The organism is Streptomyces sp. NPDC005931 (assembly GCF_042871235.1).
Classification (GTDB): Bacteria; Actinomycetota; Actinomycetes; order Streptomycetales; family Streptomycetaceae; genus Streptomyces.
Genome location: NZ_JBIAIG010000014.1, coordinates 57672 through 173014, shown reverse-complemented (window position 1 = coordinate 173014; position 115343 = coordinate 57672). Strand labels below are relative to the sequence as shown.

Annotated in this window: 97 protein-coding genes and 3 tRNA genes (2 of these 100 cut by a window edge); 55 read left to right on the top strand and 45 right to left on the bottom strand. The window is 73.2% G+C overall.

Going from position 1 to position 115343, the window contains the following annotated elements; genetic code table 11:
* The 5 genes from ACFYOV_RS27700 to ACFYOV_RS27680 form a co-directional block, all read left to right on the top strand.
* A protein-coding gene (locus ACFYOV_RS27700) for an alpha/beta hydrolase (RefSeq protein ID WP_389092029.1) crosses the window boundary here: on the top strand, positions 1 to 34 show its 3' end. It extends 845 nt beyond the left edge of the window; the window shows 34 of its 879 coding nt (coding positions 846–879); its start codon lies beyond the left edge, outside the window; it ends in the stop codon at positions 32 to 34.
* Positions 31 to 873, top strand: a complete 843-nt coding sequence (locus ACFYOV_RS27695; protein ID WP_389092027.1) for a tryptophan 2,3-dioxygenase — start codon at positions 31 to 33, stop codon at positions 871 to 873. Before ACFYOV_RS27700 ends, ACFYOV_RS27695 begins: the two co-directional genes overlap by 4 nt.
* Positions 874 to 949: 76 nt before the next feature.
* Complete coding sequence (locus tag ACFYOV_RS27690; protein ID WP_389092024.1) at positions 950 to 2212, top strand: kynureninase; 1263 nt, start codon at positions 950 to 952, stop codon at positions 2210 to 2212.
* Positions 2213 to 2258: 46 nt separating this feature from the next.
* On the top strand, positions 2259 to 3299 hold the full coding sequence (locus ACFYOV_RS27685; protein WP_389092023.1) for a methyltransferase: 1041 nt from the start codon (positions 2259 to 2261) through the stop codon (positions 3297 to 3299).
* 26 nt (positions 3300 to 3325) lie between these two features.
* On the top strand, positions 3326 to 4618 hold the full coding sequence (locus tag ACFYOV_RS27680; RefSeq protein ID WP_389092020.1) for a cytochrome P450: 1293 nt from the start codon (positions 3326 to 3328) through the stop codon (positions 4616 to 4618).
* 76 nt (positions 4619 to 4694) lie between these two features.
* On the opposite strand, the gene ACFYOV_RS27675 is transcribed toward ACFYOV_RS27680, so the two are convergent.
* From ACFYOV_RS27675 to ACFYOV_RS27665, 3 genes are all read right to left on the bottom strand, one after another.
* Entirely contained in the window at positions 4695 to 4901 is a 207-nt protein-coding gene (locus ACFYOV_RS27675) for a ferredoxin (RefSeq protein ID WP_389092019.1), read from the bottom strand.
* A 35-nt stretch (positions 4902 to 4936) separates the two neighbouring features.
* Positions 4937 to 5584, bottom strand: coding sequence for an LmbU family transcriptional regulator (locus tag ACFYOV_RS27670; RefSeq protein WP_389092016.1), 648 nt, complete (start codon positions 5582 to 5584; stop codon positions 4937 to 4939).
* 222 nt (positions 5585 to 5806) lie between these two features.
* Complete coding sequence (locus ACFYOV_RS27665; protein ID WP_389092013.1) at positions 5807 to 6649, bottom strand: TetR/AcrR family transcriptional regulator; 843 nt, start codon at positions 6647 to 6649, stop codon at positions 5807 to 5809.
* A 113-nt stretch (positions 6650 to 6762) separates the two neighbouring features.
* On the opposite strand from ACFYOV_RS27665, the gene ACFYOV_RS27660 reads away from it, so the two are divergent.
* From ACFYOV_RS27660 to ACFYOV_RS27640, 5 genes are all read left to right on the top strand, one after another.
* Entirely contained in the window at positions 6763 to 7647 is an 885-nt protein-coding gene (locus ACFYOV_RS27660) for a siderophore-interacting protein (RefSeq protein WP_389092010.1), read from the top strand.
* A gap of 82 nt (positions 7648 to 7729) precedes the next feature.
* Positions 7730 to 8713: an ATP-binding cassette domain-containing protein gene (locus tag ACFYOV_RS27655; RefSeq protein WP_389092008.1), complete on the top strand. Its 984-nt coding sequence runs from the start codon at positions 7730 to 7732 to the stop codon at positions 8711 to 8713.
* Positions 8703 to 9470, top strand: a complete 768-nt coding sequence (locus tag ACFYOV_RS27650) for an ABC transporter permease (RefSeq protein ID WP_389092005.1) — start codon at positions 8703 to 8705, stop codon at positions 9468 to 9470. Before ACFYOV_RS27655 ends, ACFYOV_RS27650 begins: the two co-directional genes overlap by 11 nt.
* Before the next feature lie 87 nt (positions 9471 to 9557).
* On the top strand, positions 9558 to 11819 hold the full coding sequence (locus ACFYOV_RS27645; protein ID WP_389092003.1) for an ATP-binding cassette domain-containing protein: 2262 nt from the start codon (positions 9558 to 9560) through the stop codon (positions 11817 to 11819).
* 172 nt (positions 11820 to 11991) lie between these two features.
* Complete coding sequence (locus tag ACFYOV_RS27640; RefSeq protein ID WP_389092000.1) at positions 11992 to 12351, top strand: MmcQ/YjbR family DNA-binding protein; 360 nt, start codon at positions 11992 to 11994, stop codon at positions 12349 to 12351.
* Between the two features lie 276 nt (positions 12352 to 12627).
* On the opposite strand, the gene ACFYOV_RS27635 is transcribed toward ACFYOV_RS27640, so the two are convergent.
* Positions 12628 to 13548, bottom strand: a complete 921-nt coding sequence (locus tag ACFYOV_RS27635; RefSeq protein ID WP_389091999.1) for a transketolase family protein — start codon at positions 13546 to 13548, stop codon at positions 12628 to 12630.
* Between the two features lie 59 nt (positions 13549 to 13607).
* A complete protein-coding gene (locus tag ACFYOV_RS27630) occupies positions 13608 to 14315 on the bottom strand; it encodes a transketolase (RefSeq protein WP_389091996.1) in 708 nt (235 codons plus the stop codon).
* 154 nt (positions 14316 to 14469) lie between these two features.
* Between ACFYOV_RS27630 and ACFYOV_RS27625 the strand changes: the two genes are divergently transcribed.
* From ACFYOV_RS27625 to ACFYOV_RS27605, 5 genes are all read left to right on the top strand, one after another.
* A tRNA-Pro gene (locus tag ACFYOV_RS27625) sits at positions 14470 to 14543 on the top strand.
* A gap of 239 nt (positions 14544 to 14782) precedes the next feature.
* Positions 14783 to 16102: an ABC transporter substrate-binding protein gene (locus ACFYOV_RS27620; RefSeq protein WP_389091994.1), complete on the top strand. Its 1320-nt coding sequence runs from the start codon at positions 14783 to 14785 to the stop codon at positions 16100 to 16102.
* Entirely contained in the window at positions 16099 to 17025 is a 927-nt protein-coding gene (locus tag ACFYOV_RS27615) for a carbohydrate ABC transporter permease (protein ID WP_389091991.1), read from the top strand. Before ACFYOV_RS27620 ends, ACFYOV_RS27615 begins: the two co-directional genes overlap by 4 nt.
* On the top strand, positions 17025 to 17858 hold the full coding sequence (locus ACFYOV_RS27610; RefSeq protein WP_389091989.1) for a carbohydrate ABC transporter permease: 834 nt from the start codon (positions 17025 to 17027) through the stop codon (positions 17856 to 17858). The genes ACFYOV_RS27615 and ACFYOV_RS27610 overlap by 1 nt, the downstream gene beginning before the upstream one ends.
* Before the next feature lie 69 nt (positions 17859 to 17927).
* Complete coding sequence (locus tag ACFYOV_RS27605; RefSeq protein ID WP_389091986.1) at positions 17928 to 19118, top strand: ABC transporter ATP-binding protein; 1191 nt, start codon at positions 17928 to 17930, stop codon at positions 19116 to 19118.
* Positions 19119 to 19156: 38 nt separating this feature from the next.
* On the opposite strand, the gene ACFYOV_RS27600 is transcribed toward ACFYOV_RS27605, so the two are convergent.
* From ACFYOV_RS27600 to ACFYOV_RS27570, 7 genes are all read right to left on the bottom strand, one after another.
* On the bottom strand, positions 19157 to 19693 hold the full coding sequence (locus ACFYOV_RS27600) for an NUDIX hydrolase family protein (protein WP_389091984.1): 537 nt from the start codon (positions 19691 to 19693) through the stop codon (positions 19157 to 19159).
* Positions 19694 to 19747: 54 nt separating this feature from the next.
* Positions 19748 to 20560, bottom strand: a complete 813-nt coding sequence (locus ACFYOV_RS27595; protein WP_389091981.1) for an SAM-dependent methyltransferase — start codon at positions 20558 to 20560, stop codon at positions 19748 to 19750.
* 105 nt (positions 20561 to 20665) lie between these two features.
* Entirely contained in the window at positions 20666 to 21319 is a 654-nt protein-coding gene (locus ACFYOV_RS27590) for an endonuclease (protein WP_389091979.1), read from the bottom strand.
* A gap of 3 nt (positions 21320 to 21322) precedes the next feature.
* Positions 21323 to 21655, bottom strand: coding sequence for a DUF3140 domain-containing protein (locus ACFYOV_RS27585; RefSeq protein ID WP_389091978.1), 333 nt, complete (start codon positions 21653 to 21655; stop codon positions 21323 to 21325).
* A gap of 34 nt (positions 21656 to 21689) precedes the next feature.
* Positions 21690 to 22172, bottom strand: coding sequence for a Dps family protein (locus ACFYOV_RS27580; protein ID WP_389091975.1), 483 nt, complete (start codon positions 22170 to 22172; stop codon positions 21690 to 21692).
* Positions 22169 to 22429: a WhiB family transcriptional regulator gene (locus ACFYOV_RS27575; protein WP_389091973.1), complete on the bottom strand. Its 261-nt coding sequence runs from the start codon at positions 22427 to 22429 to the stop codon at positions 22169 to 22171. Before ACFYOV_RS27575 ends, ACFYOV_RS27580 begins: the two co-directional genes overlap by 4 nt.
* A gap of 63 nt (positions 22430 to 22492) precedes the next feature.
* Positions 22493 to 23302 (bottom strand): alpha/beta hydrolase, encoded by an 810-nt coding sequence (locus ACFYOV_RS27570; RefSeq protein WP_389091970.1) that lies wholly within the window; start codon positions 23300 to 23302, stop codon positions 22493 to 22495.
* Between the two features lie 197 nt (positions 23303 to 23499).
* Here ACFYOV_RS27570 and ACFYOV_RS27565 point away from each other — a divergent pair, with 197 nt between their 5' ends.
* Entirely contained in the window at positions 23500 to 24687 is a 1188-nt protein-coding gene (locus ACFYOV_RS27565; RefSeq protein WP_389091968.1) for a thiolase family protein, read from the top strand.
* 280 nt (positions 24688 to 24967) lie between these two features.
* Positions 24968 to 25741 (top strand): sulfite exporter TauE/SafE family protein, encoded by a 774-nt coding sequence (locus tag ACFYOV_RS27560; protein ID WP_389091965.1) that lies wholly within the window; start codon positions 24968 to 24970, stop codon positions 25739 to 25741.
* Positions 25742 to 25750: 9 nt separating this feature from the next.
* Here the strand turns inward: ACFYOV_RS27560 and ACFYOV_RS27555 are convergent, their stop codons facing one another.
* Positions 25751 to 27160, bottom strand: coding sequence for a diacylglycerol/lipid kinase family protein (locus tag ACFYOV_RS27555; RefSeq protein ID WP_389092044.1), 1410 nt, complete (start codon positions 27158 to 27160; stop codon positions 25751 to 25753).
* 197 nt (positions 27161 to 27357) lie between these two features.
* Between ACFYOV_RS27555 and ACFYOV_RS27550 the strand changes: the two genes are divergently transcribed.
* Entirely contained in the window at positions 27358 to 28110 is a 753-nt protein-coding gene (locus ACFYOV_RS27550) for a cobalt-precorrin-6A reductase (protein WP_389091962.1), read from the top strand.
* A 652-nt stretch (positions 28111 to 28762) separates the two neighbouring features.
* On the opposite strand, the gene cobF is transcribed toward ACFYOV_RS27550, so the two are convergent.
* Both cobF and ACFYOV_RS27540 read right to left on the bottom strand, forming a co-directional pair.
* Positions 28763 to 29536: a precorrin-6A synthase (deacetylating) gene (gene cobF / locus ACFYOV_RS27545; protein ID WP_389091960.1), complete on the bottom strand. Its 774-nt coding sequence runs from the start codon at positions 29534 to 29536 to the stop codon at positions 28763 to 28765.
* A gap of 64 nt (positions 29537 to 29600) precedes the next feature.
* Positions 29601 to 30137: a DUF309 domain-containing protein gene (locus ACFYOV_RS27540; protein WP_389091957.1), complete on the bottom strand. Its 537-nt coding sequence runs from the start codon at positions 30135 to 30137 to the stop codon at positions 29601 to 29603.
* 97 nt (positions 30138 to 30234) lie between these two features.
* On the opposite strand from ACFYOV_RS27540, the gene ACFYOV_RS27535 reads away from it, so the two are divergent.
* Both ACFYOV_RS27535 and ACFYOV_RS27530 read left to right on the top strand, forming a co-directional pair.
* Positions 30235 to 30308, top strand: a tRNA-Pro gene (locus tag ACFYOV_RS27535).
* Between the two features lie 150 nt (positions 30309 to 30458).
* Entirely contained in the window at positions 30459 to 31121 is a 663-nt protein-coding gene (locus ACFYOV_RS27530) for an NUDIX domain-containing protein (protein WP_389091955.1), read from the top strand.
* 142 nt (positions 31122 to 31263) lie between these two features.
* Here the strand turns inward: ACFYOV_RS27530 and ACFYOV_RS27525 are convergent, their stop codons facing one another.
* Positions 31264 to 32010 carry a TetR/AcrR family transcriptional regulator gene (locus tag ACFYOV_RS27525; protein WP_389091952.1) on the bottom strand — a complete coding sequence of 249 codons (747 nt, stop codon included), beginning with the start codon at positions 32008 to 32010 and terminating at the stop codon, positions 31264 to 31266.
* Between the two features lie 220 nt (positions 32011 to 32230).
* Between ACFYOV_RS27525 and ACFYOV_RS27520 the strand changes: the two genes are divergently transcribed.
* From ACFYOV_RS27520 to ACFYOV_RS27480, 9 genes are all read left to right on the top strand, one after another.
* Entirely contained in the window at positions 32231 to 34066 is a 1836-nt protein-coding gene (locus ACFYOV_RS27520; protein ID WP_389091949.1) for a glycosyltransferase, read from the top strand.
* A 39-nt stretch (positions 34067 to 34105) separates the two neighbouring features.
* A complete protein-coding gene (gene galE, locus ACFYOV_RS27515; RefSeq protein ID WP_389091947.1) occupies positions 34106 to 35185 on the top strand; it encodes a UDP-glucose 4-epimerase GalE in 1080 nt (359 codons plus the stop codon).
* Entirely contained in the window at positions 35176 to 36498 is a 1323-nt protein-coding gene (locus ACFYOV_RS27510) for a UDP-glucose dehydrogenase family protein (RefSeq protein ID WP_389091944.1), read from the top strand. Before galE (ACFYOV_RS27515) ends, ACFYOV_RS27510 begins: the two co-directional genes overlap by 10 nt.
* Positions 36495 to 37463 carry a UDP-glucuronic acid decarboxylase family protein gene (locus tag ACFYOV_RS27505; RefSeq protein WP_389091942.1) on the top strand — a complete coding sequence of 323 codons (969 nt, stop codon included), beginning with the start codon at positions 36495 to 36497 and terminating at the stop codon, positions 37461 to 37463. Before ACFYOV_RS27510 ends, ACFYOV_RS27505 begins: the two co-directional genes overlap by 4 nt.
* Before the next feature lie 5 nt (positions 37464 to 37468).
* Positions 37469 to 39082 carry a right-handed parallel beta-helix repeat-containing protein gene (locus tag ACFYOV_RS27500; RefSeq protein WP_389091939.1) on the top strand — a complete coding sequence of 538 codons (1614 nt, stop codon included), beginning with the start codon at positions 37469 to 37471 and terminating at the stop codon, positions 39080 to 39082.
* A 121-nt stretch (positions 39083 to 39203) separates the two neighbouring features.
* On the top strand, positions 39204 to 41072 hold the full coding sequence (locus ACFYOV_RS27495; RefSeq protein ID WP_389091937.1) for a glycoside hydrolase family 15 protein: 1869 nt from the start codon (positions 39204 to 39206) through the stop codon (positions 41070 to 41072).
* Positions 41073 to 41503: 431 nt separating this feature from the next.
* Positions 41504 to 44644, top strand: a complete 3141-nt coding sequence (locus ACFYOV_RS27490; RefSeq protein WP_389091935.1) for an EAL domain-containing protein — start codon at positions 41504 to 41506, stop codon at positions 44642 to 44644.
* A 75-nt stretch (positions 44645 to 44719) separates the two neighbouring features.
* Positions 44720 to 47992 carry an amino acid adenylation domain-containing protein gene (locus ACFYOV_RS27485; RefSeq protein ID WP_389091932.1) on the top strand — a complete coding sequence of 1091 codons (3273 nt, stop codon included), beginning with the start codon at positions 44720 to 44722 and terminating at the stop codon, positions 47990 to 47992.
* Positions 47986 to 48804, top strand: coding sequence for a leucyl/phenylalanyl-tRNA--protein transferase (locus ACFYOV_RS27480; protein WP_389091930.1), 819 nt, complete (start codon positions 47986 to 47988; stop codon positions 48802 to 48804). Before ACFYOV_RS27485 ends, ACFYOV_RS27480 begins: the two co-directional genes overlap by 7 nt.
* Positions 48805 to 48824: 20 nt before the next feature.
* On the opposite strand, the gene ACFYOV_RS27475 is transcribed toward ACFYOV_RS27480, so the two are convergent.
* From ACFYOV_RS27475 to iolC, 7 genes are all read right to left on the bottom strand, one after another.
* Positions 48825 to 51953: an EAL domain-containing protein gene (locus ACFYOV_RS27475; protein WP_389091927.1), complete on the bottom strand. Its 3129-nt coding sequence runs from the start codon at positions 51951 to 51953 to the stop codon at positions 48825 to 48827.
* 255 nt (positions 51954 to 52208) lie between these two features.
* Positions 52209 to 53279 carry a UDP-glucose 4-epimerase GalE gene (galE, locus tag ACFYOV_RS27470; RefSeq protein WP_389091924.1) on the bottom strand — a complete coding sequence of 357 codons (1071 nt, stop codon included), beginning with the start codon at positions 53277 to 53279 and terminating at the stop codon, positions 52209 to 52211.
* Positions 53280 to 53387: 108 nt separating this feature from the next.
* Positions 53388 to 54173 carry a GntR family transcriptional regulator gene (locus ACFYOV_RS27465; protein ID WP_389091921.1) on the bottom strand — a complete coding sequence of 262 codons (786 nt, stop codon included), beginning with the start codon at positions 54171 to 54173 and terminating at the stop codon, positions 53388 to 53390.
* A gap of 117 nt (positions 54174 to 54290) precedes the next feature.
* The gene (gene iolD, locus ACFYOV_RS27460) at positions 54291 to 56162 is read right to left on the bottom strand and encodes a 3D-(3,5/4)-trihydroxycyclohexane-1,2-dione acylhydrolase (decyclizing) (RefSeq protein ID WP_389091918.1); all 1872 of its coding nucleotides are present in this window, start codon (positions 56160 to 56162) and stop codon (positions 54291 to 54293) included.
* Complete coding sequence (gene iolB / locus ACFYOV_RS27455; protein ID WP_389091917.1) at positions 56159 to 57052, bottom strand: 5-deoxy-glucuronate isomerase; 894 nt, start codon at positions 57050 to 57052, stop codon at positions 56159 to 56161. The genes iolD and iolB overlap by 4 nt, the downstream gene beginning before the upstream one ends.
* Before the next feature lie 16 nt (positions 57053 to 57068).
* Positions 57069 to 57944, bottom strand: a complete 876-nt coding sequence (locus ACFYOV_RS27450; protein WP_389091914.1) for a deoxyribose-phosphate aldolase — start codon at positions 57942 to 57944, stop codon at positions 57069 to 57071.
* A gap of 29 nt (positions 57945 to 57973) precedes the next feature.
* Entirely contained in the window at positions 57974 to 58963 is a 990-nt protein-coding gene (iolC, locus tag ACFYOV_RS27445) for a 5-dehydro-2-deoxygluconokinase (protein WP_389091912.1), read from the bottom strand.
* 317 nt (positions 58964 to 59280) lie between these two features.
* Here iolC and ACFYOV_RS27440 point away from each other — a divergent pair, with 317 nt between their 5' ends.
* The 5 genes from ACFYOV_RS27440 to ACFYOV_RS27420 are packed head-to-tail and all read left to right on the top strand — an operon-like array spanning position 59281 to position 64241.
* A complete protein-coding gene (locus tag ACFYOV_RS27440) occupies positions 59281 to 60300 on the top strand; it encodes a sugar ABC transporter substrate-binding protein (RefSeq protein ID WP_389091910.1) in 1020 nt (339 codons plus the stop codon).
* Entirely contained in the window at positions 60300 to 61376 is a 1077-nt protein-coding gene (locus ACFYOV_RS27435; RefSeq protein ID WP_389091907.1) for an ABC transporter permease, read from the top strand. The genes ACFYOV_RS27440 and ACFYOV_RS27435 overlap by 1 nt, the downstream gene beginning before the upstream one ends.
* 5 nt (positions 61377 to 61381) lie before the next feature.
* Positions 61382 to 62293: an ATP-binding cassette domain-containing protein gene (locus ACFYOV_RS27430; RefSeq protein WP_389091904.1), complete on the top strand. Its 912-nt coding sequence runs from the start codon at positions 61382 to 61384 to the stop codon at positions 62291 to 62293.
* A gap of 1 nt (position 62294) precedes the next feature.
* Entirely contained in the window at positions 62295 to 63197 is a 903-nt protein-coding gene (locus ACFYOV_RS27425; RefSeq protein ID WP_389091902.1) for a sugar phosphate isomerase/epimerase family protein, read from the top strand.
* A gap of 24 nt (positions 63198 to 63221) precedes the next feature.
* Positions 63222 to 64241 (top strand): Gfo/Idh/MocA family protein, encoded by a 1020-nt coding sequence (locus tag ACFYOV_RS27420; protein WP_389091900.1) that lies wholly within the window; start codon positions 63222 to 63224, stop codon positions 64239 to 64241.
* A 93-nt stretch (positions 64242 to 64334) separates the two neighbouring features.
* On the opposite strand, the gene ACFYOV_RS27415 is transcribed toward ACFYOV_RS27420, so the two are convergent.
* Positions 64335 to 65339: a Gfo/Idh/MocA family oxidoreductase gene (locus ACFYOV_RS27415; RefSeq protein WP_389091898.1), complete on the bottom strand. Its 1005-nt coding sequence runs from the start codon at positions 65337 to 65339 to the stop codon at positions 64335 to 64337.
* A gap of 154 nt (positions 65340 to 65493) precedes the next feature.
* Here ACFYOV_RS27415 and ACFYOV_RS27410 point away from each other — a divergent pair, with 154 nt between their 5' ends.
* Positions 65494 to 66537: a LacI family DNA-binding transcriptional regulator gene (locus ACFYOV_RS27410; protein ID WP_389091895.1), complete on the top strand. Its 1044-nt coding sequence runs from the start codon at positions 65494 to 65496 to the stop codon at positions 66535 to 66537.
* On the opposite strand, the gene ACFYOV_RS27405 is transcribed toward ACFYOV_RS27410, so the two are convergent.
* Positions 66518 to 67678 (bottom strand): Gfo/Idh/MocA family protein, encoded by a 1161-nt coding sequence (locus tag ACFYOV_RS27405; protein ID WP_389091893.1) that lies wholly within the window; start codon positions 67676 to 67678, stop codon positions 66518 to 66520. The two genes, ACFYOV_RS27410 and ACFYOV_RS27405, sit on opposite strands and share 20 nt — an antisense overlap.
* A gap of 108 nt (positions 67679 to 67786) precedes the next feature.
* Between ACFYOV_RS27405 and ACFYOV_RS27400 the strand changes: the two genes are divergently transcribed.
* Together ACFYOV_RS27400 and ACFYOV_RS27395 are read left to right on the top strand one after the other, a co-directional pair.
* Positions 67787 to 68791: a LacI family DNA-binding transcriptional regulator gene (locus ACFYOV_RS27400; protein ID WP_389091890.1), complete on the top strand. Its 1005-nt coding sequence runs from the start codon at positions 67787 to 67789 to the stop codon at positions 68789 to 68791.
* A 141-nt stretch (positions 68792 to 68932) separates the two neighbouring features.
* Positions 68933 to 69006, top strand: a tRNA-Pro gene (locus ACFYOV_RS27395).
* A 197-nt stretch (positions 69007 to 69203) separates the two neighbouring features.
* Here the strand turns inward: ACFYOV_RS27395 and ACFYOV_RS27390 are convergent.
* A complete protein-coding gene (locus ACFYOV_RS27390; protein ID WP_389091888.1) occupies positions 69204 to 70292 on the bottom strand; it encodes a M12 family metallopeptidase in 1089 nt (362 codons plus the stop codon).
* Positions 70293 to 70603: 311 nt separating this feature from the next.
* Here ACFYOV_RS27390 and ACFYOV_RS27385 point away from each other — a divergent pair, with 311 nt between their 5' ends.
* On the top strand, positions 70604 to 72337 hold the full coding sequence (locus ACFYOV_RS27385) for a LuxR C-terminal-related transcriptional regulator (RefSeq protein ID WP_389092042.1): 1734 nt from the start codon (positions 70604 to 70606) through the stop codon (positions 72335 to 72337).
* 24 nt (positions 72338 to 72361) lie between these two features.
* On the opposite strand, the gene ACFYOV_RS27380 is transcribed toward ACFYOV_RS27385, so the two are convergent.
* Positions 72362 to 74935, bottom strand: a complete 2574-nt coding sequence (locus ACFYOV_RS27380; protein WP_389092039.1) for a CHAT domain-containing protein — start codon at positions 74933 to 74935, stop codon at positions 72362 to 72364.
* 164 nt (positions 74936 to 75099) lie between these two features.
* Between ACFYOV_RS27380 and ACFYOV_RS27375 the strand changes: the two genes are divergently transcribed.
* The 3 genes from ACFYOV_RS27375 to ACFYOV_RS27365 are packed head-to-tail and all read left to right on the top strand — an operon-like array spanning position 75100 to position 77677.
* Positions 75100 to 76530, top strand: coding sequence for a S8/S53 family peptidase (locus ACFYOV_RS27375; RefSeq protein ID WP_389091885.1), 1431 nt, complete (start codon positions 75100 to 75102; stop codon positions 76528 to 76530).
* 59 nt (positions 76531 to 76589) lie between these two features.
* Positions 76590 to 77165 carry an RNA polymerase sigma factor gene (locus ACFYOV_RS27370; RefSeq protein ID WP_389091882.1) on the top strand — a complete coding sequence of 192 codons (576 nt, stop codon included), beginning with the start codon at positions 76590 to 76592 and terminating at the stop codon, positions 77163 to 77165.
* A 5-nt stretch (positions 77166 to 77170) separates the two neighbouring features.
* Complete coding sequence (locus tag ACFYOV_RS27365; protein WP_389091880.1) at positions 77171 to 77677, top strand: hypothetical protein; 507 nt, start codon at positions 77171 to 77173, stop codon at positions 77675 to 77677.
* A 174-nt stretch (positions 77678 to 77851) separates the two neighbouring features.
* Here ACFYOV_RS27365 and ACFYOV_RS27360 read toward each other — a convergent pair whose 3' ends face one another.
* The 7 genes from ACFYOV_RS27360 to ACFYOV_RS27330 all read right to left on the bottom strand — a co-directional run bounded on the left by ACFYOV_RS27360 (position 77852) and on the right by ACFYOV_RS27330 (position 88585).
* A complete protein-coding gene (locus ACFYOV_RS27360; protein WP_389091878.1) occupies positions 77852 to 78649 on the bottom strand; it encodes an N-formylglutamate amidohydrolase in 798 nt (265 codons plus the stop codon).
* Positions 78650 to 79022: 373 nt separating this feature from the next.
* Positions 79023 to 81242: an NADP-dependent isocitrate dehydrogenase gene (locus ACFYOV_RS27355; RefSeq protein ID WP_389091875.1), complete on the bottom strand. Its 2220-nt coding sequence runs from the start codon at positions 81240 to 81242 to the stop codon at positions 79023 to 79025.
* A 620-nt stretch (positions 81243 to 81862) separates the two neighbouring features.
* Entirely contained in the window at positions 81863 to 82960 is a 1098-nt protein-coding gene (locus ACFYOV_RS27350; protein WP_389091872.1) for a mechanosensitive ion channel family protein, read from the bottom strand.
* A gap of 649 nt (positions 82961 to 83609) precedes the next feature.
* Positions 83610 to 85913, bottom strand: coding sequence for a protein translocase subunit SecD (gene secD, locus ACFYOV_RS27345; RefSeq protein ID WP_389091870.1), 2304 nt, complete (start codon positions 85911 to 85913; stop codon positions 83610 to 83612).
* A 70-nt stretch (positions 85914 to 85983) separates the two neighbouring features.
* Positions 85984 to 86694 (bottom strand): hypothetical protein, encoded by a 711-nt coding sequence (locus ACFYOV_RS27340; RefSeq protein WP_389091867.1) that lies wholly within the window; start codon positions 86692 to 86694, stop codon positions 85984 to 85986.
* A 260-nt stretch (positions 86695 to 86954) separates the two neighbouring features.
* Positions 86955 to 87626 carry a response regulator gene (locus tag ACFYOV_RS27335; RefSeq protein ID WP_389091865.1) on the bottom strand — a complete coding sequence of 224 codons (672 nt, stop codon included), beginning with the start codon at positions 87624 to 87626 and terminating at the stop codon, positions 86955 to 86957.
* Positions 87623 to 88585 carry a HAMP domain-containing sensor histidine kinase gene (locus ACFYOV_RS27330; protein WP_389091863.1) on the bottom strand — a complete coding sequence of 321 codons (963 nt, stop codon included), beginning with the start codon at positions 88583 to 88585 and terminating at the stop codon, positions 87623 to 87625. Before ACFYOV_RS27330 ends, ACFYOV_RS27335 begins: the two co-directional genes overlap by 4 nt.
* A gap of 269 nt (positions 88586 to 88854) precedes the next feature.
* Between ACFYOV_RS27330 and ACFYOV_RS27325 the strand changes: the two genes are divergently transcribed.
* From ACFYOV_RS27325 to ACFYOV_RS27310, 4 genes are read left to right on the top strand one after another with little or no spacing between them, the layout of a single operon-like run.
* Positions 88855 to 89181 carry a TraR/DksA family transcriptional regulator gene (locus ACFYOV_RS27325; RefSeq protein ID WP_389091860.1) on the top strand — a complete coding sequence of 109 codons (327 nt, stop codon included), beginning with the start codon at positions 88855 to 88857 and terminating at the stop codon, positions 89179 to 89181.
* Positions 89182 to 89240: 59 nt separating this feature from the next.
* On the top strand, positions 89241 to 89615 hold the full coding sequence (locus ACFYOV_RS27320; protein WP_389091858.1) for a TraR/DksA family transcriptional regulator: 375 nt from the start codon (positions 89241 to 89243) through the stop codon (positions 89613 to 89615).
* Positions 89612 to 90415 (top strand): hypothetical protein, encoded by an 804-nt coding sequence (locus ACFYOV_RS27315; protein ID WP_389091855.1) that lies wholly within the window; start codon positions 89612 to 89614, stop codon positions 90413 to 90415. The genes ACFYOV_RS27320 and ACFYOV_RS27315 overlap by 4 nt, the downstream gene beginning before the upstream one ends.
* 37 nt (positions 90416 to 90452) lie before the next feature.
* Complete coding sequence (locus ACFYOV_RS27310) at positions 90453 to 91073, top strand: hypothetical protein (RefSeq protein WP_389091853.1); 621 nt, start codon at positions 90453 to 90455, stop codon at positions 91071 to 91073.
* Between the two features lie 64 nt (positions 91074 to 91137).
* On the opposite strand, the gene ACFYOV_RS27305 is transcribed toward ACFYOV_RS27310, so the two are convergent.
* Positions 91138 to 91695 (bottom strand): DUF4396 domain-containing protein, encoded by a 558-nt coding sequence (locus tag ACFYOV_RS27305; RefSeq protein WP_389091850.1) that lies wholly within the window; start codon positions 91693 to 91695, stop codon positions 91138 to 91140.
* 143 nt (positions 91696 to 91838) lie between these two features.
* Positions 91839 to 92402 (bottom strand): hypothetical protein, encoded by a 564-nt coding sequence (locus tag ACFYOV_RS27300; protein WP_389091848.1) that lies wholly within the window; start codon positions 92400 to 92402, stop codon positions 91839 to 91841.
* Between the two features lie 231 nt (positions 92403 to 92633).
* On the opposite strand from ACFYOV_RS27300, the gene ACFYOV_RS27295 reads away from it, so the two are divergent.
* Positions 92634 to 92795 (top strand): hypothetical protein, encoded by a 162-nt coding sequence (locus ACFYOV_RS27295; RefSeq protein WP_389091845.1) that lies wholly within the window; start codon positions 92634 to 92636, stop codon positions 92793 to 92795.
* A 103-nt stretch (positions 92796 to 92898) separates the two neighbouring features.
* Here ACFYOV_RS27295 and ACFYOV_RS27290 read toward each other — a convergent pair whose 3' ends face one another.
* Together ACFYOV_RS27290 and ACFYOV_RS27285 are read right to left on the bottom strand one after the other, a co-directional pair.
* Positions 92899 to 93627 carry a CBS domain-containing protein gene (locus ACFYOV_RS27290; protein ID WP_389091843.1) on the bottom strand — a complete coding sequence of 243 codons (729 nt, stop codon included), beginning with the start codon at positions 93625 to 93627 and terminating at the stop codon, positions 92899 to 92901.
* Between the two features lie 30 nt (positions 93628 to 93657).
* The gene (locus ACFYOV_RS27285) at positions 93658 to 96432 is read right to left on the bottom strand and encodes a GNAT family N-acetyltransferase (RefSeq protein ID WP_389091841.1); all 2775 of its coding nucleotides are present in this window, start codon (positions 96430 to 96432) and stop codon (positions 93658 to 93660) included.
* 223 nt (positions 96433 to 96655) lie between these two features.
* Here ACFYOV_RS27285 and ACFYOV_RS27280 point away from each other — a divergent pair, with 223 nt between their 5' ends.
* The 3 genes from ACFYOV_RS27280 to ACFYOV_RS27270 all read left to right on the top strand — a co-directional run bounded on the left by ACFYOV_RS27280 (position 96656) and on the right by ACFYOV_RS27270 (position 99182).
* The gene (locus tag ACFYOV_RS27280) at positions 96656 to 97531 is read left to right on the top strand and encodes a universal stress protein (protein ID WP_389091839.1); all 876 of its coding nucleotides are present in this window, start codon (positions 96656 to 96658) and stop codon (positions 97529 to 97531) included.
* A gap of 189 nt (positions 97532 to 97720) precedes the next feature.
* Positions 97721 to 98164 carry a pyridoxamine 5'-phosphate oxidase family protein gene (locus ACFYOV_RS27275; RefSeq protein WP_389091837.1) on the top strand — a complete coding sequence of 148 codons (444 nt, stop codon included), beginning with the start codon at positions 97721 to 97723 and terminating at the stop codon, positions 98162 to 98164.
* A gap of 172 nt (positions 98165 to 98336) precedes the next feature.
* Positions 98337 to 99182 carry a universal stress protein gene (locus ACFYOV_RS27270; protein WP_389091834.1) on the top strand — a complete coding sequence of 282 codons (846 nt, stop codon included), beginning with the start codon at positions 98337 to 98339 and terminating at the stop codon, positions 99180 to 99182.
* A 35-nt stretch (positions 99183 to 99217) separates the two neighbouring features.
* Here ACFYOV_RS27270 and ACFYOV_RS27265 read toward each other — a convergent pair whose 3' ends face one another.
* The 5 genes from ACFYOV_RS27265 to ppdK form a co-directional block, all read right to left on the bottom strand.
* The gene (locus tag ACFYOV_RS27265) at positions 99218 to 99682 is read right to left on the bottom strand and encodes a pyridoxamine 5'-phosphate oxidase family protein (RefSeq protein ID WP_389091833.1); all 465 of its coding nucleotides are present in this window, start codon (positions 99680 to 99682) and stop codon (positions 99218 to 99220) included.
* 186 nt (positions 99683 to 99868) lie between these two features.
* Complete coding sequence (gene adhE / locus ACFYOV_RS27260) at positions 99869 to 102538, bottom strand: bifunctional acetaldehyde-CoA/alcohol dehydrogenase (RefSeq protein ID WP_389091830.1); 2670 nt, start codon at positions 102536 to 102538, stop codon at positions 99869 to 99871.
* Positions 102539 to 102675: 137 nt separating this feature from the next.
* Positions 102676 to 103317, bottom strand: a complete 642-nt coding sequence (locus ACFYOV_RS27255; protein WP_389091828.1) for a CBS domain-containing protein — start codon at positions 103315 to 103317, stop codon at positions 102676 to 102678.
* A gap of 75 nt (positions 103318 to 103392) precedes the next feature.
* Positions 103393 to 103782: a hypothetical protein gene (locus ACFYOV_RS27250; RefSeq protein ID WP_389091825.1), complete on the bottom strand. Its 390-nt coding sequence runs from the start codon at positions 103780 to 103782 to the stop codon at positions 103393 to 103395.
* 113 nt (positions 103783 to 103895) lie between these two features.
* Positions 103896 to 106583, bottom strand: coding sequence for a pyruvate, phosphate dikinase (gene ppdK / locus ACFYOV_RS27245; RefSeq protein ID WP_389091822.1), 2688 nt, complete (start codon positions 106581 to 106583; stop codon positions 103896 to 103898).
* Between the two features lie 319 nt (positions 106584 to 106902).
* Between ppdK and ACFYOV_RS27240 the strand changes: the two genes are divergently transcribed.
* The gene (locus ACFYOV_RS27240) at positions 106903 to 107595 is read left to right on the top strand and encodes a response regulator (protein WP_389091820.1); all 693 of its coding nucleotides are present in this window, start codon (positions 106903 to 106905) and stop codon (positions 107593 to 107595) included.
* A 153-nt stretch (positions 107596 to 107748) separates the two neighbouring features.
* Entirely contained in the window at positions 107749 to 109473 is a 1725-nt protein-coding gene (locus tag ACFYOV_RS27235; protein ID WP_389091818.1) for a GAF domain-containing protein, read from the top strand.
* Positions 109474 to 109635: 162 nt separating this feature from the next.
* On the opposite strand, the gene ACFYOV_RS27230 is transcribed toward ACFYOV_RS27235, so the two are convergent.
* Entirely contained in the window at positions 109636 to 110838 is a 1203-nt protein-coding gene (locus ACFYOV_RS27230; RefSeq protein WP_389091816.1) for a globin domain-containing protein, read from the bottom strand.
* A gap of 294 nt (positions 110839 to 111132) precedes the next feature.
* Here ACFYOV_RS27230 and ACFYOV_RS27225 point away from each other — a divergent pair, with 294 nt between their 5' ends.
* The 3 genes from ACFYOV_RS27225 to ACFYOV_RS27215 are packed head-to-tail and all read left to right on the top strand — an operon-like array spanning position 111133 to position 113970.
* Positions 111133 to 112014 carry a universal stress protein gene (locus ACFYOV_RS27225; RefSeq protein ID WP_389091813.1) on the top strand — a complete coding sequence of 294 codons (882 nt, stop codon included), beginning with the start codon at positions 111133 to 111135 and terminating at the stop codon, positions 112012 to 112014.
* Between the two features lie 50 nt (positions 112015 to 112064).
* On the top strand, positions 112065 to 113087 hold the full coding sequence (gene adhP, locus ACFYOV_RS27220) for an alcohol dehydrogenase AdhP (protein WP_389091811.1): 1023 nt from the start codon (positions 112065 to 112067) through the stop codon (positions 113085 to 113087).
* Positions 113088 to 113091: 4 nt separating this feature from the next.
* Entirely contained in the window at positions 113092 to 113970 is an 879-nt protein-coding gene (locus ACFYOV_RS27215; RefSeq protein WP_389091808.1) for a universal stress protein, read from the top strand.
* Positions 113971 to 114029: 59 nt separating this feature from the next.
* Here ACFYOV_RS27215 and ACFYOV_RS27210 read toward each other — a convergent pair whose 3' ends face one another.
* Positions 114030 to 114629, bottom strand: a complete 600-nt coding sequence (locus ACFYOV_RS27210; protein ID WP_389091806.1) for a hypothetical protein — start codon at positions 114627 to 114629, stop codon at positions 114030 to 114032.
* A gap of 637 nt (positions 114630 to 115266) precedes the next feature.
* Here ACFYOV_RS27210 and ACFYOV_RS27205 point away from each other — a divergent pair.
* Positions 115267 to 115343, top strand: the 5' portion of a protein-coding gene (locus ACFYOV_RS27205; RefSeq protein ID WP_389091803.1) for an Acg family FMN-binding oxidoreductase. The gene runs 970 nt beyond the window's last position; 77 of the gene's 1047 nt are visible here — the first part of the coding sequence; it begins with the start codon at positions 115267 to 115269; its stop codon lies beyond the right edge, outside the window.

The window sequence follows — 115343 nt, the reverse complement described above, 5'->3', positions numbered from 1 at the left end:
TGCGCAGATGCGACTGGGAGGAACGACCACATGACCACCGAGCAGACCACCCAGAGCCCCGGGTGTCCGCTGTCCGCCGGATCCCCGCCGGGCACCACCCCGTACGCGCAGTACGCGCGGATGGACGAACTGCTGGCGCTGCAGCATCCGCTCAGCTCGGCACGGACCGAGCCGGGGTTCATCATCATGAGCCAGGTCAAGGAGCTGCTGTTCAAACTGCTGAACATCGAACTCACCGCCGCGCGGGACCAGTTGGCCGAGGACCGGCTCGCCGACGCACTGTGGACGCTGCGTCGCGCCGCGCGGGTGCAGCAGGTCCTGCTGGTCTCGTGGGAGACGTTCTCCGTACTGTCTCCCGCGGAGTTCGCCGAGTTCCGGGACGTCCTGGGGACGGCCTCCGGCTTCCAGTCGGCCGGCTACCGGCGCCTCGAGTTCCTGCTCGGCAACAAGAACCCCGCGATGACCGAGCCGCACCGCAGCACGGCCGGCCACGACGCGGTCGTCGGCCAGCTCCACGAGCCGAGCCTGTACGACGCCGCGCTCGCGCTGCTGGCCCGCCGCGGGCTGCTCACGCCGGGCGACTGCCCGGACCGGGACACCACCCGGCCGTACCGCAGCGGCGCGGAGGTCGAGGAGGCCTGGCGCTCGGTCTACCGGGACCCCGTCCACCACCACGACCTGCATCTGCTGGCCGAAGCGCTGATGGACACCGCCGACCAGTTCGCCCGCTGGCGTTACACCCATCTGGTGACCGTGCAACGGATGCTGGGCGACAAGCCCGGCACCGGCGGCACCGAGGGCGTGGCCTGGCTCGCCCGGATCAGTGAGCACCGCTTCTTCCCGGAGCTGTGGTCGGTGCGCTCCACGCTCTGACCCGCCCGGCCGGTGACGGCCTCCCCGCAGACGGCAGGAACACGGCAGACGACGACACGAGAGACGAGGAGGGCCGATGGAGGGCGGGATCCCGCGCACGGTGGCCGAGGAACTGGACGCGGCCGACCCGCTGGCCCCGTTCCGGAAGCGGTTCGTCATCACCGATCCGGAGCTGATCTACCTGGACGGCAACTCGCTGGGGCGGCTGCCCGCGGCCACGCCGGACGTGCTGCGGGCCGTGGTGGAGGAGGGCTGGGGCGGGGGCCTGGTGCGGTCGTGGGAGGGCTGGATCGACTGGGGCGCCCGGCTCGGCGACCGCCTCGCCGAGCACGTACTCGGTGCCGGGCCCGGCGAGGTGGTGGTCTCGGACTCCACGTCGGTCAACCTCTACAAGCTGGCCGGCGCCGCCCTGGACGCGGCTCCGGAGCGCGGCACGGTCCTGATGGACGCCGAGGACTTCCCGACCAACCGGTACGTCCTCCAGGGCCTCGCCGAGCAGCGCGGGCTGCGGCTGCGCCGGCTCCCCTCCGCACTCGACGGCGGCCTCGACCTCGACGTGCTGCGCTCCGCCCTGGACCGGGACGTCGCTCTGGTGGTGCTGTCGCTGGTGTCCTACCGCAGCGGGGCGCTGCTGGACATGGCGGAGATGAACGAACTGGCCCGCGCGGTCGGCGCGCGGGTCCTGTGGGATCTGTCGCACGCCGCCGGAGCCGTCCCCGTCGACCTGGCCGCGACCGGTGCGGAGCTCGCCGTCGGGTGCACGTACAAATACCTCAACGGCGGCCCGGGTTCACCCGCTTTCCTCTACGTGTGCCGCGCCCTGCAGTCCCGGCTGCGGCAGCCGGTGTGGGGCTGGTTCGGGCAGCGCGAGCAGTTCCTGATGGGCCCCGACTACGATCCGGTGCCGGGCATCGAGCGGTTCCTGGTGAGCACGCCGCCGCTGCTGTCGCTGGCGGCGATCGATCCGGCCCTCGCCCTGGTCGAGGAGGCCGGCGTGGCGCGGATCAGGGCGAAGGGGCTGCGGCTGGGCCGGCTGGCCGACGATCTGGCGGATGCCTGGCTCACCCCGCTGGGTTTCCGGCCGGCCTCGCCCCGCCCGCCGGAGCGGCGCGGTGCGCACCTGTCGCTGCACCACCCCGACGCCTGGCGGATCTGCCAGGCGCTTGCCGCGGACGCGAAGGTCGTCTGCGACTACCGGGTCCCGGACCGGCTGCGGATCGGCCCGTCCCCGCTCTACACCCGGTTCACCGACGTATGGGACGCGCTGGCCCGCATCCGCGAGGTCGTGGCCGAGGGCACCTACGCCTCCCGGCCCGCCGGCCTGGCGCGGGTGACCTGACCACCTCCTGCACGAGACCCACCACCTCAGCCGATACGGAGTGCCCATGGCAAACGCATCCCCGCTCACCACCGACGGACTGGTACAGATCCTGTTCGGCTCCTCGGCCTTCCAGATGCTCAACGCCGGCCGCAATCTGGGGCTGTTCACCCTGTTGCACCGGCGGCCGGGCCTGACCCCGCCGCAGATCGGCCGGGAACTCGCCCTGGAGGAGCGCCCGGTGCAGATCCTGCTGCTCGGCACCACTGCCCTGGGGCTGACGGTCCGTCAAGGCGACGCGTACGAGAACGCCGATGTGCTGAACGGCCTGTTCTCGGACGGGACCTGGGAGATCATCGAGGACCTGATCGAGTACGAGGAGCGGATCGTCCGGCCCGCCGAGGTGGACTTCACCCAGTCGCTGCGCGAGAACACCAACGTCGGCCTGCGACGGATCAAGGGCACGGGGGAGGACCTGTACCACCGGCTGTCCGCGGATCCCGACCTCGAGCAGCTGTTCTACCGCTGCATGCGGTCCTGGTCCCGGCTGTCGAATCCCGTGCTGGTGGAGAAGGCCGACCTCACCGGTGTGCGCCGGGTGCTCGACGTGGGCGGCGGCGACGCCGTCAACGCCATCGCTCTCGCCGAGGCCAACCCCGGTGTCGAGTTCACCGTCCTCGATCTCCCCGGCACGGTGGAGATCGCCCACCGCAAGATCACCGAGCACGGCCTGGAGGACCGGATCTCCGTCCGGGCCGCGGACATCTTCGCCGACCCCTATCCGACGGGGCACGACTGTGTGCTCTTCGCCAACCAGCTGGTGATCTGGTCGCCGCAGGAGAACGTGCGTCTGCTGTGCAAGGCGCACGCGGCCCTGCCGGACGGCGGGCGGGTCCTGGTGTTCAACGCCATGTCCGACGACAGCGGCGACGGACCGCTGTACGCGGCCCTGGACAACGTGTACTTCGCGACGCTGCCCGCCGCGAGCAGCACGATCTACCGGTGGGGCCAGTACGAGGAGTGGTTCGCCGCGGCCGGTTTCGTGAAGCCCGAGCGGCTGCCCGGCGGCCGGTGGACGCCGCACGGCGTGATCAGCGCGGTCAAGTGACGCCCCAGCGAGAACCGGAGCCGACCATGTCCCACACGTTCCAGGACGCCCGGCCGGCCGGTGGGGGAGCGGTGTGCCCCGCAGGCCCGCACATGATGGACCCGGACCTGCTCGCGGACCCCTTCGGCGGTTACGGCCGGCTGCGCGAGCAGGGCCCGGTCGTCCGCGGCCGGTTCGTCGACGGCACTCCGGTGTGGTTCGTCACCCGCTACGACGACGTCCGCGCGGTGCTGCGCGATCCCCGGTTCGTGAACACCCCCTCCCACGTGCCCGGCGAAGGGGGTGCGGATCCGCGCGAGGGCATGATGGAGCTGCTCAAGGTCCCCGAACACCTGCGGGTCTACCTGCTCGGCTCCATCCTGGACAGCGACCCGCCGGACCATCCCAGGCTGCGCCGCCTGGTGACCCGGGCGTTCGCGGCCCGCCGCATCCTCGATCTGCGCGCCGGTATCGAGCGGATCGCCGACCGGTTGCTCTCCGAGCTGCCGCACCGGGAGCGGGACGGGGCGGTCGACCTGCTGGAGCACTTCGCCTACCCCCTGTCCATCACGGTGATCTGCGAGCTCGTCGGGATCCCGGCGGCCGACCTCGAGCGGTGGCGGGAATGGGGCGGCGACCTGGTGTCGATGCGGCCCGAACGGCTGCAGCACTCCTTCCCCGTGATGATCGACTACTGCCACGAACTGATCGAGAGGCGCCGCGCCGCACTCAAGGACGATCTACTGAGCGAGCTGATCCGGGCCCAGGACGACGACGGCGGACGGTTCAGCGACACGGAGATGGTCACCATGGTGCTCACCCTGGTGCTGGCCGGTCACGAGACGAGCGCGCATCTGATCGGCAACGGCACCGCGGCGCTGCTCACCCACCCCGACCAGCTGGCGCTGCTGCGGGGAGACCCGGACCTGCTGCCGCGCACGGTGCACGAGCTGATGCGGTGGTGCGGCTCGGTGCAGGTGGCGCGGCTGCGCTACGCCACCGAGGACCTGGAACTCGCCGGCACGCGCGTCTCACGCGGCGACGCGGTCCAACCGGTGCTGGTGTCGGCCAACTTCGACCCGCGGCACTACACCGACCCGGACCGGCTGCACATCACACGCCAGCAGGACGGGCAGGCCGAGAACCACGTGGGCTTCGGTCATGGCATCCACTACTGCCTGGGTGCCACGCTGGCCCGGCAGGAGGGCGAGGTGGCGCTCGCCCGGCTGCTGGCGCACTACCCGGACCTCACGCTCGCGGACGGCGATCCGGAGCTGGAACGCGCCCGGCTGCCCGGCAGCTGGCGGCTGAACTCGCTGCGCCTGCGGCTGCGGCGGTGACGGTGAGCGCAGCACTGAGGGCTCCACGGTGTGTTCCGTGGAGCCCTCAGCCCTGGGGGGTGGGTGGTCGTCGTCGTCAGGTGCGAGGCGGGTCGTCCGCCACGGCGATGGCCTGGACGGGGCAGGCCAGAGCGGCCTCCGTCACCTGCCGTGGGGCCGTCGTGTCGGTTCCTCCGGGTACGAGCGTGCCGTACCCGTCGTCGTCCTGGGTGAACACCGCGGGTGCCGTCAGGGCGCACTGCCCGGACCCGATACAGGTGTGGTGGTCGATGCGGATCTGCATGAGGGGCCGTCTCCGGTGGTCGGGCGGGCGGGCCGTCAGTGACCGAGTTCGTGCGCGGCGGCGCGGTCGAGTGTCAGAAGTATCCATTCCTCGAAGTCCCGGTCTCCCCTCGAGGCGGCCTCGCGCCAGCGCTGGACACGGTCGCAGGGCGCGCTGATCCGGGGCAGACTGGCCTGCGCGGGCGCGGTCGTCCGGTTCCCCCTGCGGTTCTCCCGCAGCTGCAGCCGGAGCCGGTTTCTGGACCAGCCGTGCTGCTCCGCCCGGTCGAGCCAGGCGTCGGCCTCCGCCGGCGGCAAGGAGGCGACCTCGGCGTGGTGGCCGAAGCTCAGGGCTTCGCGTCGGCGCCAGAGCTCGAAGTGGCGTGCCACCCATGCGTAGTTGCGCAGTGTCTGGTAGTCGAGCCCGGCGGCCTGCACTCCGGTCTGGTAGCGGTCGGCGTAGCGGTCCTGGCCGTAGACGAGCCAGTCGCCCAGGCACCAGGCGGAGGAGTCGGCGATCTGGAAGATGTGCTGTCCGGCCTTCTCCCATCGGTCGTATGTGAGGGTGGCGGGGATCTTCAGGCCGACCCGGGTGGTCAGGATCCGTTCCTGACCGCCGGGCCTGCGGGGATGGGCCGCTTCGCCCGCTCGGCGGCCGACTGGTAATTGACGGTTGCTCTGGTGGTACTTGGCGATTTGCTGCACCGGCATTCTCCTGGAATTGAGGCACTGACGCATCTCGCACCAGTCGTCGCGCCCTCGAGCCATCAAGGGCGCAAGCTGAAAAAACCGTAGATCACCGCCCGAGATGCCGTCAATGAACATTTCCGGCCGGGGTATGACCGATTGGGGTGCAATCGTTTTCCGGGCTGACACCCGCACGGGCGCATTGCTGCGGAGCCGTGCGGGCCGGCCCGCACGGCTCCGTCAGGGTGTGCGGACGGAGGCGTGAACCGTGCCGTCGGAGTCCGCCCGTACCGCCGCCTCGATGCCGTCGAGGATCACTTCCAGGCCAACCCGGAACGCCTCCTTCGCCTCACGCTCCATGTGCGACGCGGCGCCGCCCGCCTCCGCCCCCGTCACGGCGGTGAGGGTCGCGCTCGACTCCAGTGCCGCCAGGGCGGGGAAGCGTTCGGCGAAGTCGGGCGCGAACTCCGTGAGCAGCGCGGACCGCTCCGCCCACCACTCCTCGTCGGACACCCCGGTCTCCGGGGCCGCCTCGCGGTGCTCCGCGGCGACCCGGGCCATACCCCGCACGAACTGGAACAACACGGCGATGACACGCCTGACGTGCAACGGGTCGAGTCCGGTCTCGCGCAGGATCCGCACCACCGTCTCCAGTTGCCCGTACTCGCTCGGCCCGAGCACCGGTCTGGCCTGGGAGACCTGCAGCACCCAGGGGTGGCGCAGATGGAACGCCCAGACGTCCTCGGCCCAGGCCGTGATCGCCGGGCGCCAGCCTGCGCCGGTGCCGTACTCGGTGGGCAGCTCCGCCAGTACCCGATCGTGCATGAGGTCGACCAGTTCGCTCTTGCTCGGCACGTAGGTGTAGAGCGCCATGGCGGTCCGCCCGAGCTGGGCCCCGACCGCCCGCATCGACAGAGCCGCCATTCCCTGTTCGTCCGCCACCGCGACCCCTGCGGCCACGATCGTGTCGATGTCGAGTCCCGGCTTGGGCCCGGGCCCGGTCCTGGCGCCCCCGGATTCGGCCGAGCGCCAGAGCAGAGCCATGGAACGGCGGGCGTCGCCCTGTCCGGCAAAGACAACCACCTTGCAACTCCTTACTGCGTAAAGTAACCTCGTCGAGCATCTCTTTACGGTGTAAAGATATCAGGTCGGCGCCGGTCCGCCCCGGGCTGCCCGACGTTCGTGGAAGGTTTTCGATGGCAGAGCTCCCCGTCACGTTCATCCAGGTCACCGACATCACACGCATCACACCGCGGATGGCCCGCGTGACGTTCGAGGCCGACCACCTCGACGACTCCGTCGGCCGGTCTCCGGACCAGCAGCTCAAGCTCTGCTTCCCCCGGGCCGGCCAGCGACTGCCCGTCCTGCCGGAGCAGAACGACGACGCCGCGAGCTGGTACCAGGCGTTCCTGGCCATCCCCGAGGACGAGCGGCCGTGGATGCGCAGCTTCACCCTCCGGCGGCGCGTACCCGGGACCAGGACCGTCGAGATCGACTTCGTCCTGCACGGCGACACCGGCCCGGCCACCGGCTGGGCCGGCTCGGCCCGCCCCGGTGACCGGCTCGGCATGGTCGGCCCGTCGGCGGTCTACGCCCGGCCGGTCTCCCTCACGGACTCGATCGCCGCGGCCGACTGGCTGCTGCTCGCCGGTGACGAGACCGCGCTGCCCGCCATCGGAACCCTGCTGGAGGCCCTGCCGAAGGAAGCCCGCGCCCTGGTCTACATCGAGGTCGCCGACCACACCGAGCAGCAGTCCTTCGAGACGGCGGGGGACGTCACCGTCCACTGGCTCTACCGCGACGGGACCCCGCCGGGCCGCAGCGAGGTGCTGCCCGATGCCGTCCGCGGGGCCGAGTTCCCGCCAGGGCGTCCCTTCGCCTGGCTGGCCGGCGAGGCGGGCGCGGTCCGGGCGCTGCGCCGTCACCTGGTCAACGACCGGGGACTGGACAAGGGGTCGATCGACTTCAGCGGCTACTGGCGTTTCAAGCTGACCCAGGACGACGCCCCGACCTCCGAGGACATGGCCGAGGCGCAGGAGCGGCTCGCCGAGTTCCAGGCAGCCGCCGATGACCACTCCTGACGATCCGAGCGGCGGAGCCCGACTCCCGACCGGGCACCGCCGCGACCCGGCCGGACAACGGCCGGGACGAGAGAAGGACTGCATGATCACAGTGCGAGGTCTTGCCCGCCGGTTCAGCCTGCGGGGCCGTACCGTCGACGCCGTCAAGGGCATCGACTTCGATGTGGCGGCCGGGGAACTGGTCGGCTTCCTCGGACCCAACGGGGCCGGCAAGACCACGACCTTACGGATGCTGACCACCCTGCTGCGGCCCACCGGCGGGGCCGGCACCGTTGCCGGGTGCGACCTGCTGACGGACCCTCAGGGCGTCCGGCGCAGAATCGGCTACGTCGCCCAGGGCGGCTCCACCTGGCCGGAGTCCAAGGTCGCCGAGGAGATCGAACTGCAGGCCCGGCTGTACGGGCTGTCACGGGCCGAGGCACGGCGGCGCGGCGCGCTGCTCGCGGAGCGGCTCGATCTGGCCGGCCTGGACCAGCGCCCCGCCAAGACGCTCTCCGGCGGTCAGCGCCGTCGGCTCGATATCGCGCTCGGCCTGGTCCACGAGCCGGCGCTGGTCTTCCTCGACGAGCCCACCACCGGGCTCGATCCGCAGAGCCGGGCCAACCTCTGGGACCACGTCCGCCGTATGCGCACCGAGCAGGGCACGACCGTCTTCCTCACCACCCACTACCTCGACGAGGCCGACGCGCTGTGCGACCGGATCCTCGTCACCGACCACGGCACGATCGTCGCCGAGGGAACCCCGGACGAACTCAAGGCCCGGGTCGCCGGTGACGCCGTCACCGTCGAGGTGGCCGACCGGGCCGCGCGGGCGGCCGAACTCGCCGAGCGGCTGCCCGGCGCGCACGAGGTGACCGTCGCCGCCGACACCGTGCGGTTCCGGGTGCCCCGTGGCGACACGGCCCTGCCGGAGCTGCTGCGCGCCCTCGACAGCCACGGCATCGCCATGGCCTCGGTCAAGGTCAACCGGCCCACCCTCGACGACGTCTTCCTCAGCCTGACCGGGCGCTCCCTGCGCGACGGCGAGGCCACGCCCGAGGCGATGGAGGCAGCCCATGCTGCGTGACACCCGGCTGATCTTCCTGCGGGACATGAGGCTCTCGCTGCGCAGTCCGACCTGGCTGATCATCGGGATCATGCAGCCGCTGCTGTACCTGTTCCTCTTCGGACCGCTCATGGTGAAGGTGGTCGACCACACCCCCGGCTTCCCGCCCGGCGGTGCCTGGGAGGTGCTCACCCCGGCCCTCATCGTCCAGACGGCGCTGTTCAGTGGTTCCTTCGCCGGGGTGGGGCTGCTCACCGAGTACCGGGTCGGCGTGGTCGACCGCTTCCGCGGCACCCCGGCCAGCCGGGCCGCACTGCTCTTCGGGAAGGTCCTGGCCCAGGCCGTACAGGCCACCGCGCAGTCCACCCTGATCGTGCTGGTGACCCTCCTCGTCTTCGACCTGGACGCCCCGGCGTCCGGCATGCTGCTCAGCCTGGCGATCGCCGCGGTGCTGGCCATCACGCTGTCCTCGGGGTCGTACGCGCTGGCGCTCGTCCTCAAGAGCGAGGCCGCGTTCCCCTCGCTGATGAACGCCGTACTCCTGCCGCTCCTTCTGTTGTCCGGGGTACTGCTGCCCGTCTCCGAGCAACTGGCCCCCGGCTGGCTGTACAACATGGCCCGGATCAACCCGCTGACCCATGTGGTCGACGCCGAACGTGCCGCGTTCCGCGGGGACATGAGCTCGACGGGGCTGCTGACGGGCTCTCTCGTCCTGCTGCTCATGGCCGCGCTCGCCCTCCTGTGGGGCACGCGGACGTTCCAGAAGGAGAACGCCTGACGGCGCGCCCGCCGAACAGGCCCAAGACCGGGCTCCCCCTTAATCCCCCGGAGGGGGAGCCCACCCCCGCACCACCGAGGAGCACATGTGACGACCGACGCCATCAGGGTGACCGGTGCCAGGGAGAACAACCTCAGGAACGTCTCGCTGCGGATCCCGAGACAACAGCTGACGGTCTTCACCGGCGTCTCCGGCTCGGGCAAGTCGTCCCTTGTCTTCGACACCGTCGCGGCCGAGGCCCAGCGGCAGCTCAACGAGACCTTCACCGCGTTCGTCCGCACGTTCCTGCCCGACTACGGCCGTCCGGACATGGACTCCATCGAGAACCTCTCGGCCGCGGTCGTGATCGACCAGAAACGACTGGGCGGCAACCCGCGCTCCACGGTGGGCACGATCACCGACATCAACCCGTTGCTGCGCCTGCTGTTCTCCCGCGCCGGGGACCCCGCCGGGCTGCCGCCGAGCACCTTCTCCTTCAACGACCCCCAGGGCATGTGCCCGACCTGCGAAGGTCTCGGCACGGTCGTCACCCTCGACCTCGACGCGTTCGTGGACCGCTCCCGGTCCCTCAACGAGGGCGCGCTGCTGCACCCGGACTTCTCCACCGAGAGCTGGTACTGGCTGAGTTATGTGGAGTCCGGCCTGTTCGACAACGACAAGCCGCTGGCCGACTTCACCGAGCGGGAATGGCAGCTGCTGCTCCACGGCGAACTGCCGGACAAGCTCCGTCTGGTGTGGCAGGGCAACACGCTGAACGTCAGGTACGAGGGCCTCGCGGACAAGTTCACCCGGCTCTACGTCAAGAAGGAGGACATGTCCGAGCGCAGCCGCCAGGTGCTGCGGCGGTTCGTCCACTCGGCCGACTGCCCCGACTGCGGCGGCACGCGCCTCGGGCCCGCCGCGCTGGCCTGCCGGATCGGCGGCCGCCACATCGCGGACCTCACCGCCATGGAGGCCGAGCACCTCACCGACGTCCTGGCGGAGCTGGACCTGCCCCAGGTGAAACCGGTCCTGGACGACCTGATCGGCCGCCTGCGTCACCTGGTCGACATCGGCCTCGGGTACCTCAGTCCGGACCGGGAGACCCGCACGCTCTCGGGCGGTGAGTCGCAGCGGATCAAGATGGTCCGCCATCTGTCCAGCAGCCTCACCGAAATGCTGTACGTGTTCGACGAGCCGAGTGTCGGACTGCACGCCCGGGACGTGTACCGGCTCAGGGAGCTGCTGGTCGCGCTGCGGGACCAGGGCAACACCGTGCTCGTGGTCGAGCACGACCCCGACGTCATGGCCGTCGCGGACCACGTGGTGGACATGGGCCCGAAGGCCGGAGCGCTCGGCGGCGACGTGGTGTTCGAGGGCAGCTTCGCCGAGCTCACCGAGGCCGACACCCTCACCGGACGCCACCTCAGGCGCAGGCTGCCGCTGAAGGCCGAGCCCCGTCGCCCCACCGGGACGCTCACCGTCACCGGCGCGAAGAGCCACAACCTGAAAGACGTGACGGTCGGCTTCCCCACCGGCGTCCTGACCGTGGTCACCGGGGTGGCCGGATCGGGCAAGAGCTCACTGGTCAACGACGAGTTCCTCGGGCAGCACCCCGACGCCGTCGTGATCGACCAGTCGCCGGTGGCGGCCGGCCGGCGGTCCAACACCGCCACCTACACCGGCCTGCTGGATCAGATCCGCAAACTGTTCGCCAGGGCCAACGGCGTCGGCGCCTCACTGTTCAGCGCCAACTCCAAGGGCGCCTGCCCCCACTGCCAGGGGCTCGGCGTGCTGTACACCGATCTGGCGTTCATGGAGACGCTGAAGTCCGTGTGCGAGGTCTGCCGGGGCCGCCGCTTCCGCGAGGAGGTCCTGCGCCACCGCCTGCGGGGCCGGTCGATCAGCGACGTGCTGGAGATGACGACGGCCGAGGCGGCGGACTTCTTCACCGAACCCAGGCTCCGCCCGGTCCTGCACGCCCTGAACGAGGTGGGGCTGGACTACCTGCGCCTCGGCCAGCCGCTCAGCACCCTGTCCGGCGGGGAGTGCCAGCGCCTCAAACTCGCGGCCGAACTGCACCGCGTGGGCAGCGTCTATGTGATGGACGAGCCCACCACCGGCCTGCACATGTCGGACGTCCGGCGTCTCCTCGGCATCGTCGAGCGTCTCGTCGACCAGGGCAACACCGTCATCGTCATCGAGCACAACCTCGACGTCGTCAAGAGCGCCGACTGGATCATCGACCTCGGCCCCGAGGGAGGCAGCGGCGGTGGGCGAGTCCTGTTCGAGGGAACCCCGGCCGACCTCCTGAAGGCCACCGACTCGCACACCGCCGCACACCTCCGCCGGGACCTCACGCATACATGACGCACCATGTCCGCCGGAGGGCGCGCCGTCGCCCCCCGGCAGGCCGCGTTCTCGCGGGAGCAGGACGACGATCCGCTCCAGGCCCTGCGACGGGCGGGGCCACCCCTGCGACCAGGGGAGCGGGACCGTGGGGCCAGGATCGATGTCAGTGGCAGCGGCTACGGTTCCTGCCATGCCGGATGCCGAAGACGTACGACGGATCGCCCTGTCCCTGCCGGACACGACGGAGAAGGTCGCCTGGAACATGCCCACGTTCCGGGTCGCGGGAAAGATGTTCGCCACGCTGCCCGAGGACGAGACGTCCCTCGCCGTGCGCTGCCCCAAGGAGGAGCGCGACGAACTGGCCCTCGCCGAACCGGGGAAGTTCTGGATCGCGGACCACGAGGCGCAGTTCGCCTGGGTCAGGGTCCGCCTCGCCGCGCTGGAGGACGAGGCCGAACTGCGCGACATCCTCGCCGACTCCTGGCGTCAGGCGGCCCCGCCGCGCCTGCTGGAGGCGCACCCCGGGCTCGGCCTGCCGGCCGCCGACTGAAACCCCCTCCGGCGTTGTCGGTGCCGCGTGACATGATCCGGGAACGTGCGTGGCAGCCGGGGCCGGAGGGGGGCTCCGGCTGCCGCGCCGTCCGCCGGCCCGAAGGCAGTGGCGCCCGCCCCTGCGAGCGCCGACCGCACCGGCCACCACCAACCCCTGCGCCGCGCCCCGCTCACACACCGGGCGCCGTCGTCCCCGCCCAGGCCGGTCCGCCGTCACCGTGCCCACCGCCACCGTGCCCACCGCCACCGTGGCGTCCGTCTCGGGCCCCGTCCTTCACGCGCCCACCGGCACCGCCGAGCCCGCGACGAACGCCCCGATGCTCTCGCGCAGCGACCGTGAGTCCAGGCCGTGGGCGGCGGCATGCTCGTCGATCCGGCCGTAGCGCCGCAGCTCACGCCGTCCCACGCCCAGGCCCAGCACCCGGTGCGGCACATCGGCCAGCGCGTCGTTCGCCGCCGCCGTCGACGTACCCGCCAGATACGGTTCGACGAGGACGACGTCGCTCCCCGCCGTCTCCGTGGCCCGGCGCAGGGCGGCCGCGTCGAACGGACGGACGGTGGTGGCGTACAGCACGGTGACGTCGAGCCCCTCCGTGGCCTCCAGCACCGTGTCGAGCAGCGGCCCGACGGCCACCACCACGCCCGACCGGCCCTCGCGGACGGTGCGGAACCGCTCCCCGTCCACCGCCACGGCCTGCGCGTTGGACTGCACGGACAGCCGCACGTACACCTTGTCGTCGCCGGCCCCGACCGCGTGCCGCAGCAGTGCCTCGGCCTCGTCCGGATGCCCCGGGACGTGCACGGTCCAGCCGTCCAGCGTGTCGAGCAGCGCCACGTCACCCGGTGCCATGTGCGTGTACCCGCCCGCCGGCCAGTCGAAGGAGGCGGCGGCACTGACCAGCACCGCGCCCACGCCCTGGTGGCCGAGGTCCAGTTTCACCTGTTCGAAGGGCCGCTCCACCAGGAAGCTGGCGAAGGTGTGCACAACGGGCCGCAGCCCGGTGAGCGCCATCCCGGCGGCAGCGCCCACCAGCAACTGCTCACGGATGCCGACGTTGACGACCCGGTCGGGGAACCGCCGGAACGCCTCGGAGAACCCGTCCACGCCGATCTCGGCGAGGACGACCGCGATCCGGGGATCCTCGTCGAGCAGCCGGGTGACGACAGGGGCGAAACGGTCACGCATGGTGTCCACGGGAACCGGTCCTTTCCAGAAGGAGAGCCAAGGGGGAAGGGGAGAGGGGAGAAGCGGGGTCACGCGCTCTTGCGCTCGACCCGGGCCACCACCGCGTGCGGACGGCCCGGGTGCGGCGTGGTGAACGCGGTGTGCAGCGCCTCGTGGTCGCGGCCGTCCACCGTGGCCACGGACCAGCCCGCCGCCTGGAAGCGGGCGGCGATCCCGCCGGGCCGTGCGTGGCTGGCGGAGGAGTTGTCGACGACGACGGTGTGCAGCCGTTCCAGGGCGGCGGGACCGGCGAAGGCGATCGCCTCGTGGTTGCTGCCCTCGTCCAGTTCGGCGTCCCCGATGAGCGTCCACACCCGGGGCCCGTCGAGTCCCCGGGCGCGCAGTCCGAGGGCCGTGCCGACCGCGATCGGCAGCCCGTGCCCGAGCGACCCGCTGCCGATCTCGACCCCGGGGACCAGCGTCCGGTCGGGGTGGTGGCCGAGTGGGGAGTCGTAGGAGCCGAAGCCGGGCAGCCACTCCACGGGCAGGAAGCCCTTGGCGGCCAGGACCGCGTAGTAGGCCATCGGCCCGTGCCCCTTCGACAGCAGGAACCGGTCCCGCCCGGGGTCGTCCATCCGCTCCGGCCCCACCCGCAGCACCCGGTCGTAGAGCACCCACAGCACGTCGAGCGTGGACGTCGCGGCGGGCCCGTGCTTCTCGTCGCCGGTCATCAGGCCCATCAGCGCCGGCAGGTCGGCGTATCCGTACGTACGTGCGTGTTCCTCGGTGATCGTCATACGGGGATCCTGCAACCTCGACCAAAGTTGAGGTCAAATCGCAGCGTGCGGCCCTCGCCGAGGCCCGGCCGAAAGGAGTGCGCGATCACCGCCCCGAGTGCGGTATTGTTTCCGTGCGCGTTCGGCCCGGGGAATCCCCAGGTCAGGCGGGCAACGGGACGTGGCGCAGCTTGGTAGCGCACTTGACTGGGGGTCAAGGGGTCGCAGGTTCAAATCCTGTCGTCCCGACTCGCGAGAGTCGCAGATCAGAGGCCGTACCGGAGGCATCCGGGACGGCCTCTTCGTCGTGTGCGGACCCGTCGGTGCCGCCGGTCGGGGTTCTCGAGGCCCGCAGGGCTGTTCCGGACGGGCGATTCATCATGAAATGTCCTTGATGTTGCTTTGTGTACTGCCTAACGTTCGCCGGGTAAGCACCGCCGCGGGATCCGGATCCCGCATCACCGTCCCGGAAGCGAGGTGTGGAGCGCGTGCACCCCAGGTGCGGCTGCCGACCGATTTCGGGGAACGCCGGGAAGCGGGGACGCCCCCGGAGGAGGGGCCGGACGCGGGCGCTGATCGCGCTGACGCTGCTGGCGTCGACGCTCGCCGCCTGCGGCGGTGACGAGAGCACCTCCCGGCCCACCCTCAACTGGTACAACTTCCCCGACGACTCCGGCGCCCTGCAGAAGGCCGCCGACCGGTGCAGCCAGGCCTCGGGCGGGCGCTACCGGATCAGCTACAACAGGCTCCCGCGTGCCGCCGACGGCCAGCGCCAGCAACTGGTGCGCAGGCTCGCCGCCGAGGACGACTCCCTCGACATCCTGGGACTCGACGTCACCTGGGCCGCGGAGTTCGCCGAGGCCCGCTGGATCCGCGAGTGGACCGGCGAGGCCAAGCGCCGCGCCAGCGAGGGCACACTGCGCGTCCCGCTCCGGACGGCGACCTGGAAGGGCCGGCTCTACGCCGTCCCGTACAACACCAACACCCAGCTGCTGTGGTACCGCAAGGACCTGGTGCCCACGCCGCCGAAGACCTGGTCCGAGATGCTGAACAGGTCCCGCGAGCTGGCCCGGCAGGGCAAACCGCACTATGTGGAGATCCAGGGCGCCCAGTACGAGGGCCTGACCGTCTGGTTCAACACGCTGATCAACAGCGCGGGCGGTTCGATCCTCGACAGGGACGCCAGTGCGCCGTCCCTCGGCGCGCCCGCCGTGCGGGCCGCCTCGATCATGCGGGACCTCGCCGACTCCCCGGCCGCGGACCCCTCCCTGCCCAACCAGATGGAGGACCAGAACCGCCTCGCCATGGAGTCCGGGGTGGCGGCCTTCGAGCTGAACTACCCGTTCGTCTATCCGTCGATGAAGGCGAACAACCCCAAGCTCTTCGAGAACTTCCGCTGGGCGCCCTACCCCCGGGTCGACGCCGACCGCCCGGCCCGGCCCACCATCGGCGGCATCGACCTCGCCGTCAGCGCCTACTCCCGCCACCCGGACCTGGCCTTCGAGGCCGCCCTGTGCCTGCGCAACCGGGAGAACCAGCTCACCGCCGCGCTCGAGGGCGGACTGCCGCCCACCCTGCGCGCCCTCTACGACGAGCCGTCCTTCATGAAGGAGTACCCCTTCTCCCAGGAGGTGCTGGCGGCTCTGGAGTCGGCGAGCGTGCGGCCGCTCACCCCCGCCTACCAGAACGTGTCGATCGCCGTGTCCCACACGCTGTCCCCGCCGTCCGCGATCAAGCCGGAGAGCTCGGTCGCCACCATCAGGGAGCAGATCGACGAGGCCCTGCGATCCGAAGGTGTGATCCCGTGAACCAGCACCTCCCGCAGCCGCCCGCCGGCAAGGGCCGGGCGGCCCTCTCGGCGGGGGCCAAGCAGGAACGCAGGCTCGGCTGGCTGCTGTGCGCACCGGCCGTCCTCGTCATGACCGCCGTGACCGCCTACCCCATCGGATACGCCGTCTACCTGTCCCTCCAGCGCTACGATCTGCGATTTCCCGGACAGGCCGAGTTCGTGGGCTTCAGCAACTACGGTGCCGTGCTGTCCTCGCCGTTCTGGTGGGACGCCTTCTGGGTCACGCTGTTCATCACCGCCGTGTCCGTGGCCGTCGAACTCGTCCTCGGCATGGGGCTCGCCCTGGTGATGCACCGCACCCTCTTCTGGCGCGGCACCGTGCGCACCGCGGTCCTCGTCCCGTACGGCATCGTCACCGTCGTCGCGGCCTTCTCCTGGCAGTACGCCTGGACCCCCGAACTCGGCTACCTCGCCGAACTGCTGCCCAGCGGCGAGGCCCCGCTGACCGAGCAGTGGCCGGCGCTGTGGCTGATCATCCTCGCCGAGGTGTGGAAGACCACTCCGTTCATGGCACTGCTGCTGCTCGCCGGCCTCGCCCTGGTCCCCGAGGAGACCCTGCGGGCGGCAATGGTGGACGGCGCCACCCCCTGGCAGCGGTTCATCAGGATCATGCTGCCGCTGATGAAACCGGCCATCCTCGTGGCACTGCTCTTCCGCACCCTCGACGCGTTCCGGATCTTCGACAACATCTACGTCCTGACCACGGGCGCCCAGGGCACCGGTTCCCTGTCGATCCTCGGTTACGACAACCTGTTCACCGCGCTGAACCTGGGCATCGGGTCGGCGATCTCGGTCCTGATCTTCCTCTGCGTCGGGATCATCGCCTTCACCTTCGTCAAGCTGTTCGGCGCCGCCGCACCCGGCGCGGAGGTGAAGCGCTGATGTCCGCCGTAGGCAAGACGCACGCCACCCGATGGGCGATCGTCAACGTCGTGGTCGTGCTGTACGCCCTGTTCCCGGTGTGGTGGATCGCGGCCCTGTCCTTCAAGGACCCCGCCACCCTCACCGACGGCAACTACATCCCCCGGGACTGGACCTGGGAGAACTACCAAGGCATCTTCGAGACGTCCCAGTTCACCCGGGCCCTGATCAACTCGATCGGCATCGCCCTGATCGCCACGGCGATCGCGGTGGCGCTCGGCACCATGGCCGCCTACGCGGTCGCCCGGCTGCGGTTCCCGGGCAAACAGGTGCTCATCGGCATGTCGCTGCTGATCGCCATGTTCCCGCCGATCTCGCTGGTGTCGCCGCTGTTCAACATCGAGCGGATCATCGGGATCTTCGACACCTGGATCGGGCTGATCATCCCGTACATGACCTTCTCGCTCCCGCTGGCGATCTACACGCTGTCGGCGTTCTTCCGGGAGATTCCCTGGGACCTGGAGAAGGCGGCCAAGGTGGACGGGGCCACGCCCGCGCAGGCGTTCCGGCGGGTCATCGTGCCGCTGGCGGCGCCCGGCGTGTTCACCACCGCCATCCTCGTGTTCATCTTCTGCTGGAACGACTTCCTGTTCGCGATCTCGCTGACCTCGACCGAGTCCGCGCGCACGGTGCCCGCCGCCATCGCGTTCTTCACCGGCAGCTCGCAGTTCCAGCAGCCCACCGGGTCGATCGCCGCCGCCGCCGTGGTGATCACCATCCCCATCATCATCTTCGTTCTGCTCTTCCAGCGGCGGATCGTCGCCGGACTGACCTCCGGGGCGGTCAAGGGGTGACCGGTCCGCACCGGCCCGCTCGGCGCGGCACCCGGACCCGGACAGCATGAAGGCAAGGAGGCACCACCCATGGCCGAGATCGTCCTCGAGGGAGTCACCAAGCGCTATCCCGACGGATCCCTCGCCGTGAGGGACGTGGACCTCGACATCGCCGACGGCGAGTTCGTGATCCTGGTCGGCCCGTCCGGGTGCGGCAAGTCCACCACCCTGAACATGATCGCCGGACTGGAGGACATCACCGAGGGCACCCTGCGCATCGGCGGCAAGGTCGTCAACGACCTCGCGCCCAAGGAGCGGGACGTGGCCATGGTGTTCCAGAGCTACGCGTTGTACCCGCACATGAGCGTGCGCGAGAACATGGGCTTCCCGCTGCGTCTGGCGAAAGTCGACAAGGCGACCATCGACGCCAAGGTCGAGGAGGCCGCCCGGGTGCTCGACCTGAGCGAGTTCCTGGACCGCAAGCCCGCCAACCTCTCCGGCGGCCAGCGCCAGCGGGTCGCCATGGGGCGGGCGATCGTCCGCGACCCCAAGGCGTTCCTGATGGACGAGCCGCTGTCCAACCTCGACGCCAAGCTCCGGGTGCAGATGCGCACCCAGATCTCCCGGCTCCAGCGCCGCCTGGGCACCACCACCGTGTACGTCACCCACGACCAGACCGAGGCGATGACCCTGGGGGACCGGGTCGTGGTCATGCGTCAGGGCCTGGTCCAGCAGATCGGCACCCCCGCCGAGCTGTACGACCATCCGCGCAACCTGTTCGTCGCCGGTTTCATCGGCTCCCCGGCGATGAACTTCCTCAACGCCACCGTGGGGCCCGGCCTACTGCGCTCCCCGCTGGGCGACCTGCCGCTCGACGAGTGTATGCGGCAGGCGCTGGAACGGAGGAACGCTCCCCGCCAGGTCATCGTCGGGCTGCGTCCCGAGGCCTTCGAGGACGCCTCGCTGGCCCGTGAACGCGGCGGCCCCGAGGTCACCGTCACCGTGGATGTGCTGGAGTCGCTGGGTTCCGACGCCTACGTCTACTTCAGCGCCGAGGGCGGTCCGGTGACCACCGCCGAACTGGAGGAGCTGGCGACGGACTCGGGGCTGCGGGACACCGGTGCCGGGGACGCCCAGCAGATCGTCGCCCGGCTGAACGCGGCCACCCGGGCCCGGGAGGGCGAACCCGTACGACTCCGGATCGACCTGTCCAAGGCGCACGTCTTCGACCCGGGGACCGGGGCGAACCTCACCCACCCGGAGAGCGCGGGCGCCGCCTGACCGGCCGGAGGGCCCCACCGGGGCCCTCCGTGCCGTCGTCAGATCACGCAGCCGGCGTGCGCCAGTGCCTGCTTCAGCAGCACCCCGTGCCCGCCCGGCATCTCGCTCTGCACCGCCTCCGACACGGCCTCCCGCGGGCTGAACCACACCAGGTCGAGGGCGTCCTGCCGGGGCCGGCAGTCACCCGTCACCGGCACGATGTAGGCGAGCGACACCGCGTGCTGACGGGGGTCGTGGAACGGCGTGATGCCCTGGGTGGGGAAGTACTCCGCGACGGTGAACGGCTGGAGCGAGGCGGGGACCCGGGGCAGCGCCACCGGGCCGAGGTCCTTCTCCAGGTGCCGCAGCAGGGCGTCACGCACCCGCTCGTGGTGCAGCACCCGGCCGGAGACCAGAGTCCGGCTGACCGTGCCGTCCGGTCCGATGCGCAGCAGCAGGCCGACGCTGGTGACTTCCCCGCTGTCGTCCACACGCACCGGGACGGCCTCGACGTACAGGATCGGCATGCGGGCCCGGGCCGACTCCAGCTCGTCGGAGGACAGCCAACCGGGCGTGATCTCGGTCATGTCAGACATTGTTTGATCATACTTTCGACGGTCCGGAGATGCGGGGAGCCGCTCACGGCCCCGTCAGGGTTTCACGGCCACCGCGCCGTACTGCGGCACCACCGCGGCCGAGTCGGTCGCAGGACGCCACTGCGCGCAGGACACCAGGCCCGGTTCGAGCAGGTGCAGTCCCTCGAAGAAGGCCGAGATGTCCTCGCCGCTGCGGGCCGTGAGCGGCGGCGTGGCGTTCGCGTTCCAGAACTCCATGGCCGGGATCTGGTCCTCGCCGCGCAGCGCGGAGTCGAAGGTCGGGTGGGTCAGCACCAGGAAGCTGCCCGAGGGCACCGCCGCCATGATCCGGCGCACGATGTCGCGGGCCTCGTCGGTGTCGAGCACGAAGTTGAGGATGCCCAGCATCATCACGGCGACCGGCCGGGCCGGATCGAGGGTGCCGGCGGCCCGTTCGAGGATGGTGTCCGGGTCGTGCACGTCGGCGTCGATGTAGTCGGTGACGCCGTCGTGGCTGCCGGTCAGCAGGGTGCGGGCGTGCACCAGCACGATCGGGTCGTTGTCGACGTAGACGATGCGGGAGTCGGGGGCGATCCGCTGGGCGATCTCGTGGGTGTTGTCCGCCGTCGGCAGGCCGGTGCCGATGTCGAGGAACTGACGCACCCCCCGCTCGGCGGCCAGATACGTGACCGCCCGGTGCAGGAACTCCCGGTCCGCCCGTGCGATGTCCCGGATGATCGGGATGATCGAGGCGACGTGCTCGCCGACCTGCTGGTCGACCTCGTAGTTGTCCTTGCCGCCGATCCAGTAGTTCCACACGCGCGCGTTGTGCGCCACACCGGTGTTCAGCCTCGCCGAGCCGCTCGGCGGGGTGTGGCTCTCACTCACGTCTCTTCCTCTCCCTCGCCCGCACGGCCGGAACCGGCCGCCGCGGCCATTGTGCCGCGCAGAAGATCACGTTGTCCGGCGAATGGGGGAGGGGAGGGGAACCGGTCAGGACCCGGCCCGCCGCACGGTGTCCTCGGCCACGTGCTTGTCGGTCGCGGCGCGTACCAGGGCCGCCGCGAGGACGGCCGGTTCCACCGTCCCGGCCAGGTCGAGGAGGCGGTCGGGGTCGCTCGGCAGCTCCAACCGAGCCGCCCCCTCGAGGGCCTTGCGGTCCAGGAAGGGGGCCACTTCCGGCCAGACGCGCTGGACCTCGCGGAGGAAGATGTCGGCCCCGGCCGGGCCGATGCCCGGGAACTCCTGGAGCAGGCCGCGCAGTTCGCCGATGTCACCGTCCGCCTCCGCACGCAGCCGGCGCAGGTCCCCACCCCAGTGCTCCTTCAACAGATCGGCAGAGTCGCCGAGTTGGGTGGCGGTGCGCTCGTCGTAGCGGCGGTAGCCGCCCCGGCCGAGCGCGTCCACCCGCTGCTGCCATGCGGCGCCGGCCATCCGGGCCGGATCGCGCAGCCCCGCCTCGTGCAGGGCACGGGCGGTGGCCACGGCGACCGAGCCGCGGATGCGGGCACTGAGCAGATGGGCCAGCACGAGCAGCCGGTACAGCGGCTGCGGGGTGTCCTTCAGCCGGATCCCCGCCTCCTCGGCATACGTCAGCCCGTGCGCGGCGACGAGTGCGCGGACGACACGCTCGTCCCGGCCGGCCACGGCTCACGCCTTGAGCGGATCGTGCCCGAGGGTCATCAGACGGTGCCGTCGCTCGGTGTCCTCGGCGACGGGCTCGTTCTCCACGTCCGTCTCGGCGGTGACGGTGTCCACGACCTGTGCCATCACACGCAGATCGTCCTTCGTGAGGTCCGTGCGCCGCTTCTGGAGGATCGCCAGTACCTGCCGTCCGGTGTCGCTGCCGGCCCGGTCGGGCAGCGGTTCGGTCCGCTCGTCGGCGTCCCGCACCCGCAGCCAGGCCGCGAGTTCCGCCGACGTCATGTTCACCACGCGGTGGAAGTCCTCCCACAGCGCGTCCAGTTCGAGGGCGTCGCTCATGGTGTGCCCCTTCGCGTACGTACGGTGCAGGCCGTCAGTCCTCGTGCGGGACGTTCTCCGCCTCGAACATCCAGCGCTGCTTCTCCAGTTCCGCCGTGATGGAGATCAGCAGGTCCTGGGTGACCAGGTCCGCCTTCTCGGTGGCGTCGATGCGTTCGCGCAGCCCCGCGATGGCCGTGCCGAGCGAGTCCACCATCACCTGCACGACGTCCGAGTCCCGCAGCCGGCCCTGCTTCGGGGCGGGCAGGGAGAACACCCGGGCGATGGTCTCCGGGCGGCCGTCAGGCGGCACGCCGAGCGTCGCAGACCGTTCCGCCACCGTGTCGGCGTGGGTGCGGGCGGCCGCGACGACCTCGTCGAGCTGGAGGTGGATCGAATGGAAACGGGGACCCACGATGTTCCAGTGCGCCTGCTTGCCGATCAGCGAGAGGCCGAGCAGATCCACCAGGGTGTCCTGGAGTGCCTCGCAGGAGACCTTGCGGGCCTCGTCGGGCAGGGTGCTCCTGACAACGGTCATAGGGCGCTTCTCCTCCTTGATGTGTTCGTGGTGCCGCGGAGCAGTTCCTCGCGCTCTTCGTCGCAGGTGCCGCCCCAGACGCCCGAGGCCCGGCCACCGCTGCTGAGCGCGTAGTCCAGGCACTGGGTGGTCACCGGACAGCGGGCACACACGCGCTTGGCCGCGGTGACGTCCCGCACGGCCGGGCCGGACGTGCCGACGGGAAAGAACAGTTCGGGGTCCTCACCCGCGCACGCAGCGCTCCGCAACCACTCCATGGACGCGCGGGTGCCCCCGCCGTTGCGGCACAAACACGGGTGCGGCCGCCCCGCGAAGCCGTCTCAGCCTGCGAGAACGCCGTCGAGGAAGCCGGTCAGATCGGTGAACACCCGGGCTCTGCAGGTCTCGTGGAACACCTCGTGACGGGCGCCGGGGTAGATCCGCGCGGCCGGCCGGCCGCCGCTCAGTTTCTCGACGCCGGGCCGGCTGCCGGACAGCGGTACGAGCCGGTCGTCGTCGCCGTGCAGCCACAGCAGCGGAAGCCCCCCGACGTCACCGGCGTCCGTCACCGTGTCCAGGGTCCGGGCGAACGCCTCCACCGTCGGCCGCTTCATCGGCCCGTGCCACACCAGCGGATCGGCCGCGTACGCGGCGCCGACGGCGGGGTCGCGGGAGAGGGCGGCCGGGCTGATCGGCGTGTCGGGAATCTCGTCCAGGGCCAGCAGCCGTGCGGGCAGTGCCCAGTCGCCGATCACGGGCGCGGACAGCACGAGCGCGGCGAGCGAGTCCCGGTGGCGCTGGGCGTGGCGCGCCGCGATCAGCCCGCCCATGGAGTGGCCCACCACGACGAGAGGCAGGCCGGGGTGGGTGCCACGCACCTGCGCGGCCGCCGTCTCGAGGTCGGTGACCACGTCCTCGAAGTCCTCGATCAGCACGCGCTCGCCCGCCGACCTCCCGTGCCCCATGTGGTCGGGGCCGGCCACGACGGCGCCGTGCCGTGCGAGGACGTCGGCCAGTTCCGCGTAGCGGCCGACGTGTTCGCCGTAGCCGTGCACGACCAGCGCGATGTACCGGGGGCGCGCCCCGGACCACTCACGGACCGAGACGGTTCCCCGGCTGCCGGGGAAACTGAACTCACGCGTGTCGGACACGGACCCTCCGGACGGGACAGGACGGGACGAGGCGGGACGGGACGAGGCGGGACGGGCGGGGTCGGGACGGCGGGCCCGGGAATCTTCCCAGGCCGCCGTCCCGCGGTCTATAGTCCAAAACTAGCGGTGCTAACCAAGGGGGCCGCCGGTGGTGACAGCCCGGCGCGGCTCTCCGGCTTTCGGTCAGGAGTTCTTTCGTGCGTCCCGTCCACTTCGCGGCCGCCCGCCGCACCCCCATCGGCAAACTGCGCGGCTCCCTGTCGTCGGTGCGGCCCGACGACCTCGCCGCCGCCGTGATCCGCGCACTGGTCACCGACGCGCCCGCCCTCGACCCGGCGCGCGTGGACGACGTCTACTGGGGTGCCGCGAACCAGGCCGGCGAGGACAACCGCAACGTCGCCCGCATGGCCGCGCTGCTCGCCGGACTGCCCGAGTCGGTCCCCGGTGCCACGGTCAACCGGCTGTGCGCCTCCGGCCTGGAGGCCGTCACCACCGCCGCGCGCACCATCGCCGCCGGTGAGGCCGACATCGTGATCGCGGGCGGCTCCGAGTCGATGAGCCGCGCCCCCTTCGTGCTGTCCCGCCCCGACGAGGCGCTCCCGCACCGCATCGAGACCGTCGACACCCGGCTCGGCTGGAGGCTGGTCAACCCCGCGATGAAGGACCTGCACGGCCTGCTGTCCATGGGAGAGACCGCGGAAGAGGTCGCCGCGCGGTACGGCATCACGCGGGAGCGGCAGGACGAGTTCGCGCTGCGCAGCCACCAGCGGGCGGCCGACGCCCGCAAGAACGGCCACTTCGACGACGAGCTCCTGCCCGTGGAACGCCCGGACGGCGTCGTCGTCGGCGCCGACGAGTGCATCCGCGAGGACACCTCGTACGAGAAGCTCGCCGGGCTGAGGCCGGTCTTCCGTGCGGGCGGCACCGTCACCGCGGGCAACGCCTCACCCATGAACGACGGCGCGGCCGGACTGCTGCTGGTCAGCGAGGACGCCCTCGACGAGCTGGGACTGCAGTCGCTGGGCCGCTACGTCGCCGGCGGCTCCGCGGGAGTCCACCCCGACGTCATGGGCATCGGCCCGGTCCCCGCCACCCGCAAGGTGCTGGCCCGGGCCGGCTGGGACATCGGCGACATCCAGGAGGCTGAGTTCAACGAGGCCTTCGCGGCACAGGCGCTGGCCTGCGTCGACCAGCTCGGCATCGAGCCCGGGCTGGTCAACCCGAGCGGCGGCGCCATCGCCCTCGGCCACCCGCTGGGCTGCTCCGGCGCCCGCATCCTCACAACCCTGCTGCACCGCATGCGGCGCACCGGCGCCGGGCGCGGCCTCGCGACGATGTGCGTGGGCGTCGGGCAGGGCAGCGCGGTGCTGGTGGAGCGGCCCTAGCGGGTGTCCGTCGCGTGCCCGCGGCGGCGCCGCTCCCGGCACCCGTACGCGCCGGGCGGCCGAGCGGTCCGGTGCGCTCGCCCCGGGTCCGGCTCCCCGCCCGGTGACCTCCTCCCGGGCCACCGGTCCGCGCGCTCGCAGGTACCGGGCTCCGCTCCCTTCCGGGCGCCCGGCGCCGCCGGTGCGGCGGTGCCGGGCGGGCGTCGGCGGGCGACACGGGTGACGCCGGGCGGGACCGGCTGACGAGCCAGAATTGTCAGCACATACCATCGGTCTCCGCATGAACACGATGACGCTCTGGCACGTGACCGGCTGGGAATTCGCCGCGCTCGCCTTCGCCGCCCTGCTCGTCGGCTTCTCCAAGACGGCCGTGAGCGGGGCCAACACGGTCAGCCTCGCCGTCTTCGCCGCGGTGCTGCCGGCCCGGGCGTCCACCGGCGTGCTGCTGCCCCTGCTGATCGCCGGAGACGTGCTCGCCGTCCTGACCTACCGGCGGCACGCCCACTGGCCCACGCTGTGGCGGCTGTTCCCGGCGGTCGCGGCGGGCGTCGTCATCGGCACCGTGTTCCTGGGGTGGGCGGACGACCGGACGGTACGGACGTCGATCGGGGCGATCCTGCTGCTGATGGCCGGGGTGACGGTGTGGCGGCGGCGGACGGCCGACGCGGCGCGCGAGCCGGAGGCGGTCACCACCCGGGCGGGGCGCGCCAAGGCCCGCTCGTACGGTGTGCTCGGCGGATTCACCACCATGGTCGCCAACGCGGGCGGCCCCGTGATGTCGATGTACCTGCTCTCCGCGGGATTCCGGAAGCTGGGATTCCTTGGGACGTCGGCGTTCTTCTTCCTGATCGTCAACACCTCGAAGCTGCCGTTCAGCGCCGGTCTCGGCCTGATCGACGCCGAGTCGCTGTCCCTCGACGCGGCCCTGGTGCTGTTCGTGGTGCCCGGTGCGCTGATCGGCACATGGGCCGTGAACCGCATCAACCAGCGATTGTTCGAGCGGCTCGTCATCGCGGCGACCGTGGTCGGCGGAGTGCAGTTGCTGGTGCGCTGAGCGGCGGGCTCAGTCGGGCGTGCGGGTCGGCCGGGCCGGCCGTTCCGGCGGAGGCGGGGAAGCGTCCCGGTGGTGCCGCAGCCGGCCGGGCGCGGCCGTGCGGCCGACCGTCGCCGCCAGCTTGCGCAGCCGACGCCAGTCCAGGCGCGGCGGGGCCTGCGCGACGCCGGGCCGCTTGCGGGGCACCCGGACGCGCAGCGCACCCGGGGCGATGCGGCAGTGCACCGGGGCGGGCAGCACCAGGGGCTCACCGTCGACACCGACCTCTATCCGCGGTCGGTCCGCCTCCACGACGACCTCGGTGGCGGTCACGATGGTCAGCGGGCTCGACTCGGGGTCCAGCAGCAGTGCGGCGGCGTCCACCGCACCCTCCACCCGGACGCCGAGGACACCGAGCACTGCGGAGTCGAGGCGGTCACGGCGGCCGAGCCCGAACGGGTCGCCGGTGCGGTACGGGTTGTTGCTGACCAGCACGGCCTGCGGCGCGGTGATCGTGGTGCCGCCCGCCCGGGCCACCAGCCGGGGCCCCTGCTGGCCGGTGAGCAGGTCGGGCAGCAGGTCCAGACTGGTGCCGATCTTGTCGTCACGGTAGGCCGGGCTCTGCACGATCGCCGCGTACGCGCCGAAGGAGGCGTTGTTCACGAACGGCCGGTCCCCCGCGAAACCGAGGTCCACCCGCAGTTCCACTCCGTCGGTGAGCGCGTCCAGGCAGGAGGCCGGGTCGTCGCGGTCGAGACCGAGGTCGAGGGCGAAGTGGTTGCGGGTCCCGGCACTGATGACCAGGAACGGGAGGTCGTGCTCGGCGGCCACCGCCGCGACCAGCGCCTGCGTCCCGTCGCCGCCGGCGGCGCCCAGCAGGTCCGCGCCGTCCGCGACGGCCCCCCGCGCCAGCGCCGTGACGTCGACGTGCTGCTCGGGGTCCAGCAGGACGACCCGCGCGCCCAGGGACTCGGCCTTCTCCTTCAGGCCGAAGCGGCCCACCTTGCCGCCGCCCGAGCGCGGATTCATGATCAGCACCGGCCGCCGGGGTGGGGGCGTGCGCCGCTCGCGCACCCGCCGCGTCCGCTCGCTCCCCGTGCCCCTCAGCGCGTAGCGGCCGCTCCACACGGCCACGCCCCACAGCGCCAGCGAGAGCAGCAGCGCCCAGAACAGCGTGGCGGCGAACAGGGCGACGACGGCCGCGGGCACGCACACGGCGACCACGGCAGCCGCCCAGCGCAGCGGACCGCGCAGGGTCAGCGTCCACCACACCGCCGCCGCACCGACCCCCAGTCCCGCCACGCCGCAGACCAGGAGCAGGACTCCGCCCAGGCCGCCGTAGGCGAGGGGTGCCAGCACGGCGAGTGCGGCCGCGAGCAGCGCGACGCGCGCGGCCCACCGCTGGGCACGGTAGGCCCGTCTGCTCAGGTCCACGGCCATGCTTCCTCCCGTCACCGGCGTCATCGTAGGTCGTGCGAGTCACGGACGGGCGTCCGGACGGTCGAAGCCGGCCGGAGGCGGCGTCCCGGCGGAACCGAGGCGCCTCGGCGCGCGGACGGCTGTCCGCGACGGCACGCCGTGGGCGGGACCGACCCCGGCGTGCCGCTTCCCGCGGCGCTGCTCGTAGGCTCGGGACCATGTCCCCCCACGTCCTGGTCCTCGGCGGCACCACCGAGGCGCGTGCACTGGCCGACGGGCTGACCACCCGCACCGGGATCCGCGTGACGACCTCGCTCGCCGGACGCGTGACCCGGCCGGGGCCGGTGGCGGGAGAGGTCCGCGTCGGCGGCTTCGGCGGGGCCGAGGGACTGGCCGGCTGGCTGCGCGAGCAGCGCGTGGACGCCGTGGCCGACGCCACGCACCCGTTCGCCGGAACCATTACGGCGAACGCGGCCCGGGCCGCCGCCCTGACCGGCCTGCCGCTCGTCGTGCTGCGGCGGCCGGGTTGGGAACCGGGCCCGCGCGACCGCTGGCACCCGGCCGCGTCGCTGGAGGCCGCCGCGGACCTGCTGCCCGGGCTCGGGCAGCGGGTCTTCCTCACCACGGGCCGCCTGGGCCTCGCGGCCTTCGCGCATCTCACGGAACTGGAGTTCCTTGTGCGGTCGGTGGAACCGCCCGAGCCGCCCATGCCGCCGCGGACACGGGTGCTGCTGGCCCGCGGGCCGTTCACGGTGACCGGCGAGACCGCGGTGCTGCGCGATCACCGCGTCGACGTGCTGGTGACCAAGGACAGCGGGGGAGCGGCGACAGCCGCCAAACTCACGGCGGCGCGGGCACTCGGCCTGCCGGTCGTGGTCGTACGGCGCCCGCCGCTTCCGGACGGCGTCCGGGCCGTCCCCGACGTGGCGGCGGCCCTGCGGCGGCTGCACGAACTCCTCCGCGGGAGGTGACCGGCCCCCGCGGGCACACGACGGCGCGCCGCACCTCGTGACGGTTCCCGGCGCGCCCCGTACGCGCGGCAGCGGGCGGAGGCACCGCGTGGTCCCGCCTCCGCCCGTACCCGTGCCGGGTGGGCCGCTCGTACGGCGAAGCTGCACGGGGCGCCGCATCGGTTCCGGGCGGGTGACGCCGCACGCACGGTACCCGCGTGACCCGGCCTCGTCACCTGGTGCGGCACGGTGGCGACGCGCCCCGAGCGGGGGAGCTCACCGGTGCGAGTCCGTGGCGGCGTGGGCGCCGATGCCGGGGTCGTGGGAACGGAAGCGGTCGGGGGGACGGGACGGGTGGGACGGCGTTCGCACGCCCGGGCACAGGACGGCGCCGGTACGTTCGGCCCGGTCTCGTCACCTGGAGCGGCACCGTGGCGACGCGCCCCGAGCGGGGGAGCTCACCGGTGCGAGTCCGTGGCGGCGTGGGCGCCGATGCCGGGGTCGTGGGAACGGAAGCGGTCGGGGGGACGGGACGGAGCGGGACGGACGGCGTCCGCCCCCGCGGGCGCGGGATGCGTCTGCGCGTTCGGCCCGGTCGGAACGAGGGTGGCCCGGGCGGTGGGTTCCGGCCGTGCGGGGAGTGACCGGGCCGCCGGGGGAGGGGAGTGCCTCCCTAGGCGTCCCTCGGCCTGCGCCGCAGCAGATACGTGTCCATGATCCAGCCCTTGCGTTCGCGGGCCTCGGCGCGCAGCCGCTCGATGCGGGGCGCGGCCTCGGCGATCGGGCCGGAGACGAGTATCTCGTCGGGGGTGCCGATGTAGGCGCCCCAGTAGATGTCGACGTCCTGGTCGGTGTACTGCCGGAACGTCTGGTGGGCGTCCAGCATCACCACCACGTCGTCCACGCCCTCGGGAAACCCCGCCGCGAGCCGTCGGCCCGTGGTGATCTGGACCGGCCGGGCCACGCGGTTGAGCCCCGTACGGTGCCGGGCGACGAGCGCGGAGACGCTGCTGATGCCCGGCACGACGTCGTACTCGAAGGTCACGGCGCCCCGCTCGAGGACCTCCTCCAGGATGGCGAGCGTGCTGTCGTACAGCGACGGGTCGCCCCACACCAGGAACGCGCCCGTCCCGTCCTCGCCCAGTTCCTCGGTGATCAGCCGCTCGTAGATGTCCGCGCGGGCGCTGCGCCAGTCGCCGACGGCGGGGGAGTACGCGGCTCCACCGGCGCCGCGGTCACGCTCGGGGTCGCGCGCCTCGACGACGCGGTACGTCCGCCCCGTCATGTGCGTCTCGAGCATGTCCCGGCGCAGCCGGGTGAGATCGGCCTTGACCTCGCCCTTGTCGAGGAGGAAGAAGACCTCCGTGCTCCGCAGCGCCCTGACGGCCTGGAGGGTGAGCTGGTCGGGGTCGCCCGCACCGATACCGATGACATGAATCTTTCGCACGCCCCGAGTCTGCCGCACGCCCCGGGCACCGCGTGCACCGGATCCGTTCCCGCGCTCCTCGCGGTCAGGGCAGCGCCCGCAGCCGCGGTGACCGCGCGCCCGCGTCGACCGGAATCCCGTCCCCCCGCTCCACCTCCGCCGCCAGTTCCCGCGCCCAGGAGACGACCCCGGCGAGGTCGATCCCGTGCGGACGCGGCGCGCCACCGGCGCCCGCCGCCCAGTCCTCCACCGCGCCCGCCCCGCGGCGCAGCAGCCGCGCGCCGCCCGTGCGGTTTCCGCGGGCCGCGTGGGTGAGCCCCACGGCGAGCTGGGCCAGGCCGCGCCAGAGCTCCCGCTCCTGGGGCGGCCCCGACTTCCAGGCGTCCTCGAAGACCTCGTGCGCGTGGAACGGCTTGCCCTCGTCCAGCAGCCGCTGCGCCTCCTCGACGCTCTCCTCCGGGCGCCGGACGACCCCCTCGGGCTGCCGTGGCACACCCTGCGCGCCGTACGGCAGGGGGCGTCCCAGACCGTCCCGCGGCCTGGCGTTGCGCGCCCGCCCCTCGTCGTCGCGGTCACGTGTTCCGGCCCGCCCGCCGTCCGTCCTGCCGTCCTCGCTGCCCATACGCCGATTGTCCCGCGTCGGGGCCCTCTTCGGCGCGGCCCGGGAGTGGGGTAAAGTTCTGTCCGCGCGATCACGCGGTTCATGCCGCGTGGAGCACCGGGACGTGGCGCAGCTTGGTAGCGCACTTGACTGGGGGTCAAGGGGTCGCAGGTTCAAATCCTGTCGTCCCGACGGTGTGAGAGGGCCTCGCGGGCTTCGGCCCGCGGGGCCCTTCGCGCGCCGTCGGCCGTTGCCTGGCCGCTTTCCCGGCGCGGGGCGGCCCGGGATGGTAGAAGCGGGCATGACCATTGCGCACCTGCCTCTCCGACCGGCGGCCCAGCGATGACCGCCGGTGCCGACATCCCCGACCGCCGGGGCCGTACCGGTCTGGACCGCACCGGGCTGGACCTGACCGGGAACCCGCGGGTCAGGGTCCGGGACGTGAGACTGCTGTCCAGTCACTGGTACGTCGAGCGGACCACGACCTTCGATTTCCGGCACGCCGACGGCTCCTGGTCCACTCAGGAACGCGAGACGCACGACCGCGGCAACGGCGCGACGATGCTCCTGTACGACGCCGAACGCGAAACCGTCCTGCTCACCCGCCAGTTCCGCTTCCCCGTGTACGTCAACGGGCACCCCGACGGCATGCTGATCGAGACCCCGGGCGGCCTGCTCGACACGGACGACGAGCACCCGGAGATCGCCGTGCGGCGCGAGGTCGTGGAGGAGACCGGACACACCATCGGCGAGGTCCGGCACGTGTTCGATGTGTACATGAGTCCCGGCTCGGTCACCGAACGCGTCAGCTTCTACGCCGCCGCCTACGGCCCCTCGACCCGCACGCACGAGGGCGGTGGGCTGGGCGAGGAGGGCGAGGACATCGAGATCCTCGAACTCCCCTTCCGGCGGGCCCTGGAGATGATCAGGACCGGGGAGATCGCCGACGCCAAGACCATCATGCTGCTCCAGTGGGCGGCATTGGAGGGGCCGTTCGCCCGCTGACCGTCCGAAGCCGTTACTTCAGAGGCGAGTTGGAGCGCTCGCGAGTGCAGAGCTGCTGGTCCGTGCCCGGCGGCCGGGCACCGCCCGCGGGCCCCGAGGGCGTCCCGACCGCGGGAGCCGCCGGGGGCGACGAGCGCGGGTGTCATCCCCGGGCGAAACGGTCCAGCAGCGCGTCCAGCCCGGCCGCCAGGCCGTCGGGTCCGCCCCGCTCGGCGAGTGAGACGGCGGTCTCCCGGAGCGTCGGCAGTTCCTGGGCGGGCAGGCGGTGCAGGCCGAGACGGAAGGCGGGGTCGGGTTCGTCGGGGTTGTCCACCATGGGCTGGAGCTCGACCGACACGTAGCCCAGCAGCCAGGCGGTGAAGGCCCGGTAGATGCCGGCGGCGCCGGCCTCGTCGAATCCGGCCTGCCGGAGCAGTGCGAGCACCCGCTCGTGATCGCGGAGGACGGCTGCCGGGCGGCGCGCCAGCGGAACCGCCAGCAGGCGCGTGGCCAGCAGCGGCACCGTCTGGGGATGGTCGAGGCAGACGTCGTACATCGTCCGTGCGGACCGGTGGAGACCGCTGCGCCACGCAGGTGACCCCGCCGGGGCAGCGTCCTGCGGGCCGGCGGTCAGCCGTTCCTCGAGTTCGAGGTAGAGAGCCTCCACCAGGCCGTCCAGCAGCGCGTCCTTGCTCGCGGCGTACCGGTACAGCGCCATGGCCTCCACGCCGAGCTCGGCACCGAGTCGGCGCATGCTCAGCGCGCTCAGGCCCTCCCGGTCCACCAGGTCCAGCGCGGTCCCCAGCACACGCTCCCGGCTCAGCCGGCCGTAACGGCCGCGGTCACTGGCCCGCCGCCCCGGTGGGGCCTCGTCGCCGCCGCCCGGCGCGTCCGTGTGCTCCCTGGCCATTGCCTGCCTCCGTACGGTCGTGGCCCTGTCCTGTCCCGCACCTGTTGACTCCGTGCGGCCCCAGGGGCAAAGTGTATGTTTACAGCGTAAATGTACGGAGCTCCAGTCGTCGTCACCGACGCGGGAGCCCATGAGGCCAAGCCTCCCGACTCGAGCGCCGCATGCGTGCGCCCCGGTCCAACGATGTAAACATACGTCGTCTCCTTCCAGGGGGATTCCCATGGCGCGGACCGAACCCGTCGACGGGCCGCCAGATCTGATCCAAGTCGAGCGCCACCTCGCCCGGATCTCCAGCGGAAACGTTGTTCGGGTGACGGAAATGGGCCCGGTCTTCGGCGAGCCCTCCCCGGTCCGCACGGTGGACCGCAGGACCTTCGTCCCCGCCCTGCCGCTCGGAGACCGGCTCCTGCTCGTGCTGATCACGATGTGCTGGGCGGCGAGCTTCGTCTGGTTCTGGTCCTGGTGGCTCCAGCCGCAGCACAGGGCGTCCTGGGCCGCTCTCGTCATCAACAGCGCGCTGCTGCTCTACCTCACCGTTCTCCCCGCCTACTTCTTCGTCGCCGCGCTCAGGGTGCGACGCGTGAACCCCGTGCTGCGCGTTCCCCGGACACGGGTCGCCTTCGCCGTGACCCGTGCGCCGTCCGAGCCGTGGGACACGGCCCGGCGCACCCTGGAGGCGATGCTCGACCAGGAGTACCCGCACGCCTACGACGTGTGGCTGTGCGAGGAGGCACCCACCGAGCAGACGGCGCAGTGGTGCCGCGCGCACGGGGTGCACCTGTCCACCCGGCTGGGCGTGGCCGCCTACCACCGCGCGCACTGGCCGCGCCGAACCCGCTGCAAGGAGGGCAACCTCGCCTACTTCTACGACCACTGGGGCTACGAGCACTACGACGTCGTGGCGCAGCTCGACTGCGACCACGTGCCGGGACCGACGTACCTCGCCGAGATGGTGCGTCCCTTCGCCGACCCGGCCATCGGCTACGTCGCCGCGCCGAGCATGTGCGACACGAACGCCGCGGTCTCCTGGGCGGCCCGTGGCCGGCTGCACCGCGAGGCGGTGTGGCAGGGACCCATCCAACTGGGCCACTGCGACGGCCTCGCCCCCATGTGCATCGGTTCGCACTATGCCGTGCGCACCAGGGCCCTGCGCGACATCGGCGGCCTGGGACCGGAGCTCGCCGAGGACTTCTCCACCACCTACCTGCTCAACTCGGCCGGATGGCACGGCGCGTTCGCCATCGACGCCGAGGCGCACGGCGACGGTCCCCTGACCTTCGCCGACATGGTCACCCAGGAGTACCAGTGGTCGCGGAGCCTGACGACGATGCTCCTGGACCTGCTGCCGCGCCACCTGCACCGGCTGCCGCTGCTGCTGCGGGTGCGCTTCACCTACGCGCTGGCCTACTACCCGCTCCTCGGGCTGATGATCGTCGCCGGTCTGGTCCTGCCTCCGGTGGCCGTGATCACTGGACTGCCCTGGATGCGCCTCAACTACTTCGACTTCCTCGGGCACTTCTGGACGATGCCGGTCTGGCTGCTCCTCACCTTCCTCCTCCTGCGGCGCCACGGCCTGCTGCGGCCGACCGACGCCCCGCTGATCAGCTGGGAGGTCTGGCTCTTCGCGCTGACCCGCTGGCCGTTCGTGATCTGGGGGCTGGCAGGCGCCCTCGTCCAGCGGCTGCGACCCCGCCCCATCACGTTCAAGGTCACGCCCAAGGGGACCGAGGGACCCAGGCCACTCCTGACCCGGCTGGTGGTCCCGTTCGCGGGACTCTCCCTGTGCCTCTCGGCCGTCACCCTCTACGGAGAGCAGACCGGTCCGTCCGTCGGCTACGTCTTCCTCTGTCTCCTCGGGGCCACCGCCTACGCCACCGTCGCGGTCGCGGTCCCCCTGCTGCACCTGCGGGAGACGGCCCGCACGGACCACCTGCGGCCGAGCGCGGCCCTGCGGACGGTCCGCGCACCGCTGGCCGTCGGGCTGGCGTCGGCCCTCCCCGCCGCCGCGGCCGTCGTGCTGTACCCGCCGTACGCCGCGACCGTCCTCGGATGGTGAACGCGGCGACGCCGACCCCCCGTTCGAAAGGTCCGGGCCATGAACAAACCACCGACCGTCCTCGTCACCGGCGGCGCGGGCTTCATCGGCAGCCACACCTGCGTCGACCTGCTGGACCACGGCTACGAAGTGATCGTGGTCGACGACTACTCCAACAGCATGCCCGAGGTCCTGGCCCGCGTGGAGCGGATCGCCGGCCGCGGCGTGGCCGCACTCTACGAGCTGGACGTCCGCGACCGGCACGCCCTCTCCGCGGTGTTCGAGCGGCACGCCGTCGACAGCGTGGTGCACTTCGCCGCCTGCAAGGCGGTCGGCGAGTCGACACGGGCGCCCGTCCGGTACTACGACACCAACGTCGGGGGCACGACCGCCCTGCTCTCCGCCATGCGGCAGCACGGCGTCCACGGCCTGGTGTTCTCCTCGTCCTGCTCCGTCTACGGCGACGCCGGTCACGGCCCCCTGGACGAGTCCGCTCCGGCCCGGCCCACCAACCCGTACGCCCACTCGAAGTGGCTGTGCGAACAGATCCTGGCATCCGTGTGCCGGTACTGGCCGGAGCTGGCGGTTCTGTGCCTGCGGTACTTCAACCCCGCAGGCGCCCACCCGAGCGGACTGCTGGGTGAGGACCCGTCCGGCACACCCGACAACCTCATGCCGTACGTGGCCCAGGTCGCCGTCGGGCGACGGGACCGCGTGCGGGTGCTCGGTGACGACTACCCCACCCCCGACGGCACGGCGATCCGCGACTACCTCCACGTGATGGACACCGCCGAGGCCCACCGCCTGGCACTCGAGCACCTTGTCGACGGACCGGGCATGAGGGTGTTCAACCTCGGTACGGGAACCGGCAGTTCGGTCCTGGAGGTGGTGGCCGCCTTCGGTGCGGCGTGCGGCCGGCCGATTCCCTACGAGATGGCCGGTCGCCGTCCGGGCGACGTTCCCGAGCTGGTCGCGGACGCGAACGCGGTCGCCCGGGCCTGGGGATGGCGCCCGGCGCGGAACCTCGCTGCGATGTGCCGGGACGCCTGGCGCTTCCAGCGGCTCAACCCCGACGGGTACGCCGGATACGCCCGGCGTGCCCGCACCCCCCGGCACGAAGGAGTGACGTCATGCGGATGACAGTCGTCGGCACCGGATACGTGGGAACCGTGCACGCCGCGTGCATGGCCGACCTGGGCCACGAGGTCCTCGGGGTCGACATCGATCCCGAGCGCGTCGCCGCCCTCTCGGCGGGGCAGCCGCCGGTGCACGAGGAGGGCCTCGGGCAGCTGCTCGCGAGGGCCACGGACTCGGGACGGCTGCGCTTCACCACGTCCCTGGCCGAAGGCGCCCGCTTCGCCGAGGTGCACTTCGTGTGCGTGGGCACGCCGCAGCGGCCGGACGGCTGGGCGGCCGACCTGCGCCACGTCGACGCCGTCGTCGACGGACTCGTTCCGCATCTGCGTCCCGGGAGTCTGGTCGTGGGCAAGTCGACGGTGCCGGTCGGCACCGCCGCCCGGCTCGACAGAAGGGTCGCCGCTGCCGCACCCGGCTGCGAGGTCGCCTGGAATCCCGAGTTCCTGCGGGAGGGGTCGGCCGTGCACGACACGATGCACCCGGAGCGGCTGGTCGTCGGTGTCTTCTCGGAGCGCGCCGACTCCGTCCTGCGGGAGATCTACCGCCCCATGCTCGAGGCGGGCGTGCCGTACTTCAGCACCGACCCGGCCACGGCCGAGCTGGTGAAGGTGGCGGCGAACTCCTTCCTCGCCACCAAGATCTCGTTCATCAACGCGATGTCCGAGGTGTGCGAGGCCGCTGGGGCCGACGCCGTCCTCCTCGCCCGCGCCATCGGCGCCGACTCGCGCATCGGCCCGCTGTTCCTCGAGCCCGGCCTGGGCTTCGGCGGCAGCTGCTTCCCGAAGGACATCCGCGCCTTCGCTGCACGCGCCGAGGACATCGGCGCCGGCGAGGCGGTGGCGTTCCTGCATGAGGTCGACCGCATCAACACGCGGCAGCGGCACCGGACGGTCGATCTCGCCAGGACCCTGCTCGGCGGCTCCTTCCGGGACCGCCGCATCGGGGTCCTGGGTGCCGCGTTCAAACCGGGCAGCGACGACGTGCGCGACTCGCCCGCGCTGGCCGTCGCGGCGGCCGCGCACCACCAGGGCGCTTCGGTGCGCGTCCACGACCCGCAGGCGCTGGACAACGCCCGCGCGGCCTTCCCGGACCTGACGTACACGCACGACGTCGCCAAGGCGTGCGAGGACGCGGACCTGGTCCTGCACCTCACGCCCTGGCCGGAGTACCGCCGCGTCGATCCGGCCGCGCTGGCCGCCGTGGTGCACCGGCCGCAGGTGCTGGACGCCCGCAACGCGCTCGACGAGGAGACCTGGCGCACGGCCGGCTGGTCCGTGCACGCGCTGGGCCGTGCGGCCGGACGGAGGGCGTCATGAAGGCGGTCGTGACCGGCGGCGGCGGATTCCTCGGCTCCCACCTGTGCGAGGCACTCCTGCGCCGGGGCGACACGGTCCGGTGCCTGGACAACCACTGCACCAGCGAGGCGCGCAACGTCGTCCACCTCCTCGGCCATCCCCGGTTCGCCCTCGTCCGCGCGGACGTGACGGCCCCCTTCGACGTGCCCGGACCGGTGGACGCGGTGATCCACCTCGCCAGCCCGGCCTCGCCGCCCGACTACGCGCGGTTGCCGCTGGAGACGCTCTCGGCGGGCAGCCGCGGCACGGAGTACGCCCTGCAGTTGGCGCTCCGCCGCCGCGCCCGCTTCCTGCTCGCCTCCACCAGCGAGGTGTACGGGGACCCGACGGTTCACCCGCAGCCCGAGGGCTACTGGGGCAACGTCAATCCGGTGGGCCCCCGGAGCGTCTACGACGAGGCCAAGCGGTACGCGGAGGCCCTGACCACGGCCTACCGGAACACCCTGGGGGTCGACACCGGCATCGTGCGGATCTTCAACACGTACGGGCCCCGGATGCGCCCCCATGACGGGCGGGTCGTCTCGACCTTCGTGCGCCAGGCGCTGGCGGCGGCACCGCTGACCGTCTACGGGGACGGCAGCCAGACCCGCAGCTTCTGCTACGTCGACGATCTGGTCCGCGGTCTCACCGCCATGCTCGACTCGCCCCATGCCGGTCCCGTCAACCTCGGCAACCCGGCCGAGTGCACGGTCCGCCGGCTGGCCGAGCTCGTCCTGGGGGTGACGGGTTCGCCGTCGCCCGTGATCCACCGTCCGCTGCCCACCGACGATCCCAGTCGCCGGCGACCGGACATCAGCAGGGCCCGCGCCCTGCTCGGCTGGACGCCGGAGGTCCCCCTGGAGACGGGGCTGCGCCGCACCGCCGCCTGGTTCTCGCGCTCCGTGGCGCCGGGTCGGCGGGGCGCCGACGAGTCCGTGGAGGTCTGATCACGATGTCCGGCCGAGCCGCAGCGGCGTTCGCCGGCATGCTCCTGGTGGGCGTCACCGCCGGGTGCGTGGCCACGCCCCATTACACCCCGTCCACGAAGGCGTACTACGTCAGCCCGGACGGCGACGACTCGGCCCCGGGCACGTCGCCCGACCGGGCGTGGCGGACGCTGGCCCGGGCGGAGAGGACGGCGCTGGAGCCGGGCGACCGGCTCCTGCTGCGCGGCGGCGCGCGCTTCACCGGCACCGTCACGATCAAGGAGCAGGAGGCGGGGGACCCCGGTCGTCCGGTGGTGGTCGGCTCCTACGGCGAGGGCCGGGCGACCATCTCCTCCGGAGGTGCCCCCGGCGTCTCCGTGCACAACACGGCGGGTGTCGAGATCCGCGACCTCATTCTGGTGGGCGCCGGGGCCACGGCCACCGGCCAGGCGGGCGTCAACCTGTACCGCGACGCCGAGGGCGGTGGGCACGAGCGTCGCGTGATCGTCTCCGACGTCGACGTCTCCGGGTACCGGGTCGGCCTCTCGGTCGGCTCGACCGTGGCCGGCTCCGGTTTCCGCGACGTGACCGTCCGGCGGACGGAGCTGCACGGCAACCGGGACGCCGGACTGCTCACCTACGGTCCGCGCTTCGACGCCGAGCGCCCCGCCTACGCCCACGAGAACGTCGCGCTCGAGCGGGTCGAGGCGTTCGACAACCACGGCGATCCCTCGGTCGACGACCGGCACACCGGAAGCGGCATCATCCTCGGCGGCGTACGCCGGGCCACGGTGCGGGACACCAGCGCACACGACAACGGCCGCAGCTCCGGTCTCCGGGCACCCGTGGGGCCGGTCGGCCTGTGGACCTACGACTCCACGCGCGTCCTGATCGAGCACAGCACCGCCTACCGCAACCACACCGGCAACGACCTGGACGGCAGCGGCTTCGGCATGGACTCCAACACGTCCCGGTCGACGCTCCAGTACAACCTGTCGTACCAGAACGACGGACCGGGCTACTACGTGTTCCAGCACGACCGCAACGGCAGGCACCGGGACAACACCATCCGGTACAACGTCAGCAGCGACGACGGACGCAAACTGCCGCACCACGGCGCCCTGACCGTCTACGGCATCGATGTGCGCGACCTGGCGGTCCACAACAACACCGTGGTCATGCGGGAGTCGCCGGCGGGCGCGGGCACCGTCATGCTGCTGCACTCCAGGATCCGCGGCGTCACCGTCCGCAACAACCTGCTGGTCTCCGACCGGGTGCCGCTCGTCACCTCGGAGGCCGGCACGCCGGACCGCGTCGTGTTCCAGGGCAACCAGTACCGGGCGACCGACTCGTGGACGGTCAGGTGGCGCGACACCGAGTACCGCGACCTCGCGGCCTGGCGGGAGGCGACCGGTCAGGAACGCGTGGCGGAGCGGGCGACGGGCACCAGCGCCGATCCCTGCCTGAGCGGCGGCGCCCTGCCCGGCGTCACCTCGCGCACCGAGGCCACCGGGATCGTGCCACGCTGCCCGCACGACGGGCTCGACCTGCGCGCCCTGTTCCGCACCGACCCGGGGCCCGTCGACTTCTTCGGCCACCGGATCAGCCGGCCGCCCGCCACGGGCGCCGCCGAGCCCTGAGCCGCACGGGACCCGGGTGTGTGCCGTTGCCCGGGGGCCTGTGGGGAGGTACTGTAAGTGTACGCCGTAAACTCGGCGGCGACCGACCACCCTTCGGATCGATCACCCTTCGGATCCCGGCATGAGCGCTCTCATCGAGGACTACGCGCTGCTCAGTGACATGGAGACAGCGACCATGGTCGGCACGGACGGGTCGGCCGACTGGCTCTGCCTGCCCCGCTTCGACTCCCCGGCCTGCCTCGCCGCGCTCCTGGGCACGCGCGACAACGGTTTCTGGCGGGTGGCTCCCGTCCCCGGCGGCCGGTGCACCCGTCGCGCGTACCGGCCGGACACGCTGGTCCTGGAGACGGTGTGGGAGGGCGACGCCGGGGCGGTACGGGTGATCGACTTCATGCCGCCGCGCACCCAGTCGCCGTGCCTGATCCGCATCGTCGAGGGGCTGGCGGGAGCGCCCCGGGTGCGCAGCGAGCTGCGGCTGCGCTTCCACCACGGGAGGGTCGTCCCGTGGGTCCGGGCCGGCGGCTCCGGCACGGTCGCGGTCGCGGGCCCGGACGCAGTCTGGCTGCACACCGACGGACTGCTGCCGACGGGCGGCGACCAGGACTCGACCGTGCTGGACTTCACGGTCCCGGCCGGCCGGCGGGTGACCCTGACGCTGGCGTGGTCGCCCTCGCACCTGCCCGAGGCTCCGGCCCCGCTGTCCGTCCCGGCGGAGACGGCACTGAAGGAGACCGTCGACTTCTGGCGGTGCTGGACCGCTCGGTGCCGCTACGAGGGGCCGTGGCGGGAGGCGGTCGTCCGTTCCCTCATCACCCTCAAGGCGCTCACGTACGCGCCGACCGGCGGCATCGTCGCCGCACCGACGACCTCGCTGCCCGGGTGCATCGGCGGCGGGCGCAACTGGGACCACCGTTTCTGCTGGCTGCGTGACTCCACCCTGACCCTGTCCTGCCTGCTGCGCAGCGGTTACCACGACGAGGCCACCGCATGGCTGGACTGGCTGGTGCGAGCCGTCGCCGGCGACCCGGCGGATCTGCAGACGGTGTACGGGGTCGGTGGGCAGCGGCTCCTGCCGGAGATCGAGGCCCCGTGGCTGCCCGGCTACGAGGGATCCCGGCCGGTCCGCTTCGGGAACTCGGCGGCGGGACAGTTCCAGCTGGACATCTACGGGGAGATCCTGGACACCCTGTGGCAGTCGGTGCGGGCGGGAATCCCCATGCCGGCCCACGTGTGGAGCCTCGTGGAGTCGTTGATGGGCTATCTCACGAGGCACTGGCGCGAGCCGGACCAGGGGCTGTGGCAGGTGCGCGGGCCCAGGCGGCAGTTCGTCCATTCGAAGGTCATGGTGTGGGTGGCCGCCGATCGCGCCCTGCGCATGGCGGAGCTGCTCGGCAGGGACGAACCCACCGGCGCGTGGCGGTCCGTGCGGGACGAAGTGCACCGCCAGGTGTGCCGGGAGGGCTGGGACCCGTGGCGGCACTCGTTCGTGCAGTCGTACGGCTCGTCGGCCCTGGACGCGTCGGCCCTGCTGATTCCTCGGCTCGGTTTCCTGCCCGCCCGCGACGAGAGGGTGCGCGCCACCGTCCGGGCGATGCGGGCGCTGACCCACCGTGGATTCGTGCGGCGGTACGCGCCGCGCGGCAACGGCGTGCAGGGGGTCGACGACATCCCCGGCCGCGACGGCGCGTTCGTGGCGTGTTCCCTGTGGTACGCCGAGGCCCTCGCCGCGACCGGGCAACCGCGGCAGGCGACGGAGGCGTTCGAACAGGTCCTCGCCGTCCGCAACGACCTGGGACTGCTGTCGGAGCAGTGGGACCCGGACGAGGGCCGCCAACTGGGAAACGCACCGCAGGCGATCAGCCACATGGCCCTGGTGGAGACGGCGTTCGCCCTGTCGTCACCCCATCCGGACGGCGGAGGTCCGGACGAAGACGTGCGGCACGACCCGGGGGGAGCCGCGCAGTACGCACACCGTCAGGTCCGGTGCTGACCGGAGACGACGGGAGCCCGTGCGCGCCGGGACCACGGGCGACCCCGCAGGTGCGGGTGGCCGATGCCGACCGATGTCCCCGCCGGGTGACCCGGACGGCCCACCGTCCTCGTGTGCGCATGCGGGAAATGCCCGGCTGAGTAAACTGGATGCAAGACACGTCGATGTCCCGGCGAATAGGAGCCCGCATACCGGCGACCGTGACACACCGGCGACCGCGTATACCGGCGATCGTGTGCACAAGCGACACCCGGAACGAGTCCCGGCCCCGGAGAATTCTCCATCGCCGGCCGATCTGTCACCCGGCCCCACGGGATTCCGTGTAGTCGCCGCTGCGCCGTTCGCCCAAGCCGGTCCGTCCGCAACTGGCCTTTTCACGGAGGTGAGTCTGGGTGAACGCCCCTGTGCGAAGCCCTGCCGCGACGGCCGTCGTGAGCACGTGCATCGTCGTACTGACCGTGTTCTACTACGTTTTTCCGACCCAGCGGCTGATTTTCGTCGCCATTGGAGCGACCGGCGTCGTCGGCATTCTCCTGGGCGTCCTCATCAACCGCCCGGCGCACCGGCTTCCGTGGCTGCTGCTTGCCGCGGGGAATTTCGCCTTCGCCTCCGGTCAGGCAGCACAGATTGTCCTTATCCAATTCCACGAGGAGTACGTGTTTCCGTCGATCGCCGACGGCTTCTATCTCGTGGCGTATCCGTTGTACGCGGCCGGACTGCTGGGCTTCGTGCGCTGGCGCACGAGCTGGCGCGACCACGCGAGCCTCATCGACGCGCTGACGCTGACCGTGGGCATGGCCCTGCTGTCATGGATCTTCCTCATCGAGCCGTACGCCCGCATCGCGGGCCTCACCTGGGTGCAGAAGGCCTTCTCCATCGCCTATCCGCTGGGCGACATCCTCGTGCTGGCGATGCTGCTCCGGCTGCTCGCCAGCCGTACCGGCAGAAGTCCCTCGCTCGTGCTGCTCACCGTGGGCACCGTCGGCCTGCTCACTGCCGACGTGGCCTACGGCCTGATTCAGCTGAACGGGACCTGGCGCACCGGAACCGTGGTCGATCTCGGCTGGGCCGTCCTGTACGGCGCCTGGGCGGCCGCCGCGCTCCACCCGTCCATGCCGTCGCTGACCCGGCCGGCGGCGCGGCGCGGCGAGACCAGTCCGGGCTGGCTGAGCCTGCTCACCGTGGCGTCGCTGATCGCGCCGACCATCCTGCTGATCGACGCGGTGCGCGGCGTGGAGGCCAACACCGGGGTGATCGGAGCGTTCTCCGCGGTCCTCTTCGCCCTCGTGCTCTACCGCCTCGCGGGCGTGGTGGCCACGCACCGCAGGGCGGTCGGCCGGGAGAAGGTGCTGCGCATCGCGGTGTCGTCGCTGGGCGGGGCGAGCGGCCTGCGGGACGTGACCGCCGCCGTCCACACCGCGGTGACGGAGCTGATGTCGGTGCACGGCCCGCCGCGTTCCGCGTTGCTCACCCTGCCGGAGAACATGCTCTGGCTGAACGGGGCGCACCACGGCGCCCAGGGGCCGGTGTCCGCTCGGGGAAGCGCGGCCGTACGGGAACTGGCCGCCTCCGGCGAGAGCCGGCTGGTGGCGCTGGACGCGCTGGGGCCCGACCTCGTCACCCAGCTCGTGGACCGGGACAAGGAACGGCCCCGGGCCGACCACGCTTTGATCTGCCCGCTCGCCTCGCAGGACCACCCCTCGGGCGACGCGGTGATCGGGGCGCTGATCGTCGCCGGGCAGGAACCGGAACTGCTCGTGCTCCGCGACACGCTGGCGACGCTCGCCGCCCAGGCGGCGCTGACGATGACGCGTCTCGCCCTCACCGAGGAGGTCAACCGGCGCCGGAGCGAGTCCTACTTCCGCACCCTGGTGCAGAACGCCTCCGACGTCATCCTGATCCTCGACGAGGAGGACCGGGTCCGCTACGCCAGCCCCTCCGCGGCCCAGATGCTGGGCATCGCCGACCTGGAGGGCACTCACCTCGTCGATCTGGTGCCTCCGCAGGACAGCCGTGCCGTGGTCGAAACGCTCGGCCGGATACGGCGCGGCGAGTACCAGGGCAACCGGGAGCACTGGAGCATGATCCGCTCCGACCGGGCGTCCATCGAGGTGGAGGTGCGGTGGAGCGACCTGCGCACGGAGGCGACCGTCGGCGGAGTGGTGCTCACCCTGCGGGACGTGACCGAACAGCGCAAGCTCGAACGCGAGCTGACCCACCAGGCGTTCCACGACTCGCTCACCGGTCTGGCCAACCGCGTGCTCTTCCAGGAACGGGTCAGTCACGCCCTCGTGCAGGCCCAGCGCGACGGCACGGTGGTCGGCGTGCTCTTCCTCGACGTCGACAACTTCAAGGTCGTCAACGACATACACGGTCACAGCGTGGGCGACGAACTCCTGGTCGCGCTCTCCCTCCGGCTGCAGACCGCGGTCCGCGCCTCCGACACCGTCGCGCGCATCGGCGGTGACGAGTTCGCCCTCCTGGTGGAGGGCTCCGTCACACCCGAGGGCGTCGAGCGTTTCACCGAACACGTGTTGAGCGTGTTCGCCGAACCCTTCCGGCTCAGTGTGGGACCGCTGAGCGCGTACGCCAGCGTCGGCGTGGCCACCACGGACGACAGCATCGACTCCGTCGAACTGCTCACCCACGCCGATCTCGCGCTGTACGCGGCGAAGACGGCGGGCAAGCGCCAGTGGCGCCGCTACCACCCGGACCTGCAGAGCGGCATGGCCGAGCGGGCCAAACTCCAGGAGGGCCTGGACAGTTCGTCCATCGAGACGTCGTTCATGGTGCTCTACCAACCGATCATCGAGCTGACCAGCGGGCGGATCGCCGGCTTCGAGGCGCTCGTCCGCTGGCCCCACTCCACCCGCGGCATGGTGCTGCCGGAGCAGTTCATCACCCTGGCCGAGGAGAGCGGGCAGATCGTCCCGCTCGGCGCCTGGGTGCTCGACCAGGCAGCCACCGAGGCGGTCCGGTGGGAGGGCTCCGTCCTGCGGGGCGGGACGCCGGAGCGCCCGGCGCCCTACGTCAGCGTGAACGTGTCGCCACGTCAGTTCCGGGACGAGCAGTTCTCCGACGTGATCCGGCGGGCCCTGGATCTCTCCGGCATCCAACCGTCCTCTCTGGTACTGGAACTGACCGAGAGTGTGCTGATGTTCAACGACGAACGTATCCTGGCCGAAATGGGTGCGCTCACCGACCTCGGCATCCGTATCGCGATCGACGACTTCGGAACGGGCTACTCGTCGCTGAGTTATCTGCGGGAGTTCCCGATCTCGATACTGAAGATCGACAAGTCGTTCGTGGACAAACTCGGGCGCTCGCCCGAGCAGTACGCCCTGGTCGAGGGCATCACCCATCTCGCGGACACACTCGGACTCACGGTGATCGCCGAAGGAGTGGAGAACGTCAGGCAGCAGGAGTTGCTGATCTCCATGGGCTGTCGGTTCGGTCAGGGGTACCTCTTCGCCGAGCCGGTCGGCGCCGAGGAGGCGGAACATCTCGTCTTCTCGGCGCCGCTCGGCCGTCTCGCCGGATTTCCCGGGACGCCCGCGGAGGGGAAGAGGTGATGGCGGCGGCCCTCCACCACGAGGGTCGCGGGGCGTCCTGCTCCGTAGGACGCCCCGCGAGGCAGGAGACCCAAGGTGACGGAACGTGAACACCGGTCGGCCGCGTCGCCCCGGCTCCACGTCGTACTGCGCAACGACGAAAACCAGTACGCCCTCTGGCCCGCCGAGCGCCGCATTCCGCCCGGATGGCGCCAGGTCGGCGAACCGGCCCCGCCGGCGGCGTGCGCGGACCTGGTCGAGCGGCTGTGGACCGACATGCGTCCCGCGAGCGCCCGCACCGCGCGGACCGCCGAAGCCGTGCCCGGGACGGGCACCGTCCCGGAACTGGTCCGGGAGCGGGCCCGGCACGATCCGTCCGCTCTCGCGGTGCTGTCGGACGAGGGCCGGCTCAGCTACGCCGAGCTCACCGGCCGCGCCGACCGGCTCGCCAACCAGTTGCGCGCCTCGGGCGCCGGCACCGAGTCCGTGGTCACCGTGTGCCTGGACCGCACACCCGAACTGGTCGTCGCGCTCCTGGCGGTACTGAATTCCGGCGGCGCGTTCCTGCCGCTCGACCCGCAGAGTCCGCGGCAGCGGATCACCGGACTGGTCGCGGAGACGGGCTCCCGCCTCATCGTCTCGAGCCGGGAACACGCGCCGCTGTTCGCCGAGTGCCCTGCACGGTTCGTCGACGCGGGGGAACCCCACGTGCCGCCGGGGGGACCGGGTTCGGCGCATCGCCCCCGGCCCGACGACCTCGCCTACGTGATGTACACCTCCGGATCCACCGGACCGCCCAAGGGAGTGATGATCAGCCACCGGTCGCTGGCCCACTCCCTCACCGCTGTGGCCCGTGCCTACCGGCTGACCCCGGACGACCGGGTGCTGCACGCCGCGGCGCTCGGCTCCGACACTTCGCTGGAGCAGATCTTCGCCCCGTTGATCAGCGGCGCGACGGTCGTCCTCGCGGGCACGCGGACGTGGGCGCCCGTCGATCTGCTGCACCGCCTGCCGGAGCACGGGATCACCGTCGCCGACCTGACCCCGGCCTACTGGCAACGGGTCCTCTCCGTCCCGGACCGCTTCGCGAGCCTGGCATCGCTGAGGCTCGCCATCGTCGGCGGTGAGATCGTCACCGCCAAGGACTGCCGTGCCCTGCTGCGCCGGATCCCCGGCACCAGGGTGGTCAACGCCTACGGGCTCACCGAGACCACCATCACCTCCACCCTCTGCGACCTCACCGAGGACGTGCTCTCCGCGCCCGACACCGCCGTCGCCCCCGTCGGAAGGGCCCTGGAGGGGACCCGCGTCCACGTGCTCGACGCCGACCTGCGCCCGGTGGCGCCGGGCGAGCGTGGCGAGATCTACCTCGGCGGCCCGGGCCTGGCACGCGGTGTGCGGGGGCACCCCTCCCTGACCGCAGAGCAGTTCGTGCCGGACCCGCACCACGCCGCCCCGGGGGAGCGGATGTACCGCACCGGCGATCTGGGCCGGTGGCGCCCGGACGGCAACCTGGAGGTCCTGGGGCGCGTCGACGACCAGATGAAGATCCGCGGGTTCCGGGTCGACCCGGCCGAGATCGAGGCCGCGCTCGTCTCCCGCCCGGAGATCGCCCAGGCGATGGTGGTGGCCCGGCCGCGGGAGGACGGCAACCGGGACCTCGTCGCCTACGTCACGCCGACCACGCCCCGGACCGGCGGCGAGGCGGCGCTGCGCGCACGGCTGCGGTCCGCGCTCGCCGAGGCGCTGCCGCACTACATGATCCCGGTGGCCTTCCACGCGGTCGAGCGGCTGCCCGTCACGCCGAGCGGGAAGCTCGACCGCAGGGCCGTACCGGCGTCCGCGGCCACGGCGTCGACGTCCGGCCCCGACGAGCGTCCGGTGCCGCAGGGGATGGCCCAGCTGTGGGGGCAGATCCTGGAGGTCGACTACGTCCGTCCGCAGGACGACTTCTTCGAACTGGGCGGCAACTCGCTGCTGGCCATGGAGATGCTGGCGCGGACCCGCGTCATGTTCGGCATCGGCGTGGAGCAGATCCGCGACCTGACCCGGTCCCTGCTCAGATACCCGACGCTCGCCGCGTTCGCCGAGTCGGTGCGCCAGGCGCGTGCGGGCACCCTCGCCCACCCGGGCGGCGGGAACGTCGACTTCCCCGCCGAGACCGGTCGGCCCCTCCCGGCCGTCGGCCGGGGCGCGCCGGCTCCCGACCCGGCGCGCCCCGGTGACGTCCTCCTCACCGGGGCGACGGGCTTCTGCGGCGCGTACATGATCGACGAGCTGCTGCGCCGGACGACCGGACGGGTCCTCTGCCTGGTGCGGGCCTCAGACGACCACCACGGCATGGAGCGGATCCGCGCGAGCCACCGGCGGTACGTGCTCGGCGAACTGTCCAGCGGGCGCGTGCAGCCGGTCGTCGGCGACCTGGGCAAGCCCGGACTGGGCCTGTCCCCGAGCCGGTTCGAGGAGCTCGGGGCGACCGTCGACGCCGTGTACCACTTCGGTGGCCAGGTCAACTTCATCTACCCGTACCACGACCTGCGCGCGGCCAACGTCGAGGGGACCTACGAGGTCATCCGCCTCGCCGCGGCGAGATCCGTCCCCGTCCACTTCACCTCCAGCATGGCGGTGCTCGCCGGATGGGGGCCGGCCGGGGTACGGGAGGTGACGGAGGACATGCCGCTGAGCCACCCGGAATACCTGTCGGTGGGGTATGTGGAGTCCAAATGGGTCGGCGAGGCCCTGCTGAAGAGGGCGTCCGACGCCGGTCTGCCGGTCGCCCTGTACCGGCTGATGGACATCACGGGCACCAGCGGCACCGGCGTGATGAACACCGGCAGCGAGATGGCCGCCCTCATCGACTTCATCGCGCGGACCGGGCTGTGCCCCGACGTCCGGCTGCCGCTCGACTTCCTGCCGGCCGACCACCTCGTCCGCGCCATCGGGCACATCTCCACCCACCACCCTGCGCGCGGTGAGGTCTACCACCTCACCAACCCCCGTCCCGCGCTGCTGCACTCGCTCGCCGAACGCCTGCGGCGGCGGGGCCACCCGATCCGGGAACTCCCGTACGACGAGTGGATCGCCGCTCTGGTGACCTACGCGGCCGGGCACCCCACCGACCCGATCACCCCGTTCGTGCCGCTCTTCATCGACCGGTGCCACGGCGCCGACATCACCGTGAGCGAGATGTACTTCCAGGGCGTCTTCCCCGAGTTCACCCGCACCAACGCGGAGCGGGCGCTGAGGGGCACCGGGATCGACATCCCGCCGGTGGACGCGGAGATGCTGGACGGCCACATCGCCTTCCTCGAGCAGGCCGCCCCCGTCCGACCGGTGCGCGGCCACGGCCAAGGGGCGGCCCGGTGGTGATCCGGTGCCCCGGCTGGGAGGCGCTGGACCTGACGGAGGCAGCCCCCGACGGCCCGGTGGCCTTCTGCGCCGACCTCAGTCCCGCCGGCCTGCTGGCGGCGTACCGCGCCGGGGTCTATCCGTTCCCGGCGCCCGACGAGTACGCGCGCACCCTCAACGAGGTGCTCTACGCCGACCAGGTCCGGGAAGGCCGCATCCCGATCGTGGGGGAGGGGGAGCCGGCCGACCCCTACACCGTCTCGTGGTGGTCCCCGGACCCCCGGCCCGTGCTGCCCGTCTCGTCGGCACACCTCAGCCGGAGCCTCGCCCGGCGGCTGCGCAATCGGCTGCCGTGGTCGACCAGTGGCGACCGGCGGTTCGAGCAGGTCGTCCGGGAATGCCGCGCCGGCCGCGCCCCCCAGTGGCTCACCGAGGAGCTGATCGCCGGTCTGGTCGGCCTGCACGAACGGGGCCATGCGCACAGTGTCGAGGTGTGGGAGGAGGGCGAACTGATCGGTGGCGTCTTCGGTCTCCGTGTCGGACGGGTGTTCAGCATGGACTCGATGTTCTTCCGCCGCCCCGAAGCCTCCAAGGTCGCGGTGCACGACCTCGCGGCGCGCTTCGCGCAGGCCGGTGGTCTGCTGCTCGACGCCCAGCGCGACAGCCCGCACGTCCGCGCCCTGGGCTGCACCCCGCTGCCGCGGGAGCAGTACGTGCGCCACCTCCGGGGCACGGGGCCCGACAGCTCCCCGATACCCGGGGCCGACCTGCCCGCCCGGCGGCTCGCCCGTCCGGTCCCTCCCGACGACCGCCTGCCCCGTGGGCCGCGGTAGTCGTCACCGGCCGCACCGCCTCATCGGTGCGGCCGGCCGTGCTCCTCGGCGGCGGAGTCCGGGAAGGGCGCCCGGACGTCGCCACGCGCGCTCCGCCGCAGCACCGCCTCCCCCTCCTCCACCGTCATCGGCCGGGCGAACAGGTACCCCTGTCCGAACCGGCAGCCGATGGCGGCGAGCAGTTCCCGCTGTTCCTGCTCCTCGATGCCCTCGGCGATCACCTGCAGCCCGAGGGTGTCGGCGAGCCGGAGGATCGCCTCGACCAGGGCCACCTGCTGGGAGTCCCCCGGGATGCCGTCGATGAACGTCTTGTCGATCTTCAGCACGTCGATCGGGAAGTCCCGCAGATAGCGCAGCGAGGCGTACCCGGTTCCGAAGTCGTCGATCGCGATGCGCACTCCGACGTCCTTGAGTTCGCGGATGACCGCGTCGATCTGGTCGGTCCGCTTCATGAGCACCGACTCGGTGAGTTCCAGTTGCAGCGTGCCAGGGGCCAGCCCGGCGTTGTCCAGGGCCGTGCACACCTCGTCCAGGAAGGTCATGTCCCGCCACTGCCGGGCGGACACGTTGACGCTGAGGTACGGCGGCGCGGCGAGCGGGACCCGGCGCTGCAGCCGGGCGATGTCGGCCGTGGCGCGGTGCAGCACCCACGCCCCCAGCGTCGAGATGTGCCCGGACTCCTCGGCCAGCGGGATGAACCGGCCCGGAGGGACGGGGCCGGTGGGCAGGTGCGGCCAGCGGGCCAGCGCCTCGAAGCCCACGACGTCACCGGCGGCGATGTCCACGACGGGCTGGTAGCACAGGGTGAACTCCTCACGCGTGATCGCTCCGTCCAGCTGCGCCTTCAGATCGTGGCGCTCGACCATCCGGACCCGCTGCTGGGGCTCGAACCGGCGCCACTGCCGCTTTCCGGCGGCCTTCGCGGCGTACAGGGCCAGATCGGCCAGCGCCAGGAGTTCGTGGGCGTCCGTGGTGTCCTGCGCGGTGGCCACCCCGACGCTGGCGGATACCGCGACCGTGGCCTCCGGCAGCTGGAACGGCCGGTTCAGCGTCTGGATCACCTGCGCCGCCAGCAACTCCGAGTCCAGGGGCTGCTTGGCGTCCTCCATCAGCACGGCGAACTCGTCACCTCCGAGCCGCGCCGCCGTGTCGGTACGGCGCAGCGTTTCCGACAGGCGCTCCGCCACGGCGCACAGCAACCCGTCGCCGGCCTTGTGCCCGAGCGTGTCGTTGACGATCTTGAAGTCGTCCAGGTCGATGAAGAGCATGCACGTGATGGACGACTCCCGCCGGCCGCGCAGCAACGCCCGTTCGGTCCGCTCCAGCAGCAGCGTCCGGTTGGGCAGACCGGTCAGGGAGTCGTGGAAGGCACGCTGGGTGAGTTCGTGCTCCAGCCGCCGTTGCTCGGTGACGTCCCGCAGGGTGACCACGAGACCGCCCACGGTCCGGTCATGGCGCAGGTCACGGCAGTGCACATCCACCTCCAGGCTCTCGGAGCCGCGCTCGACCCACCAGTGGTCGTGCACCTCCTGCCGTCCTTCGCGCAGCAGGGCGGTCAGGGTCCGGGTCACCCGGTGGCGGTCCGGGGGAGCCACCAGCGCCCTCAGCTCCGTCCCGACCGGCTCGGTGCTGCCGAACACGGCGCGCGCGGACGGACTGGCGTAGCGGACGGTGGTGTCGTCGTCGACGATGAGGATGACGTCGGAGGCGTTGTGCACCAGGGTGCGGAAGTACGCCTCGCTCTCCTTGCGGGTGATCTCCCGCCGCAGCGCGATGCGTTCCGTCACCAGACCCGCGTGCGAGGCCAGGATCTCCAGCGAGCCGCGCATCTCGGCGAGTTGCCGCACGGGGCCCCCGGCCAGCAGCACGCCCGAGGTCTCCGTCCCGGCCGGACGCCCGGGCCGGACCATGGGACACAGCAGAACGGCCGGGACGTCCGCGAACTGCCCGGAGAGGTCCGGCCCCAGCGCCGCGACGGGCACGACGAGGGCACGGTGCCGGGCGAGGCAGTCCGCCCGTCCGCCGCGTTCCGGCTGGTCACCGCTGAGACGCGTGTACAGGTCCTCGGCCTGCTGGGCCGAGAGCACCCTGGTGGCGTGCCGGACGTTCGGTCCGAACAGCGCGGTGACCGCCGTGTCGCAGGCCCGCGCGATCTCCTCCGGCCAGAACGCCTGCATCAGGGAGGCGGCCGCCGTGCGCAGTGCCTGTTCACGCGCCACGGCCCTGCGGTGCGCGACGACCATCACCGCGAGGCGCAGGATCACCAGCACGAACAGCACGGCCGAGAGTACGGCCAGCACCGTCGCCTCGTGTGCGTTGCCCACGCTCTCCTCGTGGACCAGCACGGCGGGGGGCACCAGCGTGGCCACCGTGAGCAGCAGAAGCCGGTGCCAGGGTGGGAACAGCGACGGGGACGGCGACCCCGGGGCGGTCAGTTCCGTCATGGAGGGGTGCAGTGCGGCCAGCCCGCAGGCCGTGGCGAAGACGATCCAGCCGAGATCCAGCAGCGCGCCCCCCTCTCCCGCGTCGTTGAGCCGCAGGATCCCCCGGGCGATGTCGCAGGAGAGCATCGCGCCCGTGCCCACCGCGAGCAGTTGCACGGCGCGGAGGGGGCCGCCGCCCTCACGTCCGGCGGCGAGCAGCCGGACCAGGAGGGCCAGTACCACGACGCCCCCGAGGGGCCGGGCGATGCCGATCGCGCTCTGCTGCCAGGTGAGTTCCCCGAACCGGGCCAGGGGCTGCACCAGGTGGACCCACACCGGCAGGACGAGCCCGGACGTGATGACGAGCGCGTCGAGCAGGCCGGGCCGGTCGCGGCCCATGAAGCGGTAGCGCACCAGGCCGGACAGCCCCGCGATCAGGAGGGCGTACACGATCAGGGAGGAGACGTCGGCCGGGGACGGGAAGGCGGGCACCGCGTGGGCGTACGTCTCCCGTACCTGGTCGTAGGTCCCGCCCGCGCCGGAGACCAGCAGCCCGGCGGCGAGAAGCCACCACGGCCAGCGGTGCGCGGGCCGGTGCAGACGCGTACCGGTCACGATGCCGGCGGCACCCGCCAGGGCGATCAGGGCCCACAGCGGCCCCCGCAGCTCCTGGACGGCCAGGTACGTGCCGGTGAGAATCCCGGCCGTCACGAGCTGTGCGGTCATGAGGCGGTGGGCCGACGACAAGGGCAAGCACCCCTAATCGGTACGGACCGAAGTCGGTGTATGCGCCACTTGGCATTTCCTGTCCGATCGTAGGCACGACCGGGGGCGCGTCGCATGTCGTGCCGCCCGTCGGGCAGACGGATCGCAGGTCGCGCCGCCCGTAGGACCTGCCGGTGGCGCCGCGCACGCGACGCGGGACCGGTCGCGCCGGGCCCGGTGAGGGGCCGTCGCGGATCGTTCACCCACGGCCACGGATCACCGGGACGCTCCTCGTCCGTCGGGCGTCGGCCGCCGGGCGGAGTCCGCGTAGCCGTGCGGATTGAACCGCTCGAAGCGCCAGGCGTCCCGGCACATGTCCGCGAGGTCCCGCAGGGGGCGCCAGCCCCAGGCGCGCCGCACGGCGGAGGAGTCGGCGACGAGTTCGGGGACGTCCCCGGGGCGGCGCGGCGCGATCTCGTACGGAATGGACCTGCCGCAGGTCCGGGAGAACATCCGGACCACGTCCAGGACCGAACTGCCGCGGCCCCGCCCGAGGTTGTAGACGTGCATGCCCGGGGCGTCGGCGAAGTGGTCGAGGGCCACACGGTGCGCGTCGACGGCGTCCATGACGTGGACGTAGTCGCGGACCGGGGTCCCGTCGGGTGTGGGGTAGTCGCCGCCGTACACGCTCAGCCGGTCCCGTCGGCCGACGGCAACCTGTGCCAGGTACCGCATGAGGCTGTCGGGCGTCGCGCGCGGGTCCTCCCCGAGCAGTCCGCTGGGGTGGGCGCCGACCGGGTTGGAGTACCGCAGGCACAGCACGGTGTACTCGGGCCGCCGGCGGCACACGTCGGCGAGGATCTGCTCGCAGGTCCACTTCGAGGCGGCATAGGGATTGGTGGGGCGGGCCGGGACGGATTCGTCGAGCGGCCCCCCGCCGGCGTCGCCGTACACGGAGCAGGACGAGGAGTAGACGAGCCGGTGCACGCCGTGCTCCTGCATGGCCCGCAGCAGCCCCGTCATGCCGCCCACGTTCGTGTCGTAGTACTCGACGGGTCTGCCCGTCGATCCCGTCACGGACTTCAGGGAGGCGAAGTGGAGGACCGCGTCGACCGTGTGCCGGTCGAAGACGGCGGACAGGGCCTGCCGGTTAAGGATGTCCAGCTCGTAGACGGCGCCCACGAAGCGGCGGGCGATCCGCTCCACGCGGGTGAAGACCTGCGGCGTGCTGTTGGAGTAGTCGTCCACCACGATCACCTCGTAGCCGTGGTCGAGCAGTTCCACGCACGCATGGCTGCCGATGAAACCGGCCCCACCGGTGATCAGGACTGTGGACGGTTGGCTCATGGACCCGGGCTCCCGTCGTATGCTTACGACGTATATGTACGACTCTGCGCCTCTGGCATCCCCGTAGTCAATCCCGATCGGCCACCCACCTCCCTCGCCCCCGCGGGATCACGGCCCGACCAGCAGCCGGAAGTCGAAGGCGTACCGCGACGCCCGGTAGACGTGCGTGCCGTACTCCACCGCCCGGCCCGTGTCGTCGTACGCCGTGCGCTGCATGGTGAGCAGGGCGGCGCCCTCCTCCTCGTCCAGCCGGGCCGCCTCCTCGGCGGTGGCCGAGCGGGCACCGACGGTCTGGCGCGCGCTGTGCAGGGTGATGCCCGCCGCGCGCATCACCCGGTACAGGCCCGTCGACTCCAGACGGGCACCGTCCAGGTCCAGCAGTCCGGACGGGAGGTGGTTGCACATCAGGGCGACCGGCCGGCCGTGGGTGCACCGCAGACGCTCCAGGAGGACGACCTCGGACCCCTCCGCCAGGCCGAGCGCCGCGGCCACGTCGGCGGGCGCCGGCACCGACTCGAGGCGCACGACCCGCGTGCCCGGGCCCTGTCCGGCCGCCTCCAGGTCGTCGTGGAGGCTGCTCAGCTCCAGCGGCCGCCTGACCTGGCTGTGCACCACCTGGGTGCCCACCCCCCGCCGCCGGACCAGCAGGCCCTTGTCGACGAGCGACCGGATGGCCTGGCGGACGGTGGGGCGGGACAGGCCGAGGCGTACGGCCAGGTCCACCTCGTTGCCCAGGAGCCGGCCCCGAGCAAGGTCACCGCGCTCGATGGCGGCCTCCAGCTGCTGGGCCAGCTGGTGGTACAGCGGCACCGGACTGCCCCGGTCCAGGGCGAAGTCCGGTGCGCCGAGCGCGGGTCCGGGCACGGCACGTGCGGGGTGACCGCTCTTCGCCATGGACGTACCTCCCTGTCGAGGGCGTGGCCGGTCTCCTGGATGGGAACGGGGCCTTCGGGAGCCGCAGCGCCGGCCGGGCGCCGGGATGCGGACGGCGGCGGCCCGCGGTCGGCGGGTTCACAGGTGCCGGCGGCGCCCGGCAACACGGGAGTCGTACTCCTCGCGTGCCCGCACCGCGGCCTCCCGGCAGGCCACCTCGGCCACCGGCACGTCCCACCACGCCTGGGCCGCAGGAGCGGTGGGCGCCGGATCGGTCTCGACGTACACGCACGTCGGACGCTGTGACGTGCGTGCCTCGGCCAGGGCGTTCCGCAGTTCCCGCACGGTCTTCGCGCGCAGCACGTCCATGCCGAGGCTGGCCGCGTTGGCGGCGAGGTCGACGGGGAGCGGAGCGCCGGTGAACGTGCCGTCCTCGGCACGGTGGCGGTAGGCGGTGCCGAACCGCTCGGCGCCCACCGACTCCGACAGGCCGCCGATGGAGGCGTACCCGTGGTTCTGGACCAGGACGACCTTGACGGGCAGCCGCTCCTGGACGGCGGTGACGATCTCCGTCGGCATCATCAGATAGGTGCCGTCGCCGACCAGGGCCCACACCGGTGTGCCGGGCGCGGCCTGCTGGACGCCGAGGGCGGCCGGGATCTCGTAGCCCATGCACGAGTAGCCGTACTCCAGGTGGTACTGGCGCGGGCTGCGCGCACGCCACAGCTTGTGCAGGTCGCCGGGGAGCGAACCGGCCGCGTTGATCACCACGTCCTCGTCGCCCACGACCGCGTCGAGCGCGCCGAGCACCTGGGTCTGGGTCGGTACGGCGGTGTCGTCGTCGGCACGGTAGGCGGCCTCGACGACCCGCTCCCAGCGCTCCTTGCCGGCGCGGTACTCGGCTGCGTACGCCTCGTCCACCCGGTGCCCGGCCAGGGCCGCCGTGAGCTGCTCCAGACCCGTGCGCGCGTCGCAGACCAGGGTGCGCGCCGCCAGCTTGTGCGCGTCGAAGCCGGTGATGTTGAGGTTGAGGAAGCGCACGTCCGGGTTCTGGAAGAGGGTGCCCGAGGCGGTGGTGAAGTCGGTGTGGCGGGTGCCGACGCCGATCACCAGGTCGGCGGTGCGGGCGAGTTCGTCGCTCACCGCGGTGCCGGTGTGGCCGATGCCGCCGAGGTCGGCCGGGTGGTCGTGGCGCAGGGAACCCTTGCCGGCCTGGGTGGAGGCGACCGGGATGCCGGTGGCGTCGACGAAGGCCCTCAGCGCCTCCTCCGCCTCGCTGTGGTGGACCCCGCCGCCCGCGACGATCAGGGGGCGCCGCGCGGCGCGCACGGCCGCGACGGCCGCCGTCAGCTCGGCCGGGTCCGGCGCGGGGCGGCGCACGTGCCAGACGCGCTCGGCGAAGAACTCCTCCGGCCAGTCGTACGCCTCCGCCTGCACGTCCTGGGGGAGGGCGAGGGTGACGGCGCCGGTCTCGGCCGGGTCGGCGAGCACGCGCATCGCGTGGAGCGCGGACGTGATCAGCGCCTCCGGGCGGGTGACACGGTCGAAGTAGCGGGAGACCGGGCGCAGCGTGTCGTTGACCGAGACGTCGGCCTCGACCGGATGCTCGAGCTGCTGGAGCAGCGGGTCGGCGGGGTGCGAGGCGAAGTAGTCGCCGGGCAGCAGCAGAACCGGGAGGCGGTTGACGGTGGCGAGGGCGGCGCCGGTGACCAGGTTGGTCGCGCCGGGGCCGATCGACGTCGTCACCGCCTGGGCGGAGAGGCGGTTGAGCTGGCGGGCGTGGCCGACGGCCGCGTGCACCATGGACTGCTCGTTGCGGCCCTGGTGGTAGGGCATCACGTGGGCGTACTCGACGAGGGCCTGGCCGACGCCGGCCACGTTCCCGTGCCCGAAGATGCCCCACGTGCCCGCGATCAGCCGGTGGCGCACGCCGTCGCGCTCGCTGTACTGGGCGGCGAGGAACCGGACCAGTGCCTGGGCGGTCGTCAGTCGTCGGGTGGTGGCGCTCATAGGGACCTCTCCGGTGCGGTGTAGAGGGGGAGTCGGGGGTCGACCGGCTGCTGCGCCCAGGTGTCGCGGATCCAGGCGTGGTCGGGGTGGTCGCAGATCAGCCAGGCGCGCTCGGCCCCGGGGCCGGCCATGACGTTGAGGTAGTACATGTGGTGGCCCGGCACGGCCATGGACGGTCCGTGCCAGCCGTCCGGGATGAGCACCACGTCACCGTCGCGGACCTCGGCCAGCACGTTCGTCTCCCGGCCCGGGCCGGAGGGGGAGACCCGCTGGTAGCCGAGGCCGGGAGTGCCCTGGTGGGCGGCGAACTCGAAGTAGTAGATCTCCTCCAGGACCGACTCCTCGCCCGGCCGGTTCTCGTCGTGCTTGTGCGGCGGGAACGACGACCAGTTGCCGCCCGGGGTGACGACCTCGACCGCGATCAGCCTGTCGCACTCGAACACCCCGGCGGCGCCGAAGTTGTTGACCTGGCGGGAGCAGGCGCCGGTGCCGCGCAGCTCGACGGGGACGCCGGAGGCCGGGCCGTGGCGGGCGGGCAGCCGGCGGGTGCAGCGGGCGCCGGTGAGCGCGAACCGTCCGCCGCCGGGGGACGCCAGGCTCGCGCGGGCGTCGCGCGGCACGTAGGCGAAGTCGGTGACGCCGTCGAACACGCCGCTGCGGCCGGTCAGCCGGAACTCGTCGTGGCCGAAGTCGTCGTCGGCGGTGACCGTGCAGGCGCCGCTCAGGGGCAGCACGATCCACTCGCTGTCCCCGGTGTCGAAGGTGTGGGAACCGCCCGGCGGCAGCTGGAGGATCCGCAGGCTCGAGTGACCCCAGCCCGCCTTCTCGGGTGTGACCTCGACGAGGTAGGGCCCGGCCGTGGCCTTGCCCGCGGGGAGGTGATGCCTCATGCGTGTCCCTTTCGGATCAGAGGAGCCCGACGGCTGTGTCCACCGCCGTCTCCACGCTGCCCACGACGGGGTAGAGCAGCGAGCGGCCGACGACCAGACCCTGGACGGAGGGCAGCCGCAGCGCCTTGCGCCACCTCTCGTAGGCTCCCTCCTGGTCGGTGACCTCGCCGCCCAGCAGCACGACCGGCAGGGTCGACGTCTGCAGCACCTCCTCCATGGCGTCGGCGTCGTCGGTGACCGGGAGCTTCAGCCAGGTGTAGGCGGAGGTGCCGCCGAGGCCGGAGGCGATGGCGATGGACCGGGTGACGGCCTCGGCGGACAGGTCGTTGCGCACCTGGCCGTCGACGCGGCGCGAGATGAACGGCTCCACGAACACGGGCAGCCGGCGTGCGGCCATGGCGTCGACGGCGCGGGCGGTGGACTCCAGCGTGGTGAGGGAGCCGGGGTCGTCGTAGTCGATGCGGACCAGCAGCTTGCCCGCGTCGAAGCCGAGCCGTTCGATGTCCTCGGCGCGGTGGCCGGTGAAGCGGTCGTCCATCTCGAAGGCGGCCCCGGCCAGGCCGCCGCGGTTCATCGAGCCCATGACGACCTTGTTCTCCAGCACCCCCAGCAGCAGCAGGTCCTCCAGGACGTCGGCGGTGGCCAGCACCCCGTCGACGCCGGGCCGGGACAGCGCGATGCACAGGCGTTCGAGCAGGTCGGCGCGGTTGGCCATGGCCAGGCGCCGGTCGCCGACGGCGAGCGCGCCCCGGGCCGGATGGTCGGCGGCCACGATCATCAGCCGGCCGCTGTCGCCGAGCAGCGGCCGGCGCGCCCGGCGGGCGGCCGCCTCGGCGACGGCCTCGGGGGTGCGGGCGCGCACCGTGGGGAGGTCGCGGATGCTGGGTCGCAAGGAAAGGGCTCCGTTCGGGCCGTTCGGGGTCACCGGCTCGGCCGGCTCGTCGCGTCGGACGGGGCGGTCCCCGCCAGGAGGTCGGCGATCTCCGCCCGGGTCGGCATCGCGGACGAGCACGCCAGGCGCGAGGCGACCAGTGCACCGGCCGCGTTGGCGTGGCGTACGGTCCGCGCCAGGTCCCAGCCGGAGAGCAGGCCGTGGCAGAGGGAACCGCCGAAGGCGTCACCGGCGCCGAGGCCGTTGACCACCTCGACCGGCACCGGCGGCGCCTCGGCCCGGGTGCCGTCGCGGTGTACCGCGAGCACGCCCCGCGGGCCCTGCTTGACCACCGCCAGCTCCACACCCGCCGCCAGCAGCGCCTCGGCGCAGGCCGCCGGCTCGCGCACCCCGGTGGCGACCTCGCACTCGTCGAGGTTGCCGACCGCCACGGTGGCGTGCCGCAGCGCCTGCGCGTAGTACGGGCGGGCCTGGTCCGGGTCGCGCCAGAACATCGGCCGCCAGTCCAGGTCGAGGACGGTCGTGCCGGCCTTGGCGCGGGCCTCGAGCGCGGCGAGGGTGGCCGATCGGCTCGGCTCCTCGCTCAGACCGGTGCCGGTGACCCAGAAGATCCCCGCCGCGCGGACGGCGGCCAGGTCCAGTTCGTCGGCGCGGATCTCCATGTCGGGGGCCTTGGGCCGCCGGTAGAAGTACAGGGGGAAGTCGTCCGGCGGGAAGATCTCGCAGAAGGTGACCGGTGTGGGGTAGGCGGCGACCGGAGCCACCCAGCGGTCGTCCACCCCGAAGTCCTTGAGGGCTTCGTGCAGGTAGACCCCGAACGGATCGTCCCCGGTCCGGGTGATCACCGCCGCGGAGCGTCCCAGGCGCGCCGCGGCGACCGCCACGTTCGCGGCCGATCCGCCCAGGAACTTCCCGAACGTCTCGACCCGCGACAGGGGCACGCCCGTCTGCAGCGGGTAAAGATCGACCCCGATGCGTCCCATCGTGATCAGGTCGAAATACTGTGGTGAGTCGGCCATTGAGCGACGCTCCTCGAGCTGCTGGGGATGCGGGTCCCAGGGCGCCCTGCCACGGTGGGGACGTGGAAAGCAGGGACCTGCCGCCTCTCAGGTGTAGGTCTCCGGGGGCGGCGATGTCAATAGTTTGTACTTACATTCGGACCTGCTTGTGAAATGATGTCTTAACAAAGTATTGACAGGGGGCGCGGCAAGGGATTGGATCCCGTCCCAGCACACAAGCCGTTCCCACGGCACACACCCCCGGACTTCCCGAGGCTCCGGGCCCGGATCCTCGGACACCGCCCTTTCCCCGCGTAGCACAGTGAGGTGCAGGAACGATGGACCGCTCTTCTCACCCCCGCTCCCGCAGAATCGCGCCGTTCGTCGCCGTGGCCGCGGCGGCCGCCCTGACCCTCGCCGGCTGCTCCAGCGGTTCCGGCGGCAAGAAGGCCGAGGAAGGCGGAGCCGACGCCTCCGCGGGCAGGGCGAACACGCCGCGCATGACGATCGCCCTGGTCACCCACCAGTCGCCCGGCGACACCTTCTGGGACATCGTCCGCAAGGGCGCCGAGGCCGCGGCGGCCAAGGACAACGTCAAGCTCGTCTACTCCGCCGACCCGAACGCGGGCAACCAGGCCAACCTGGTGCAGAACGCGATCGACCAGAAGGTCGACGGCATCGCCGTCACCCTCGCCAAGCCGGACGCGCTCAAGGGCGTCATAGGCAAGGCCGAGGCGGCCGGCATCCCCGTCGTCGGCCTCAACTCCGGGGTCAGCGACTGGAAGGACCTGGGCCTGCTGGAGTTCTTCGGCCAGGACGAGACCGTCGCGGGCGAGGCGTTCGGCAAGAAACTCAACGAGGTCGGCGCCAAGAACGCCGTCTGCGTCATCCAGGAGCAGGGCAACATCGGCCTCACCCAGCGCTGCGACGGGGTGAAGAAGACCTTCGAGGGCAAGACCCAGGTCCTCAACGTCAACGGCACCGACATGCCGTCGGTGAAGTCGACGATCACCGCGAAGCTGAAGCAGGACTCCTCCATCGATTACATCGCCACGCTCGGCGCCCCCTTCGCGCTGACCGCGGTGCAGTCGGTGGCCGACGCCGGCAGCAAGGCGAAGGTCGCCACCTTCGACCTCAACAAGGAACTGACCAAGGCGATCCAGGGCGGCACCATCCAGTTCGCCGTCGACCAGCAGCCCTACCTCCAGGGCTACCTCGCCATCGACGGTCTGTGGCTCTACAAGAACAACGGCAACTACAGCGGCGGCGGTGAGCAGCCCGTGCTGACCGGCCCGGCGTTCGTCGACAAGTCCAACGTCGACGCGGTCTCCGAGTACGCCGCGAAGGGCACGCGGTGATGAGCATGACCCAACAGGCTGAGCCGGCGGTGGGCTCACCGCCGGCCCCCGGCCCGAAGCAGACCGACGGCCGGACCGTGCGTCGCCCGCTCGTGCTGCGCCTGCTCGCCCGGCCGGAGGTGGGCGTCTTCCTCGGTGCCGTGGCCGTCCTGGTGTTCTTCCTGTTCGCCGCCCCGCCGGTGCGCGACGGCAGTTCCATGGCGAACATCCTGTACCAGTCGTCGACCATCGGGATCATGGCCCTGCCCGTGGCCCTGCTGATGATCGGCGGCGAGTTCGACCTGTCGGCCGGCGTCGCAGTCGTGACCTCGGCGCTCACCGCGAGCATGCTCAGCTACCAGCTCACCCTGAACGTGTGGGTGGGCGTGGTGGTCGCCCTGGTGGTGTCCCTCGGCGTCGGCATGTTCAACGGCTGGATGCTGGTCAGGACCGGGTTGCCCAGCTTCCTGGTCACCCTCGGCACCTTCCTGATCCTCCAGGGCGCCAACCTCGCGGTCACCAAGCTGGTCACCGGCAACGTCGCCACCGACGACATCAGCGACATGGACGGCTTCGACCAGGCCAGGGCGATCTTCGCCTCCACCTTCGAGGTGGCGGGCGTCCAGGTGAAGATCACCGTGGTGTGGTGGCTGGTCTTCGCCGCCCTCGCCACCTGGGTGCTGCTGCGCACCAAGTACGGCAACTGGATCTTCGCGGTCGGCGGCAACAAGGAGAGCGCCCGCGCGGTCGGCGTCCCCGTCACCTTCACCAAGGTCTCGCTGTTCATGCTGGTCGGATTCGGCGCCTGGTTCGTCGGCATGCACAACCTGTTCTCCTTCAACACCGTGCAGTCCGGCGAGGGCGTGGGTCAGGAACTCATCTACATCGCCGCCGCGGTGATCGGCGGATGTCTGCTGACCGGCGGCTACGGCTCGGCGATCGGCCCGGTCTTCGGTGCCTTCATGTTCGGCATGGTCCAGCAGGGCATCGTCTACGCCGGCTGGAACCCGGACTGGTTCAAGGCCTTCCTCGGCGTGATGCTGCTCGGCGCCGTCCTCATCAATCTGTGGGTCCAGCGCACCGCGACCCGGAGGTGACCGCAATGACCGACCACACGACCGGCACCCACGGGGCCGTCCTAGAGGACACCGCGCCCGAGGGGGACCGCCCCCTCGTCGAACTGCGCCGGGCCGGCAAGTCCTACGGCAACATCCGCGCCCTGCACGGCGTCGACCTCGCCGTCCACCCCGGCAAGGTCACCTGCGTGCTCGGCGACAACGGTGCCGGCAAGTCCACCCTCATCAAAATCGTCTCGGGGCTGCACCAGCACACCGAGGGCGAGTTCCTCGTCGACGGCGAACCGGTGCGCTTCAGCACCCCGCGCGAGGCCCTCGACAGGGGCATCGCCACCGTCTACCAGGACCTTGCGGTCGTCCCGCTGATGCCGGTGTGGCGCAACTTCTTCCTCGGCTCCGAGATCACCAAGGGCCCCTGGCCGCTGCGGCGCCTCGACATCGAGCGGATGAAGAAGACCGCCGACGAGGAACTGCGCAACATGGGCATCGTCCTCGACGACCTCGAGCAGCCCATCGGCACGCTCTCCGGCGGGCAGCGCCAGTGCGTCGCCATCGCCCGCGCCGTCCACTTCGGCGCCCGCGTCCTCATCCTCGACGAGCCCACCGCCGCCCTCGGCGTCAAACAGTCCGGTGTGGTCCTGAAGTACATCGCCATGGCCCGCGACCGCGGCCTCGGCGTCATCTTCATCACCCACAACCCGCACCACGCCTACATGGTCGGCGACCACTTCGGCGTGCTGCGCCTGGGCACCATGGAACTGTCCGCCGACCGCAGCGAGGTCGGCCTCGAGGAACTGACCAACCACATGGCCGGCGGCGCCGAACTGGCCGCCCTGAAACACGAGCTGGCACAGGTCCGCGGCGTCGACGTGGAGGAACTCCCCGAGGAGGGCGACCTCCAGGCACCCGTGGCGGCGAACCCGGAAGGAAAGTCCTGACATGGCAGTCGCGCTCGACCGCATCCGGGTCGGCTCCGCCCCCGACTCCTGGGGCGTCTGGTTCCCCGACGACCCGCAACAGGTGCCCTGGCAGCGCTTCCTCGACGAGGTCGCCGAGGCCGGCTACTCCTGGATCGAACTCGGCCCCTACGGCTACCTCCCGACCGACCCGGCCCGCCTCACCGACGAGGTGGACCGGCGGGGCCTGAAGGTCTCCGCCGGCACCATCTTCTGTGGCCTGCACCGCGGCCCGTCCGAGTGGGACGCCACCTGGGAGCAGGTCGGCCGGGTCGCCGCGCTCACCCGGGCCATGGGCGCGCGGCACCTCGTCGTCATCCCCTCCTTCTGGCGCGACGACAGGACCGCCGAGATCCTCGAGCCCCCGGAGCTCACCACCGAGCAGTGGGGCCACCTCACCAAGGGCATGGAACGGCTCGGCCACGAGGTGCGCGAGACCTACGGCCTGGACATCGTCGTCCATCCGCACGCGGACACCCACATCGACACCGAAGAGCACGTCGAGCGCTTCCTCGACTCCACCGACGGGGACCTGGTCAACCTCTGCCTGGACACCGGGCACTACGCCTACTGCGGGGGCGACAGCGTCAAGCTGATCGAGACCTACGGCGAACGCATCGGCTATCTGCACCTCAAGCAGGTCGACCCCGACATCCTCGCCGACGTCGTCAGGAACGAGATCCCGTTCGGCCCCGCCGTGCAGCGCGGAGTGATGTGCGAACCGCCCGCCGGCGTGCCCGAACTGGGGCCGGTCCTCACGGCCGCCCAGAACCTGGGCGTGGACCTGTTCGCCATCGTCGAGCAGGACATGTACCCCTGCGAGCCGGACAAGCCGCTGCCGATCGCGGTGCGCACTCGCATGTTCCTGCGCTCCTGCGGCGCCTGACGACCCGAAGGGGAAACGAGAGCCATGAACCGGCGCACGCCACTGGGCATCGCCGTCATCGGAGCCGGCCGCATGGGCGCGGACCACGTGCGCCGCATCGACCGCGTGGTCGCCGGCGCGCGGGTCGCCGCCGTCGTGGACGTCGACGCGGAGCGGGCCAAGGCCGTCGCCGCGGGCGTCGACGGCTGCGCCGCCCACACCGACCCGGCCGCCGCGATGGCGTCGGCCGACGTCGACGCCGTGCTCGTCGCCTCCCCGGGACCGGCCCACGAGGCCGCTCTGCTCGCCGCGTTCGAGCACGACCTGCCCGTCCTGTGCGAGAAGCCCCTCACCCCCGACGCGGCCTCAGCGCTGCGCGTCCTGGAAGCCGAACAGACCCTCGGCCACCGCCGCGTCCAGGTCGGCTTCATGCGCCGCTACGACACCGAGTACGTGCGCCTCAAGGCCCTGCTGTCCACCGGGCAGCTCGGCCGGCCCCTGATGCTGCACAACCGGCACCGCAACGTGGCCAGCCCGCCCTTCTTCACCAGCTCCATGCTGATCAGCGACTCCGTGGCGCATGAGGTGGACGTCACGCGGTGGCTCCTCGGCCACGAGATCACCGCCGTCACGGTGCTGCGCCCGGCCCCGTCCGCGGGCGCCCCCGACGGGCTGCGCGACCCGCAGTTCGTGCTCCTGGAGACCGACGGGGGCGCCCTGTCCGACGTCGAGATCTTCGTCAACTGCGGCTTCGGTTACCAGGTCCAGGCGGAGATGGTCTGCGAGCGCGGCACCGCCCGCATCGGCGACGGCCACGCGCTGGTCACCAACATGGCGGGGCGCTGGGGCGGCACCATCGCCCAGGACTGGACCGACCGGTTCGCCCAGGCGTACGACGACGAGGTCCGTGCCTGGGTCGACGCCACCCGCCGCGGCGAGGTCACGGGCCCGAGCACCTGGGACGGCTACGCGGCGGCGGCCGTCTGCGAGGCGGGCGTACGGGCGCTGGAGGAGGGCGGCCGGATCGAGGTCGACCTGGTGGAGAAGCCCGCGCTGTACCGGTGATCCCTACGGCTTGGGACGGGGCCGCCCCCTTCCGGGTGGGGGCGGCTTCCGGTGGGCCCCCTTCCGGGTGGGGGCGGCCCCGTCACGTCGCGGTCATCCCCGCCGGACCTCCTCGATCGTCACCGGGCGGTGCCTGTGCAGCGACAGCGTGCACGCCTCGGCGATCCACCCGGCTTCCAGGGCGTCCGCCACCGTGCACGGCGAGCGGCGTGCACCGGCCACGACCTCGGTGAACGCGGCCAGTTCGGCGCGGTAGGCCTCGGTGAAGCGGTCCATGAAGAAGTCGTGCGGAGGGCCGGCCGGGAAGGTGACCCCGGGTTCCACCGAGCGCAGCGGCAGCTTGTCCTCCAGGCCGACCGCGATGGAGTCCGTCAGGCCGTGGATCTCCATGCGTACGTCGTAACCCCGGGCGTTGTGGCGGCTGTTGGACACCACCGCGATCGTGCCGTCGTCCAGGGTGAGGAGCGCGCCGGTGGTGTCGGCGTCGCCCGCCTCCCTGATGTAGCCGGCCCCCCGGTTGCCACCGACCGCGTACACCTCGGTCACCTCGCGGCCGGTCACCCAGCGGATGATGTCGAAGTCGTGCACCGAGCAGTCCCGGAAGATGCCCCCGGAGGCGGTGATGTACGCGGCCGGCGGCGGTGCCGGATCCAGCGTGGTCGAGCGCACGGTGTGCAGCGCGCCCAGCTCCCCGCTCCGCACGGCGGCCCGCGCGGCGACGAACCCGGCGTCGAAGCGGCGGTTGTAGCCGATCTGGATCGGCACGCCGCTGCCCTCGACCGCCTTCAACACCTCCACGCCCTCGGCCATGGTGCGGGCGACGGGCTTCTCGCAGAAGACCGGGACGCCCGCCTCCGCACAGGCGAGGATCAGCGCCGGGTGGGCGTCGGTCGCGGCGGCGACCACCACGCCGTCCACGCCGGCCGCGAGCACGGCCTCGGGGGAGTCGGCGACGTCGGCGCCGAACCGCTCGGCGGCGGCCTTCGCGGCGTCCGCGAACGGGTCGGAGACGACCAGGGACTCGACGGCGGCGAGCCCATGGAGGGTCTCGGCGTGGAAGGCGCCGATACGGCCGAGGCCGAGGATTCCGATGCGCATGGGGGACGTGCTCCTTGGGTGCGGGGGTGCGGGGGTGCGGGGGTGCGGGGGTGCGGGGGTGCGGGGGTGGGGGGTGCGGGGTACATCATTCTTGTCAGTACAAACCCTTCGGACAACCATCGGCGAGCCATCAAAAAACCCTCAGGAGCCGCACATGGGGCACCCCTTCCCCATTCGGGAGATCGCACGTCAGGCCGGGTTGAGCGAGGCCACCGTGGACCGGGTGCTCAACGGGCGGGGCGGTGTGCGGGAGAGCACCGCTCGGGAGGTGCACCGTGCGATCGCCGACCTCGACCGTCAGCGCACCCAGGTCCGGCTGGTCGGCCGCACCTTCATGGTGGACATCGTGATGCAGTCGCCGGAGCGGTTCTCCACCGCCGTCCGCGCCGCCCTTGAGGCCGAACTGCCGTCCCTGCACCCGGCCGTGGTGCGCTCGCGCTTCCACTTCCGTGAGACCGGTGCCGCGGGGGACCTGGCCGCCGTCCTCGACCGGATCGCGCGGCGCGGCTCGCAGGGCGTGATCCTCAAGGCCCCGGACGTTCCCGAGGTCACCGCCGCCGTCGGACGACTGGTGGCCGCGGGTGTCCCGGTGGTGACCCTGGTGACCGACCTTCCCTCCAGCGCCCGCGCCGGGTACGTCGGTATCGACAACCGGGCGGCCGGCGCGACCGCCGCCTATCTCGTGGGGCAATGGCTCGGGGACCGTCCCGGCCATGTGCTCACCAGCCTCAGCAGCGGCTTCTTCCGCAACGAGGAGGAGCGCGAGATGGGCTTCCGCGCCACCATGCGCGCCCACCACCCCGGGCGCGCCCTCGTCGAGATCGCCGAGGGCCAGGGGCTGGACGCCACCCAGTACGACCTCGTCCGGGCCGCACTGGACCGCGACCCGCGGATCCGCGCCGTCTACTCGATCGGGGGCGGCAACATCGCCACCCTGCGGGCCTTCGAGGACGCGGGCCGGGAGTGCGCCGTGTTCGTCGCGCACGACCTGGACCACGACAACACCCGGCTGCTGCACGAGCACCGGCTGTCCGCCGTGCTCCACCACGACCTGCGCCGGGACCTGCGCGAGGCCTGCCACATCGTGATGCGCGCCCACGGCGCACTGCCGCCCGCCGGGCCCACCCCACCGTCGCCCGTCCAGGTCGTCACGCCGTACAACCTGCCCGCCGACACGCTCACTCCTCGGGCACGTTGACCCACGTTCCGCTCTCGGCCGAGCGCGCCATGGCGTCCAGTGCTGCCGCGCCGCGCACGGCGTCGGCGAGGGTGGCGCCGTGCGGGACGCCCTCGGCGACGGACCGCAGGAAGCGGTACGCCTCGACGACCTTCAGGTCGTCGTAGCCCATGGCGTTCGCGGCGCCCGGCTGGAAGGCGCCGAACTCGCCGTGCCCCGGCCCGACGTACACGGTGCTCACCGGCTGGTCCTGGTACGACGTGCCGCGGCTGACGCCGAGTTCGTTCATCCTGCGGAAGTCCCAGAACACCGCCCCCTTGGTGCCATGCACCTCGAAGCCGTAGTTGTTCTGCTCGCCGACCGAGACCCGGCACGCCTCCAGCACGCCCCGTGCCCCGGAGGCGAAGCGCAGCAGGCAGTTCACGTAGTCCTCGTTCTCCACCGGGCCGAGTTCGCCGCCCGCGGCCCGGGAGTGGCCGGCCGTGGCGCCCGCCGGACGGGCCCGCTGCGGCAGGAAGACCGCCGTGTCGGCGGTCAGGCGGGCGATGTCGCCGACGAGGAACCGGGCCAGGTCCACGCCGTGCGAGGCCAGGTCCCCCAGCACCCCGCTGCCACCCCGTTCCCGCTCGTAGCGCCAGGTCAGGGCGCCCTCGGGATGGGCGGCGTAGTCACTGAACAGCCGGACGCGGACATGGGTGATCGTGCCGATCTCCCCGGAGACGATCAGCTCGCGGGCCGCCTCGACGGCGGGGGCGTTGCGGTAGTTGAAGCCGACCGCGCCCTGGACGCGGGCCCCGGCGACGGCGCCGGCGACCGCGCGGGCGTCCTCGAGGCACAGGCCGACCGGCTTCTCGATCCAGATGTGCTTGCCCGCCCGGGCCATCGCCACGCCGATCTCGCGGTGCATGAAGTTGGGGGCGGTGATGCTGACGGCCTGGACGCGGGGGTCGGCGGCGACCTCGCGCCAGTCGCGGGTCGTCGAGGCGAACCCGAACTGCGCGGCGGCCTCCTCGGCCCGGCCCGGCACCTCCTCGGCGACCGTGACCAGTGCCGGCCGCAGGGAAAGCAGCGGATAGTGGTGCGCGACGCGGGCGTACGCCTGGGTGTGCACCCGCCCCATCCAGCCGAATCCAACGACGGCGACACCGAGCCTGTCCACCATGAGAGCCCCTTTGGACCGTTCCAGAACCTGTCCAGGCCACCCTGGGGGCGCCTTTGTTGAGGTGTCAAGCCTTTGACAGCCCGGGCCGGGTCGTGGAACGGTCCACCCATGAGAGCGCCGACCATCCGTGACGTGGCCGAGCGGGCCGGGGTGTCCAAGTCGCTGGTCTCTCTGGTGCTGCGTGGTTCCGACCAGGTCCGCCCCAAGAAGCGCGAGGCCGTGCTGCGGGCGGTGCGCGAGCTCGGCTACCGACCCAACGCCGCCGCGCGCAGCCTGAGCGAGCAGCGCACCCGCACGGTCGGCGTCCTCCTGAACGACCTGCGCAACCCGTGGTTCGTCGACCTCCTCGACGGCCTCAACTCCCTGCTGCACGCGAGCGGCCTGCGCATGCTGCTCGCCGACGCCCGCCTCAACCGCCGCACGGGCCAGGACCCGGCCGACCCGTTCCTGGACCTGAGGGTCGACGGCCTGGTCGTGGTGGGCACGCTGCCCGATCCCACTGCGCTGGACGCGGTCGCCGAGCGGATACCGGTGGTGCTGGCGGGCGCCCGCGAGCCGGTTCCGCCCGGGGTGGACGTGATCGCGGGCGACGACGAGCGCGGAGCCCGGCTGGTCACCGAGCACCTGATCGGGCTCGGCCACCGCCGCATCGCGCACATCGCCGGCTACGGCGCCGTGGGGGAGCTGCGCCGGCGCAGCTTCGAGGCGACGATGCGCCGGCACGGGCTGGGCGAGACGGCGCGGGTGGAACCCGGGGACATGACGGAGGAGGGCGGCCACCGCGCCGCCGTGCGGCTGCTGAGCCGTCCCGACCGGCCCACCGCCGTGTTCGCGGTCAACGACATCGCGTGTGTGGGCGCGCTGTCGGCGGCCGAGGAACTGGGGCTGCGGGTCCCGCGGGACGTGTCCGTGGCCGGCTACGACAACACCGGCATCTCGCGGCTGCGGCACCTGTGGCTCACCACCGTCGACAACGCGAGCCACGAGGTCGGCCGCCGGGCCGCCCGCTGCCTCCTCGACCGCCTCCGGGCGCCCGGCGCGGCGGGAGGGCTCCATCTGGTCGCCCCGGCCCTGGAGGTCCGGGGGACCAGCGGGCCCCTCGGCGAGGGCTGAGCCTGCCGGACACCGGACCGCAGACCCGGAGCCCGTGCGGGCGGGCGGGTGTGCGACGGGTACACGGTGTCGGCGGCGACCGGGAAGAAGTGAGGTAGGGTTGACCTGCGTGATCACGCGGTTCGGCCGCGCGGGACGCATCGGGACGTGGCGCAGCTTGGTAGCGCACTTGACTGGGGGTCAAGGGGTCGCAGGTTCAAATCCTGTCGTCCCGACGTGATGAGGGGTCCTCACGGGCGAACAGCCCGCGGGGGCCTTCTTCGTGTCTCCTGCCGGTGCGTCAGCGGGTTCCCTCCCCGCAGGGACGTGGCGTGGGCCGGGGACGCCCTCCCTCCCCCCGGGAGGACGTCCCCGGCCGCTCCCCCGGCGCCGGACAGTGGCTCTGGTGGCCGTGTGCGGGCGGCGCGTGCCGTTACCAGCACATGACCGCCGTCCCGCCCGAACCCCACGCGGAGTACAGGCGGACACGGACGTAATAGCGGCGGCCCTTGACCAGCCGGGCCGCGATCGAGGCGTTGTCCGGGGTGCCCCCGTCGTCCCGGCCGGCGAGATAGCGGGGCTCACCGTCCCGCTCCTCGAACAGCACGACGACGGTGTCGCCGTCGCCGAAGGTGCCCACCGTGTAGTCGCGGGTTTCCGGCGGATCGATGCGGAAGTCCGCCTGATCGCCGGGGCCCAGACCGAGCGGCGCGGAGCGGAACGGCACCAGCGCGGACGGCCGCGGCGGATCGGGCGGCGGATACCAGCGCAGCACGAACTCCTTGTCGGCCGGGGAGAGCGTCCCGGGCGGGTGCACGCCCCCGCGGTACTGCTCCGGCTCCAGGACCAGCCCCGGCGGGACGGCGAACTGCATGATCGACTGAGGGTCCCAGACGGCGCCGTTGGCCTCGTCCGGGTCCAGCGTGCGCAGGACGGTGTGGTGGGCCCTGTCCCGGCTCCAGTGGTGGGGCGGGCCCGCCAGCTCGGCGTACACGGCCTCGTCGTCCCAGTGGAGGCCCGCGTGGGGGCTCTGGTGCTCGTGCAGCATGCCGAGCAGGTGCCCGATCTGGTGCAGCGCCGTCGCGCGCTCACCGGGCGCGGTCAGGTCCCAGCCGAAGTTCGTCGTCCGGTCGTGCGCACCGCACCGCAGTGCCTCCCTGCCCACGGCCGACCAGGAGCCGTCGCCCCACTGGAACCCGATGCGCAGCTCCGCCTCCGAGCGGTCGTCCACCTCCGTGAACCGGACGCCGATGCCGAGCTCCTGCCATTCCCGGAAGCACTCGCGCACCACGTCCCGCTGCTCCTCGGCGCCCGCCCACGGCACCCAGCGGGTCTGCCCGGTTCCCGGTACGGGGATCACGGACCCGTCGGCCTCGCCGTCGAGGAAGCAGTAGTGCAGCACCGTGCCGTTGACCCACATCCGCCGCCCGCCGGCCAGCGCGGCGCGGCGCTCGGCGGCCAGGCCCGGCGCGAAGGCGGGGGCCGGCGCCTGCGTCAGCGAGCAGTAGCGGGCAGCGGTCATGGCCGACAGCCTGCCGCGCCGGGGCCCCCGGCACCTGAGTCGAGGGCTACTCAAGTCACCCTGTATCAGAAGTGAGTAAGTGCGCTCTTGTTGCCGTGACGACTTTCGAACGGGACCTGACGGTGACGCCCCACGACCGCGACCGGGACGTGACGACGCCCCACGACCGCGACCGGGACGTGACGACGCCCCACGACCGCGACCGGGACGTGACGACACCCCGCGACGTCGACCGGGACCTGGCACCCCACGACGTCGACCCGGCCCCGAGCCGGGCACCTCACGACCTCGACCGCGACGTCGATGGGGACCTGACGCCGACGTCCTGCGGCAAGGACGCGGCCGCGCTCGGCACGCCCTGGCCGTTCACCGGCCGGGAGGACGAACTCGAGCTCGTCCGGCGGTCGCTCAGCGGCACGCGCCGCGGCCTCGTGGTCACCGGACCCGCGGGCTGCGGACGGACCCGGCTGGTCACCGAGGCGGTCCGCGGCGCCGACTGCCTCAGGGCCGCCGGAACCCCTCGGACCCGCTCCGTCCCCTTCGCCGCGTTCGCCCACCTGCTGCCCGAGAACGTCACCTTGCACCGCGCCGTCCACCTCCTGTCCGGGACGGGCACCCTGCTGGTCGACGACGCGCATCTGCTGGACGACGCCTCCGCCGCCCTGGTCCACCAGCTCGCCGTGCACGGACGCACCCGGCTGCTCGTCGCCGCCACCGAGGGCGAGCCGATGCCCGGCGCCGTGTCCCGGCTGTGGACGGGCGAACTGCTGCCGCGTCTGTCCCTCGACCCGCTGCCCCGCGAGGAGACCGCGCGGCTGGCCGCCGCGGGCGCGGGCCACCCCCTGGAACCGCTCACGGCGGACCGGCTGCACCGGCTCAGCGCCGGTGACCTGCGGCTGCTGCGCGAGCTCCTGGGCGCCGTACGCGCGCGGGGGCGGCTCACCCGAGTCCCCGGAACCGGCGAGTGGGCCTGGCGGGGCCCCGTGCCGCTGACCCCGGCCGTCCGCGAACGCGCCGCCCAGGTCCTCGGCCGCACCCGGCCGGAGGAACGGGAGGCGCTCGACCGCCTCGCCTTCGCCGAGCCCCTGGGCCTGGACCCGGACGGCCTCGACCTCACCGCCCTCGAGCGCCTGGAGGCCGAGGGACTGGTCCGTGCCGACGACGACGGCGCCACCGTACGCCTCGCCCACCCGCTGCACGGCCCGGTGCTCAGGGCGGCGGCCGGACGGCTGCGGGCACGCCGGCTGGCCCAACCGCCGCAGGCGAGCGCCGCCGCCCTCGACGCCGAGACCGCCGCACTCACCGCCCGGATCGAACAGGCCGACGTGAGCACCGCGTCGGCGCCCGTGGGGGAGTGGCTCGTCGCGGAGGGCGCTCCGGTCCCGGCCGGGTACGCGGCACCGCGCGCCCGGTACGCGCGCCTGCGCGGCGAACTGCGCACGGCCGCCGCGTGGGCCCGCGAAGGGCTGTGGGGCGACGCCGCAGACCCGCACTGCCGCGCCGAACTCGCCCTCGCCGAGGAAGGACTCACGGGCACTCCGGGGCGGGCCTGCGACGATCCCTACGACGCCGTGCGCCTCGGCACCCCCGAGCGGGCCGCCGGACGACTCAGCGGCGTCTTCGCCGCCCACGCCGACGCCCTCGCCCGCGGCGACGGCCCGGCCCTGGACCGGGTGGCCGCGGAGCTGGGGCGGCGCGGTTTCCTGCTGTACGCGGCCGAGGCCCACGCCCAGGCCGTACGCGTCCACCGCGACCCGCGCGCCGCCCGCACCGCACGCACGCGTGCCGTCGCCCTCGCCCGCCGCTGCCAGGGCGCCCGCACCCCCGCCCTCGCGGGCCTGGCCCTCGGCGAACTCACCGCACGCCAGCGGCAGATCGTCACCCTCGCCGCGGCCGGCCTCAGCAACCGCGAGATCGCGCAGCGCCTCACCCTGTCCGTCCGCACCGTCGGCAACCACCTCTACGGCGCCTACGCCCGCCTGGGCGCCGGCGACCGCGGCGCCCTGCCCCGGCTCATGCAGCTCCCGAAGGCCCAGCCGGCGTAGCTCCCGCCGTCGCGGACGGCACGCTCACGCCGCCCCGAACGCCGAGAACGCCCACCCGGTGGCCTGGTGCACCGTGTCACCGGGCAGGGCGGCGCGGGCGTCGCGCAGGGCCTCGGCCAGGGAGAGGCCCGCCGCGAGCCCCTTGTGCAGGGCGAGCATCAGCGGCACCACCGCCTCGTCGTTGACCGGTGCGCTGCACGCCACCACGCCCGCCGTGCCCAGCGGCAGCAACGCGGTGACGAGGCCCAGCAGTTCGTCCGCGCCGACGGTGGCGAACCGCGCGGTGTCGCAGCACGACAGCAGGATCCGGTACGGGCTGCGGCCCAGGCGTTCGAAGTCGTGCACGATGAGCGGCCCGTCCGCCATCCGCAGGGAGGAGAACAGCGGACCGTCCGCGCGGAACTCGCCGTGCGCGGCGATGTGCGCCAGCGCGGCCCCGTCCAGTTCCTCCAGCACGCGCGGCACCGTCGCGTCCCCGTTCCCCAGGACCGTTGCACCGTCGTACTGGTCGGCCAGCTCGGGCACCTCCGCGCCGCCCGTCGCCAGCCCCGGCCCGCGCACCAGCACCCGGCGTCCTCCCGGCGGTGGCTGCGTCTCCCGCGCCCGCAGCCAGCTGCTCGCCGACGGCGACACGCTGAGCACGCGCTCCCGGAGCGAGGGCAGCAGCGCCCACGGCACCCGGTGCAGTCGCCCCGGCGGCACGACCACCACCGGCCCGGTGCCCAGATGCGCCACCGCGGGACCCAGCAGCAACTCCTCCAGCCGGCGGCCCGCGGCCTCCACCACCGGCAGCCGCGCCTCCGCCCCGGGATGCGCCAGCCGGCGCAGTCCGGCCTGCACGTGCTCGGCCTCGGTCTCCGCCGTCGCCAGCGCACCGGCCTCGAACCGCCGCACCCGCCCCTGCCCGCAGAGCAGCACCTGCACCCGCCCGTCCAGCACCGCGAGCTCCACCAACTGCCCGTCGTCACTGTCGCCGAGCCGCCGCAGCAGCCGGCCGACGTCGAACCGGTGCCCGTCGCCCGGCGCACCGCCGCGCATGTGCAGCGTCCGGGAACGGATCTCCCGCTCCAGACGGCGCTGCTCCCGCTCCAGCGCCGGCACCGGTCTGCCCTCCATCCGGGCCTCCTCCGCGCGGGCGGCGATCTCCCGGTAGGCGGTCATGCCGCTGAGCAGCGCCGGGTCGGCAGGCGGCCTGGTGGGCGGCGCGGTCAGTACCGTGGCCCGCCAGCGCTCGCTCCACACCAGCAGCCGGCGCGGTCCGCCCGAGACCAGGCTGGCCTTCTGGGCGAGCGCGGCCAGTTCCGCGCCCTGCGCGGTGGCGCGGGCCCGCAGCTCGGAGGCGCCCAGCGTCATCCGATGGTCGTCGAGCACGTCGAGCCCGCGCCGGCACGCCTCGAGCACCCCGCGCGCGGACCCGGCGGCCTCGGCCCGCAGCGCCTGCGCCGCCCAGCCCGTCATCCGCGCGAGCGGCGGACCGCTGCGCCTGCTGCGGGCGGCGACCGCCAGGTGCCGTTCCGCGTCCGCCGTCCAGCCGAGACGCAGCGCCATCCGCCCCGCGAGGAGCGACGCCTCCGGCGCGGCCGGCGCGCCCAGCGAGGCCAGCTTCCCGGCGACCGCCGCCGCGTCCGCGACCAGCCGGCCCGAACGGCGCCCGGCCGCGTGCCGCGCCTCGATCAGCACCAGCCGGGCGTGCGTCTCCCACCAGATGCGCCGCTGCCCCGCGAACAGGCGTACGGCGAGCGCCGCGCGGGCGATCGCGGTCTGCGGATCGTCGGCCAGCCGGGCCGCCCGCGCGGCGGCCAGCAGCAGTTCCGCCTTGCGGGTGGACTGCCCGCCGATCCCGTCCAGCGCCTTGATCGCCGCATCCGCCTCCGCCAGCGCCTCCGCGGCCAGCCCGGCGGCCATCAGCACCTCGCAGCGCCGGATGTTCAGCATGAACGTCGGCGTGCCCAGCTTGGCGTACCGCTCCTCCGCCTCGTCCAGCAGCCGCAGCGCCGCCGGCACGTCACCGGAGCGGAACGCCGCCAGGCCCCTGCTCTCCACGGCGTCGGCCTTGTCGTGCTCCTGGCCTGTGGTGTCCCAGAGCGCCTCGGCCGCCGTGAAGTCCGCGTCCGCCCGCTCCACCGCGCCCAGCGCCAGATGCACCGTGGCCCGCAGGGTCAGCGCACGCGCCGTCCAGATCACGTCGTCCGCCTGCCGCAGCACCGGGATCGCCCGGCGCACGTCCTCGAGCGACTCCTTGTGGTGGCCCAGCACCCACCAGGCGTACGCCCTGCGGAACAGCACACGCGCGCGGGTGTGCCCCGTTCCCCGCGCGACGCCCCGCTCGAAGGCCTCCAGACCCTGGCGCGTGCGCCCCGCGTGCACCAACGCGACCCCCAATGTGGCGAGGACGTCCGCCTCGCGCTCGGCCGAGTCCGCACGCGCCGCGCAGTCCCGGGCCCGGCGCAGGTGCCTCAGGGCGAGCCGCAGGTCGCCGAAGTCCCGCTGCCAGATGCCGATCACCTGGTGGGCGACGGAGGCGTGCAGCGGTGGGGGATGGCCGTTCAGTACACCTTCCGCCCTGGCCAGTGCCTCGCCGGGGGCGGCGAACACCATCGGCAGCAGTTCGAGCACCGAGTCGTTTCCCGCCGTCACCCCACGGATGGTAGTGGTCCGCAACCGCGTCCCGAAGGTGTCACGTTGTATCAAACGACCGCCGCGGGGCTCTGGTTCACGACCGCTCCGCGGCCCCGGCCGCGCCGTCCAGTGGAGGACATGCCATGGCACCTCAGCGATTCCGCGAGCAGTTCGACCAGATCCAGCGCTCGATGCCCGACGTCCCCCTGGCCATGGGGCCCGACGACGCGGGCGAGTTCCTCTACGAGAAGGGCGTCGTCCTGGCCCGCGACGGAGAGGAGGCCCGCCTCGTCGAGGACACCGTGCGGCAGCACTTCACCACCTTCGCCGGCCTGACCGAGGACCACGTGCGCCGCGCGAGTCCGGAGACCAACCGCTCGGGCATCACCCGCATCCGGGTCGCGGACCCGGGGGAGGGCGACGGCAGAGGTGATCCCGCGGTCGCGGGGGCCCTGCGGGCGCTCACCGCCACGGAGGGCCGCGCGGGCCGCCGGCTGATCAGCCGCAACCACGTGGTGTCGATCGCCGTCAACGCCTGTCCGGGGGACGAGCCCGTGCCCGTCCCGGTCACCGAGCGGCCCAACCCGGCCGCGGCCGAGGCCGCCCACGACCCGGACAGCGCGATCGGCGTCCTGGTCATCGACACCGGCCTGATGCGCGACTACCGCTCCTACCCGCTGCTGGCCCACACGGGGGGCGACACGCAGGTCAGGGAGTGCGACGACGACGGGGTCCTCCAGCAGTACTGCGGCCACGGCACGTTCATCGCCGGACTCGTCGCCGCGGTCGCCCCCAACACCGGCATCACCGTGCGCGGCTCACTGAACGACGCCGGGGCCATCCTGGAGTCCGAGTTCGGCGAGAAGCTCTTCGAGGCCGTGGACCGCGACGGCTGGCCCGACGTCATCAGCCTGTCCGCCGGCACGTCCAACGGCCGCACCGACGGCCTGCTCGGCGTCGACGCGTTCATGCGGGAACTGCGCGAGCAGCGCACCCTCCTGGTCGCCGCCGCCGGCAACAACGCCAGCGCCACCCCCTTCTGGCCCGCCGCGTACGCCGACCTGCCCGGCTACGAGAACGCCGTGCTGTCGGTCGGTGCCCTGCGCGGCGACGGGGAGTTCGGCGCCTGCTTCAGCAACCACGGCGCCTGGGTGAAGGTCTACGCCCCCGGCGAGCGCCTCACCAGCGCGCTCACGGGCTTCGACACCCCGGTGCCGTACGTGTACCAGCACTCCACCTACGACGCCTGCCGCTACGGCTTCGGCTACGCCTGCACCTGCCGGCACCCGCGACACACCGGCGTCCTCAGCGAGGACGGCGGCCACGCCAAGCCGGACCAGGTGATGTTCGAGGGAATGGCGCAGTGGAGCGGCACCTCGTTCGCGACCCCCGTCGTCGTCGGCATGGTCGCCGCCCACATGACCGCGCACGCGGAGACCGAGCCGCGCAAGGCCCGGCGCCAACTGCTCGAGGCGAACACCGAGTTCGCCGAAGTGCGCGGGGCGCACGTACCGGCGCTCCTGCCGTCCACCTGGCGCCCCGTGCCGGTCGTGCTCCCCACCGTCGGCGCATGAGGACCGGAGCCGTCCCCTCCACGGCGTACCATGACGTGCCGTACACGAGGGGTGGGACCGTGGACCGAACTGATGTCGGCGCGTTGGTCCAGTCCGCCGCCGACGGAGACGCGGCGGCCTGGAAGGCGATCGTGGAGGGGCTGGGCCCCCTGGTGTGGTCCGTGGTGCGCGCCCACCGGCTCTCCGACGCCGACGCGCACGAGGTCTGCCAGACCGTGTGGTTCCGTTTCGCCCAGCATCTGGGCCGCATCCGGGAACCCGACAAGGCGGGGGCGTGGCTGGCCCGTACCGCGCGGCACGAGTGCCTGAAGGTGATCCGCACCGCGCGCCGGCTGACGCTGACGGACGATCCGCACCTGCTGGACCGGGTCAGTGAGGACGGCACACCGGAACAGTCCGTGCTGGAGGCGGAGGAGGCGGCCGCACAGAGCGAGCGCGTGCGGCGGCTGTGGCAGGAGTTCGAGGGACTGGGCGAGCGGTGCCGGCAGTTGCTGCGCGTGCTGATCGCCTCCCCGCCGCCCAGCTATCAGGAGGTGTCCGCCGCGCTCGGTATCGCGGTGGGCAGCATCGGGCCGCTGCGCCAGCGCTGTCTGCGCAGACTGCGGGCCCGGCTGGAAGCACGGGGGGCGATGTGAACGGCATGCCTGACGACGCCTACGACGCGTACGACGCCTACGACGAGCAGGCGGACGCCGCGGCACCGGACGGGGACGGCTTCGACGGCACGCTGCTGGAGGACGAGCTCCGGCAGGCCGCCGCGGTCCTGGACCCGATGCCGCCGGCACTGCTCCAGATCGCCGTGGACGCCTACGCGCTGCACGACCTGGAGGCCCGCGTGGCCGAGCTGACCTTCGACTCGCTGGTCGACGCCCTCCCGGTCAGGGGGGCGACGCAGGCGCCACGCATGCTCACCTTCAGCGCGGGCGAGGTGACGGTGGACGTCGAGGTGACGGCGGACGGCCTGATGGGCCAGGTGCTGCCGCCGCAGCCGGCCCGCATCGAGGTCCTCGGCGGCCCCCGGCCGGGCGCCCCGCTCACGGCCGACGACATGGGCCGCTTCACCGCCGCGGCGCCGCCCTCCGGCCCGTTCGCCCTGCGCCTGCGGACCGGTGGGGACGTGGTCGTGACGGAGTGGCTGCGCGCCTGACGAGGGAGCCGGAACGGTGCGCCGCACCGCCCGGTCGGCCGGGCGCCGCCCATGGGGCGCCGGGCGTCCGCGCGGGCGGTGGCCCCCGTCGGCCGGCGGCGTGGGCGCGGCCCCGCGGCACCCTGCCCGCGGTGTCCGTGCGGGGCGCAACCCGCGCGCACCCCGTCCGGGCGGTCAGCGGGAGGCCGCGTCCACGAGGCGGCCCAGTGCCTCGGCCGCCCGGGACAGGCCCGGCCCCGCCGGACCGCCCGGCTCCGTCATGTACGTGTCGCGGCGGATCTCCACCATGAGCGCGGAGACCTCGGCCCGCTTCCCGTAGAACTCGAGCGGTACGTACGCCCCAGCGAACGGGCTGTCCAGCCCCGTCTCCCCGCACGCGGCGAACGCCTCGCGGGCCGCGCCGAGCAGGGCGGGCGGGGTGTGGAAGGAGTCCGTGCCCAGGCAGACCGCCGGGCGCGGGCCCTGCCCGTGCAGTTCGTAGGGGAGCGGGGCACTCGGGTACGAGTGCACGTCGATGACCACGGCCCGCCCCGTGGCCGCGAGCCGGTCCGCGACGGCGTCCGTCATGGCGCGGGCGTACGGGCGGAAGTAGCGCTCGATCAGCGGCTCGGGGTCGAACGCGTCGTCCCGCAGCACGTCGTGGTGCGTGGTCCGCGTGTAGACCGCGCCCATCCCGACGGCCAGCATCTCCTCCCGCTCGTCCGGGAACCGCTCGGGGTCCACCACCAGCCGGGACAGCCGGTTCACGAACCGCCACGGGGTGACGGCCGCCCCCGCGGCGGCGGCCTCGGCGATCCGTGCCGTGTGCGCGTCGGTGATGTGGTCCAGCTCCCGCTCCAGCTCCGCGTCCCCCAGTACGATCCCGGGCCGCACCTCGGCCGGTATCTCCCGCGCGGAGTGCGGCACGTGGAGGATCACCGGCGAGTCCGCGGCGCCGGGTACGAGAGCGAAGGAAGCGGGGGCGTCGGACATACGGCTGCTCCGGGGTGCTGTCGGTGGCGCACGGCGTGATCACGATGTCACACGCCACTGACAGCGCCCGTGCCCGCGGTCCCGGTGCACGGCCGCCCGCCGCAGCACCCGCGCACCGGTGCGCCGGATGTTCCGTCTCGATGAGGAAGCCGTCATGTCCGTACGGCGGCTCCAGCAGCCGAAGGACCGCCGGGAAGGCGGTCCGCGACCGGCACGCGGGCGGCCGGTTCGGCCGCGGCCGTCAGGGTCCGGGGCATGCGCCCGGGGTGCCCCGGACCCTGGGCCCGCGCCCGGCGTGCCGGGAAGGGCTCCGCCCCGGCCGGCGGGGTGCCGGTCGGGGCGGAGTCAGCGGGGCCCGGGGGGGCCGCCGGCGTCAGCTCAGGGACGCCAGCGCCTCGTTCCACGTGGCGGACGGGCGCATGACCGCGGCGGCCTTGGCCGGGTCGGGCTGGTAGTAGCCGCCGATGTCGGCCGGCTTGCCCTGGACGGCGATCAGCTCCTCGACGATCTTCTCCTCGTTCGCGGCGAGCTTCTCGGCGAGCGGGGCGAAGGCCTTGGCCAGGTCCGCGTCGTCGCTCTGCCGCGCCAGCTCCTGCGCCCAGTACAGGGACAGGTAGAAGTGGCTGCCGCGGTTGTCGATGCCGCCGACGCGACGGGTCGGGGACTTGTCCTCGTTGAGGAAGGTCGCCGTGGCACGGTCGAGGGTGTCGGCGAGGACCTGGGCGCGGGCGTTGCCGGTCACCTTGGCGTACTGCTCCAGGGACGGCACCAGGGCGAAGAACTCACCGAGGGAGTCCCAGCGCAGGTAGTTCTCCTTGACGAGCTGCTGCACGTGCTTCGGCGCGGAACCGCCGGCACCCGTCTCGAACAGACCTCCGCCCGCCATCAGCGGAACGACCGACAGCATCTTGGCGCTGGTGCCCAGCTCCAGGATCGGGAACAGGTCGGTCAGGTAGTCGCGCAGCACGTTGCCGGTGACGGAGATGGTGTTCTCGCCGCGGCGGATGCGCTCGACCGACAGCTTGGTGGCCTCGACCGGGCTCAGGATCCGGAGGTCCAGGCCCTCGGTGTCGTGCTCGGCCAGGTACTGCTCGACCTTGGCGATCAGATTGGCGTCGTGGGCGCGGGTCTCGTCCAGCCAGAACACCGCCGGGTCGCCGGTGGCGCGGGCGCGGGTGACGGCGAGCTTGACCCAGTCGCGGATCGGGGCGTCCTTCGTCTGGCAGGCGCGGAAGATGTCACCGGCCGAGACGGTCTGCTCCAGGACCACGTTGCCGGCCTGGTCGACCAGGCGGACGGTGCCGGCGGCCGGGATCTCGAACGTCTTGTCGTGGCTGCCGTACTCTTCGGCCTTCTGCGCCATGAGGCCGACGTTGGGGACCGATCCCATGGTGGACGGGTCGTAGGCGCCGTTGGCGCGGCAGTCGTCGATCACGGCCTGGTAGACGCCGGAGTAGCTGGAGTCCGGCAGCACCGCGAGGGTGTCGGCCTCCTGGCCGTCCGGGCCCCACATGTGGCCGGAGGTGCGGATCATGGCCGGCATGGAGGCGTCCACGATGACGTCCGAGGGGACGTGCAGGTTGGTGATGCCCTTGTCGGAGTCGACCATCGCCAGGGCCGGGCCCTCGGCGAGCTCGGCGTCGAAGGACGCCTTGATCTCGGCCCCGTCGGGGAGGTTCTCCAGGCCCTTGTGGATGCCGCCCAGACCGTCGTTCGGGGACAGGCCGGCCGCGGCGAGCCGCTCACCGTACTTCGCGAACGTCTTCGGGAAGAAGGCGCGCACCACGTGGCCGAAGACGATCGGGTCGGAGACCTTCATCATCGTGGCCTTCAGGTGCACGGAGAACAGCACGCCCTCCTGCTTGGCGCGCTCGACCTGCGCGGCCAGGAACTCGCGCAGCGCGGCGACGCGCATCACGGAGGCGTCGACGACCTCGTCCTTGAGGACGGGTACGGACTCGCGCAGCACGGTCGTGGCGCCGTCCTCGGTGACCAGCTCGATGCGCAGGGCGCCGTCCTCGGCGACGACGACCGACTTCTCGGTGGAGCGGAAGTCGTTCTCGCCCATGGTCGCCACGTTGGTCCTGGACCCGGGGATCCAGGCGCCCATGCGGTGCGGGTGGGTCTTGGCGTAGTTCTTGACCGACGCGGGGGCGCGGCGGTCGGAGTTGCCCTCGCGCAGGACCGGGTTCACGGCCGAGCCCTTGATCTTGTCGTAGCGGGCGCGGATCTCGCGCTCCTCGTCGGTCCTGGGGTCGTCCGGGTAGTCCGGCAGCGCGTAGCCCTGGCTCTGGAGCTCGGCGACCGCGGCCTTGAGCTGCGGGATCGACGCCGAGATGTTCGGCAGCTTGATGATGTTGGCCGCGGGCGTCTTGGCCAGCTCACCGAGCTCGGTGAGGGCGTCCGGGATGCGCTGGTCCTCGGTCAGGTACTCCGGGAACACGGCGATGATGCGCCCGGCCAGCGAGATGTCCCGCGTCTCCACGGGGACACCCGCCTGCGAGGCGTACGCCTGGACCACCGGCAGGAAGGAATACGTCGCCAGGGCCGGGGCCTCGTCAGTGTGCGTATAGATGATGGTCGAGTCAGTCACCGGGTGCTCCGCTCCACGTCTGCAACATTGCTCGACATCAAGATATCTCGTGATCGGGGTTGGCGGGTCATGGGGCCGGGACCCGACGTCCGCGGGCGCTCGGGCCGCGTCCCGGGGGGTGCATTCCATGATCATCCAAGAGGGAGCGGTAGAGCTCGCGCCGCCGTCGGGGGCGTCGGGGAACGCCGTGCGGGACCCGGCGGGAAGAGGCGGAGCGGGCCTCCCGCCCGCCGCACGAGCGGGAGCGGGACCCCGCCCGCTGCACGACTGCTTCGACACGGCCGGGGGCCGCCGAGCTGAACGAGGGAACGAGGGTGGGGTGCGACAGTCCTGCGGACGCGGCGCCGGGGTCCCCCACTGCACTCCGGGCTGCCGCACCTCGGGCCGGGGGGCGGCGACGGGCCCCGTGTCAGTGCCGGACGGGCGCCCGCGCCGATGCAGGCGGGGCGTCCGCGCACGTGCCGGTGCCGGGGTCCGCCCGGCGTGCCGGGCAACCGCGGTGGCCGGGTGGAGCGCCGACAGGCCGCGCCCCGGCGTGTTGTGGCCGCACGAACCGCCGGGGACGCGGCCGCCGCCGGGCCGTGGGGGCCGCCGGGCCGTGGGGGCCGCCGGGCGGGGCGTCAGATCGGGCGGGACGTCGTCATGTCGTCCGGAACGGATTCCGCGTCGCGTTGCTGGGGAATCACCACCGCGCCCTGCTGGAGTGCCACCGTGCGGGCCGGGGACGGGATGCGGATGCCCTCGTCGCGGTAGCGGCGGTGCAGTCGCTTGATGAACTCGTGCTTGATCCGGTACTGGTCGCTGAACTCGCCGACGCCCAGGATCACCGTGAAGCCGATCCGGGAGTCGCCGAAGGTGTGGAAGCGGATCGCCGGCTCGTGCTCCGGGAGCGCGCCGGTGATCTCCGTCATCACCTCGGAGACCACCTCGGCCGTCACCCGCTCCACGTGCTCCAGGTCGCTGTCGTAGGACACGCCGACCTGCACCAGGATGGTCAGCTGCTGCTCGGGGCGCATGAAGTTGGTCATGTTCGTCTTGGCGAGCTGGCCGTTGGGGATGACCACCAGGTTGTTGGAGAGCTCGCGGACGGTCGTCTGCCGCCAGTTGATGTCCTCGACATAGCCCTCCTCACCGCTGCTCAGCCGGATGTAGTCACCGGGCTGCACGGTCTTGGACGCGAGGATGTGGATGCCCGCGAAGAGGTTGGCGAGCGTGTCCTGCAGGGCCAGCGCGACCGCCAGGCCGCCGACGCCCAGGGCGGTGAGCAGCGGGGCGATGGAGATGCCCAGCGTCTGGAGCACCACCAGGAAGCCGATCGCCAGGACCAGGATCCGGGTGATGTTGACGAAGATGGTCGCGGACCCGGCGACCCCGGAGCGGGACTGGGTCACCGACCGCACCAGGCCGGCCACCACCCGGGCCGCCGACACCGTCGCCGCGAAGATGACCAGCACCGTCAGCGCCTGGTTGACGTTGTGCTGCACGGTCCGGGTCAGCGGCAGCGCCGCCGCCGCGGACGCCGCTCCCGCCGCGACCGCCGCCCACGGCACCACGGTGCGCAACGCGTCCACGAGCACGTCGTCCCCGCGCCAGCGGGTACGGTCCGCGTGTCGCCCCAGCCAGCGCAGGAGCATCCGCAGCAGGAACGCCGCGAGCAGGCCCGCGCCCAGCGCGATGCCGGCGAGCACCAGGTCGTCCAGCGTGAGCGAGCGGGTCACCGGTCACCTCCGGGAGCGGCTGCCGCCGCGAACGCCCCCGCCGACTGCCGTATGTGAAGTGTCGTCACGTCGTCACCTGCTCGATTGTGCTCGAATGTCCGAGATTCCCCCGGGTGTTGGGACCACCGGGTCCGCCGAGGGATGCGTGCGCTGCCCGACGGTTCCGACCGGCGGCAGGCTCGGTCGCTCATCCTGCCGTATCCGGGAGGGGTGTTCGCACCATCCCCGCCCGCGTACGGAGTCGGATCGTCTTCAGCCGCACCAGTGCGACCAGTTTCTCCGGCGCGACGGCGCACCGTCACATGGCTGACCCGGGGCGGTTGTCCGTCCCGAGCCACGGTTCCAACCGCGCTGTCCCTCCCCTCTCGAGGGCCATCCGCACGACGCCGTCGGGACCCATGGTGATGCCGTGCGGCTCGGAGGACGGTGACGGCAGGCTGTACTGACGACGTGGGAGTGGATGGTGCTCGGCGGCGGTGCCGGCCGGATCCGCCCGCCGGGGCGTACGGGGGCGGCGCCTGCCGCGTGACGAGAGCCGGGCGTCGTCGGACGACGCCCGGCCCCTTGTCGGACGGGCGGGGCGACGGGGCCACGGGGCGGCGCAGGGCACCGCGGGCCCACCGAGTTCCGCGGGCTCGGCCCGCCGGGCTCATCGGCCGGGTGCCTCCCGGGTGAGCGCCTTCGTCCGGTCGCCGTCGGCGCTGCCGCCGCCGTGTCGCGGAGTGTCCGGCCGCCTCGTGCCGCGGGGGGCGGCGCCGCGGCCGTTGAGCTCGATGGCCAGCGGGGCGGCGGTGAACACCGACGAGTACGTGCCCACCGCGAGCCCGATCAGCAGGGCGAGGGCGAAGTCGGTGAGGGAGTCCCCGCCCAGGACGGCCAGCGCGGTGAGGACGAACGCCGCCCCGATGCCGGTGTTGACGGTGCGCGGCAGCGTCTGGAGGATCGCCCGGTTGGTGACCTGGGCCAACGGAGTCCCGCGGTCCTTGCGCCACAGCTCGCGGATGCGGTCGAAGACCACGACCGAGTCGTTCACCGAGTAGCCGATGACGGTGAGGAGCGCGGCGAGGAACACTCCGTCGATCGGCTTGCCCAGCCAGGCGAAGATCCCGGTGAGGACCACCACGTCGTGCGCCAGGGCACCCACCGCGGCCGTGCCGAACGTCCAGCGGAACCGGACGGCGAGGTACAGCAGCTGCGCGCCCAGGGCCAGGCCGAGCGCGACCAGGGCGTTGCGGCGCAGTTCGTCGCCGAGGCTCGGGCCGATCAGCTCGTCGCGGACCTTCTCCGCCCCGCCGCCGAGCCCGCCGATCGTCTCGGCGACCTCGGCCGCCTCGTCGTTGCCCAGCTCCTCGGTGCGCACGGTGAGCCCGTTGTCCCCGGAGGACTGCACCACGGCCTGCGGGAAGCCGGCGTCGGCCAGGGCGGCGCGGGCCCGGTCGGGGTCGACGGGGGCGGCGGTGGAGTACTCGATCAGCCGGCCCCCGGTGAACTCCACGCCGAAGTCCAGGCCCCGCACCGCGATCCCCGAGGCGCTGAGAACCAGCACGCCGACGCAGACCGCGAGCCAGCGGCGCGGGCGGCGCATCAGCTGGGGATCGCGGCGCGTGAGACGGTCGCGGACGCGGCCGGTGGAGGCGATGCCGGTGGAGCGCGGGCGGCGGTGCACCGAGCGGCGGCCCACGGCGTACTCGGTGAGCACCCGGGTGATCACCAGGGTGCTGATCATGGAGGCGAGGACACCGATGCCCAGCGTCACGCCGAAGCCCCGCACCGGACCGGAGGCGAGCAGGAACAGCAGTACGGCCGCGATCAGCGTGGTGATGTTGGAGTCGGCGATCGCGCTGAACGCGCCCTTGAACCCGGCGGTCAGGGCGGAGCGGCCACTGGGCCGGTTGCGGGCGGCGTACTCCTCGCGGGCGCGCTCGAAGACCAGGACGTTGGCGTCCACGGCCATGCCGATCGTCAGGACGAAACCGGCCAGTCCGGGCAGGGTGAGCGTGGCGCCGAGGGCGGCCAGGGCGGCGTAGGAGATCAGGCCGTAGCAGGCCAGGGCGATGGTGGCCAGGACGCCCATGAGGCGGTACACGACGACGATGAACACCGCGGTCAGTGCGGTGCCGACGACGGCCGCCCAGGTGCTCGCGGCGATGGCCTCGGCGCCCAGCGTCGGGCCGACGGTCCGCTGCTCCACCGTCTCGACCGGCACGGGCAGGGCGCCGCCGCTGATCAGCAGGGCGAGTTCCCGGGCCTCGTCGCTGCTGAAGGAGCCGGTGATCCGGGTGGAGCCGCCGGTGATGCCGGCGCCGCAGGAGACGGAAGGGTCGACCTGGGGCGAGGAGATGATCTTGTCGTCCAGTACGACGGCGACCCGCCGCTGCGGATCGCCCGCCGGACGGCAGGCGGCCTCACCGGTCAGCCGGGCCCAGCCCCTGTCGTCCCGGAAGTCGACGGTGACGTGCCAGCCCGCGCCGCTCTGCTGGTCGAAGCGTGCCTCGGCGCCCTCGACGTCCTCTCCGGTGAGGGACGGTGCGCCGAGGCGGAGCCGCTCCCCGGACTCGTCGGGCAGCAGGCGCTCGCCCCCACCCTCCGCCTCACCGGAGCCGGACCCGAGCACCGGGTGGACGGAGAGCTGGGCGGTGCGGCCGAGGACGTCGGCGGCCCTGCGCGGATCCTGGACGCCGGGCAGCTCGACGATGATCCGGTCCTCGCCGGAACGGACCAGGGTGGGCTCGGCGACGCCCAGCGCGTCGATACGGCCGCGCAGCACCTCCAGGGTGCGGTCGGTGGCCTCCCCGTCGGCCTCGGTGGTGGGGGTGGAGCGGGTCTCCAGCACGATCTGGGTGCCGCCGCGCAGATCCAGGCCCAGGCGGACCGGGAGGGTGACGGCGACGTACAGCGACAGGGCGATCACGGCCGGCGCGAACAGCGCCCTGACGCGGGCGGGACGTTTCACGGATGCCTCCAGCAGGCACGCCGCGGCCGGAACGGCGCGGCGGAGAAGCGGCGGACAAGGGGAAGGGGGCTCAGGTGCTGGAGGCCTGGGGAGGGGCCCGCCCGAGATCGGACGGCGTGTGCGCGGTGCCGGGCCGCGGCTGCGCGGCCACGGGGGCGGGCCGCGCCGGCGGTCGCGGGACGTGCGGGGTGTACGGAGGAGTGAAGAGCGACTGTCCGGTGGGCGCCGTGCGCTCACCGCCGTCGCGCTGCGGCCGGACCAGCAGGGTCCGCGCGCCGGCGCAGGCGTCGTCGGTACGGGGGTGGACGTCGGCGGAGCGGACGGCGGAGCCGGGTGAGTCCGGGGACGGACCCGGGACGGGGGCAGAGCCGGGCGCGGGTGGGAGGGTGTCCGGGCTTGTGGGGGTGTGGGTTGAGGGCGCGGGTGGGAGGGCGCCCGGGCCTGTGGGGGTGTCGGACGCCGGCACGGGTGAGCCCGTGATCCGGGCGGGCGCGAAGGTTTGCGGTCCCGGGAGGGAGGTGGACGGGAGGAGAACGGGCGTGACCCGGGACGGGGCCGTGGGGCCGTCGGGGGCGAGGGCGGGCGTGACCCGGGGCGCCGGGACGGTCCCGGTGGGGCACGAGGAGAGGACCGACGCGTCGCTCGGCCACGGCGGGGAGTCGAAGGCCGCCGCGGGCCCGGGCGTCCGGTCGGCCGGGCCGGCGTGCTCCTCCCGGGCGAGGCCGAGGCCCAGCGTCAGCAGGACGGTGGCCAGCGCGGCGAGGGCGAGCACGACGCGCACCGCGAGCGGTGCGGTACGGCCCGGCGGGAGGGGGGCGCGGACCCGGCGCGACCGGTCCCGAGGAGGGACGGCCCGTCCCGGCCGGTGGGAGCCGGGTCCGGGGCGGATCTCGCGCGGAAGGCGGGCGGGGCCCGTCAGGCCGCTGCCCGGGTCCCCGGACGTCCCGTTCGAGGGGTCGGCCGCCTGCACCGGCCGCCCGGTCCTCCGGGCCGCGTCCGTCCCCGCCGCAGGGCGCGGCGTGCGGCCCCGGTGGCCGGGCGTCAAGGTTCCACCAGGCCCGCGCGGATGGCGTAGCGGGTCAGGTCCAGGCGGTCGCGCAGGCCCAGTTTGTGCAGGAGGTTCTCGCGGTGGCGCTGCACCGTCTTGACGCTGATGAACAGCAGCTCGGCGATCTCCTTGGAGGAGTGCCCCTCCGCGACCAGCTTCAGCACCTCCTCCTCGCGCGGGGTGAGCAGCTGCTCGGGCGCCTCCTCGCCGTTCCGCACCCGGTCCAGGTAGTTGCGGATCAGGGCGGTCACCGCCCCCGGGTACAGGAACGGCTCGTCCCGCATGGCGGCCCGGCACGCCGCGACCAGGTCGCGGTCCGCGACGGACTTCAGGACGTAGCCCCCGGCGCCGGCCTTGAGCGCCTGGAACAGGTACTGCTCGTTGTCGTGCATCGTGAGCATCAGGATCCGCAGTCCCGGGCGCAGCGCGGCCAGTTCGCGCGCGGCCTGGAGCCCGGTCATCCGCGGCATGGCGATGTCGAGCACCGCCAGGTCGACCTCGTGGGTGCGCGCCATGGTGATCGCCTCGGCGCCGTCACCGGCCTCGGCGACCACCTCCAGGTCCGGCTCCCGGTCGAGGATCAGGCGCACCCCCCGCCGCACCAGCGCGTGGTCGTCGGCGAGCAGGATCCGGATCGGGGTCGGGTGGTGGGCGTCGTGGTTCATGACTGCTTCCTGAGGGCGGGCACGGTCAGCCGGATCCGGGTGCCGGTGGGTGTCACGGGCGAGATGTCCAGGGTGCCCCCGATGAGCAGCGCGCGTTCGCGCATGCCGCGGATCCCGGCGCCCTCACGGGCGGCCCCGATGCCGCGGCCGTCGTCGCTGACCTCGAGGACGACACCGTCGTCGCCGCGCCGCAGGCTCACCTCGACACACCGCGCCTCGGCGTGCCGGGCGGCGTTGGTCAGTCCCTCCTGCGCCACCCGGTAGAGCACGAGTTCCGTCTCGTGGTCCAGCGGCGGCAGGTCGGACGCGAAACGGCGCACCACCCGCAGTCCGGTGTGCGTGGCGAACTCGGTGGCGAGCGAGGTGACCGCGCTGACCAGCCCGAGATCGTCCAGCACGCCCGGACGCAGCCGCCGCACCAGTCGGCGGACCTCGTCCAGGCTCTCCCGGGTGATCTCCTGTGCCTGACGGAGTTCACCGCGCAGCGGATCGGACGCCTCGTCCGAGGCCCGCTTCAGCGCCAGCAGGATCGCGGTCATGCTCTGCCCGACCTCGTCGTGCAGCTCCTGGGCGATACGGCGGCGCTCGGCCTCCTGCGCGAGCAGGGCGCGGGCGCTGCTCGCGGCCCGTTCCCCCTCCAGCCGCTCCAGCATGGCGTTGAACGTGCGGACCAGCTCCGCCACCTCACCGCCCCCGCGCACCGGCAGCCGCTGCCCCGGGCGCAGCAGGTCGACGGTGGTCATCAGCCGGGTCACCCGGTCCAGCGGGGCGAGGCCGATCCGCAGCAGGGCCGCGTTGGCGACCAGCATGACGCCGAGCCCGCCCACCAGGATGATCGCCTCGGTGAGGAGCACGGGTACGGACACGGTCACCGGAGCCCACAGCAGCAGCGCCGTGGCCGTCCCCAGCACCACCGCGTTGAGCCCGAAGATCCGCCAGTACAGGGACACGGAGGTCACGCCTTCCTCTCACTCGTCTGCCTCTACTGTCGGTCACCGCGGCGTGCGGCGTGGCCGCAGCCTCCTGGTCCGGGCGGACGGCGCCCAGCGTGTACCGCCTCCGGCCCCCGCGTCGATGGGCCCCGGCCCCCATTTCCGCCGGTCCGCCGACCCATCCGTACGGGGTGGGTTCGCGGACCCGGCACAGATGGGTGCCGCACCCGATGGGCCGGGGGCGGGGGAGCGGCGAGGGTGAGGTCATCACCCGCATGCCACCCAGGAGGACCGCCGTGTCGCTCGACGCCGCCCGCACCGCACCACGCCCCGCCCACCCGGCCGCCGACGAGGTCCGCCGCCGCCTCGAACACGCCCGCGCGACCCGGTTGGCGCAGCTCGAGGCCCTCGACGAAACCGGGAGCAGTCCCGACGACCACCTGATGTCCCACCAGAAGGACGCCATCAGGCGCGTCCTGACGGAGATCGAGGAGGCCTTCGCCCGCGTCGACGACGGCACCTACGGCATCTGCCGGGGCTGCTCCAAGCCCGTCCCGCCGGAGCGGCTGGAGATCCTGCCGCACACCCGGCACTGCGTGGCCTGCCAGCGCCGCGCGGCCTGACGCCGCCCCCACCGTTCCTCCCGTCCTGCTGTCCCTCCCGTTCTGCCCAAGGGGTGAAGGTGGTGACCCACCAGACCATCGGTGAGCGCGATGCGGCCCTATCGCCCGAGGACCTCGCCACGCTGCGCGCGAACCTGCACGAGCAGCGGCTCTTCCGCGAGGAGCAGCTGCGGCAGATCGCCGCCGAATCCCCGTACCGTCCCGGCGGTGCGCGCGGGCCGCAGGCCGCCGCCCGCATCGAGGTCGGGGTGAAGCTCGCCGCGTCGGCCCGCATGGTGCTCGCCGACGTCGAGGCGGCGCTCGCCCGCATGGACACCGGTTCCTACGGCGACTGCCACCTGTGCCGGCGGCCCGTCGAACGCGAACGTCTGATGGTCGTCCCGCAGGCCCGCTACTGCGGCCGCTGCCAGCAGGTCAGGGAGGCCGGCCGATGACCGGGACGCGGCGCCCGCGCGGCGCGCCGGCACGGCTCGCACTCCCGTCCCCGTGCCGGGGGTGCTGCGGCATCGCGGTCGACCTGGGCAGTGCCCGCACCCGCGTGTGGATTCCCGGCCGGGGCATGGTCCTCGACGTGCCCACCGTGACCTTCGCGGGCAGCGGTGGCGTCCGGCCCGTGCGGCCCGGCACCGTCGTCGACCTTTCGGGCACCGCCCGCCTGCTCGACCGGCTGCTCGGCCACCGGCTGCCCCGGCGAGGGCGCCCCCTGGTCGTGCTGACGACGCCGGTCCTGGGCGGGCTCGCCTTCCGTGCCGCGGCCCGCGAGGCCGTGGAGGTACTGCGGCCCCGAGCGGTGCTGACCGTCCCCGGCTCGCGGGCGGTCGCCCTGGCCGCGGGCGCGGACCTGGGCCGGCCCCTGCTGGTGGTGGACATCGGCGCCCGCCTCACCGAGGCGGTACTTCTGGTCGGGGGCGAGGTGACCGATGCCCGCAGCGCCGGCCTGGGCACCGGGGCCCTCGGCGAGGACACGCCACCGGAACGGCTGGCCGACGCGGTGGCCGACCTGGTGACGGCGATGCTGCGGCAGGACCGCACCACCCGCACCCGCTCCGCCCTGCGCCGGGGCGTCCTGCTGTCCGGCGGCGGCGCCCTGCGCCCCGACGTCACGCAGGCCCTTCCCGAACGGCTGGGCTGCCCGGTGCGGCCGGTGCCGTTCCCGCACACCGCCGCCGTCCGGGGCGCCGCCGGCCTGCTCGCCGCGGCCCGGCGCCACCCGTCCGTCACCGGGACGGTCTGACCCCCGCGCGCACGCCCGGCACAGGAAGGAGCCTCACGTGGCCGGCGATTCGTCCCCGGCGCAGCGACCCCCCGGACCGGCCCCGCGCCCCTCGCTGTGGCGCCGGCGGCCGAATCCGCTGCGCCGCCGTACCGACGTGCTCCGGACCTGGGCCGGCCTCGGGGCGCTGTTCGCGGTCGTGGCCGGGGCGCCGGTGGCCGCCGTCGTGGTGGGCGACGCCGCCCACCGGCACTACCGGGACACCGCGCAGTACCAGGCCCGCACCCGGCACGTGACGACCGCGACCCTGATCCGGGACGCCCCGCGCCACCCGGAGCCGGGTTCCGAGGAGGAGAAGAGGACCCGCTACCCGGTCGAGGTCCGCTTCGTCACCCGCGAGGGCCGGACCCGCACCACCCGGACGGAGGTCCGGCCGGGCCTGCCCGCCGACAGCCCCGTACGCATCTGGGTCACCGGCGGTGAGGCGACCGGACCGCCGCTGACCCGGGAGCAGGTGCGCAGCCGCAGCGCGGGATGGACCCTGCTCGCCGCGATCGGCGTCGCCCTGACCGGCGCCGCGGTCCACAGCGTGACCGCTCTCGCGCTGCGCCGCCGCGACCTGGCCGAGTGGGAGGCGGCCTGGGCACGGACCGCGCCCCGGTGGACCACACCGACGTGAACTGCGTCCGGGCGCCCCGACGGATCGGGGCGCCCGGACGATGTGGAGCGGGGACGACGGGTGGTCAGTGGTAGGCGTGGACGACCGCGTGGCCCTTGCCGCGGCCGATCATCCACTTGTTGACGGGCGTGGTGACCACGAAGGCCACCGCGAAACCGCCCAGGAGCGCCGACCAGAACAGCCCGTCGGACAGGTGGGCGTCCATCGCGCCCGGGGTCAGGGCGATGATCGCGTTGTCGACGAGCTCCATCACGGCGATGGACACGGTGTCGGCGGCGAGCGCCACCTTGACGGCGGTCTTGAGGTCGAGGCCCGCCCGGACGACCGCGAACAGCGTGAACGAGTAGCCGAAGACGAACGCCAGCGTGATCGCGAGGGCCATGGTGGGCACGTTGCCCCACAACAGGGCGGTGCCGATGACCATGCCGAGGATCTCGCCGATGGCACAGCCGGTCAGGCAGTGCAGCGTCGCCTTGATCGCCATGCCCCAGGAGGCCCCGCCGTGTGCCGCGTGGTGGCCCGCGGGGGCGGCGCCGGCATGGTCGTGGGAGCCGTGAGGGCCGGTGGGGCCGTGCGTGGCGTGGTCGCGCGCGGTGCCGGTGTGGTGGGCGCTGTGGTCCATGGCTTCTCCCGTTGGTCCGTTCCGGATGACTCGTTCCCCGAGCCCCACAGCCACCCACCGTATACCCCCCAGGGGTATGACGCCAGCCCTCTGATCCCCGAGAGTCTCTGATTACCGGAGAGTCCCTGATTACCGGAGAGCCTCTACCTGCCGGAGAGCGACTCCCACTCCCGGCCCCACCGCGCCAGGCGCCGGCGGTCCAGTTCCCAGCGGGCGACCGCCCCCGTGCCGAACGCGGCGCCCGCCACGCCCAGCACGGCCATGGCGGCCAGGACGCCGCTCTCGGCCGCCGCCTCCCCGGGCCCCGGCGGCTCGGGGACGAGCGTCCCGCCGGCGTCCTGCCACAGCGGGACCCCCGAACCGGCCTCCACCTCGGCGTTCACCAGGGTCCTGCCGGTCCGCCAGGAGCCGTCGGGGCCCGTCCAGCGGACCCGGGCCTGGACCAGGTCGCCGGCTCCCCGCCCCTGGCCACCACCGCCCGGCACGGCGTCCACGACGACGGCCCGGACCGGCTGCCGCTCGGCACGCTGACGTGCGAAGACCTCGGTGGCCGCGCGGGCGGTGAGCAGACCGGCGGCCGCTCCTCCCCCGACCACGACCAGCCAGACCACCAGGACCACCCAGGCCTCGACGACGTCCTCGCGCCGCCGCAGCGGGTGGTCGCGCCACTGCCACGGGCCCTGCCGCGCGAGCCTGCCGCCGCTCATTCCGGGACCTCCTCCCTGGGACGCCTGACGACATGGCGCCCTCAGGCGTGAGACGGGACGCCGTGGTGCTGTGGTGCTGTGGTGCCGTGGTGTTGTGGTGCTTCCGGGAGGCGCCCCGGATCGGGCCGTTCGGCCCTGCCCCCGCACCCCGGGCAGCCCAAGCGCCGCGGTCGCGCGAAGCGGTTGGCTGGGTGTCAAGGAGTGCGCCATCGACCGAGAGGAGCGGTGACCGTGGGTACGGGACTCACACCGGAGTTCTGGCAGCGGTGCGCGATGCTGCTGGTCGCCGCCGTGGGCGTGGCCTTCGTCCTCACGGCCGTGTGCGACACCCTCGCCGTGCGCCTCCTGCGCCGCCCGACGCGAAGAGAGCGCACACGGCCCACCCGGCCATGAGTGCCCGGCTCCGCCCACCGTCGGCGCATGCCCCACCGCCGTCCACCCGCCCGGCCTGGTGGACAGGCCGGGCGGGCGCCGCGGGAGGGCGGGGACCCTGCGGTCAGAGCCTGCGCAGCCAATCGTCGCTCACCCCGCGCGGGGCGAGCCCGGCGGCCTGGAGCGCGGAGTCGTCGAGCCGGTAGGTCAGGTGGTCGACGACATCCACCACGCCGTCCAGCCGGCGGGTCACCCCGACCGCCACGGGGATGTCGCTGCGCCGCTCCAGCTGCCCGGCGAGGGTGACGACACCCTCGCGCACACTCGCCTCGATGGAGTGCGGGGCGAGCCACAAGGCGTCCACGACGACCTTCTGCTGGACGTCCCGCTGGATCTCCGCGTCGCTGCGCAGGAAGACCTGGAGCAGATCGCGGCGGGTGACGATGCCGACCAGCCGGTCCTCCTCGTCCACCACCGGCAGCCGTTCCACGTCGTGTCCGGTCATCAGCCGGGCGGCCTCGGACAGCGTGGCTTCGGCGCGTACCGTGACGGCGGGCGTCGACATCAGGCCCCCCGCCGTCCGCGCCCGGCTCTTGGCCGCGTCGCGCCGCGACCGGCCGCTCAGCCGGCGCAGCCACCCGGACCAGCCGCCCGGGTCGGACTCCGGTCCGGTCTGGTGCAGCACCAGATCGGTCTCGGAGACCACGCCGACGACCCTGCGGTCCTCGTCGACCACCGGAAGCCCGCTGATGCCGTGTTCCTCCAGCAGCCTGACCACTTCCTTGAAGGGGGTGCCGTAGTCGGCCGTGACGACCTCGCCGGACATCACGTCGCGGGTCTTCATGCGCTTCATTGCTGATCCTCCTGATCGGTCGGGACCCGGTCAGCGCAGCCGGCGCAGATACGGGTCGTGGCTCCGGCGGGGTACGAGCCGCACGCGGATGTCGAGGGTGGTGACACCGCGTGGCCCCGCCAGCACCGGGTTGAGGTCGGCCTCCGCGAGCTGCGGCAGGTCGCAGGCCATGCGGGACAGCCGGTGCAGCAGCTGTTCCAGGCCCCGGGGATCGACGGCCGGGCTGCCGGCGTAGCCGAAGAGCAGCGGCGAGCAGCGCGGCGACGTGATCAGGTCGTGCACGTCGCGGTCCGTCAGCGGCGCGAGCCGGGCCGCGTGGTCGGCGAGCAGATCGGTCGCCGTGCCGCCCAGCCCGAAGACCACCAGCGGCCCGAACACCTCGTCCTGCGTCACCCCGGCGAACAGCTCGGTGCCGCGCTCGGCGAGCGGCTGCACCACCACACCGGTCAGCAGATTGCCGAAGCGGCTGACGAGGTCCCGGTGAGCGGCCCTGACCTGGGCGGTGTTCTGAAGGTCGAGGTGCACGGCCTTCTGCTCGCTCTTGTGCAGCAGACCGGGCCAGTACGCCTTCACGACGACCCGGCCGTCGGGACCGGCGAGTCGCTGCGCCGCCGCGACCGCCTCGTCCTCGTCGCGCGCCCACTCCCACGGGATCTGCGGGATGCCGTAGCAGCCGGCGAGCGCCGCGGTGGTGCGCGGGTCGGGCCAGCCGCCCTCCGGGTGTGCGTCGAGGAATCCGGCGACGAGGGCCCTCGCCCGCGCGGTCTCGATGCCGTCCGGTTCCGGCACGGTGCCGGGCGGCCGGTCGAGCCAGCGGGCGCGGGCGGCGGCGTGGGCCAGGGCGTGCGCGGCCTCCTCTGCGTCCGCGTACGCGGGCACGGTGCCCCCCTCCCGGGTGCCCAGGAGTTCCACACGGGCCGCCTGGGCGGGCAGCACGGCGAGCACCGGCCGGGGCAGCGGACCGGAGGAGGCGGTCAGGCCGCGCACCGGATCGTCCCCGGTCGCCGCGGCGACCGCCGTGGGGACGAGCACCACCAGGACGGCGTCGATCGCTCCGTGCCGGGCGAGCAGGTCGACGCAGTCCCGCAGGCCCTCCTCACCGATGGCCGCGGTGGTGTCCACGGGGTTGGCGGCGCAGGCGCCCTCGGGCAGCAGCGCGAGCAGCTCGTCCACCAGGCCGGGGCCGAGCGGTGGCACGGTGAGCCCCGCCTCCACGCACGCGTCGGCGGCCAGCACCCCGGCGCCGCCCGCGTTGCTGACGATCGCGACCCTCGGCCCGGTCGGCAGCGGCTGGGAGTGGAACAGGGCCGCGGTGTCCAGGAGTTCGCCGATCGAGCGGGTGGCGGTGACACCGGCCTGGGTGAACAGGGCCTGCCGGGTCACGGTCCGGGTGGCCGCCGCTGCGGTGTGCGAGGCGGCGGCCCGCCGCCCGGCCTCGGAGCGCCCGGCGTCCACGGTCAGCACCGGCATGGTGCGGGCCACCCGGCGGGCGGTGCGGGAGAAGGCGCGCGGGTTGCCGAAGGACTCCAGGTGCAGCAGGGCCAGACCGGTCCGGTCGTCGCTCTCCCACCACTGGAGCATGTCGTTGCCGCTGACGTCGTACTTGTCGCCGAGCGAGACGAAGCTGGAGACACCGATGCCGAGCCGGGCCAGACCGTCCAGCAGGGCGATGCCGACCCCGCCGGACTGCACGGCCACCCCGGCGGTGCCCGGTCCGGGCCGCTCGGCGGCGAAGGTGGCGTCCAGCCGGACACCGTCCTCGGTGTTGGCCAGGCCCAGGCAGTTGGGCCCGACCAGCCGCATGCCGTACCGGCGGCAGGTGCCGAGCAGCGACCGCGCCTGGCCGGCGTCGAGACCCGACGACAGGACCACCAGGGCGGCCACCCCGGCCCGCCCGCACGTCTGCGCCACGTCCGCCACCGCCGCCGCGGGCACGGCGACCACCGCGACATCCGGCACCTGCGGCAGCTCGCCGACGGACGGGTACGCGCGCACGCCGGCGACCGACGCGGCCCCCGGATGCACCGCGAACACCTGCCCGGTGAAGCCCCCCGCGCGCACGGCCAGCAGCACCGCGCGCCCGACCGAGCCCGGCTTGCGGCCCGCGCCGATCACGGCGACCGACCGGGGCTTGAGCAGCGGGCGCATACTGACGACGTCGGCGAGCCGGCCGCGTGTGTCCACGGCGCTCAAGTACGTCTCGTCCGGCGTGAGTTCGACCCGGCAGTCCACCTCCGGCCCGTCGAAGCGGCGGCTGACGCGCAGCCCGAGGTCGCGGAAGACCCTCAGCACCCGGTGGTTCTCGGCGAGGGCGCGGGCGGTGAACTCCGTGATGCCCTCCGAGCGGGCCGCGTCCGCGAGATGCTCCAGCAGCAGCGTGGCCACGCCCCGGTGCTGCCAGTCGTCCGCGACGGCCAGCGCGACCTCGGCGGCCACCCGCTCCGGCACCCCGTCCGACCCGTGCGCCCCGGAGGCGCCGTCCGCGCGGGCACCTGCCGCGGCGGCGGCGTCCGGCCGGGTCCCGCCGACGCGCGGCTCGACCTCGTACTCGGCCAGGCCCACGAGGCGGCCGTCGTGCTCGGCGACCAGGGCGCGGTACCCCGCGCGGTCGGTCCGGACGGCCCGGTCCGCGGCCTGCCGGGTGGGGGCGGCGACCGAGAAGAACCGCAGCCGCAGGTTCTCCGGAGACATCTCCTCGTACAGCCGCAGCACCTCGTCGCGGTCGCCGGGGCCCGCGCGCCGGATCCGGACGGTGGTGCCGTCCGTCAGCAGCGCGTGCACCTGTGCTTCCTCGACCTGGGTCATCGCGACGCCTTCCCTCGGGGCCTGACTCCACCCTCCCGCCGCCGGCCGGCGGGACCCATGGGCTGAGCGGGCACGCGAAGGGGCCGAGTGGCCCCCACCCGGCCCCGGGCCCGAACCGTCCGGGAGAGGGCCGTACGGCCCGCGGTGCGGCCCTGCCGGCCCCTCCCGGCGCCGTGCCGGCGGCACGACGCTGGGGAGCAACCGAATGTGGGAGGAGTGCGCCATGGTTCAGCCCGTTGTCGCAGGAGTCGACGGATCCGACGCGAGCCTGGCCGCCGCCGAATGGGCGGCTCACGAGGCCGTACGGCGGAACCGGCCCCTGCGGCTGCTCCACGCCTGGGAGTGGCACCCGCGCCAGGGGGTCGACGCGCGTGCGCACGCCGCGCAGCGGCACGTGGCGCGGCGCGTCCTGCGTCAGGCGGAGGAGCGGGTCCGCGCCGTGTGCCCCGAGGCGCGCACGTGCGACGAACAGATCGAGGGCCCCGCCCCCGCCGCGCTGGTCAAGGCGGCGGAACAGGCCGAGCTGCTGGTGCTGGGCTCGCGCGGACTGGGCGCCTTCACGGGCTTCCTCATGGGCTCGGTCGCCGCCGGCGTGGTGGCCAGGGCCACCGGCCCCGTCGTCCTGGTCCGCGCGGACGACCGGGCCGCGGACCGGCAGCTCCCGCCGCCCACGGGGGACGTGGTACTCGGCATCGACGTCGCCGAGGCGTGCGACGAGGTCATCGGGTTCGCCTTCGAGGAGGCCCGGCTGCGCGGCGCGCGGCTGCGGGCCGTGCACGCCTGGCGCGCCCCGGGCCCGCTGGGCCTCGGTTCCGGCGAGGTCGGCCTGGTGAGCGAACCCGCGCAGGGCGAGGAGTGGCTGGAGTTCCTGTCGGCCGTGCTCGCCGTGTGGCGCGACAAGTACCCGGAGGTCGACGTCCTCGAGACGGTGGTGGCGGACAAACCCGCCGGCGCGCTGGTCCGCGCGGCGACCGGCGCCGGCCTGCTCGTCGTCGGGCACCGGCTGCCGGCACGGCGGGTGGGCCCGCGCACCGGCCCCGTCACCCACGCCGTGATCCAGCACGTCGGATGCCCCGTGGCCGTCGTGCCGTACACCTGAGGCCCCGGGCCGTACGTCCCGCCGCCTCGCCCCCGTACGGCCCATGCCCCGCCCGCCGCGCCGGCCGCAGGCTGGTGTCGTCCCCGGAACACACCGTCGCCCCCGGCCGGGGGCCCGACGCACCGGACCCCCGGCCCGCGCCGCGGGGCCCGTGCCGTACCCGACCATCAGGTGAAAGACGGTCTTGCCATGTATGCGAACGACGGCTTCCGTGAACTGGACCGGCAGGAGAGTCTGCGCCTTCTGACCACGGTGCCCGTCGGCCGCGTGGTCCACACCCGCCGGGCCCTCCCGGCGGTGCTGCCCGTCAACTTCTCCCTGGACACGGACGGTTGCGTGGTGGTGCGCACCTCGGCCGCTTCGGAACTGGCCCGCGCCGTCGACGGTGCCGTGGTCGCCTTCGAGGCGGACCAGGTGGATATGCGCGCGTACTCCGGCTGGAGCGTCGTGGTGACCGGCCGGGCCACCGTGGTGTCGGACCCGGCCGAGCACGACCGGCTGACCCGCGAGGGCCCGGCGTCCTGGGTGCCCTCACCGGCCGACGAGGTCTTCCTGCGCATCGAGCCCGAACTGGTCACCGGGCGGCGCCTGGTCGGCGGACGCACCCTGTACGGGCTGGACCTGGCCGGCTGAACGGACACCCGGCCACGGGGCCAACGACCCTGCGGCGGCGGGACGTTCGGGCACCGCCCGGCCCCCTTGCGGCCCCAGTGCCCGGCGCCCGCACGCGGGAGAGTAGGGGCGCAACGAGAGATCGATCCCGGAGCGCAGAGTGGGATCACCGATCCGAAGGAGGGATCCGCTCATGACCCGTACCGTCGTCGTCGGCCTGGACGGCTCGCCCGCGAGCCGCGCCGCGGCCGACTGGGCCGCCCGCGAGGCCGAGCTCCGGCAGGCCGCACTGCGTGCCGTGCACGCGGGGGTTCACCCGTCCGGGGCCGACACGCCGTCGAGCGCCGACGCCGCACCGGCGGACCCGCTGGACGAGCTGCGGGAGTCGCTGCGGGAACGCCACCCGGACCTGACCGTCGTCACCGACCGGGTCCCGGAACGCCCCTCCGCCGCCCTGTCGGCCGCGGCCCGCGACGCCGAGATACTGGTCGTCGGACGGGAGCTGGGCGTCGCCGCGGGGCGCCTGCTGGGCTCGGTGGCACTGGACGTCGTCGCGCGGGCCGAATGCCCGGTCGTCCTGGTACGCGCCGACACCCCGGACCCCGCCGGAGGCCCGGACGCCGCCCACGGCGACGTCGTCGTCGCCCTGGACGTGCGGGCCCTCGACGACAGCGTGCTCGCCTTCGCGTTCGACGCGGCCCACCGGCGCGCCGCCGGGCTGCGGGTCCTCCACGGCTGGCGGGCACCCGCACGGGTCCCGGTCGGACCGGCCGGCGCCTCCGGTGCGACGGAGGAGGACGACGCCCCGGTCCGGCAGCGGCTCGCCGAGGCCCTGCGGCCCTGGCGTGAGAGGTACCCCGAGGTGGAGGTCGCCGAGGAGGCCGTCATCGGCCGCGCGGACACCCATCTGACCGATGTCTCCCGCGGCGCCTCGCTGGTCGTCATCGGACACCGGCGGGCGGGCCATCGCATCGGTGCGGTGACCCGCGCGGTGCTGCACGACGCGGTCCGGCCGGTGGCGGTGGTACCGCACGGCTGACGGACCCACACGGTCGCCCCAGGGGCGCCGGCGCCTCAGGCGTCGGCGCCCCTGCCCGTGATGGTGAGCCGTATGCCGCTGATCAGGTCGGGCCGGATGCGCACCGCGCTGTCCATCGAGTGCTGCACCCACGGGCGCAGCATGGCCTGGTAGCGGGCCAGCTCCTGCGGGTCGGTCACCAGATGGGCGTAGCCGGTGACCACCACGCTCCACCCGAGGTGGGTCACCGGGTCGATGGAGTCCGCCTCGTAGGCGACCACCACGCCCGGGCTCCCTGCCTGCCGGGTGTGCGAGGTCAGGGCCGCGCCCTCGTGGGTGCGGATGACGATGTCACCGCCGTCCAGGACGTGGTTGACGGGGCGGACGGTCGGCAGCGCGTGCCGGGTGAAGACGATCCTTCCCAGGGACACGCTGGCGAGCAGCCGCAGGGCCTCCGCGCTGCCCAGCTCGATGCTCTGGCGCGCGCCTGCCGGTGCTGGCCTGGTGTGGTCGATGGTCATGGCGGCTTTCCGTACGTGTGGGGCTGCGTCAATGCGGGCGTGGGCCCGCCGCCGTGCGGCCGGGTGGCCGCACGGCGGCGGGCCGTGACGGGGTGCTCGATCACATCATTCGAACCGGGGCGCGCGGCGCGGGGCTAGGGCCGTTCGGCCCTGACCGTCCGCGACGGGCGCGTCCGGCCCGGTCGGTCAGCGCGCCTCCGCGGAGCCGTAGTAGGCCGCCCGCATCAGCTCCTGCATGTCGTCCAGCATCGGCATCCGAGGGTTGGCCGGCGCGCACTGGTCCTCGTAGGCGTTCATGGCCTGCTGCGGCAGCGCCTCGACGAAGGCCCGCTCGTCGACGCCGAGCGCGCGGAACGATCCCTCGATGCCGACGGCCTCCCGCAGCCGCTCCACGGCGGTGGCCAGGGACTCCACGCCCTCCTGGGCGGTGGCGGCGGGCAGGCCCAGGGTGCGGGCGATGTCCTGGAAGCGCTCCGGGGCCCGGTAGTGCTCGTACTTGGGCCAGCCGGTGAGCTTCGTCGGCACCGTGCCGTTGTAACGGATGACGTGCGGCAGCAGCACCGCGTTGGTGCGGCCGTGGGCGATGTGGAAGGTCGCGCCGAGGGTGTGCGACATGGCGTGGACGATGCCGAGGAAGGCGTTGCCGAAGGCCATGCCCGCGATGGTGCCGGCGTTGTGCATCTTCTCCCGCGCCTGCGGGCTGTCCGCCCGGTCGTTCACCGCGGCCTCGAGGTTCTCGAAGATCAGCCGGATCGCGTGCAGCGCCAGCCCGTCGGTGAAGTCGTTCGCGTACACCGACACGTACGACTCGATGGCGTGGGTCAGGGCGTCGAAGCCGCTGTCGGCGGCCAGCACCGGGGGCAGGCCCGCCGTGAGCAGCGGGTCCACGATGGCCACGCTCGGGGTGAGGGCGTAGTCGGCCAGCGGGTACTTCTTGCCGGTCGCCGGGTCCGAGATGACCGCGAACGGGGTGACCTCCGCGCCCGTGCCCGAGGTGGTGGGGATGCACACCAGGCGGGCCAGCTCGCCCAGCACGGGGAAGCGGAAGGCGCGCTTGCGGATGTCGGAGAACTTCTGCCGCATGTCGGAGAAGTCCACGTCCCGGCCCGCTGCCTGCTCCTCGTACAGCAGCCACATCACCTTGGCCGCGTCCATCGGGGAACCGCCGCCGAGCGCGATGATCGTGTCGGGACGGAAGTCGCCCATCAGACGCGCCCCGTGGCGCACGGAGTCCATGCTCGGCTCGGGCTCCACGTTGTCGATGATCTGGAGCGTGACCGGCTCCGGCCGGCGCTGGAGCACCCGGCTGACGCGGTCCACCAGGCCCAGGCGGGTCATGGTCGCGTCGGTGACGATGGTGACGCGGTGCACGCCCGGCATGGACTGGAGGTAGCGGATGGACTGCGGCTCGAAGTAGATCTTCGGCGGGACCTTGAACCACTGGAGGTTGTTGTGCCGGGTGCCGACCCGCTTGACGTTCAGCAGCTGGGCGGCGGAGACGTTGTTCGACACCGAGGTGCTCCCCCAGGATCCGCAGCCCAGCGTCAGCGAGGGCAGCAGGCCGTTGTAGATGCCGCCGATCGCGCCCTGCGACGACGGCGCGTTGACGATGACGCGCACGGTCTTCATCCGCCGGCCGTACGCCTCCGCCAGCGCCGGGTCCCCGGTGTGGATCACCGCGGTGTGCCCCTGGCCGTGGAAGGCCACCATGTCGGCGGCCAGGTCGAAGCCCCGCTGCTCGTCCCCGGCGCGCAGCACGGTCAGGACCGGGCAGAGCTTCTCGCGGGTGAGCGGCTCGTCCGGGCCGACCCGCTCGGCCTCGACCAGGATGATCGAGGTGTTCTCGGGCACGGCGAACCCGGCGTGCTCGGCGATCCAGGCCGGGCTCTGGCCCACGGCAGCCGCGTTGACCTTGGGCTCGCAGCCGCCGCCGGCTGCCTTGCCGGTGGGAAAGAGGAACGCCTCCAGCTTCGCCTTCTCCTCGGCGGTCGCCAGGTGGGCGTGCAGGGTGCGGAACTCCGCGAGCGCCGCGTCGTAGATCTCGTCGTCCAGGATGACGGCCTGCTCCGAGGCGCAGATCATGCCATTGTCGAACGACTTCGACAGCACCAGGTCGTTGACCGCCCGTCGCACGTCCGCGCTGCGGTGCAGGTACGCGGGCACGTTGCCGGCGCCGACCCCGAGGGCCGGCTTGCCGGCCGAGTAGGCGGCCTTGACCATGGCGTTGCCGCCGGTGGCGAGGATCAGCGAGACGCCAGAGTGCCGCATGAGCTCGCCGGTGGCCTCCACCGACGGGGTCTCTATCCACTGCACGCAGTTCTCGGGCGCCCCGGCGGCGACGGCGGCGTCGCGCACGATGCGTGCCGCCTCGGCGCTGCACCGCTGGGCCGAGGGGTGGAAGGCGAAGACGACCGGGTTGCGGGTCTTCAGCGCCATCAGCGCCTTGAAGATCGTGGTGGAGGTCGGGTTGGTGACGGGTGTGATCGCGCACACGACCCCGACCGGCTCGGCGATCTCGACCATGTCCTCGATGTCGTCGCGGGCGATCACCCCGACGGTCCGCATCTTGCCCATGCTGTGCGTGACGTGCTCGCAGGCGAACATGTTCTTCGCGGCCTTGTCCTCGAACAGCCCGCGCCCGGTCTCCTCCACCGCCAGCCGGGCCAGCGCGGTGTGCCGGTCCAGCGCGGCGACCGAGGCCTTCTTGACGATGTGGTCGACCTGCTCCTGGGTCAGCGACTCGTAGTCGGCCAGCGCCTTCAGGGCGGCCGTGACCAACCGGTCCACGGTGACGGCGGTGTCGGACGGCGCGCCGGCTTCGGATGTCGTCTCGGTTCCGGCGTTCTGTCGGGTCATGAGGTGCGCCCTCCGGTGGGTCGGGGCCGCCGTGGATGGTCCGGCGGCTCAGGACGGGGGCGGCACCCGGGGTGCCGCTCCTTGGTTCCACTGTCGTCCGCGCGGGGCCCCCGGCGCAGTCGCCGTTGGTCCCTTCCTCAGCCCGTAGGGCCCTGGGTCAAGGGGGCCGGTTCGCGGTCGTCGACCTGGAACGTCAGGCCGTTCACCACCCCGACCACACCGTCCACCCGCCACGCCGAGAACAGCGCGTCGGGGATGTGGCTGCGCAGCTCCACCCGGCCCTCGAGGGTCACCATCCCGTCCCGGACCGACACCCGGACGGCCCCGGGCGGCAGGTGCGGGACGGCCCCGACGACCTCGGCCACCTGGCGGCGGATGTCCTCGTCGCTGCGCAGGAAGACCCGCAGCAGGTCCCGGCGGGTGGCGATGCCGATGAGCCGGTCCTCCTCGTCGACCACGGGCAGCCGTTCGACACCGTGCCGTTCCATCACCCGCGCCGCGTCCGGGACGCGCTGTTCGGGATGCACGGTGATCGCCGGCGTCGACATCAGGTCCGCGGCGGTGACGGCTCGCTCCGGGTCGCGGGCCCCCCGGGCCGCCTGCTCGCGCACGAGGTCGGTCCCGGAGATCACCCCCACGACCTTGTCGTCCTCGTCGACAACCGGCAGCCCGCTGATCCGGTGGTGGTCGAGCAGCCGGACCACTTCCTTGAACGGTGTCGTGGGCACGGTGTGGACGACGTCCCTGGTCATCACTTCACCGATGGTGCAGCTTGTCACGGCGGTTCCTCTCCTTCACCACTGCGGGCGGGGAGGGCCGGGGCCCTCCCCGCCCGTCACGGGCACGGGCGGCGATCAGGCCTCCGGGTGCCCCGGACCGCCGCGCCAGGGCGGCGGCGTCGCGGTCCGGCGGGCACTGTCCCGGCGGTGCGCGGCGCGTTCCGTGCGGGCGCGCAGCCGGTCCTGCAGCCGGTCGGCCGCCTCGTGGGCGCTGGCCTCCTCGGCGTGGACGACCACCAGTTCGCCGTCCACCTCGATCTCGGCCGCCGCCGACCAGGGCAGCTGCACGTGCGCCGGGGACCGGCTGATGCGGACCTCGCCCCGCACGGCCGGCAGGCCCGGACGGGCGAGCACGGCGCCGACCTTCTCCCGGAGGTAGGCGAGCGCCTCCGCGTCCACCTCTCCTTCGCTGCGCACGCGCAGGGTCTGCGCGACGTCGTGGGTACCCGTGTTGTTCGCAACCATGGGCTGCGCTCCTTCCGATCGTTCTCCGCAGGCTCCAGGCTCCGTCCCGCGGCGGGTCGGTTCCCAGGGCCGCACGGCCCCGCGAGCCGGGCCGTGCGGCCTCGCGGCCCGCGTCACCTGCTGTCGCTGCCGTCGGTGTCCGTCAGTGCCGCCCGCCCGGCCTCCAGGCGGGCCACCGGGACGCGGAACGGGGAGCAGGAGACGTAGTCCAGTCCGGCGGCGTGGAAGAAGTGGACGGACTCGGGGTCGCCCCCGTGCTCGCCGCACACGCCGATCTTCAGGTCGGGGCGGGCCGCCCGGCCCTCCGCGACGGCGATGCCGACCAGCCGGCCCACACCGGTCCGGTCCAGCGACTCGAACGGGGAGTCGGCGAACACCTGCCGGTCGAGGTAGGCGGGGAAGAACTCCGCCTCCACGTCGTCCCGGGAGAAACCCCACGTGGTCTGGGTGAGGTCGTTGGTGCCGAAGGAGAAGAACTCCGCCTCCCCGGCGATCCGTCCGGCCGTGAGCGCGGCCCGCGGCAGCTCGATCATCGTGCCCACCGGGCAGCGCACCGGCACCCCGGACTCCTCCGAGACCCGGGCCAGGACGCGCTCCACCTCCTCGCGCACCAGCCGCAGTTCGGCGACGTCGCCGACGAGCGGCACCATGATCTCCGGCCGTGGGTCACCGCCGGCCCGGACACGTTCCACCACGGCCTCGGCGACCGCCCGCACCTGCATGGCGACCAGCCCGGGGACCACCAGGGCCAGGCGCACGCCGCGCAGCCCCAGCATCGGGTTCTCCTCGTGCATGCGGCTCACGGCCGCCAGGAGTTCCGCGTCGCGCGAATCGGGCTCCTGCCCGAGGGCCTCGGCGACGGCCACGCGGACGGCGAGTTCGGTGCGGTTCGGCAGGAACTCGTGCAGCGGCGGGTCCAGCAGCCGGATGGTGACCGGCAGGCCGTCCATCGCCGCCAGGATGCCCACGAAGTCCTGCCGCTGGAGCGGCAGCAGCGCCTCCAGCGCCCGGCGGCGTCCCTCGTCGGTGCCGGCCAGGATCATGTCCTCCACGAGCTTGCGGCGGTCACCGAGGAACATGTGCTCGGTGCGGCACAGCCCGACGCCCTGCGCCCCGAAGCGGCGCGCCCGCGCGGCGTCCTCCGGCGTGTCCGCGTTGGCCCGCACCTCCAGCCGTCGTACGCCGTCCGCATGCCGCAGGGCCCGCTCCACCGCGCCGACGACCCCGTCCGACTCCTCGCCGGACTCCAGGTACCGCATCACCGGGGAGTCGGCCAGCGGCACCGCTCCCGCGTACACGGCGCCCGCGGAGCCGTCCACCGACAGGATCGCGCCCTCCTCCACCACGGTGCCGTCCGCCGTGGTGAACCGGCGCCGGGGGATGTCGACGGCCAGTTCCTCGGCACCGCACACGCAGACCTTGCCCATGCCGCGGGCGACGACCGCCGCGTGGCTGGTCTTGCCGCCGCGGCTGGTGAGCACCGCCTGCGCGGCGACCATGCCGGGCAGGTCGTCCGGGGTGGTCTCCTGGCGGACCAGGACCACCTTCTCGCCGGCCGCCGCGCGCCGTACCGCCTCGGCGGAGTCGAAGACGGCCGCCCCGACCGCGGCGCCCGGCGAGGCGGGCAGGCCGTGGGCGAGCGGCCGGCCGGTCGCCGAGGTGTCGAAGCGCGGGAACATCAGCCGGGCCAGACCGTCGCCCCCCACGCGCGCCAGCGCCTCGTCGGGGGTGATCAGTTCCTCGTCGACGAGCTCGGCGGCGATGGCGAACGCCGCCTCCGCGGTGCGCTTTCCCACCCGGGTCTGCAGCATCCACAGGGTGCCGCGCTCGATGGTGAACTCGATGTCGCACAGGTCCCGGTAGTGCCGCTCCAGGGTCCGCATGTGCCCCAGCAGCTGCCGGTAGGACCGCGGGTCCAGGCGCTCCAGCTCGGCCAGCGGCACCGTGTTGCGGATGCCCGCGACGACGTCCTCGCCCTGCGCGTTGGCGAGGTAGTCGCCGTACAGGCCGGGACGTCCGGTGGCCGGGTCGCGGGTGAAGGCGACACCGCTGCCGGAGGCGGGACCGAGGTTGCCGTAGACCATGCGCTGCACCGTGACGGCGGTGCCCAGGTCGTCCGGGATGTGCTCGCGCCGCCGGTACAGCCGGGCCCGCTCGCCGTTCCAGGACTCGAACACCGCGAGGATCGCCCGGCGCAGCTGCTCGGCCGGCAGCTGGGGGAAGTCCTCCCCCGTACGGCCGCGGATGATCGCCTTGTACGTCTCGACGAGGCCGGCGAGATCGCCGGCCTCGAGGTGGACGTCGTCCGGGACGCCGCGGGCCTCCTTGAGGTCGGCCATGGCCTGCTCGAACAACGCGGCGTCGACCCCCATGACCGTACTGCCGAACATCTGGACCAGACGCCGGTAGGAGTCCCACGCGAAGCGCTCACTGCCCGACGCCTTGGCCAGGCCCAGCACCGACTCGTCGTTCAGGCCGATGTCGAGGACGGTCTCCATCATGCCGGGCATGGAGAACCGCGCCCCGGACCGGACCGAGACCAGCAGCGGGTCGTCCGGCTGTCCCAGCCGCCGTCCGGCGGAGGTCTCCAGGGCCGACAGGTGCCGCGAGACCTCCCGCGACATGCCCTCCGGTTCCGCACCGGTGGCCAGGAAGGCCCGGCAGGCCTCCGTGGACACGATGAACCCCGGGGGGACGGGCAGGCCCAGCCGGGTCATCTCGGCGAGGTTCGCGCCCTTGCCGCCGAGGAGGTCGGCCAGGTCACGGCCGCCCTCCGTGAAGTCGTACACGTAACGCACCATGACACCGCGCTCCTCGGCTCGTCGATTCGGCCTCGTGGCTCCCCTCCAGCTTCCGCCGGACGGCGCCGCCCGGCAGGTGCCGGCCGGTCCGCACGGGTGGGCCGGTGGGCCCCACGGGTCCCGGGCCGGTGCCGCGACGGGCCCCGCTCGCGGGCGTGGCGGGCGGCCGGCCGGGGTGTCCGCGCCGTTCGCAGGGGCGAAACCGAACGGCCAGGGACGATCGGCCCTGGCCCTTTGGGCCGAGAAGGGGAAGGATCGGACCCTGGGGGCCGGTACCGGACACGAGCGGTACCGGCATCACACGGAACAGGAGTATTCGATGGTGGACGGCGAGCGGCCGGGGACGGACGGTCCGATCCGGGTCTTCCTGCTGGACGACCACGAGGTGGTCAGGCGCGGGGTGCGGGATCTGCTGGACGACGAGCCGGACATCTCGGTGGTCGGCGAGGCATCCACGGCGGAACAGGCCCTGGTGCGGGTTCCGGCACTGCGCCCGCAGGTCGCCGTGCTGGACGTGCGGCTGCCGGACGGCGACGGCGTCAGCGTGTGCCGCGAACTGCGCTCGCGGATGCCGGAGCTGACCTGCCTCATGCTGACCTCGTTCGACGACGAGGAGGCCCTGCTGGACTCGATCATGGCGGGCGCCTCCGGCTACGTGCTCAAGCAGATCCAGGGCTCGGACCTGGTCTCGGCGGTACGCACCGTGGCCCGGGGCCAGTCCCTGCTGGACCCGAGCGCCACCACGCGGCTGATGGCCCGGCTGCGCGGCGAGAAGGAGCAGGAGGAGCAGGCGCCGGACGCCCTGCCCGGTCTGACCGACCGCGAACGGGAGATCCTGGCCCTGATCGGCGAGGGCCTGACCAACCGGCAGATCGGCCAGCGGCTGTACCTGGCGGAGAAGACGGTGAAGAACCACATCTCCCGCCTGCTCGCCAAGCTCGGCGTGGAGCGCCGTGTGCAGGCCGCCGTGCTCGCCACCCAGCTCCAGGACCGCACCAAGCGCGAGGAGTAGCCCCGGGGCGCTCCGGGGCCGTGGCAACCGGTCCCGGAGCGCCCCCCGGGTGCCCCCCACCGGGCGTGATCCCGTATCGTCCCCCCTGTCCTGGCCGCTACCGTGGCACATGGGCCAATCGGCTTTCGGTACTCGCGGGACTGGAGGATCAGGGTGGGAAGCGCCGAGGGCGCACAGGATGCGCGCGTACGGCTGCCCCAGCTGCGGCTGGACGAGCTGCTCGAAGAGCTACAGGCTCGGCTCGACGCGGCCCGCGGCACCCGCGACCGGGTGCACAGCCTGCTCGAGGCGGTGCTCTCCGTCGGCCGCGAGCTGGACCTGGAGCAGGCCCTCTACAGCATCGTGGAGGCCGCGGCCGCGCTGGTGGACGCCGAGTACGGCGCCCTCGGCGTGATCGGCCCCGACGGCAAGCGCCTGTCCGCCTTCTACACGGTCGGGGTCACCGAGGAGGAGATCGCCCGGATCGGCAACTACCCGGAGGGCCACGGCATCCTGGGCGAGCTGATCAGCCATCCGGAGCCGCTGCGCCTGCCGAAGCTCTCCGAGCACCCCGCCTCCTACGGCTTCCCGCCCCACCACCCGCCGATGAACACCTTCCTCGGCGTCCCCATCCGGGTCCGCGACCAGGTCTTCGGCAACCTGTACCTGACCGAGAAGCGCGGCGGGGCGCAGTTCGACGAGGAGGACGAGTCGGTCCTGTCGACGCTGGCCGTGGCGGCCGGTGTCGCCATCGACAACGCCCGCCTCTACGAGGAGTCCCGGCTGCGCGAGCGCTGGCTGCGGGCCAGCGCCGAGATCACCCACATCCTGATGTCCGGCGGCGCCCGCGGCGAGGTCCTCGCCCTGATCGCCGAGCACGCGCTGGAGATCACCGGCGCCGCCCTCGCGGTCGTCGCGGTGCCGATGCAGGACACCGACTCGCTCACTGTCGAACTCGCCATCGGCCGGGAGGCGGAGGTGCACCGGGGGCTGGTGCTGCCCATCGGCGACAGCCTCATCGGCCATGCGTTCGCCGAGGTCGCCCCCGTCACCAGCGCCGACGTCAGCCGTGACGAGCGCGTCTCGGCGGGTCCGCCGCGCTTCGCGGGTCTCGGCCCGGCGGTGGCCGTCCCGATCGGATCCGGCGAGGACGTGCGCGGCGTCGTACTGCTGGTGCGGGAGGCCGGCCGGGCCACGTTCTCCGAGAAGGAGATCGAGCCGCTGCGGGGCTTCGCCGCGCAGGCCGCCGTCGCCATGGAGCTCGCCGACCGGCGCCGGGACGCCGAGCAGATCGCCGTTCTCGAGGACCGCGACCGGATCGCCCGTGACCTGCACGACCTGGCGATCCAGCGGTTGTTCGCCACCGGCATGACCCTCCAGAGCGCCGGGCGGTTCATCGAGCACCAGGGAGCGTCGGAACGCGTCCTGCGGGCGGTGGACGACCTCGACGAGACCATCAAGATCATCCGGTCGACCATCTTCGGCCTGCGTACCCGCGAGGACGACACGGCACCCGGGCTGCGCGCCCGCGCCGTCCGGGCGGTCGGCGAGGCCGCGCCGGTGCTGGGCTTCGCGCCCAGCGTGCGGATGGAGGGGCTGCTCGACACCCACGTCTCCAAGGAGACCGGCGACCACATCGTGGCCGTCCTGTCCGAGTCCCTGACCAATGTCGCGCGGCACGCCCGGGCCGACCGGGCGGAGGTGGTCCTCGAGACCGACGGCCGCGAGGTGCGCCTGACGGTCACCGACAACGGCGTGGGCATCCCGCCCGAGGGCCGCCGCAGCGGCCTGCGCAACATGGCGGAACGGGCCCGTCAACTGGGCGGCGACATGGAGATCACCAGCCCGGAGGGCGGCGGCACCCGCCTGCACTGGCACGCACCGCTCGACACGGCGTAGGCGCCCCGCGGGGCGGGGCGCAGGGGCACGGCCCGTGAGGGGTGTGCCGCACCGGGCCCCGCGGGAGGCGCCGGGCATCGCCGCGGGGCACGGCCGCCTCCTGGCCCTCGCCGCGCGCCGAGCGCCGGTACGGGCGATGCCGCCCCCTGCCGTGCCCCGGCGTCAGGCCGCATTGGGGAGCCACAGGTCGGGGCCGAAGACCTCGTAGCGGATGCGCTGGGGCGGGATGCCGCGGTTCAGCAGGCGGGCGCGCACCGCGCGCATGAACGGGACCGGCCCGCACAGGTAGACCATGGCGTCGGCCGGGACCGTCACCCCCTCGAGGTCCATCTGGCCGGTCCGCGCGTCCGGCTCGTCCGGCCCGGGACGCTCGTACCAGAACACGGTCTCCGACTGCGGCAGCCGCCCGGTCAGCTCTCGTGTCTCCCCGCGCAGCGCGTGCCCGGAGGGGGAGCTGTCGGCATGCAGGACCTGCACCGGCCGGGTGGAGCCGGTCGCGGCGAGCCGGGCCAGCATGCCGACCACGGGCGCGCAGCCGATGCCCGCGGAGACCAGCACCAAGGGCGTCTCGGCCTCGTCGAGCACCACGTCGCCGAAGGGCGCGGACAGGCACAGCTCGTCGCCGGTGTGAACGGCGTGGTGCAGCAGGTTCGACACCTCGCCGTCCGGGGCGCCGCCGAGGCCGGCGACCCGCTTGACGGTGATGCGGCGCACGTCGCCGCCCGGATCCGAGGACAGGCTGTACTGGCGCAGCTGCCGCACCCCGTCCGGCATGCGCAGCCGCACGGTGACGTACTGCCCCGCCCGCGCCGCCGGCGCCGGCCGCCCGTCGGCCGGGCGCAGCAGGAAGGACACCACGTCATGGGTCTCGTCGCGGCGCTCCGCGACGGACCACCGCCGCCACACCGCACCGGGCGACACCGCCGCCTCCCGGTAGAGGCGGGCCTCCTGGGCGATCAGGGCGCCGGCCATCAGCCAGTACACCTCGTCCCAGGCGGCGGCCACCTCCGGGGTGACGGTGTCGCCCAGCACCTCGGCGAGCGCGGCGAACAGGTACTTGTGGACGATCGCGTACTGGTCCTCCGTCACCCCGACGGCCGTGTGCTTGTGCGCGATCCGGGCCAGCAGCGCGTCCGGACGCACGTCCGGGTCGGCGAGCAGGGCGCTCGCGAAGCCCGCGATCGAGCCGGCCAGCGCCTGACGCTGGGCGCCGCTGGCCTGGTTGCCCCGGTTGAACATGCCGTCCAGCAGGTCCGGCCGGTCGCGGAACATCGCACCGTAGAACCGCGCGGTGATCTCGTCGAGGGCCCCCGCCACCGACGGCAGCGTGGCCGTCACGACGGCGGCGGATTCTGCGGACAGCATGGAGCCTCCCGAGGCGGGTCCAGCACGGGGAAAGCCGCCCGGGGCGGGGCGGCTCGCTCCTTTATAGGAGCGGGACCACGGCCTCCCCAGGGCCGGTTGGGGAGGGCGCCCAGGGCCGTTCGGCCCCACCCGTGGACGGGGCCCGTCGGTCCACCCGGCGGGCCAGGGACCGTCGGCCGCCCCGCGGCCGCCCCGCCCGGGCCCCTCGGTGTTCCGCCCGGGACCTGAGGCCCCTGCTCCACAGCGGCCTGCCGGGCGAGGCTGGGGGCATCCCCGATGCAGGAGGTGCACATCATGCCCCGCACCATCACGGTGGGCCTGGACGGTTCCCCCGCGAGCCGCGCCGCCGCCGACTGGGCGGCCGGTGCGGCGGAGCTGCGCGGCCTGTCACTCAGGCTGGTCCACGTCTGGGAGCCCTTCCCGTCCCCGATGGCGCAGGTCCCGTCGCCGGACGCCGAGACCCACCGGTACTGGAGCGAGCGCATCCCCCGCGAGGCGGCGGAACACCTCCGCGCCCGCCACCCCGGCCTCGGCATCCGCACCGAACAGCGCGGCGGCAGCCCTGCCGAGGTCCTGACGGCCGAGGCGCGCGAGGCCGAACTGCTCGTCCTCGGCACCCGCGGCACGAGCGCCCTCGGCGGCTTCCTCGTCGGCTCGGTGGGCCTCGCCGTCGTGGCCCACGCCGAGCGCCCGGTGGTGCTGGTGCGGGCCGGCGCGCACCCGGTCGACCCCGTGACCACGCAGGCCGGCCCCGGTCCGGTGGTCCTGGGCGTCGACGTAGCGCACCCCGACGACACGGTGCTCGGCTTCGCCTTCGACGAGGCCGCCCGGCGCGGCACCGCCCTGCGGGCGGTCCACGGCTGGTACCCGCCGCCCTACTACGCCTACGGTCTGGCCGCCGACCCGGGACTGCGCCAGGACATCGCCCGGCAGCAGGCCGCCGCGCTCACCGAGGTGCTGCGGCCCTGGCGGGAGAAGTACCCGGACGTCGAGGTCGTCGAGGACGCGCACTGCGCGAGCGCGGCGTTCCGGCTCGCCGAGGCGGCGGCCGGCGCCTCCCTGGTCGTCGTCGGCCGCCGCACCCGCCGGCTGCCCTTCGGACCCTGGACCGGCCCGGTCACGCACGCCGTGCTGCACCACGCCGTCGCCCCGGTCGCCGTCGTCCCCCACGGCTGATCAGCCGTCACATCTCCACAGAACAGCCTTACTTCGCAAGGAGACAGATCATGAAGGCAGCGGTGGTACGCGCGTTCGGCGAGCCCCTCGTCATCGAGGACCGCCCCGACCCCGAGCCCGGCCCCGGCCAGGTCCGCATCCGCGTCGAGGCGTCCGGGCTGTGCCACACCGACATCCACGCCGCGCACGGCGACTGGCCCGTCAGGCCCAACCCACCGTTCGTGCCCGGTCACGAGGGCGTCGGCCTCGTCGAGAAGCTCGGTGAGGGCGTCACCCACCTGAGCGTGGGCCAGCGGGTCGCCGTCCCGTGGCTCGGCAAGGCGTGCGGGCGGTGCGAGCACTGCCTGTCCGGCTGGGAGACGCTGTGCGAGCAGCAGGTCAACACCGGCTACGGCTGCGACGGCGGCTACGCCGAGAAGATGCTGGCCTGGGCCGACTTCGCCCAGCCGGTGCCCGACGGCATCTCCGCGGTCGACGCCGCCCCGCTGACCTGCGCCGGCGTCACCACGTACAAGGCGCTCAAGGTCGCCGACGTACGGCCCGCGCAGCTCGTCGCCATCAGCGGCGTCGGCGGGCTCGGCCACCTGGCCCTCCAGTACGCGAAGATCGCCGGTGCCACCGTCGCGGCGATCGACGTCACCGACGACAAGCTCGAACTCGCCCGGGAACTCGGCGCGGACATCGTCATCGACGCCCGCAAGGAGGACGTCGGAGCGGTGCTCAAGCAGCACGGCGGCGCTCACGCGGCCCTCGCGCTCGCGGTGAACGAGGCCGCGTTCGAGGCGGTCAACTCCGGCCTGCGGCGCGGTGGCAAGCTCGTCATGGTGGCCCTCCCGGCGCACGGCAGCATCCGGGTCCCGATCTTCGACACCGTCTTGAACGGCACCTCGGTGATCGGCTCCATCGTCGGCACCCGCCAGGACCTCGCCGAGGTCTTCCAGCTCCACGCGGCGGGCCGCACGAAGGTCATCCACGAGACCCGCCCGCTCGCCTCCGTCAACGAGTCCATCGGGGAGGTCCTGCGCGGCGAGGTCAAGGCCCGCATCGTCTTCGACCTCGAAGCCGGGCGGTAGGGGCATGGAACTGCCCGTGGTGGTGGGCGTGGACGGCTCCGAACCGAGCCTGCACGCCCTGGGCTGGGCGGCCGACGAGGCCGCCCGGCGCGGGCGTTCCCTCCGCGTGGTGTACGCCTCGCTGTGGGAGCGCTACGAAGGCGGAGCCCTCGCCCGCGAAGTCGGCCCCGCCGGTGGACCGGTGCGGGCCGAGGACGTCGTCGCGGCGGCCGCCCGCCGCGCCACCGCCCGGCAGCCGGACCTGAAGGTGACCACCGAGGTGGTCCCGGAGGAGGCCGAGTACGTCCTGGTGCGGGAGAGCCGCGCTGCCTCCACCGTGGTCGTGGGCCACCGCGGCCGGGGCGGACTCGCCGAGGCGGTGCTCGGTTCGGTCGGCCCGACCGTGGCCGCGCACGCGCACTGCCCCCTGGTCGTCGTCCGCGGCGACGTCGACCGGGACGACGTGACGCGGCGGCCCGGCCGCGGCCGGATCGTCGTGGGCATCGGCGAGGAGGCGGAGACGGCGGCGGCTGTGCGCTTCGCGGCCGAGGAGGCCCTGCTGCGCGAGGTCCCCCTGGAAGCCGTGCGGGCCTGGCGTCGGCCGGCGCACGGGAGGGCCGCAGACGCGTCGCCGGCCCACGCGGCGGGCCTGACCCCGGAGGAGCGCGCGGTGCGGACGCTCCGGGCGGCCCTGCGCGAGGTGCCGTCCGGCCTCGAGGTCCGCCGCGGGGTCGTCGAGGGCCCCGCCCGCCACGCCCTGGTCGACGCGTCCCGCGACGCCGCCCTCCTGGTCGTGGGTGTCCGGCACCGCGGCGGCCACCACGGCGCCCGGCTCGGCCGCGTGGCCCACGGAGTGCTCCACCACTCGGCGTGCCCGGTGGCCGTCGTACCCGAGTGTGCGTGACCTGCCCGGCGGGCGCGGCGTCGCTCGGCGGCCCGGGTGCCGCCGGCCCCGCCCGGCACTCAGCGGAAGGAGCGGACCGAGGCGGCGACGTAGGTGAGAGGGACGAGCAGGAAGCCGCCCCCCGCGAGCAGCACCTGGGCCGGATCCGGCCCGTGTCCCAGGACCAGGGGACCGCCAGCTCCGAACGCGAGGAGGGCCGACACGGCTCGGGCCGTCCGAGTGGGGCCGACCCGGCCAGCCGCCGAAGGGCGTCCACCCGGGGCGAGAACGTGAAGACCGGGGCCAGAACGCGCCGCACACCACCACGACGGCGGCGAAGGCGAACAGTGCGCCGCGGCCCGCCTGCCTCGTGCGAGCGACTCCAGGTCCTTGCTCTCGTTCACGTAACCGCCGAGCTCCGGCTCCGCCGCGGCCCACAGCACGTCGACCTCGGTGCCCGGGCGGGGTCGTTCGTAGGTGTGGGCGCCCCGCACGACGAGCCGCTCCGGGCCGCCGGGCACGGCGACCACGAGCCGTGAGGCGTAGCCCTTCACGGCGCCCTCGTCGGTCAGCTCCTCGCGGACCGCGCGTGGCTCGCCCACGACGGTCGCGGTGCCGACCCGGGCGCCCGCGGTCCGCAGGTCGTCGAGCCTCTCGCCGGTGTTGGAGGAGGCGAGCAACGCTACGACGAAGGTGCCCGAGGCGAACGCGACCAGCGCCCAGACGGCGAACGTGCGCGTCCTGATCCACGCCCGGACCCGTGGAGGTAGGAGGAGAATCCCAGGGCCTCGCCCAGGGACGCCGGGCCGGCGCCCGCCGACCGGTCCGCCCGCGCGGACGGGGAGCCGCGGTCCGCGGGCGATCCGTTCCCGCCGGGGAACAGGCGCAGACGCCACAGCGCCGCGACGCGCGCCACCGCACAGCCCACGGCCACGGCCCCCACCCGTACGCCTCGGCCCACGGCCGGGGCAGCGCCGTGGCCCCCAGCAGCCAGGCGCACGCGACCGCGGTCGCGACCCACCCCGCGAGCGCGAACAGCCGGACGCCCCACACCGACGCGGACCGCATGAACCCCTCCCCGTGGCCGGCGACCGGTGGTCCGCCCCCACACGCTCCGCCGCAGGCCCGGACCAGTGGATCACGCGTGCCGATCGCCGTCGAGCGCACCGCCGGGCAGCGAGCGCGAGGCGCGGTGGCCGGGCGGTGCCCGCCCCACCGCGGGCCGCACGGCCCCGCCGGCGGGGCCGTGCGGCCCAGAGCCACGACCGGCCGGGAGACCGACCATGAGGGCAGGAAGCCACAGGAAGGGCACACGCCATGTCCCTCGTCTCCACACGGCCCGGTCACGCCTCCACCTATCTCGTCCGTGCGGCGGTCACCGCGCCCTCGCTGTA

Coding starts and splice junctions, on each gene's coding strand:
- ACFYOV_RS27695 (WP_389092027.1), top strand. CDS start 31: ATGACCACCGAGCAGACCACCCAGAGCCCCGGGTGTCCGCTGTCCGCC.
- ACFYOV_RS27690 (WP_389092024.1), top strand. CDS start 950: ATGGAGGGCGGGATCCCGCGCACGGTGGCCGAGGAACTGGACGCGGCC.
- ACFYOV_RS27685 (WP_389092023.1), top strand. CDS start 2,259: ATGGCAAACGCATCCCCGCTCACCACCGACGGACTGGTACAGATCCTG.
- ACFYOV_RS27680 (WP_389092020.1), top strand. CDS start 3,326: ATGTCCCACACGTTCCAGGACGCCCGGCCGGCCGGTGGGGGAGCGGTG.
- ACFYOV_RS27675 (WP_389092019.1), bottom strand. CDS start 4,901: ATGCAGATCCGCATCGACCACCACACCTGTATCGGGTCCGGGCAGTGC.
- ACFYOV_RS27660 (WP_389092010.1), top strand. CDS start 6,763: ATGGCAGAGCTCCCCGTCACGTTCATCCAGGTCACCGACATCACACGC.
- ACFYOV_RS27655 (WP_389092008.1), top strand. CDS start 7,730: ATGATCACAGTGCGAGGTCTTGCCCGCCGGTTCAGCCTGCGGGGCCGT.
- ACFYOV_RS27650 (WP_389092005.1), top strand. CDS start 8,703: ATGCTGCGTGACACCCGGCTGATCTTCCTGCGGGACATGAGGCTCTCG.
- ACFYOV_RS27640 (WP_389092000.1), top strand. CDS start 11,992: ATGCCGGATGCCGAAGACGTACGACGGATCGCCCTGTCCCTGCCGGAC.
- ACFYOV_RS27630 (WP_389091996.1), bottom strand. CDS start 14,315: ATGACGATCACCGAGGAACACGCACGTACGTACGGATACGCCGACCTG.
- ACFYOV_RS27610 (WP_389091989.1), top strand. CDS start 17,025: ATGTCCGCCGTAGGCAAGACGCACGCCACCCGATGGGCGATCGTCAAC.
- ACFYOV_RS27605 (WP_389091986.1), top strand. CDS start 17,928: ATGGCCGAGATCGTCCTCGAGGGAGTCACCAAGCGCTATCCCGACGGA.
- ACFYOV_RS27600 (WP_389091984.1), bottom strand. CDS start 19,693: ATGTCTGACATGACCGAGATCACGCCCGGTTGGCTGTCCTCCGACGAG.
- ACFYOV_RS27585 (WP_389091978.1), bottom strand. CDS start 21,655: ATGAGCGACGCCCTCGAACTGGACGCGCTGTGGGAGGACTTCCACCGC.
- ACFYOV_RS27580 (WP_389091975.1), bottom strand. CDS start 22,172: ATGACCGTTGTCAGGAGCACCCTGCCCGACGAGGCCCGCAAGGTCTCC.
- ACFYOV_RS27575 (WP_389091973.1), bottom strand. CDS start 22,429: ATGGAGTGGTTGCGGAGCGCTGCGTGCGCGGGTGAGGACCCCGAACTG.
- ACFYOV_RS27560 (WP_389091965.1), top strand. CDS start 24,968: ATGAACACGATGACGCTCTGGCACGTGACCGGCTGGGAATTCGCCGCG.
- ACFYOV_RS27555 (WP_389092044.1), bottom strand. CDS start 27,160: ATGGCCGTGGACCTGAGCAGACGGGCCTACCGTGCCCAGCGGTGGGCC.
- ACFYOV_RS27550 (WP_389091962.1), top strand. CDS start 27,358: ATGTCCCCCCACGTCCTGGTCCTCGGCGGCACCACCGAGGCGCGTGCA.
- ACFYOV_RS27540 (WP_389091957.1), bottom strand. CDS start 30,137: ATGGGCAGCGAGGACGGCAGGACGGACGGCGGGCGGGCCGGAACACGT.
- ACFYOV_RS27530 (WP_389091955.1), top strand. CDS start 30,459: ATGACCGCCGGTGCCGACATCCCCGACCGCCGGGGCCGTACCGGTCTG.
- ACFYOV_RS27525 (WP_389091952.1), bottom strand. CDS start 32,010: ATGGCCAGGGAGCACACGGACGCGCCGGGCGGCGGCGACGAGGCCCCA.
- ACFYOV_RS27520 (WP_389091949.1), top strand. CDS start 32,231: ATGGCGCGGACCGAACCCGTCGACGGGCCGCCAGATCTGATCCAAGTC.
- galE (WP_389091947.1), top strand. CDS start 34,106: ATGAACAAACCACCGACCGTCCTCGTCACCGGCGGCGCGGGCTTCATC.
- ACFYOV_RS27510 (WP_389091944.1), top strand. CDS start 35,176: ATGCGGATGACAGTCGTCGGCACCGGATACGTGGGAACCGTGCACGCC.
- ACFYOV_RS27505 (WP_389091942.1), top strand. CDS start 36,495: ATGAAGGCGGTCGTGACCGGCGGCGGCGGATTCCTCGGCTCCCACCTG.
- ACFYOV_RS27500 (WP_389091939.1), top strand. CDS start 37,469: ATGTCCGGCCGAGCCGCAGCGGCGTTCGCCGGCATGCTCCTGGTGGGC.
- ACFYOV_RS27495 (WP_389091937.1), top strand. CDS start 39,204: ATGAGCGCTCTCATCGAGGACTACGCGCTGCTCAGTGACATGGAGACA.
- ACFYOV_RS27475 (WP_389091927.1), bottom strand. CDS start 51,953: ATGACCGCACAGCTCGTGACGGCCGGGATTCTCACCGGCACGTACCTG.
- galE (WP_389091924.1), bottom strand. CDS start 53,279: ATGAGCCAACCGTCCACAGTCCTGATCACCGGTGGGGCCGGTTTCATC.
- ACFYOV_RS27465 (WP_389091921.1), bottom strand. CDS start 54,173: ATGGCGAAGAGCGGTCACCCCGCACGTGCCGTGCCCGGACCCGCGCTC.
- iolD (WP_389091918.1), bottom strand. CDS start 56,162: ATGAGCGCCACCACCCGACGACTGACGACCGCCCAGGCACTGGTCCGG.
- iolB (WP_389091917.1), bottom strand. CDS start 57,052: ATGAGGCATCACCTCCCCGCGGGCAAGGCCACGGCCGGGCCCTACCTC.
- iolC (WP_389091912.1), bottom strand. CDS start 58,963: ATGGCCGACTCACCACAGTATTTCGACCTGATCACGATGGGACGCATC.
- ACFYOV_RS27440 (WP_389091910.1), top strand. CDS start 59,281: ATGGACCGCTCTTCTCACCCCCGCTCCCGCAGAATCGCGCCGTTCGTC.
- ACFYOV_RS27435 (WP_389091907.1), top strand. CDS start 60,300: ATGAGCATGACCCAACAGGCTGAGCCGGCGGTGGGCTCACCGCCGGCC.
- ACFYOV_RS27430 (WP_389091904.1), top strand. CDS start 61,382: ATGACCGACCACACGACCGGCACCCACGGGGCCGTCCTAGAGGACACC.
- ACFYOV_RS27425 (WP_389091902.1), top strand. CDS start 62,295: ATGGCAGTCGCGCTCGACCGCATCCGGGTCGGCTCCGCCCCCGACTCC.
- ACFYOV_RS27420 (WP_389091900.1), top strand. CDS start 63,222: ATGAACCGGCGCACGCCACTGGGCATCGCCGTCATCGGAGCCGGCCGC.
- ACFYOV_RS27415 (WP_389091898.1), bottom strand. CDS start 65,339: ATGCGCATCGGAATCCTCGGCCTCGGCCGTATCGGCGCCTTCCACGCC.
- ACFYOV_RS27410 (WP_389091895.1), top strand. CDS start 65,494: ATGGGGCACCCCTTCCCCATTCGGGAGATCGCACGTCAGGCCGGGTTG.
- ACFYOV_RS27405 (WP_389091893.1), bottom strand. CDS start 67,678: ATGGTGGACAGGCTCGGTGTCGCCGTCGTTGGATTCGGCTGGATGGGG.
- ACFYOV_RS27400 (WP_389091890.1), top strand. CDS start 67,787: ATGAGAGCGCCGACCATCCGTGACGTGGCCGAGCGGGCCGGGGTGTCC.
- ACFYOV_RS27390 (WP_389091888.1), bottom strand. CDS start 70,292: ATGACCGCTGCCCGCTACTGCTCGCTGACGCAGGCGCCGGCCCCCGCC.
- ACFYOV_RS27380 (WP_389092039.1), bottom strand. CDS start 74,935: ATGGTGTTCGCCGCCCCCGGCGAGGCACTGGCCAGGGCGGAAGGTGTA.
- ACFYOV_RS27375 (WP_389091885.1), top strand. CDS start 75,100: ATGGCACCTCAGCGATTCCGCGAGCAGTTCGACCAGATCCAGCGCTCG.
- ACFYOV_RS27365 (WP_389091880.1), top strand. CDS start 77,171: ATGCCTGACGACGCCTACGACGCGTACGACGCCTACGACGAGCAGGCG.
- ACFYOV_RS27360 (WP_389091878.1), bottom strand. CDS start 78,649: ATGTCCGACGCCCCCGCTTCCTTCGCTCTCGTACCCGGCGCCGCGGAC.
- ACFYOV_RS27335 (WP_389091865.1), bottom strand. CDS start 87,626: ATGAACCACGACGCCCACCACCCGACCCCGATCCGGATCCTGCTCGCC.
- ACFYOV_RS27315 (WP_389091855.1), top strand. CDS start 89,612: ATGACCGGGACGCGGCGCCCGCGCGGCGCGCCGGCACGGCTCGCACTC.
- ACFYOV_RS27305 (WP_389091850.1), bottom strand. CDS start 91,695: ATGGACCACAGCGCCCACCACACCGGCACCGCGCGCGACCACGCCACG.
- ACFYOV_RS27300 (WP_389091848.1), bottom strand. CDS start 92,402: ATGAGCGGCGGCAGGCTCGCGCGGCAGGGCCCGTGGCAGTGGCGCGAC.
- ACFYOV_RS27290 (WP_389091843.1), bottom strand. CDS start 93,627: ATGAAGCGCATGAAGACCCGCGACGTGATGTCCGGCGAGGTCGTCACG.
- ACFYOV_RS27285 (WP_389091841.1), bottom strand. CDS start 96,432: ATGACCCAGGTCGAGGAAGCACAGGTGCACGCGCTGCTGACGGACGGC.
- ACFYOV_RS27280 (WP_389091839.1), top strand. CDS start 96,656: ATGGTTCAGCCCGTTGTCGCAGGAGTCGACGGATCCGACGCGAGCCTG.
- ACFYOV_RS27275 (WP_389091837.1), top strand. CDS start 97,721: ATGTATGCGAACGACGGCTTCCGTGAACTGGACCGGCAGGAGAGTCTG.
- ACFYOV_RS27270 (WP_389091834.1), top strand. CDS start 98,337: ATGACCCGTACCGTCGTCGTCGGCCTGGACGGCTCGCCCGCGAGCCGC.
- ACFYOV_RS27265 (WP_389091833.1), bottom strand. CDS start 99,682: ATGACCATCGACCACACCAGGCCAGCACCGGCAGGCGCGCGCCAGAGC.
- adhE (WP_389091830.1), bottom strand. CDS start 102,538: ATGACCCGACAGAACGCCGGAACCGAGACGACATCCGAAGCCGGCGCG.
- ACFYOV_RS27250 (WP_389091825.1), bottom strand. CDS start 103,782: ATGGTTGCGAACAACACGGGTACCCACGACGTCGCGCAGACCCTGCGC.
- ppdK (WP_389091822.1), bottom strand. CDS start 106,583: ATGGTGCGTTACGTGTACGACTTCACGGAGGGCGGCCGTGACCTGGCC.
- ACFYOV_RS27240 (WP_389091820.1), top strand. CDS start 106,903: ATGGTGGACGGCGAGCGGCCGGGGACGGACGGTCCGATCCGGGTCTTC.
- ACFYOV_RS27230 (WP_389091816.1), bottom strand. CDS start 110,838: ATGCTGTCCGCAGAATCCGCCGCCGTCGTGACGGCCACGCTGCCGTCG.
- ACFYOV_RS27225 (WP_389091813.1), top strand. CDS start 111,133: ATGCCCCGCACCATCACGGTGGGCCTGGACGGTTCCCCCGCGAGCCGC.
- adhP (WP_389091811.1), top strand. CDS start 112,065: ATGAAGGCAGCGGTGGTACGCGCGTTCGGCGAGCCCCTCGTCATCGAG.
- ACFYOV_RS27215 (WP_389091808.1), top strand. CDS start 113,092: ATGGAACTGCCCGTGGTGGTGGGCGTGGACGGCTCCGAACCGAGCCTG.